General features: G+C 71.8%; 100 protein-coding genes and 2 pseudogenes (1 of these 102 running past the window's edge). 53 read left to right on the top strand and 49 right to left on the bottom strand.

Annotated features, from left to right (window positions below):
- Together IO24_RS0125605 and IO24_RS0125600 are read left to right on the top strand one after the other, a co-directional pair.
- Positions 1-185, top strand: the 3' end of a protein-coding gene (locus IO24_RS0125605) for an SDR family oxidoreductase (RefSeq protein WP_031139304.1). The gene continues 694 nt to the left of window position 1, outside the view; the window shows 185 of its 879 coding nt (coding positions 695-879); its start codon lies off the left edge, out of view; its stop codon occupies positions 183-185.
- Between the two features lie 55 nt (positions 186-240).
- The gene (locus IO24_RS0125600) at positions 241-969 is read left to right on the top strand and encodes a maleylpyruvate isomerase family mycothiol-dependent enzyme (RefSeq protein ID WP_031139302.1); all 729 of its coding nucleotides are present in this window, start codon (positions 241-243) and stop codon (positions 967-969) included.
- 16 nt (positions 970-985) lie between these two features.
- On the opposite strand, the gene IO24_RS0125595 is transcribed toward IO24_RS0125600, so the two are convergent.
- Positions 986-1381, bottom strand: coding sequence for a MarR family winged helix-turn-helix transcriptional regulator (locus IO24_RS0125595; protein WP_031139300.1), 396 nt, complete (start codon positions 1379-1381; stop codon positions 986-988).
- Between the two features lie 86 nt (positions 1382-1467).
- Between IO24_RS0125595 and IO24_RS0125590 the strand changes: the two genes are divergently transcribed.
- A complete protein-coding gene (locus IO24_RS0125590) occupies positions 1468-2958 on the top strand; it encodes an MFS transporter (protein WP_031139298.1) in 1491 nt (496 codons plus the stop codon).
- Positions 2959-3036: 78 nt separating this feature from the next.
- Positions 3037-3321: a DUF6332 family protein gene (locus tag IO24_RS0125585; RefSeq protein WP_031139296.1), complete on the top strand. Its 285-nt coding sequence runs from the start codon at positions 3037-3039 to the stop codon at positions 3319-3321.
- On the opposite strand, the gene IO24_RS0125580 is transcribed toward IO24_RS0125585, so the two are convergent.
- The 3 genes from IO24_RS0125580 to IO24_RS0125570 form a co-directional block, all read right to left on the bottom strand.
- Positions 3282-3947 carry a response regulator gene (locus IO24_RS0125580; RefSeq protein WP_031139294.1) on the bottom strand — a complete coding sequence of 222 codons (666 nt, stop codon included), beginning with the start codon at positions 3945-3947 and terminating at the stop codon, positions 3282-3284. The two genes, IO24_RS0125585 and IO24_RS0125580, sit on opposite strands and share 40 nt — an antisense overlap.
- Positions 3944-5188 carry a sensor histidine kinase gene (locus tag IO24_RS0125575; RefSeq protein ID WP_107063019.1) on the bottom strand — a complete coding sequence of 415 codons (1245 nt, stop codon included), beginning with the start codon at positions 5186-5188 and terminating at the stop codon, positions 3944-3946. Before IO24_RS0125575 ends, IO24_RS0125580 begins: the two co-directional genes overlap by 4 nt.
- A 99-nt stretch (positions 5189-5287) precedes the next feature.
- Positions 5288-5983, bottom strand: coding sequence for a TetR/AcrR family transcriptional regulator (locus tag IO24_RS0125570; RefSeq protein WP_031139290.1), 696 nt, complete (start codon positions 5981-5983; stop codon positions 5288-5290).
- Between the two features lie 172 nt (positions 5984-6155).
- Between IO24_RS0125570 and IO24_RS0125565 the strand changes: the two genes are divergently transcribed.
- Entirely contained in the window at positions 6156-6605 is a 450-nt protein-coding gene (locus IO24_RS0125565; RefSeq protein WP_031139287.1) for a nitroreductase family deazaflavin-dependent oxidoreductase, read from the top strand.
- Here IO24_RS0125565 and IO24_RS0125560 read toward each other — a convergent pair.
- Complete coding sequence (locus IO24_RS0125560; RefSeq protein ID WP_031139285.1) at positions 6589-7830, bottom strand: geranylgeranyl reductase family protein; 1242 nt, start codon at positions 7828-7830, stop codon at positions 6589-6591. The genes IO24_RS0125565 and IO24_RS0125560 overlap by 17 nt on opposite strands.
- Before the next feature lie 189 nt (positions 7831-8019).
- On the opposite strand from IO24_RS0125560, the gene IO24_RS0125555 reads away from it, so the two are divergent.
- Entirely contained in the window at positions 8020-9375 is a 1356-nt protein-coding gene (locus tag IO24_RS0125555; protein WP_031139283.1) for a dipeptidase, read from the top strand.
- A gap of 90 nt (positions 9376-9465) precedes the next feature.
- Here the strand turns inward: IO24_RS0125555 and IO24_RS0125550 are convergent, their stop codons facing one another.
- The 13 genes from IO24_RS0125550 to IO24_RS0125490 form a co-directional block, all read right to left on the bottom strand.
- Positions 9466-10551, bottom strand: a complete 1086-nt coding sequence (locus IO24_RS0125550; protein ID WP_045296529.1) for an ABC transporter ATP-binding protein — start codon at positions 10549-10551, stop codon at positions 9466-9468.
- 26 nt (positions 10552-10577) lie between these two features.
- Positions 10578-11678 carry an ABC transporter ATP-binding protein gene (locus tag IO24_RS0125545; RefSeq protein ID WP_037668414.1) on the bottom strand — a complete coding sequence of 367 codons (1101 nt, stop codon included), beginning with the start codon at positions 11676-11678 and terminating at the stop codon, positions 10578-10580.
- A 35-nt stretch (positions 11679-11713) separates the two neighbouring features.
- Positions 11714-12706 carry an ABC transporter permease gene (locus tag IO24_RS0125540; protein ID WP_031139278.1) on the bottom strand — a complete coding sequence of 331 codons (993 nt, stop codon included), beginning with the start codon at positions 12704-12706 and terminating at the stop codon, positions 11714-11716.
- Between the two features lie 74 nt (positions 12707-12780).
- On the bottom strand, positions 12781-14457 hold the full coding sequence (locus IO24_RS0125535) for an ABC transporter substrate-binding protein (RefSeq protein ID WP_031139276.1): 1677 nt from the start codon (positions 14455-14457) through the stop codon (positions 12781-12783).
- A gap of 76 nt (positions 14458-14533) precedes the next feature.
- Positions 14534-15565 (bottom strand): ABC transporter permease, encoded by a 1032-nt coding sequence (locus IO24_RS0125530; protein ID WP_031139274.1) that lies wholly within the window; start codon positions 15563-15565, stop codon positions 14534-14536.
- 306 nt (positions 15566-15871) lie between these two features.
- Positions 15872-16915: an NUDIX hydrolase gene (locus IO24_RS0125525; protein ID WP_031139272.1), complete on the bottom strand. Its 1044-nt coding sequence runs from the start codon at positions 16913-16915 to the stop codon at positions 15872-15874.
- Between the two features lie 148 nt (positions 16916-17063).
- Entirely contained in the window at positions 17064-17306 is a 243-nt protein-coding gene (locus tag IO24_RS40990; protein ID WP_037668412.1) for a hypothetical protein, read from the bottom strand.
- Positions 17307-17372: 66 nt separating this feature from the next.
- Positions 17373-17597, bottom strand: a complete 225-nt coding sequence (locus tag IO24_RS0125515) for a hypothetical protein (RefSeq protein ID WP_031139270.1) — start codon at positions 17595-17597, stop codon at positions 17373-17375.
- A 50-nt stretch (positions 17598-17647) separates the two neighbouring features.
- Positions 17648-17923, bottom strand: a complete 276-nt coding sequence (locus IO24_RS0125510) for a hypothetical protein (RefSeq protein WP_031139268.1) — start codon at positions 17921-17923, stop codon at positions 17648-17650.
- Between the two features lie 139 nt (positions 17924-18062).
- Positions 18063-20465, bottom strand: coding sequence for an ATP-binding cassette domain-containing protein (locus tag IO24_RS0125505; protein ID WP_031139266.1), 2403 nt, complete (start codon positions 20463-20465; stop codon positions 18063-18065).
- 156 nt (positions 20466-20621) lie between these two features.
- Positions 20622-21035: a VOC family protein gene (locus IO24_RS0125500; protein WP_031139264.1), complete on the bottom strand. Its 414-nt coding sequence runs from the start codon at positions 21033-21035 to the stop codon at positions 20622-20624.
- A gap of 10 nt (positions 21036-21045) precedes the next feature.
- On the bottom strand, positions 21046-21519 hold the full coding sequence (locus tag IO24_RS0125495) for a helix-turn-helix transcriptional regulator (RefSeq protein ID WP_420823223.1): 474 nt from the start codon (positions 21517-21519) through the stop codon (positions 21046-21048).
- Between the two features lie 625 nt (positions 21520-22144).
- Positions 22145-23098 (bottom strand): ROK family protein, encoded by a 954-nt coding sequence (locus tag IO24_RS0125490; protein ID WP_031139260.1) that lies wholly within the window; start codon positions 23096-23098, stop codon positions 22145-22147.
- Positions 23099-23311: 213 nt separating this feature from the next.
- Between IO24_RS0125490 and IO24_RS0125485 the strand changes: the two genes are divergently transcribed.
- Positions 23312-24376 (top strand): LacI family DNA-binding transcriptional regulator, encoded by a 1065-nt coding sequence (locus IO24_RS0125485; RefSeq protein ID WP_078899384.1) that lies wholly within the window; start codon positions 23312-23314, stop codon positions 24374-24376.
- Between the two features lie 7 nt (positions 24377-24383).
- Positions 24384-25199 carry a hypothetical protein gene (locus tag IO24_RS0125480; RefSeq protein WP_031139256.1) on the top strand — a complete coding sequence of 272 codons (816 nt, stop codon included), beginning with the start codon at positions 24384-24386 and terminating at the stop codon, positions 25197-25199.
- On the opposite strand, the gene IO24_RS0125475 is transcribed toward IO24_RS0125480, so the two are convergent.
- On the bottom strand, positions 25145-27238 hold the full coding sequence (locus IO24_RS0125475) for a serine/threonine-protein kinase (protein ID WP_031139254.1): 2094 nt from the start codon (positions 27236-27238) through the stop codon (positions 25145-25147). The two genes, IO24_RS0125480 and IO24_RS0125475, sit on opposite strands and share 55 nt — an antisense overlap.
- Before the next feature lie 156 nt (positions 27239-27394).
- Positions 27395-28696 (bottom strand): DUF6986 family protein, encoded by a 1302-nt coding sequence (locus tag IO24_RS0125470; protein WP_031139252.1) that lies wholly within the window; start codon positions 28694-28696, stop codon positions 27395-27397.
- Between the two features lie 193 nt (positions 28697-28889).
- On the opposite strand from IO24_RS0125470, the gene IO24_RS0125465 reads away from it, so the two are divergent.
- A complete protein-coding gene (locus tag IO24_RS0125465) occupies positions 28890-29795 on the top strand; it encodes an endonuclease/exonuclease/phosphatase family protein (protein WP_031139249.1) in 906 nt (301 codons plus the stop codon).
- A gap of 56 nt (positions 29796-29851) precedes the next feature.
- On the opposite strand, the gene IO24_RS0125460 is transcribed toward IO24_RS0125465, so the two are convergent.
- The 4 genes from IO24_RS0125460 to IO24_RS0125445 all read right to left on the bottom strand — a co-directional run bounded on the left by IO24_RS0125460 (position 29852) and on the right by IO24_RS0125445 (position 32868).
- Positions 29852-30814 (bottom strand): electron transfer flavoprotein subunit alpha/FixB family protein, encoded by a 963-nt coding sequence (locus IO24_RS0125460; RefSeq protein WP_031139247.1) that lies wholly within the window; start codon positions 30812-30814, stop codon positions 29852-29854.
- 57 nt (positions 30815-30871) lie between these two features.
- A complete protein-coding gene (locus IO24_RS0125455; protein WP_031139245.1) occupies positions 30872-31660 on the bottom strand; it encodes an electron transfer flavoprotein subunit beta/FixA family protein in 789 nt (262 codons plus the stop codon).
- Positions 31661-31879: 219 nt separating this feature from the next.
- A complete protein-coding gene (locus tag IO24_RS0125450) occupies positions 31880-32371 on the bottom strand; it encodes a flavin reductase family protein (protein ID WP_107063018.1) in 492 nt (163 codons plus the stop codon).
- A gap of 83 nt (positions 32372-32454) precedes the next feature.
- Complete coding sequence (locus IO24_RS0125445; RefSeq protein WP_078899385.1) at positions 32455-32868, bottom strand: thioredoxin family protein; 414 nt, start codon at positions 32866-32868, stop codon at positions 32455-32457.
- 78 nt (positions 32869-32946) lie between these two features.
- Here IO24_RS0125445 and IO24_RS0125440 point away from each other — a divergent pair, with 78 nt between their 5' ends.
- On the top strand, positions 32947-33363 hold the full coding sequence (locus IO24_RS0125440; protein WP_031139239.1) for a DUF4395 domain-containing protein: 417 nt from the start codon (positions 32947-32949) through the stop codon (positions 33361-33363).
- Between the two features lie 187 nt (positions 33364-33550).
- Positions 33551-34279, top strand: a complete 729-nt coding sequence (locus IO24_RS0125435) for a lysophospholipid acyltransferase family protein (protein ID WP_031139237.1) — start codon at positions 33551-33553, stop codon at positions 34277-34279.
- Between the two features lie 18 nt (positions 34280-34297).
- Here IO24_RS0125435 and IO24_RS0125430 read toward each other — a convergent pair whose 3' ends face one another.
- From IO24_RS0125430 to IO24_RS0125410, 5 genes are all read right to left on the bottom strand, one after another.
- Positions 34298-34999 (bottom strand): B3/B4 domain-containing protein, encoded by a 702-nt coding sequence (locus IO24_RS0125430; protein ID WP_031139235.1) that lies wholly within the window; start codon positions 34997-34999, stop codon positions 34298-34300.
- Between the two features lie 12 nt (positions 35000-35011).
- Positions 35012-35584: a transglutaminase domain-containing protein gene (locus tag IO24_RS0125425; RefSeq protein WP_031139233.1), complete on the bottom strand. Its 573-nt coding sequence runs from the start codon at positions 35582-35584 to the stop codon at positions 35012-35014.
- A gap of 102 nt (positions 35585-35686) precedes the next feature.
- Positions 35687-36757 (bottom strand): threonine aldolase family protein, encoded by a 1071-nt coding sequence (locus IO24_RS0125420; protein ID WP_031139232.1) that lies wholly within the window; start codon positions 36755-36757, stop codon positions 35687-35689.
- Positions 36754-37500 carry an SDR family oxidoreductase gene (locus tag IO24_RS0125415; protein WP_031139230.1) on the bottom strand — a complete coding sequence of 249 codons (747 nt, stop codon included), beginning with the start codon at positions 37498-37500 and terminating at the stop codon, positions 36754-36756. Before IO24_RS0125415 ends, IO24_RS0125420 begins: the two co-directional genes overlap by 4 nt.
- A 41-nt stretch (positions 37501-37541) precedes the next feature.
- Positions 37542-38939, bottom strand: coding sequence for a DUF6421 family protein (locus IO24_RS0125410; RefSeq protein WP_031139228.1), 1398 nt, complete (start codon positions 38937-38939; stop codon positions 37542-37544).
- 249 nt (positions 38940-39188) lie between these two features.
- On the opposite strand from IO24_RS0125410, the gene IO24_RS0125405 reads away from it, so the two are divergent.
- Positions 39189-39872 carry a glycerophosphodiester phosphodiesterase gene (locus IO24_RS0125405; protein ID WP_031139226.1) on the top strand — a complete coding sequence of 228 codons (684 nt, stop codon included), beginning with the start codon at positions 39189-39191 and terminating at the stop codon, positions 39870-39872.
- 3 nt (positions 39873-39875) lie between these two features.
- On the opposite strand, the gene IO24_RS0125400 is transcribed toward IO24_RS0125405, so the two are convergent.
- The gene (locus IO24_RS0125400) at positions 39876-40415 is read right to left on the bottom strand and encodes a GNAT family N-acetyltransferase (RefSeq protein WP_031139225.1); all 540 of its coding nucleotides are present in this window, start codon (positions 40413-40415) and stop codon (positions 39876-39878) included.
- Positions 40416-40486: 71 nt separating this feature from the next.
- On the opposite strand from IO24_RS0125400, the gene IO24_RS0125395 reads away from it, so the two are divergent.
- Together IO24_RS0125395 and IO24_RS0125385 are read left to right on the top strand one after the other, a co-directional pair.
- Complete coding sequence (locus IO24_RS0125395; protein ID WP_031139223.1) at positions 40487-40879, top strand: VOC family protein; 393 nt, start codon at positions 40487-40489, stop codon at positions 40877-40879.
- A gap of 373 nt (positions 40880-41252) precedes the next feature.
- Complete coding sequence (locus tag IO24_RS0125385; RefSeq protein ID WP_031139221.1) at positions 41253-42014, top strand: VOC family protein; 762 nt, start codon at positions 41253-41255, stop codon at positions 42012-42014.
- Positions 42015-42103: 89 nt separating this feature from the next.
- Here IO24_RS0125385 and IO24_RS0125380 read toward each other — a convergent pair whose 3' ends face one another.
- Entirely contained in the window at positions 42104-42670 is a 567-nt protein-coding gene (locus IO24_RS0125380; RefSeq protein WP_078899382.1) for a MarR family winged helix-turn-helix transcriptional regulator, read from the bottom strand.
- 389 nt (positions 42671-43059) lie between these two features.
- A complete protein-coding gene (locus tag IO24_RS0125375; protein ID WP_031139217.1) occupies positions 43060-44724 on the bottom strand; it encodes an FUSC family protein in 1665 nt (554 codons plus the stop codon).
- Between the two features lie 149 nt (positions 44725-44873).
- Here IO24_RS0125375 and IO24_RS0125370 point away from each other — a divergent pair, with 149 nt between their 5' ends.
- The 9 genes and pseudogenes from IO24_RS0125370 to IO24_RS40985 form a co-directional block, all read left to right on the top strand.
- Entirely contained in the window at positions 44874-45422 is a 549-nt protein-coding gene (locus tag IO24_RS0125370) for a DUF5134 domain-containing protein (RefSeq protein WP_031139215.1), read from the top strand.
- 99 nt (positions 45423-45521) lie between these two features.
- Positions 45522-46457, top strand: a complete 936-nt coding sequence (locus IO24_RS0125365) for a M56 family metallopeptidase (protein ID WP_031139213.1) — start codon at positions 45522-45524, stop codon at positions 46455-46457.
- Positions 46458-46572: 115 nt separating this feature from the next.
- Positions 46573-47241, top strand: a complete 669-nt coding sequence (locus tag IO24_RS0125360; protein ID WP_031139211.1) for a phosphatase PAP2 family protein — start codon at positions 46573-46575, stop codon at positions 47239-47241.
- A gap of 212 nt (positions 47242-47453) precedes the next feature.
- A complete protein-coding gene (locus tag IO24_RS0125355; protein ID WP_031139209.1) occupies positions 47454-47837 on the top strand; it encodes a VOC family protein in 384 nt (127 codons plus the stop codon).
- Between the two features lie 20 nt (positions 47838-47857).
- Positions 47858-48709 carry a sigma-70 family RNA polymerase sigma factor gene (locus tag IO24_RS0125350; RefSeq protein WP_031139207.1) on the top strand — a complete coding sequence of 284 codons (852 nt, stop codon included), beginning with the start codon at positions 47858-47860 and terminating at the stop codon, positions 48707-48709.
- A 146-nt stretch (positions 48710-48855) separates the two neighbouring features.
- Entirely contained in the window at positions 48856-49545 is a 690-nt protein-coding gene (locus tag IO24_RS0125345) for an HAD family hydrolase (RefSeq protein ID WP_031139205.1), read from the top strand.
- Positions 49546-49741: 196 nt separating this feature from the next.
- Entirely contained in the window at positions 49742-50428 is a 687-nt protein-coding gene (locus tag IO24_RS0125340) for a TetR/AcrR family transcriptional regulator (protein WP_031139203.1), read from the top strand.
- A gap of 228 nt (positions 50429-50656) precedes the next feature.
- On the top strand, positions 50657-51439 hold the full coding sequence (locus IO24_RS0125330) for a phosphotransferase enzyme family protein (RefSeq protein WP_031139201.1): 783 nt from the start codon (positions 50657-50659) through the stop codon (positions 51437-51439).
- Positions 51440-51584: 145 nt separating this feature from the next.
- A pseudogene (locus IO24_RS40985) lies at positions 51585-52355 on the top strand (transposase); the annotation flags it as partial.
- A 12-nt stretch (positions 52356-52367) separates the two neighbouring features.
- Here the strand turns inward: IO24_RS40985 and IO24_RS43380 are convergent.
- The gene (locus IO24_RS43380; RefSeq protein ID WP_078899383.1) at positions 52368-52850 is read right to left on the bottom strand and encodes an SLATT domain-containing protein; all 483 of its coding nucleotides are present in this window, start codon (positions 52848-52850) and stop codon (positions 52368-52370) included.
- Positions 52851-53357: 507 nt separating this feature from the next.
- Positions 53358-53816, bottom strand: a complete 459-nt coding sequence (locus tag IO24_RS0125320; protein WP_031139199.1) for a DUF6214 family protein — start codon at positions 53814-53816, stop codon at positions 53358-53360.
- A gap of 209 nt (positions 53817-54025) precedes the next feature.
- On the opposite strand from IO24_RS0125320, the gene IO24_RS0125315 reads away from it, so the two are divergent.
- On the top strand, positions 54026-55369 hold the full coding sequence (locus tag IO24_RS0125315; RefSeq protein ID WP_031139196.1) for an FAD-dependent oxidoreductase: 1344 nt from the start codon (positions 54026-54028) through the stop codon (positions 55367-55369).
- A 74-nt stretch (positions 55370-55443) separates the two neighbouring features.
- Here IO24_RS0125315 and IO24_RS0125310 read toward each other — a convergent pair whose 3' ends face one another.
- Positions 55444-55794, bottom strand: a complete 351-nt coding sequence (locus IO24_RS0125310; protein ID WP_031139194.1) for an ArsR/SmtB family transcription factor — start codon at positions 55792-55794, stop codon at positions 55444-55446.
- A 118-nt stretch (positions 55795-55912) separates the two neighbouring features.
- Here IO24_RS0125310 and IO24_RS0125305 point away from each other — a divergent pair, with 118 nt between their 5' ends.
- Positions 55913-56992, top strand: a complete 1080-nt coding sequence (locus tag IO24_RS0125305) for an NADH:flavin oxidoreductase/NADH oxidase (protein WP_031139192.1) — start codon at positions 55913-55915, stop codon at positions 56990-56992.
- A 34-nt stretch (positions 56993-57026) separates the two neighbouring features.
- Here IO24_RS0125305 and IO24_RS0125300 read toward each other — a convergent pair whose 3' ends face one another.
- Entirely contained in the window at positions 57027-58322 is a 1296-nt protein-coding gene (locus tag IO24_RS0125300) for an extracellular catalytic domain type 1 short-chain-length polyhydroxyalkanoate depolymerase (RefSeq protein ID WP_031139190.1), read from the bottom strand.
- Between the two features lie 693 nt (positions 58323-59015).
- Here IO24_RS0125300 and IO24_RS0125295 point away from each other — a divergent pair.
- Positions 59016-59804 carry a pectate lyase gene (locus tag IO24_RS0125295; RefSeq protein WP_031139188.1) on the top strand — a complete coding sequence of 263 codons (789 nt, stop codon included), beginning with the start codon at positions 59016-59018 and terminating at the stop codon, positions 59802-59804.
- Between the two features lie 72 nt (positions 59805-59876).
- On the opposite strand, the gene IO24_RS0125290 is transcribed toward IO24_RS0125295, so the two are convergent.
- A complete protein-coding gene (locus IO24_RS0125290) occupies positions 59877-60635 on the bottom strand; it encodes a PaaX family transcriptional regulator C-terminal domain-containing protein (RefSeq protein ID WP_031139186.1) in 759 nt (252 codons plus the stop codon).
- Positions 60636-60710: 75 nt separating this feature from the next.
- Between IO24_RS0125290 and IO24_RS0125285 the strand changes: the two genes are divergently transcribed.
- Both IO24_RS0125285 and IO24_RS0125280 read left to right on the top strand, forming a co-directional pair.
- Positions 60711-62396, top strand: a complete 1686-nt coding sequence (locus IO24_RS0125285) for a DNA alkylation response protein (RefSeq protein ID WP_031139185.1) — start codon at positions 60711-60713, stop codon at positions 62394-62396.
- A gap of 161 nt (positions 62397-62557) precedes the next feature.
- Positions 62558-64573 (top strand): hypothetical protein, encoded by a 2016-nt coding sequence (locus IO24_RS0125280; RefSeq protein WP_031139183.1) that lies wholly within the window; start codon positions 62558-62560, stop codon positions 64571-64573.
- A 6-nt stretch (positions 64574-64579) separates the two neighbouring features.
- Here IO24_RS0125280 and IO24_RS0125275 read toward each other — a convergent pair whose 3' ends face one another.
- Positions 64580-65164 carry an Rv1733c family protein gene (locus IO24_RS0125275; RefSeq protein ID WP_031139180.1) on the bottom strand — a complete coding sequence of 195 codons (585 nt, stop codon included), beginning with the start codon at positions 65162-65164 and terminating at the stop codon, positions 64580-64582.
- Positions 65165-65388: 224 nt separating this feature from the next.
- On the opposite strand from IO24_RS0125275, the gene IO24_RS0125270 reads away from it, so the two are divergent.
- The 4 genes from IO24_RS0125270 (at position 65389) to IO24_RS0125255 (ending at position 69328) form a co-directional block, all read left to right on the top strand.
- Positions 65389-66546, top strand: a complete 1158-nt coding sequence (locus tag IO24_RS0125270; protein WP_031139178.1) for a WD40/YVTN/BNR-like repeat-containing protein — start codon at positions 65389-65391, stop codon at positions 66544-66546.
- A gap of 87 nt (positions 66547-66633) precedes the next feature.
- Positions 66634-67311: a uracil-DNA glycosylase gene (locus IO24_RS0125265; protein WP_031139176.1), complete on the top strand. Its 678-nt coding sequence runs from the start codon at positions 66634-66636 to the stop codon at positions 67309-67311.
- On the top strand, positions 67308-68294 hold the full coding sequence (locus IO24_RS0125260) for an N-acetylglucosamine kinase (protein WP_031139174.1): 987 nt from the start codon (positions 67308-67310) through the stop codon (positions 68292-68294). Before IO24_RS0125265 ends, IO24_RS0125260 begins: the two co-directional genes overlap by 4 nt.
- A gap of 110 nt (positions 68295-68404) precedes the next feature.
- Entirely contained in the window at positions 68405-69328 is a 924-nt protein-coding gene (locus IO24_RS0125255) for a sirohydrochlorin chelatase (RefSeq protein WP_031139172.1), read from the top strand.
- A gap of 96 nt (positions 69329-69424) precedes the next feature.
- Here IO24_RS0125255 and IO24_RS0125250 read toward each other — a convergent pair whose 3' ends face one another.
- The gene (locus IO24_RS0125250) at positions 69425-70450 is read right to left on the bottom strand and encodes a lactonase family protein (protein ID WP_031139170.1); all 1026 of its coding nucleotides are present in this window, start codon (positions 70448-70450) and stop codon (positions 69425-69427) included.
- Positions 70451-71072: 622 nt separating this feature from the next.
- The gene (locus IO24_RS0125245; RefSeq protein ID WP_031139168.1) at positions 71073-72563 is read right to left on the bottom strand and encodes an FUSC family protein; all 1491 of its coding nucleotides are present in this window, start codon (positions 72561-72563) and stop codon (positions 71073-71075) included.
- 198 nt (positions 72564-72761) lie between these two features.
- Between IO24_RS0125245 and IO24_RS0125240 the strand changes: the two genes are divergently transcribed.
- The 4 genes from IO24_RS0125240 (at position 72762) to IO24_RS0125225 (ending at position 77801) form a co-directional block, all read left to right on the top strand.
- Positions 72762-73238: an Lrp/AsnC family transcriptional regulator gene (locus tag IO24_RS0125240; protein WP_031139166.1), complete on the top strand. Its 477-nt coding sequence runs from the start codon at positions 72762-72764 to the stop codon at positions 73236-73238.
- Positions 73239-73257: 19 nt separating this feature from the next.
- Entirely contained in the window at positions 73258-73953 is a 696-nt protein-coding gene (locus IO24_RS0125235; RefSeq protein ID WP_031139164.1) for an HAD family hydrolase, read from the top strand.
- A gap of 129 nt (positions 73954-74082) precedes the next feature.
- Positions 74083-76899 carry a beta-L-arabinofuranosidase domain-containing protein gene (locus tag IO24_RS0125230; RefSeq protein ID WP_031139162.1) on the top strand — a complete coding sequence of 939 codons (2817 nt, stop codon included), beginning with the start codon at positions 74083-74085 and terminating at the stop codon, positions 76897-76899.
- 137 nt (positions 76900-77036) lie between these two features.
- A complete protein-coding gene (locus IO24_RS0125225) occupies positions 77037-77801 on the top strand; it encodes a DUF4142 domain-containing protein (RefSeq protein WP_031139160.1) in 765 nt (254 codons plus the stop codon).
- A gap of 645 nt (positions 77802-78446) precedes the next feature.
- Here IO24_RS0125225 and IO24_RS0125220 read toward each other — a convergent pair.
- Entirely contained in the window at positions 78447-79214 is a 768-nt protein-coding gene (locus IO24_RS0125220) for a LysR family transcriptional regulator substrate-binding protein (protein WP_031139158.1), read from the bottom strand.
- A gap of 58 nt (positions 79215-79272) precedes the next feature.
- Here IO24_RS0125220 and IO24_RS0125215 point away from each other — a divergent pair, with 58 nt between their 5' ends.
- The 7 genes from IO24_RS0125215 to IO24_RS0125185 all read left to right on the top strand — a co-directional run bounded on the left by IO24_RS0125215 (position 79273) and on the right by IO24_RS0125185 (position 85979).
- Entirely contained in the window at positions 79273-79656 is a 384-nt protein-coding gene (locus tag IO24_RS0125215) for a DUF5997 family protein (RefSeq protein WP_031139156.1), read from the top strand.
- Positions 79657-79856: 200 nt separating this feature from the next.
- Positions 79857-81215 (top strand): ABC transporter substrate-binding protein, encoded by a 1359-nt coding sequence (locus IO24_RS0125210; protein WP_031139153.1) that lies wholly within the window; start codon positions 79857-79859, stop codon positions 81213-81215.
- Complete coding sequence (locus IO24_RS0125205) at positions 81212-82132, top strand: carbohydrate ABC transporter permease (protein WP_031139151.1); 921 nt, start codon at positions 81212-81214, stop codon at positions 82130-82132. The genes IO24_RS0125210 and IO24_RS0125205 overlap by 4 nt, the downstream gene beginning before the upstream one ends.
- Positions 82129-83073, top strand: a complete 945-nt coding sequence (locus IO24_RS0125200) for a carbohydrate ABC transporter permease (protein WP_031139149.1) — start codon at positions 82129-82131, stop codon at positions 83071-83073. Before IO24_RS0125205 ends, IO24_RS0125200 begins: the two co-directional genes overlap by 4 nt.
- A gap of 29 nt (positions 83074-83102) precedes the next feature.
- A complete protein-coding gene (locus IO24_RS0125195; RefSeq protein WP_031139147.1) occupies positions 83103-84011 on the top strand; it encodes a 5-dehydro-4-deoxyglucarate dehydratase in 909 nt (302 codons plus the stop codon).
- A complete protein-coding gene (locus tag IO24_RS0125190; RefSeq protein ID WP_031139145.1) occupies positions 84008-85258 on the top strand; it encodes a glucarate dehydratase family protein in 1251 nt (416 codons plus the stop codon). The genes IO24_RS0125195 and IO24_RS0125190 overlap by 4 nt, the downstream gene beginning before the upstream one ends.
- 232 nt (positions 85259-85490) lie before the next feature.
- Positions 85491-85979, top strand: a complete 489-nt coding sequence (locus IO24_RS0125185) for a hypothetical protein (RefSeq protein WP_031139143.1) — start codon at positions 85491-85493, stop codon at positions 85977-85979.
- Here IO24_RS0125185 and IO24_RS46675 read toward each other — a convergent pair.
- Positions 85945-86346, bottom strand: coding sequence for a hypothetical protein (locus IO24_RS46675; RefSeq protein WP_234335278.1), 402 nt, complete (start codon positions 86344-86346; stop codon positions 85945-85947). The genes IO24_RS0125185 and IO24_RS46675 overlap by 35 nt on opposite strands.
- Before the next feature lie 298 nt (positions 86347-86644).
- Between IO24_RS46675 and IO24_RS0125175 the strand changes: the two genes are divergently transcribed.
- Positions 86645-87868, top strand: coding sequence for a helix-turn-helix domain-containing protein (locus tag IO24_RS0125175; RefSeq protein WP_031139141.1), 1224 nt, complete (start codon positions 86645-86647; stop codon positions 87866-87868).
- A gap of 96 nt (positions 87869-87964) precedes the next feature.
- Positions 87965-89482, top strand: a complete 1518-nt coding sequence (adh, locus tag IO24_RS0125170; protein WP_031139139.1) for an aldehyde dehydrogenase — start codon at positions 87965-87967, stop codon at positions 89480-89482.
- Positions 89483-89548: 66 nt separating this feature from the next.
- Here adh and IO24_RS0125165 read toward each other — a convergent pair whose 3' ends face one another.
- A complete protein-coding gene (locus IO24_RS0125165; protein WP_420823224.1) occupies positions 89549-90922 on the bottom strand; it encodes an RICIN domain-containing protein in 1374 nt (457 codons plus the stop codon).
- Between the two features lie 31 nt (positions 90923-90953).
- Positions 90954-92384, bottom strand: a complete 1431-nt coding sequence (locus IO24_RS0125160; protein ID WP_031139135.1) for an endo-1,4-beta-xylanase — start codon at positions 92382-92384, stop codon at positions 90954-90956.
- Positions 92385-92984: 600 nt separating this feature from the next.
- On the opposite strand from IO24_RS0125160, the gene IO24_RS0125155 reads away from it, so the two are divergent.
- The 8 genes from IO24_RS0125155 (at position 92985) to IO24_RS0125120 (ending at position 100315) form a co-directional block, all read left to right on the top strand.
- Positions 92985-94535 (top strand): non-reducing end alpha-L-arabinofuranosidase family hydrolase, encoded by a 1551-nt coding sequence (locus IO24_RS0125155; protein ID WP_244310222.1) that lies wholly within the window; start codon positions 92985-92987, stop codon positions 94533-94535.
- Between the two features lie 102 nt (positions 94536-94637).
- Positions 94638-95411 carry a thioesterase II family protein gene (locus IO24_RS0125150; RefSeq protein WP_031139131.1) on the top strand — a complete coding sequence of 258 codons (774 nt, stop codon included), beginning with the start codon at positions 94638-94640 and terminating at the stop codon, positions 95409-95411.
- A gap of 422 nt (positions 95412-95833) precedes the next feature.
- Complete coding sequence (locus IO24_RS0125145; RefSeq protein ID WP_037668408.1) at positions 95834-96673, top strand: thiamine pyrophosphate-dependent dehydrogenase E1 component subunit alpha; 840 nt, start codon at positions 95834-95836, stop codon at positions 96671-96673.
- A complete protein-coding gene (locus IO24_RS0125140; protein ID WP_031139127.1) occupies positions 96673-97653 on the top strand; it encodes an alpha-ketoacid dehydrogenase subunit beta in 981 nt (326 codons plus the stop codon). Before IO24_RS0125145 ends, IO24_RS0125140 begins: the two co-directional genes overlap by 1 nt.
- Complete coding sequence (locus IO24_RS0125135; protein ID WP_234335432.1) at positions 97650-97898, top strand: biotin/lipoyl-containing protein; 249 nt, start codon at positions 97650-97652, stop codon at positions 97896-97898. The genes IO24_RS0125140 and IO24_RS0125135 overlap by 4 nt, the downstream gene beginning before the upstream one ends.
- A gap of 30 nt (positions 97899-97928) precedes the next feature.
- Positions 97929-98174, top strand: coding sequence for an acyl carrier protein (locus IO24_RS0125130; RefSeq protein WP_031139123.1), 246 nt, complete (start codon positions 97929-97931; stop codon positions 98172-98174).
- Complete coding sequence (locus tag IO24_RS0125125; RefSeq protein WP_031139121.1) at positions 98171-99106, top strand: ketoacyl-ACP synthase III; 936 nt, start codon at positions 98171-98173, stop codon at positions 99104-99106. The genes IO24_RS0125130 and IO24_RS0125125 overlap by 4 nt, the downstream gene beginning before the upstream one ends.
- A 57-nt stretch (positions 99107-99163) precedes the next feature.
- Complete coding sequence (locus tag IO24_RS0125120) at positions 99164-100315, top strand: MDR/zinc-dependent alcohol dehydrogenase-like family protein (RefSeq protein ID WP_031139119.1); 1152 nt, start codon at positions 99164-99166, stop codon at positions 100313-100315.
- Positions 100316-100417: 102 nt separating this feature from the next.
- On the opposite strand, the gene IO24_RS47685 is transcribed toward IO24_RS0125120, so the two are convergent.
- The 5 genes and pseudogenes from IO24_RS47685 to IO24_RS47410 all read right to left on the bottom strand — a co-directional run.
- Positions 100418-103708, bottom strand: a complete 3291-nt coding sequence (locus IO24_RS47685; RefSeq protein ID WP_425274877.1) for a type I polyketide synthase — start codon at positions 103706-103708, stop codon at positions 100418-100420.
- On the bottom strand, positions 103638-104189 hold the full coding sequence (locus IO24_RS47680) for an acyltransferase domain-containing protein (protein WP_425274876.1): 552 nt from the start codon (positions 104187-104189) through the stop codon (positions 103638-103640). The genes IO24_RS47685 and IO24_RS47680 overlap by 71 nt, the downstream gene beginning before the upstream one ends.
- Complete coding sequence (locus tag IO24_RS47675) at positions 104092-106005, bottom strand: type I polyketide synthase (RefSeq protein WP_051905974.1); 1914 nt, start codon at positions 106003-106005, stop codon at positions 104092-104094. The genes IO24_RS47680 and IO24_RS47675 overlap by 98 nt, the downstream gene beginning before the upstream one ends.
- A 50-nt stretch (positions 106006-106055) precedes the next feature.
- Entirely contained in the window at positions 106056-112187 is a 6132-nt protein-coding gene (locus IO24_RS47220) for a type I polyketide synthase (protein WP_483027176.1), read from the bottom strand.
- Positions 112188-112292: 105 nt separating this feature from the next.
- Positions 112293-114052: pseudogene (locus IO24_RS47410) on the bottom strand (KR domain-containing protein); the annotation flags it as partial.
- Between the last annotated feature and the right edge of the window lie 424 nt (positions 114053-114476).

Here is a 114476-nt window from a genome sequence, read left to right as displayed (position 1 = left end):
CGGTGTGGACGCCGCTGATCCCGGCGACCCTGCCGGACACCCAGACGTTCGGCAAGCAGGCCCCCATCGGGCGGCCCGCCCAGCCTGCCGAAATGGCTCCGGCGTACGTCTTCCTCGCCTCGCAGGAGGCGTCGTACATCACCGCCGAGATCGTCAACGCGACGGGCGGGACGCCGCTGCCGTGACCTCCCTGTGAAAATGCGGAGCCCGCGGCCCGCCGCATACGGCAGACTCGGCGCCATGGACACTGCCGAGTTCCTTCAAGCACTTCAGACGGAAGGCCGGCTGCTGGCCGCGGCCGCCGAAGAGGCCGGGACCGGCGCGAAGGTGCCGACCTGCCCCGAGTGGCAGGTGCGCGACCTGTTGCGGCACACGGGCGCCGTGCACCGCTGGGCCGCCGCCTTCGTCGCCGAGCGGCTCACCGAACGCCGCCCGCTGGTCGAACCCACCGACCTCGACGGCGCGGAGCTCGTGGCCTGGTACCGCGACAGCCACCGGCATCTCGTCGGCACGCTGGCCGGCGCCTCGCCCGAGGTGGAGTGCTTCGCCTTCCTGCCCGCGCCGTCCCCGCTGGCCTTCTGGGCCCGGCGGCAGGCGCACGAGACGGCCGTGCACCGGGTCGACGCGGAGTCCGCACGCGGCGGCGACCCGACCGGCGTCGCTCCCGAGTTCGCGACCGACGGCATCGACGAACTGCTCCGCGGCTTCCACGCCCGCTCCAGGAGCCGCGTACGCACCCCCGAGCCGCGCGTCCTGCGGATCCGCACGGAGGACACCGGCGCGGTGTGGACGGTACGGCTGTCGCCGGAGCCGCCCGTGACCACGCGGGACGCGGCCGGGGAGGCCGAGTGTGAACTGTCCGGCCCGGCCGGGCAGTTGTACCTGGCGCTGTGGAACCGGGCGCCCCTGCCGAGCGCCACGGGCGACCAGGCGCTCGCCGCGCTGTGGCGGGAGGCGTCGGCGGTCTGAGCAACCGCCGACGGCGTCAGCCGTCGGTGAGCATCCGGGCCAGTACCGCGCGCTGCACGGGAAGCACCTCGCCGTGCAGCGCGCGCCCCTTCGCCGTGAGGCAGACCTGCACGCCACGCCGGTCCTCGGGGCACATGCCGCGCTCGACGAGCCCCTCCTTCTCCAGCCGGGCGATCAGCCGCGACAGCGCGCTCTGGCTCAGATGGACCCGCTCGGAGATCTCCTGGACGCGGTAGGACGGCGTACCGTTGCGCGTCCGGCACCCGGCGAGGACGTCGAGCACCTCGAAGTCGCTGGCGCACAGGCCGTGGCCGTGCAGCGCACGGTCGAGTTCGCACTGCGTACGCGCGTGCAGCGCCAGAATGTCCCGCCACTGTTCCACGAGCGCCTGCTCGGCCTGCTGAGCCGCCATGCGCCGCACCGTAGCAGAGAGCCGATAATGTTGCACGCGAATTAAATGCACTTGCATCTCATGCATGCGCATGTAGCGTCCCGGGTATGACCTCTCCGCTCATCTCCCCCATGTCCGAAGGGCGTTGGACCCCACGGCTCTGGGGCACCCTGCTCGTGCTCTGCGCCGCGATGTTCCTGGACGCCCTGGACGTGTCCATGGTCGGCGTCGCCCTGCCGTCCATCGGCGCCGACCTCGGACTGTCGACCTCGGCACTGCAATGGATCGTCAGCGGCTACATCCTGGGCTACGGCGGTCTGCTGCTCCTCGGCGGACGGGCCGCCGACCTGCTGGGCCGGCGTCAGGTCTTCCTCGTGGCCCTCGGCGTCTTCGCGCTCGCCTCGCTGCTCGGCGGTCTCGTCGACTCCGGGCCGCTGCTCATCGCCAGCCGCTTCATCAAGGGCCTGAGCGCGGCCTTCACGGCGCCCGCCGGCCTGTCGATCATCACCACGACGTTCCCTGAAGGCCCCCTGCGCAACCGCGCCCTGGCCATCTACACCACCTGCGGCGCCACCGGCTACTCGATGGGCCTGGTCTTCTCCGGCCTGCTCACGGAGGCCAGTTGGCGGCTCACCATGCTCCTGCCCGCCCCCATCGCACTGATCGCCCTGTTCGTGGGCCTGAAGCTGCTGCCGCGCACGGAGCGCGAGCGCGGCAAGGGCGGTTACGACATCCCCGGCGCCGTCCTCGGCACCGCCTCCATGCTGCTGCTCGTCTTCACCGTCGTCGAGGCGCCCGAGGCGGGCTGGGGCTCGGCCCGGACCGTCCTGTCCTTCGCCACCGTGGCGGTGCTCCTGGCCGCCTTCGTTGCCGTCGAGCGGCGCAGCCCCAGTCCGCTGGTCCGGCTCGGTGTGCTGCGCTCGGGGCCGCAAGTGCGGGCCCAGCTGGGCGCGCTGACGTTCATCGGCAGCTACATCGGCTTCCAGTTCCTGGTCACCCTGTACATGCAGCAGCTGCTCGGCTGGTCCGCGCTGCACACGGCTCTGGCGTTCCTGCCCGCGGGCGCGCTGGTGGCCCTGTCCGCGACGAAGGTCGGAGCGGTCATCGACCGGTTCGGCACGGCCCGGCTGATGGTGCTGGGCTTCGCGCTGATGGTCACCGGGTACGTGCTGTTCCTGCGCATCGACCTCGACCCGGGCTACGCGGCGGTGATCCTGCCGACGATGCTGCTGGTCGGCTCCGGTTTCGCGCTGACCTTCCCGTCCCTCAACGTCCAGGCCACCAACGGCGTCGACGAGCACGAGCAGGGCATGGTCTCCGGGCTGCTCAACACCTCGGTCCAGGTCGGTGGCGCGATCTTCCTCGCCGTGGTGACGGCGGTGGTGACCGCGAACTCCCCCGAGGGCGGCAACCCCTCCCCGCAGGCCGTCCTCGACAGCTACCGGCCCGGCCTGGTGGTCGTGACGCTCATCGCCCTCGCCGGTCTGCTGATCACCCTCACGGGCCTGCGCCCCCGCCGGGACCGGTCCGCCGGGCCGTCCGTGGTGGTCGCCAAGTCCACTCCCCAGGAGGCGGAGCGCGTCGCCGTACGCGACTAGCGCGACCGGGGGGACGCCTCCACCGTGCGCCCGGCGGGCTGCCTTGCCCGCCGGGCGCACCCCTGTTTCACTCGCCGTATGACCAGTCACGGGGGACGGCGTTCCCAGGCCGAACGCGACGCGATCACCGTCGAGATCGGGTACGCGCTGTGCAGTGCGGCCTTCGCGGCCGCGGTGGTGTTCGGAGCCGTGACCGGGCCCGCGCTGCTCTTCGACCTGCCGGACACGGCGGAGCGCCTGCTGCCGTACGCCGGTATGGTGCTCGCGCTGGTGCTCTTCGCCGCCCGGGTGGTCAGTGTGCTGGTCCGGTTCCGGACAGTGGATCAGCCCAGCCAGCCCGGCCGCACCAGCCCCGACTCGTAGGCGAGCACGACCAGTTGGGCCCGGTCGCGGGCGCCGAGTTTCACCATCGTGCGGCTGACGTGGGTCTTCGCGGTGAGCGGGCTGACGACCAGGCGGCGGGCGATCTCCTCGTTGGACAGGCCGATCCCGACCAGCGCCATGACCTCCCGCTCCCGCTCGGTGAGCCGGCCCAGGGCACCGGCCGCCGCCGGCTCCTTGGAGCGGGACGCGAACTCGGAGATGAGCCGCCGCGTCACGCCAGGCGACAGCAGCGCGTCGCCCGCGACCACCGCCCGTACCGCGCGCAGGAGTTCCTCCGGCTCGGTGTCCTTGACCAGGAAGCCGGAGGCGCCGGAGCGGATCGCCTCGAAGACGTACTCGTCGAGCTCGAAGGTGGTGAGCATGACGACCTTGACGTCCTTCAGGCCGGGGTCGTCGGTGACCTGCCGGGTGGCGGCGAGGCCGTCGAGGGCGGGCATGCGGATGTCCATCAGGACGACGTCGGGCCGCAGTTCCCGGATCCGGCGCACCGCCTCCTCGCCGTCGGCGGCCTCGGCGGCCACCTCGATGTCGGGCTGCGCGTCGAGCAGTGCCCGGAACCCCGCCCTCACCAGTGCCTGGTCGTCGGCGAGCAGTACGCGGATCACCGGTCCTCCTGCATCGGTCGTCGGGACGCGTCGGCGGATGCCGTCAGCGGCAGTACGGCGAGCACCCGGAACCCACCGTCCGGGCGGGGGCCCGCCTCGATGGCGCCCCCCAGGGCGGCGGCCCGCTCCCGCATCCCGGCGAGCCCGTTGCCACTGCCGCCCGCGTCGGAGCCGGTCGCGGGCCCGTCGTCGTCGACACGCAGCCGCAGCACGTCCGCGTCATGCGCGAGGCGCACGCGCGCGTGCCGTGAACCCGAGTGCCGTACGACGTTGGTCAGGGCCTCCTGGACGATCCGGAAGGCCGCGAGGTCCGTTCCCGGGCCGAGGCGCGGCGGCTCTCCCTCGACGTCCACCGTGAGACCGGCGCTCGCGGCCTGTTCCACCAGTTCGGGCAGCCGGTCGAGCCCGGGTGCGGGGGCGCGTGGCGCGTCACCGGGTGCGCGCAGCGTGTCGAGTACCTGGCGTACCTCGCCGAGCGCCTCCTTGCTCTGGTCCTTGATCGTGGTGAGGGCCGTACGGGCCTGCTCGGGGTCGGTGTCGAGGAGCGCGAGGCCGACCCCCGCCTGCACGTTGATGACGGAGATGCTGTGCGCGAGGACGTCGTGCAGCTCCCGCGCGATCCGCAGCCGTTCCTCGTCGGCCCGCCGGCGCGCGGCCTCGGCCCGCTCGGCCCGTTCGCGAACCCACTGCTCGCGCCGGACGCGGAACAGCTCCGACACCGCCGCGATGGCCACGACCCAGGTGGCGACCACGATCTCCGCACCCCAGGAAGCGGCGGAGTCCCCGGACGGCGGCAGCCACCGGAAGAGCCAGTGCGCCACCAGGACGTGTCCTGCCCAGAGCATGCCCATCGCGGTCCACGCCGCCCGGCGGTGTCCGGCGACGATGGCGCTGAAGCAGGCCAGGGCGACGGTGAAGAGCACGGGCCCGTAGGGATATCCGGCCCCCAGGTAGACCATGACGGCGGCCGCCGTGCCGAACACCACGGCCACCGGGTACCGCTTCCGCCACAGCAGCAGCCCTGCGGCCACGAGCAGCAGCGCCCGCGCGAAGAGGTCCAGCTCCGCCCGCTCGCCCTGCTGGCCGTGGGCGGCGAAGTTCGACCCGGCCAGGACGAACACGGTCACGAGGACCGTGGACCGCCAGGGCCATCGCGGCGGCGGCCCCTCCCACCGGTCCCCCCACGCGGGCCCGCGCCGCCACCACGGCGTAGGAGCGCTCCGCGCACGCTGCTCTTCCATACCGGCCACGCTAGACGCCACTCCCCCGCGGCGGCGTCACCCCGGCGTGGTGATCACGCGTACTCCCCGGGAAGTACGCGAGCCCGCCGCGCCGGCGGCTCATGCGGGCCCGGGTACCAGCCCCACCCCCCGGGCGAGCTGCCCCACCGCGTGCCGGAAGAACGCCGCCCGGTCCTCCACCATCCGGTTGAACTGGCCGAACAACTCGAAGCTGACCAGTCCGTACAGCTGGGCCCAGGCCGCGACGAGCGCTGTCACGACCTCCGGGGGGACGTCCGGGGCGAAGTCGGCGACCATCCGTTCTGCCTCCGGTCGCAGGTCGGCCGGGAGCGCGGGCCGAGCGAGACCCGGACCCCGGTGGGCTTCGCGGGCGATGCCGATGAGCAGGAGGCCGACGCGGGCGGCGGCCGGGACGGTGGTGTCGGGGGCCGTGTAGCCGGGGACGGGCGTCCCGTAGATCAGCGCGTACTCGTGCGGGTGTTCCAGCGCCCAGCTCCGCACCGCCTCACAGACCGCGATCCAACGCTCGAAGAGGCCTCCGGCCGCAGCCTCGTGGGCCGCCTCGGCGCTCCCGCCGAGGGAGTCGTAGGCGTCGGTGATGAGGGCGGTCAGCAGGTCGTCACGGCTCGGGAAGTAGCGGTACAGCGCGGAGGAGACCATGCCGAGTTCCCGGGCCACGGCCCGCAGGGAGAGCCGGGCGGCGCCCTCCGCCGCGAGCTGTCTGCGGGCCTCGTCCTTGATGGCCGCGGTGACTTCGGTCCTGGCCCGGGCACGGGCGCCCTGTGCGGTGCTCATGCCGGGCAGTCTCCCACGAGAACAGAGCAGTGCACACAAAAGAGAGCGGCGCACACAAAAGAGAGCAGTGCTCTTGCACGAGTGTGACGACTTCATGCAGACTGATCCAGGAAAGAGCGAGAGCGGTGCTCACAGAAGAGAGCACTGCTTCGCCGTCACCCGAGGGGGCCCCATGTCCACGCACGTCCAGAAGCCCGGCTGGTTCACCGTCAACGTCATGAACCGCATCGTGGCCTGGATGACCCGCCGCGGCATCAGTGTCTGGGGCTCCCGTGTCCTCGCCGTCCGCGGCCGCAAGAGCGGCCAGTGGCGCACCACCCCGGTCAACCTGCTGACCCTGGACGGCAAGCAGTACCTGGTCGCCCCCCGCGGCCATGTGCAGTGGACGCACAACATGCGCGCCGCGGGCGGCGGCGAACTGCACCTCGGCAAGCGCGTGGACGCCTTCACCGCGGCCGAGGTCGGCGACGACGACAAGACCCCGATCCTGCGCGCCTACCTCAAGCGCTGGAAGGCGGAGGTCGGGGTCTTCTTCAACGGCGTCGGCCCCGACTCCCCGGACGACCAGCTGCGCCGCATCGCCCCCGACCACCCGGTCTTCGAGATCACTCCGGTGAGCTGACCTCACCGCCCGTCGCGGGACGACGGTCCAGGGCGGCCAGGGCCCGCTGGGCCATCGGATGCGTGCGGACGAGCTCACCCAGCGAGGTCTTGCCCTGGGTGATGTCCTTGAACGCCTTCCAGGCGGGACGGAAGCCCGTCAGGGCCGCGTGGAACAGGCCGGGGCGGCGCTCGAACGCCGCCATCATCCGCTTGCCGACGCTCATCTCCACCCCGAGCCCGGCCTTGACGGCGAACGCGTAGTTGAGGGCCTGCCGGCGTGTGTCCACGGCGTCGTGCGCCTCGGCGATCCGCACCGCCCACTCCCCCGCGAGCCGGCCGGACCGCAGCGCGAAGGAGATGCCCTCGCGGGTCCACGGCTCCAGCAGCCCCGCCGCGTCGCCGCACACCAGCACCCGCCCGCGCGACAGCGGCGAGTCGTCGGCGCGGCAGCGGGTCAAGTGCCCCGACGAGATGCTCGGTTCGAAGCCGGCGAGGCCCAGCCGCCCGATGAACTCCTCCAAGTACCGCTTCGTCGCGGCGCCTTCGCCACGGGCCGAGATCACTCCGACCGTCAGGGTGTCGCCCTTGGGGAACACCCAGCCGTAACTGCCGGGCATGGGACCCCAGTCGATGAGCACCCGGCCCTTCCAGTCCTCGGCGACGGTCTCCGGCACCGGGATCTCCGCCTCCAGACCGAGATCCACCTGGCCGAGCTTGACGCCGACATGCGCCCCTATCCGGCTGGCGCTGCCGTCCGCCCCGACGACGGCCCGCGCGAGCAGGACCTCGCCGCCCTGCAGGACGACGGCGACCGTGCGCCGGTCCGGGACCGCCGAGCCGTGCTGCTCGACCCGCTGGACCGTGACACCCGTACGCAGCTCGGCGCCCGCCTTCTGCGCGTGCTCGACCAGCTGCTGGTCGAACTCGGGCCGGTTGATCAGCCCGAACAGCATCTGCCTGGACCGGCGGGTGCGCGTGAAGCGGCCGTTGTTCGAGAACGTCACCGCGTGCACCCGGTCCATGAGCGGCAGTTCGAAGCCGGGTGGGAGGGCATCGCGCGAGGGGCCGATGATGCCGCCGCCGCACGTCTTGTACCGCGGCAGCTCGGCCTTCTCCAGCAGCAGCACGCGTCTGCCGGCCACCGCCGCCGCGTACGCGGCCGAAGCGCCCGCGGGTCCCGCGCCCACCACGACGACGTCCCACACCTGACGCACGTCGTCCGCCGAAGAGTTCTCGCTGCTCACGATGGTCTACTGCTCCCGATCAAGCCGCCTGCCGCTGTCTCCCGCATCCTACGGCGGCGGTCACCGCAGGCCGCTGTGGGAGGATCGGCGACGTGGACGGCCCTTACCCCGGGCCGCGCCCGCACCACACGATCACGCGTACCGAGAGGTACGCATCCGTACAACGTCGCACCCACAAGGAGCGTGCCCATGTCGTCGAATCCGGTCGCCGAGACCGTCGCCTCGCTGATGCCCAGGGCGAGGGAGGAGCTCACCGAACTGGTGGCCTTCCGGTCGGTGGCCGACTTCGACCAGTTCCCGAGGAGTGAGAGCGAGGGCGCCGCCCGCTGGGTCGCGGACGCGCTCGCCGCCGAGGGCTTCGAGGACGTGGCCCTGCTCGACACCCCCGACGGCACGCAGTCGGTCTACGGCTACCTGCCCGGCCCGGCGGGCGCGAAGACCGTCCTTCTCTACGCCCACTACGACGTGCAGCCGCCGCTGGACGAGGCCGCCTGGACGACACCGCCGTTCGAGCTGACGGAGCGGGACGGACGCTGGTACGGGCGCGGGGCAGCCGACTGCAAGGGCGGCCTGATCATGCACCTGCTGGCGCTGCGCGCGCTGAAGGCGAACGGCGGCGTGCCCGTCGGCGTCAAGGTGATCGCCGAGGGCTCGGAGGAGATGGGCACGGGCGGTCTGGAGCGCTACGCCGAGGAGCACCCGGAGCTGCTGGAGGCGGACACGATCGTCATCGGCGACGCGGGCAACTTCCGGGTCGGCCTGCCGACCGTCACCGCCACCCTGCGCGGCATGACGTTGGTGCGGCTGCGGGTCGACACGCTCGCGGGCAACCTGCACTCGGGCCAGTTCGGCGGTGCCGCGCCCGACGCGCTGGCCGCCCTGATCCGTGTGCTGGACTCGCTGCGCGCCGAGGACGGTTCGACGACCGTCGAGGGGCTCTCCGACGGCACGGCCTGGGAGGGCCTGCAGTACGAGGAGGAGCAGTTCCGGCAGGACGCCAAGGTGCTGGACGGTGTGGAGCTGATCGGGTCCGGATCGGTCGCCGACCGGATCTGGGCGCGTCCGGCCGTCACGGTCATCGGCATCGACTGCCCGCCGGTCGTCGGCGCCACCCCGTCCGTGCAGGCGAGCGCCCGCGCGCTGATCAGTCTGCGGGTGCCGCCGGGGGCGGACGCGGGCGCGGCGACCAAGCTGCTCCAGGCGCACCTGGAGGCGCACACGCCGTGGGGTGCGCGGGTGAGCACCGAGCAGGTCGGCCAGGGCCAGCCGTTCCGCGCCGACACCACCAGCCCGGCGTACCAGGCCATGGCGGCCGCGATGGCGGTGGCCTACCCGGGGCAGGAGATGCAGTACGCGGGGCAGGGCGGCTCCATCCCGCTGTGCAACACGCTGGCCGCCCTCTACCCGCGTGCGGAGATCCTGCTCATCGGGCTGAGCGAGCCGGAGGCCCAGATCCACGCGGTGAACGAGAGCGTGTCCCCCGAGGAGTTGGAGCGGCTGTCGGTGGCGGAGGCGCTGTTCCTGCGGAATTACGCGGCGAGCTGACCGCTCTGCCACCAGAAGGGCCCTGAGGCCCCCGTCCTCGGACGGGGGCCTCCCGGAGCGTGCTCACTCACGGGCGCACCGGTGGCCCGCCTAGCCGAGGGCCGGGTCCAGGACGATGTCCTCCTCGCGCGCGGTGACGGACGGCTCCTCGGGAAAGTGGCAGGCGGTCAGATGTCCCGAGGGGCTGCCCTCGACGCGCACCAGTCGTGGTTCCTCGAGGGCGCATTTCTCCTGTGCCTTCCAGCAGCGGGTGCGGAAGCGGCAGCCGGAGGGCGGGTCGATCGGGGAGGGCACGTCCCCGGCCAGCCGGATGCGTTCGCGCCGCTCGACGGCGTCCGGGTCGGCCTCCGGTACGGCGGACAGCAGCGCGTGCGTGTAGGGGTGCCGGGGCCGGGTGTAGAGCGATTCCCGCTCGGCGACCTCGACGATCTTGCCGAGGTACATCACGGCGACCCGCTCGGAGAAGTGCCGTACGACGGCGAGGTCGTGGGCGATGAAGAGGAAGGCGATGCCGAACTCCCGCTGAAGGTCCTGGAGCAGGTTGACGACCTGCGCCTGGATGGAGACGTCCAGCGCGGAGACGGGTTCGTCGGCCACGATCAGCTTGGGCCGCAGCGCGAGGGCGCGGGCGATGCCGATACGCTGGCGCTGACCGCCGGAGAACTCGTTCGGGTAGCGGTTGTAGTGCTCGGGATTGAGCCCGACCGTCTCCAGGAGCTCCTGGGTGCGCTTCTTGTGTCCCTGCGGCGGGTTGATGCCGTTGAGCCGCATCGGCGTCTCGACGATGGTGCCGACGGTGTGCCGGGGGTTCAGCGACGAGTACGGGTCCTGGAAGATCATCTGAAGGTTGCGGCGGGCCTCCCGCATCCGCCCGGGCGACTGGTGCGTGATGTCCTCGCCGTCGAACACGACCGAGCCGCCGGTGGGTTCGAGCAGCCGGGTGATCAGACGGCCCGTGGTCGACTTGCCGCAGCCGGACTCGCCGACCAGGCCCAGCGACTCACCGGGCCCGACCGAGAAGTCGATCCCGTCGACGGCGCGGACGGCCCCGATCTGCCGCTGGAAGATGATGCCCTGCCGGATCGGGAAGTGCTTCCGCAGATCACGTACCTCCAGGAGGTTCCGGCCGGCGGGACGGTCGGTGCTCTGCCCCGTGAGGGGCTCGGTGGTGCTCACGGCATGTTCCCTTTCGTCCGCCGCCGTCACTGCGCGGCCCGTGCGGCCGCGGTACCCCGGCCGTCCGGGCCGGCCCCGCCGCGGATCTCCTGCTTGGCGTCGTCGCTGAGATGGCACGCGGCCAGGTGCCGTTCGCTGCCGGAGAGGAGACGCAGCCCGGGCCGCTCCGCCGTGCAACGGCCCTCCGGCACCCAGCCCTTGTGGGCGCAGCGCGGGTGGAAGGCGCAGCCGTCCGGCAGGTTGATCAGGCTCGGCGGGGTGCCGGGGATCGGGTCGAGCCGTTCGCCGACATCGCCGCTGAGGTGCGGCATCGACTGCAACAGGCCCCAGGTGTAGGGGTGCTGGGGCTGCTTGAGGACATCGCGGGTGGTGCCGTACTCGATGCGGCGGCCGCCGTACATCACCAGGATGTCGTCGGCGACATCGGCGACCACGCCGAGGTCGTGCGTGATGATGACGACGGCGGAGCCGAACTCCTCCTGGAGGTCGCGGATCAGGTCCAGGATCTGCGCCTGGACGGTGACGTCCAGGGCGGTGGTGGGCTCGTCGGCGATGAGCAACTCGGGGTCGCACACCAGCGACATGGCGATCATGGCGCGCTGGCGCATACCCCCGGAGAACTGGTGCGGGTAGTCCCTGACCCGGCGTTCGGGCTGCGGGATGCCGACCCGCTTCAGCATCTCCACCGCGCGGTCCTTCGCCTCCCTCTTGGAGACCTTGTGGTGCACCCGGTAGGCCTCGGCGATCTGGGAGCCGACGGTGAAGAAGGGGTGCAGCGCGGACAGCGGGTCCTGGAAGATCATGGAGACCGTGCGGCCGCGCAGGGCGCGCATCCCGGCCTCGGGCAGGGCCACGAGTTCCCTGCCCTCGAGCCAGATCTCGCCGGAGACCCGGGCGCGGGTGCCCTTGTGCAGTCCGAGCAGGGCCAGTGAGGTCACGGACTTGCCGGAGCCGGACTCGCCGACGATGCCGAGGGTCCTGCCCTTCTCCAGGCTGAAGGAGACGCCGTCGACCGACTTGACGAGGCCGTCCTCGGTCGGGAAGTGCACCCTCAGGTCACGTACGTCGAGGAAGGGTGCGGGCGCGGGCGCGACGTCCGCGGGCTGCGGTGAGGTCTGAACGGACACGGGTGTTCCTAAGGACGCTAAGGACGAGGAAGGGCTCAGGCGAGGCGCACGCGCGGGTCGACGAGGCCGTACACGAGGTCGACGACGACGTTGGCGAGGACGACGAACGTCGCGGCGAAGAGCGTGGTGCCGAGGATGACCGGCAGGTCGGAGTTCTGCACGGAGTCGACCGCGAGCTTGCCGATGCCGTTGATGCCGAACACCGACTCGGTGATGACCGCGGAGCCGCCGATCAGGGAGCCGACGTCCATGCCGAAGATGGTGATGATCGGGGTGATGGCTGCCCGCAGCCCGTGCTTGAGGACGACGGTGGCGGCCGGCAGGCCCTTGGCGCGGGCGGTGCGCATGTAGTCCTCGGCGAGGACCTCCAGCATGGAGGAGCGGGTGAGGCGGGTGTACATCGCGAGGTAGACGATGACCAGGGTGCTCCACGGCAGGATCAGCCCTGTGAACCAGCCGGCCGGGTTCTCGGTGATCGGTGTGTAGCCGGAGGTCGGCAGGATCTGGAACTTGTCGACGAAGAGGTAGAGCAGGAGCAGACCGATGAAGTAGATCTGCACCGACACGCCGAACAGGGCGAGTCCCACCGCCGCCTTGTCGGCCGCCCTGCCGCGTCGCACCGCCGCGACGGTGCCGAGGCCGACGCCCAGGACGAGGAAGGCCACCGCGGCACCGAGACCGAGGGAGAGGTCCGCCGGGAAGTCCTGGAGCAGAGTGGTCAGGACGGGGGTGTCGGTCTGGAAGGAGATGCCGAGGCAGGGCGCGCCGCAGTGGATGCGGACGCTCTGGTCGCCGTAGTCGCGGCCCACGACCAGGCCCTTGAGGAAGTCCCAGTACTGCGTCAGGTAGCTCTGGTCCAGGCCCAGCGAGTGCTTGATCTCGGCGAGACGGGAGGGCGAGCAGGTCTTTCCGCAGGCCAGGAGCGCGGGGTCGGACGGCAGCGCGAAGAAGATGAAGAAGGTGATCGTGGTGATCACCAGCATGATCACGGCCGCTGCCAGCAGGCGTCTGATGAGGTAACGAAACATGGGGTGCCGGGACCTGACGTGAGGGGGATGCCCGCCGGCGGCCGGGGCCGCCGGCGGGGTTCAGAGGGAAGGCGTCACTGCTTGATGTAGGCGTGCACCAGGCTGGGTTCGGCCATGATCGAGTCGTCGATGACACCGCCGACCTTCGAGCCGCTCACCTCGCTGAAGTTCATGTACATCAGCGGGACGACGGCGGCGTCCTTCAGGATCTGCTCGTCCAGGTCCCCGTAGGCGGCGTTGCGCTGCTTGATGTCGGTCATCCTGCCGATCTTGTCGATCTGTGCGTTGACCTTCGGGTCGTTCAGGTACGCGAGGTCGTTGTTGGACTGCGGGAGCTTCTTGATCTGGCGCCCGTCGAAGAGGGTGGGCAGCACGGTGGAGGCGTTCGGCCAGTCCGCGATCCAGTCGCCCCACGTGAGGTCGTACTGGTTCTTCACGTTGTCCACGGTGCTGAAGTAGTTGTTCTTGTCGATCGGGGAGATGTTCACGGTGATGCCGATCTTCGAGAGCGCGGTCTTCACCGCGTCCGCGAAGTGTTCGTGGGTGGGGATGTTCTCCACCGCGAGCGACATCGTCGGCTTGGGGTTGCCGGCCTGTTTCATCAGGGCCTTGGCCTTGGCGAGGTCACCGGCGGGGTTGCTGCTGTAGAGGTTGAAGTCCCTGTGGCCGTCGATGCCGGGGGCGAGCATCGTGGTGGCGTAGTTGCCGTAGGCCGAACCGCCGAAGGCACCGCGTACGGTGGTCTTGTCGACGGCGTACTCGATGGCCTGACGGACCTTGAGGTCCTTGACCCGGTTCATGTTGATCGCCATGTAGTTGATGCCCGGGGCCGGGATCTTGTAGTAGCGCGACTTGAGCGACGGGTCGCCCGCCATCGTCGTCAGGTCGGAGCCGGCGATCGGTGTCTGCGTGATCGCGGTCCGGGCGGAGCCGCCGTCGGACTTGATCTGCTGGTCGATGGCGGCCTGGTCCTGCCCGAACTTCGCGTCGATCTCGTCCAGGTTCTGCTGGCGGATCGGGTCGGTCGACCGGCTCCAGTTCTTGTTCCGGACGAGGACCATTTCCTTGTTCTTGGTGTACGACTTGATCATGTAGGGCCCGTCGGACCAGACATGCGTGTCGTACGTGGCGCCGGTGTCGTGGGCCTTGGGCACGGCCGACCAGCCGGTCATGGCCGTCGTCTCGTTGAAGTCGGCGACGGGCTGGTTGAGATGGAAGACGAGGGTGTACTTGTCCGGCGTCTGGATCGAGGCCAGCTGCTTGCCCTGGTACGGGCCCTTGTAGGAATCACCGCCGACCAGCCACTGACTGGCGTACGGCGGGCCGCCGTTGATGTCCGGGGAGAACGCCCGCTCGACGCCGTACTTGACGTCCTGGGCGGTGACTTCGCCGCCGTCCTGCCACTTGACGCCGTGGCGCAGGTGGAACGTCCACACCGTCGCGCCCTTGGCGGCCGTTCCGGTGTCGGTGGCCAGGTCGCCGACCAGCTTGGGCCGGGACCCCGTCTCGTCCCATCCGGTGAGGGTGCGCACGAGCTCGTAGTCCATGCTCGAACCCTCGGTGGTGTACGTCCGCTGAGGATCGATGTGGTTGAAGTCGGCGTCGTCGAGGATCGTCAGCGTGCCGCCCTTCGACGGGGAGCCGCCGGCGCTGGTGCCGGAGGACCCTCCGCATGCGGTGGCTCCGAGGACGATCACCACGGCGGTCGCCGTGAGAGCGGCCGTGCGGGATCTGCGCGTTCTGCGCGTCATGGGGGAAACTCCGTTCTTGCTACGGGCTCGGCGGCCGTTCGTGGGACCGCCGGGCCGAAACTCGGGGGGTGGCTTGTCAGCCGCGCCGGGCGCGGGGGTCCAGGGCGTCCCGGACGCCGTCCCCGAGCAGGTTGAGCGCCAGGACCAGGAGGAAGAGCAGGACGCCGGGCACGAAGAGGTACATCGGGTCCTGCAGGAAGAACTGGGAGGCGTCCGACAGCACGGATCCCCAGTCGGGGTTGGGCGGGATGACACCGACGCCCAGGTACGACAGGGCCGCCTCGGTGGTGATGTTCTGCGGGACGGCGAGCGCGAAGGAGATCAGGATCGGGGCCCACAGGTTGGGCAGCAGCTGCCGGAAGAGGATGTGCCGTCGGCCGGCGCTCATGAGCCGCGCGGCGTCCACGAACTCCCGTTCGCGCAGGGACAGTACCTGTCCGCGCACCAGGCGGGCGGTGTACGCCCAGGCGAAGACCGCGATGTTGAGGACCAGGACGAGCAGCCGGAGATTCTCGTCGGTGCCGCCGTGGCTGTTGGTCTGCAGCGCGTTCTGGATCACCGGGGTGAGCGCGATGATGAACAGCAGCTGCGGGAACGCCAGCATCACGTCCATGATCCGGGACAGCAGGGAGTCGACCCAGCCGCCGAAATAGCCGGCGGCGAGCCCGGCCACGACGCCGACCGCGGTGGACAGCACCGCCGAGGCGAATCCCACGTAAAGGGAGGTGCGCAGGCCGTAGACGATGCGGGCGAACAGGTCGTATCCCGTGCCCGGTTCGACGCCGAGCAGGTGCTTGGCGCTGATGCCGCCCAGCGATCCGTAGGGGAAATTGCCCGTGTCCGGATTGATCGCCTTGTTGTCGGGGGTGATCGGTCCCCAGCCGGTCAGCGCGGTGAGGACCGGCGCGAGCAGTGCGATCGCGATGAACAGCAGGGTGGCCGCCAGGGCGGCCGTGGTGACCTTGTCCCGTCTGATCCGCCGCCACGCCATCCGGGCCGGTGAGCGGCCGGCGACGACCGTGCCGCCGGGTCTGGAGTCCTGCGTCGACGGCTCGGTCAGCAGCGCGGTGCCGCCGCCGGTGTCGACCGGCTGGTGTTGCGTTGTCATCGTACGGACATCCCGGATCAGCCCCTGGGGCAAGGAAATTGGGTGGCGGTCGTTGATTCCGCCGTGAGACTCTGCGGACTTTCGCAATGGCGTGCGAGTCCGGTCAAGCCACGCAGGGGCGAGAAAAGGGATTGTTTGCGGACATGGAAAAGTGTTGACGTAAGCGGGGAATGTGGTTACCCGCCGCGTGAGTGTTTGCGGGAGATTCCTTGGGCAGCGATTGGCCGTGGCTCCGGCGTCGTTTCCTTGTGCTTTTCCCTCGGAATCCCCCGTGCCGGGTAAAGGGCGCGGGCGGCGAGCCCGGCGTCAGCCGACCGGTACCCCGGCTTCGAGATAGAGCGCCGCTCCGCGTTCGCGTGCCCGCAGGGCCCAGCGCAGCCGCTCGTAGCGCACCGGGGGCAGCAGGTCGGCGGCCTCCTCCTCGGTGACGAACCGGCAGGCGCGCAGCTCCGGGCCGGGCAGCAGCAGCCGGCCGGCCTCCGCGGAGTGCAGGAGGCCGCCGTCGAAGAGGAGGCGCAGGCCGCCGAATCCGGGGGGTGCGGGGCGCTCCCAGTCGACGACGAGCAGGCCGGGCACCTCGGCGAGGCTGATGCCGGTCTCCTCGGCGACCTCGCGCATGCCGGCGCGTGCGGGCGCCTCGCCGGGTTCGACGACGCCGCCGGGGAACTCCCAGCCGGCCTTGTACGTGGGGTCGACGAGCAGCACCCGGCCCTGCTCGTCGAAGAGCAGCACTCCGGCCGCGACGGTCTCGGCGGTGGGCTCGGGCGTCTGCACGATGTCGCAGACGGGCACGGCACCGCTGGTGACGGCTTCGGCGATCCGGACGGCCGTCTCGTACGGGGTGAGGTCGCTCGTGTCGACCGGGTGGGCGTCTGCGGTGAGCCAGGAGGCGAGGGCGGCCCGGTAGGGCGCTATGTGGTCGAAGGACCACTGGCGTATTCGCATGTCGCCGTCGGGAAGGTCGCGCGGAACCTCACGGCCCGCTATGCGCTCCCGCAGTATCGTTTCGGCCGGAGCGAGCAGGATGTGGTTGACCGGAATCCTGCGCGCGGCCAGGCCGCCGAAGATCTCGTCGCGGTACTCCTGGCGCAGCAGGGTCATGGGGACGACGAGGGTCCCGCCGAGCTCGGCGAGCATCGCGGCCGCCGTGTCGATCACGAGCCGGCGCCAGATCGGCAGGTCCTGGAAGTCGCCGACCTCGGCAAGGTGTTTCGGTGGCAGCAGGTGGGCGAGCGCGCCGCCGATGACCTCCGGGTCGAAGAGCGTGCTGTTCGGGATCAGTTCGATCAGCTCCCGTGCGGTGGTGGTCTTCCCCGCACCGAACGCGCCGTTGATCCAGACGACGGTCACAGGTCCCCCTCTTCTGTTGGCCCCCTGAGGCTTGCCCGCTCCACCCTGCCACGGAAACCAGCCGCAGTTGAGGGCGCATGACGACGGCGCCGGCGCCCCCCTCACGCGGGGAGCGCCGACGCCGTGGGCCGTGGGCCGGGGCGGCTCGTCAGCCCTTCTTCTGGGCACCCTTCTTCTGAGCGCCCTTCTTCTGGGCGCCCTTCTTCTTCTGGACGCCATCCTTCCCGTCCACGGACAGGCCCTCCCCGGCGACGGTCTGGTCGAGCGTCTTGAGGGTCTCGTCCACGTTGATGGCGGGGAGCTTCTCTCCCATGGCGTGCGACGGGGTGATCGCCGCGACGGCGAAGCCGGTGGCCAGGGAGGCGATGGCGAGCATGCTGCGCTTCTTCATGCCCGACTCAACTGCCGGACGGGCCCCGGGGTCACGGCACTGGGCCGTTCGGGCGAAGCGGCGGCTTCACACGGGGCCGGTGCCCCAGGTGCCGGATCCGCCGCCGCGCCATTCGATCAGGCCCGACGCCGCTACATACGCCTCGTCCGCATCCTCGATGCCGGCCCGCCGCAGGAACTCGGCGACGTCGAGCGGCCCGTAGGCGATGCCGAGGAACTGGTCGTCCACACGGACCCGCCGGCCGCCGTCCGCGGCGGGCGGGTAGACCACGACGGGTTTCACGGACGCCATGGCACCAGGGTGCGCGGGGGCGGTGCCGGCCGCGCGCGGGGATGGGCCGTTCAGCCCGCCTTCCGCGTCTGCCGGAACTCGTGGACGTCGGCGGTGAGGGTGCCGTCGTGCTGCTCGTAGTGGGACAGGGCGAGGCCGACGCCGAAGAAGGTGGGTGCCCATTCGCCGACGAAGATGCCCCAGCGGTCGGCACGGGCGAGGCCGGTGCCGCCTTCCATCTTCAGCGAGCCCACCCAGGCGACGACACTGAGGCCGATGGAGGCCAGGCCGGCCATGTAGGCGTGCTCGCTGCGGACGCCCATCTCGTGCATCTTCTTGATGATCATCAGCGGCTCCGTTCCGTGGGGATTCAGAAGACGGAGTGCCCTCCCCGGGTGCCGATATTCGCCCGCTTTGCGATTTATGTCCGACGCGGGACGTGAGGCGGGTCCTGGAGTGCTCGCCTCACGTCCCCGAAGACCTCCGTCAGGCGCCCACGTAGGCCGCCAGATGTTCCCCGGTCAGCGTGGAACGGGCCGCGACGAGATCGGCCGGGGTGCCCTCGAAGACGATCCGGCCGCCGTCGTGGCCCGCGCCGGGGCCGAGGTCGATGATCCAGTCGGCGTGTGCCATGACCGCTTGGTGGTGCTCGATCACGATGACCGACTTCCCGGAGTCGACCAGCCGGTCGAGCAGGCCGAGCAGCTGCTCCACGTCCGCCAGATGAAGACCCGTGGTCGGCTCGTCCAGGACGTACACGCCGCCCTTCTCGCCCATGTGCGTGGCCAGCTTGAGCCGCTGCCGCTCGCCACCGGACAGCGTGGTGAGCGGCTGGCCGAGGGTGAGATAGCCGAGCCCGACGTCCGCGAGCCGCTCCAGGATCCTGTGCGCGGCCGGCGTGCGGGCCTCGCCGCCGCCGAAGAACTCCTCGGCCTCGGTCACCGGCATCGCCAGCACCTCGCTGATGTCGCGGCCGCCGAGGCGGTACTCCAGCACCGACGCCTCGAACCGCCTGCCCTCGCACTCCTCACAGGTGGTGGCGACACTCTGCATGATCGCCAGGTCGGTGTAGATGACACCGGCGCCGTTGCAGGTGGGGCAGGCGCCCTCGGAGTTGGCGCTGAACAGCGCCGGCTTCACACCGTTGGCCTTGGCGAAGGCCTTGCGGATCGGGTCGGCCAGCCCGGTGTACGTCGCCGGGTTGCTGCGCCGGGAACCGCGGATCGGGGTCTGGTCGATCGCCACCACGCCCTCGGCCCCCGCTTGTCGGGCCATCGAGCCGTGCACGAGCGAGCTCTTGCCGGAACCGGCCACGCCGGTGACGACGGTGAGGACGCCGAGCGGGATGTCGACGTCGACACCGTGCAGGTTGTTCGCCGTGGCGCCCCGGATCTCCAGCGCCCCGGTGGGCTTACGGACCGCCGCCTTGATCTTGGCCCGGTCGTCGAGGTGACGGCCGGTGACGGTGTCGCTGCGCCGCAGACCCTCCAGGGTGCCTTCGAAGCAGACGGTGCCGCCCGCCGTGCCGGCGCCGGGGCCGAGGTCCACGACGTGGTCGGCGATGGCGATCGTCTCCGGCTTGTGCTCCACGACGAGGACGGTGTTGCCCTTGTCGCGCAGGCGCAGGAGCAGCTTGTTCATCCGCTGGATGTCATGGGGGTGCAGGCCGATGGACGGCTCGTCGAAGACGTAGGTGACGTCGGTGAGCGAGGAGCCGAGGTGGCGGATCATCTTGGTGCGCTGCGCCTCGCCACCGGAGAGCGTGCCCGACGCCCGGTCGAGCGAGAGGTAACCGAGGCCGATCTCCACGAACGAGTCGAGAGTGTGCTGGAGCTTGGCCAGCAGCGGCGCCACCGACGGCTCCTCGAGCCCGCGCACCCACTCCGCCAGGTCGCGGATCTCCATCGCGCAGGCATCGGCGATGCCGACCTTGCCGATCTTCGAGGAGCGGGCGAGCTCGCTGAGCCGGGTGCCGTCGCACTCGGGGCACCGGGTGAAGGTGACCGCCCGGTCCACGAAGGCCCGGATGTGCGGCTGCATCGACTCCCGGTCCTTGGACAGGAAGCTCTTCTGGATCTTCGGGATCAGCCCCTCGTAGGTGAGGTTGACGCCGTTGATCTTCACCTTGGTCGGCTCGCGGTACAGGAAGTCGTGCCGCTCCTTCTTGGTGTACTCGCGGATCGGCTTCTCCTTGTCGAAGAAGCCCGACTCGGCGATGACCCGCACCACCCAGCCGCCCCCGGTGTAGGTGGGGATGGTGAACGGGTCGTCCGACAGCGACTTGGAGTCGTCGTAGAGCTGGGTCAGGTCGATGTCGGAGACCGTGCCCCGGCCCTCGCAGTGCGTGCACATGCCGCCCGTGCGGCTGAAGGACACCTTTTCGGTCTTGGTCTTGTCGGCACCGCGGTCCACCGTGAACCCACCGCTCGCCGAGACCGAGGCGGTGTTGAAGGAGAACGCGCCGGGCGGGCCGATGTGCGGTGTGCCGAGCCGGCTGAAGAGGATCCGCAGCATGGCGTTGGCGTCGGTGGCGGTGCCGACGGTGGAGCGGGGGTCGGAACCCATGCGCTGCTGGTCGACGGCGATCGCGGTCGTCAGCCCGTCCAGCACGTCGACCTCGGGCCGGGCCAGATTCGGCATGAACCCCTGCAGGAAGGCGCTGTAGGTCTCGTTGATCAACCGCTGCGACTCGGCCGCGATCGTGTCGAACACCAGCGAGCTCTTGCCCGAGCCGGAGACGCCTGTGAACACCGTGAGCCGGCGCTTGGGGATCTCGATGCTGACGTCCCTGAGATTGTTCTCGCGCGCACCGTGCACGCGGATCACGTCATGGCTGTCGGCAACGTGCGGCCCGGGCGACTGTCTGTCCGTCGTCGTGGCCTTGCTCATGGTGTCTCCATCTGTCGGGCGGGGCTGCCGCGCTCGGACTGTCTCGTTCCCCCGCGCCGGTCCCGAGGGGCGGCGCGGGGGGTGCGGGACCCGTACGTCCACGGGGTGGCCGTACGGGGATCCCACGGGGTGACGCGTCGTGCTGTGGGGCTGCTCCTACGCCTTCAGCTGCTGGATGCGGACCATGTTGCCCGCAGGGTCGCGGAAGGCGCAGTCACGCACGCCGTAGGGCTGGTCCACCGGCTCCTGGACCACCTCGACGTCGCCCGCCTGCAACCGCTCGAAGGTGCCGTCGACGTCGGTGGTGGCCAGGACGATGCTGGCGTAGGTGCCCTTGGCCATCATCTCGGCGATGGTGCGGCGTTCGTCCTCGGTGATGCCGGGGTCGGCGGCCGGCGGGTGCAGCACGATGTTCGTGCCGGGCTGGCCGACGGGGCCGACCGTGATCCAGCGCATGCCCTCGTATCCGACGTCGTTTCTGACTTCGAAGCCGAGGGTGTCGCGGTAGAACGCCAGGGCGGCGTCCGGGTCGTCGTGCGGAAGGAAACTGGCGTGAATGCGAAGGTCCATGGCCCTCACGCTAGTTTCGGCTCGGGGCGGGCGCTTCTCGATTCCTGACCGGTCTGGTCACCTGCTTCGCCACGCACGACGGAATGCCCGCCGTCGCGCGCGCCGCCTCGCGCCGGTAGGCACTGGGCGGCATGCCGACCAGTTCGGTGAAACGGGTGCTGAAGGTCCCCAGCGACGCGCAGCCGACCTCGAAGCACACCTCGGTGACGCTGAGGTCGCCCCGGCGCAGCAGCGCCATCGCGCGCTCGATGCGCCGCGTCATGAGATAGCTGTACGGCGACTCCCCGTACGCCCGCCGGAACTCGCGGCTGAGGTGCCCGGCCGACATGTGCACGCCCCGGGCGAGTGCCTCGACGTCCAGAGGCTTCGCGTACTCCCGGTCGATCCGGTCCTTGACGCGGCGCAGCCGGGCGAGGTCACGCAGGTGCTGCGCCGAGGCGGGTCTGCTGCTCACAAGCGCGATCGTGCCACATCGCACGGACATGCGGCCGATTTCCGAGCATCCCGAACCGGCCCGGCCAGGAGCTCCGGGGTGGGGCCGCCAGCCCGGCAGGAACTCCGCGGGCGGGGCCGGGGCGGCCCGGCCAGGAGGTCTACGGCGGGGCCCGCAGCCGCGCTATGAGCTCCAGAGGCAGGGCCGCCATCCCGGCAGGAGCTCTGCAGGGGGCCGGCAGCCGCGCCAGGAGGTCTACGAGTGGGGCCCGCAGCCACGCCAGGAGCTCCAGGGGGCAGGGCCGCCATCCCGGCCACGAGGCTACGGGCTGGGCCGGCCGCCGAGCCAGGAGCTCCAGGGGGCAGAGCCGACGGCCCGGCCAGGAGCTCTGCGGGCGGGGTCGGCAGCCGCCCCAGGAGGTCTACGGGCGGGGTCCGCGGCCGCGCCCGGAGCTCCGGGGGCAGGGCCGGCGGCCTGGGGTCGGCCTCACGGCTTCCGGAGAGAGGAACGGGCCGGGAACTCCGCGGATCGGGCTCGGCAGCCTTCAAGGGACCGCGGCCGGAAGCTCACGCGAGCGGCTCCGGCGCCCTCCAAGAAGCCGACCCGCGTCAAATCACCCCGGCACCCCGGCACCCCGGCAGCCTGAACGTTCCTGCCGGATCCGCCGGTCCCGGTCTCACACCCCGGCCGCCGCCGTGTCCGTCCGCTTCGCCAGTGCTGCCGCCGCCGCGCCCACCAGCCCGGCGTCGGTGCCCATCTGCGCGGGCGCCACGGTCAGGTGCCGGACGAAGGACAGCGTCGCGTAGCTGCTCAGGGCCTTGCGCAGGGGGGCGAGGAGAACGTCGCCCGCCTTGCCCACTCCCCCGCCGATCACGGCGATGTCGATCTCCACGAGGGTCGCGGTCGCGGCGATCCCGGCGGCCAGGGCCTGGGCGGCCCGCTCGAAGGAGGCGACGGCGACGGGGTCGCCGGACCGGGCGGCGGCGGCCACCGCGGCGGCCGACGTGTCCCCGTCGGGACCGGGCCGCCAGCCGTTCTCCAGGGCCCGCCGGGCGATGTTGGGACCGCTCGCGATGCGCTCCACGCAGCCGTGCGAGCCGCACGGGCACGGATCGCCGTCGAGGTCCACGCTGATGTGCCCGATGTGGCCCGCGTTGCCGGTGGGCCCGGGGTGCAGCCGGCCCCCGAGCACCAGGCCACCGCCGACGCCCGTGGAGACGACCATGCACAGCGCGTTGTCGTGGCCGCGGGCGGCGCCCTGCCAGTGTTCGGCGGCCGTGATCGCCACACCGTCGCCGATCAGCTCGACGGGCAGGTTTCCGGCGGCGGCCCGGACCCGGGCGACGAGCGGGTAGTCGCGCCAGCCGGGCACGTTCACCGGACTCACCGTGCCCGCGGAGGCGTCCACGGGCCCGGCGCTGCCGATCCCGAGGGCCGTGGCACGCTCCCACAGCGGCGACGCGGTGAGCTCGCCGAGCACCTCCTCCACGGCCCGCATCACGGTGTCGCCGTCCTCCCGGGCGGGCGTCGGCCGCTGGGCGCGGACCAGGATCCGGCCGTGGCCGTCCACCAGAGCGCCGGCGATCTTGGTGCCGCCGATGTCGAGCGCGGCCACGAGGTCGGTGTGCATCAGAGTCGGATCTCCCCGTCGGGCATGAGAAAAACGCCGAGAAAGGCCGTCGGGCCGGATAATGGCCGTCAGGCAGGGCGAACAGCAGACCGGTCCCACGGCGGTGCGTGGGGCCGGAGATTGCGGTGGACAGTCTCCCCCGAGCCTGACAACGTTGTCCAGGCTCTATGCTCGACGCCACATCCTCATACAAACCCAGGATCGACGCACCCCCTGGACGACAGGACAGGACACCGCACCGTGCCCCAGACCCCTCTCCGATCCGCAACGCGCTACGGCACCCGGCCGACCATGAAGGACGTAGCGGCACGCGCCGGAGTCGGCCTCAAGACGGTCTCCCGTGTCGTGAACGGGGAGCCGGGGGTCACCCCGGAGACGGAGCGGCGGGTCCAGGAGGCGATCGACGCTCTCGGCTTCCGCCGCAACGACAGCGCGCGGGTGCTGCGCAAGGGCCGCACGGCGAGCATCGGCCTGGTGCTGGAGGACCTCGCGGACCCGTTCTACGGACCCCTGAGCCGGTCGGTCGAGGAGGTGGCCCGCGCGCACGGCGCCCTGCTGATCAACGGCTCCAGCGCGGAGGACCCCGACCGCGAGCAGGAACTGGTGCTGGCCCTGTGCGCGCGGCGGGTGGACGGGCTGGTGGTGATCCCGGCCGGGGACGACCACCGGTATCTGGAACCCGAGCTCAAGGCCGGTGTGGCCACCGTGTTCGTGGACCGGCCGGCCGGCCACATCGAAGCCGACGTGGTTCTGTCGGACAACTTCGGCGGCGCTCGCGGCGGCGTCGCCCACCTCATCGCGCACGGGCACCGCCGGATCGGCTTCATCGGCGACATGCCCCGCATCCACACCGCCGCCGAGCGGTTGCGCGGCTACCGGGCCGCGATGGAGGACGCGGGCATACCGGTGGCGGGCTCCTGGATGTCCCTCGGCGTCACCGACCCGGAGCGGGTGCGCAGGGCGGCCGAGGAGATGCTGACCGGCCCGGACCCCGTCACGGCGATCTTCGCGGGCAACAACCGGGTGACGGTCACCGTGATCCGGGTGCTCGCCGAGCAGACCCGCCGTGTCGCCCTGGTCGGCTTCGACGACATCGAGCTCGCCGACCTGCTCCAGCCGGGCGTCACGGTCGTCGCCCAGGACGCGTCGGACATCGGCCGCACCGCCGCGGAACGCCTCTTCCGGCAGCTGGACGGCGCCCTCGTCACCCCCGAGCGCATCGAGCTGCCGACCCGGCTGATCACCCGCGGCTCGGGCGAGATCCCCCCGGCGGACTGAGCGGCCGATGGACGACACCACCGATCGCACGCTGCGAGCACTGGGCCTGGCCGAGGCGCCACGCGAGCGCCCCCTGCTGTATCCGGGCGTGTGGCCCGCGGATTCCGGACTCCTCGACGGGAACCGCTTCCTGCCGCTGGAGCAGCTGGTGTACGAGGACCGCACCCCGGTCATCGCCATCGGCTCCAACGGCTGCCCGGGGCAGTTGCGGCACAAGATGGCGGAGTTCGGGATCAGGTCGCCGCTGCCGATGGTGAAGGCCCGGGTGACGGGTGTCGACGCCGGCGTCTCCGCGCATGTGAGCCGCATGGGGTACGTGTCGGCCTCACCGGTCGGCGCCCCGGACACCGTTCGGGAGCTGTTCGTGCTGTGGCTCGACGACGAGCAGCTCGCGGTGATCGACGCGAGCGAGGGCGCACCGGTGCCGGGCGGCAATTTCGACCGGGCATGGCTGCCGTCGCCCGATGTCCGGATCGACCTCGCGGACGGCACCCGGCTGCCCGGGGCGTACGCCTACGTCAACCGGCACGGCGTCCTCCATGACGGCACGGGCACTTTGCGCACGCACCCGGGCGAGCGGGAGCTGCTGACCGAGCTCCTGACCGGACTGCCGCGCTTGCGGGAGCTGTTCGGTGTCGTGCCCGAGGAGTTCTGTGCGCGGGCACGCGGCGACCGGCGGCTGTGCGAGCGGGGCACGCGGCTGTTCATCGAGGAGAAGCTGGTGACGGCCTCCGGTCTCGAGCGGTACGTGGCCGCCTCGGCACGGGCTCAGCAGAGCGGGAGCCCGGGGACCGGCGCGTCGTTGTCACCGCCCTTGATGTAGACGTCGCTGACCCAGACGTTCGTGTTGCCGCTGTCGTCGTCGGTCTTCGCCCACCAGACGTTGGTCCACTCCCCGGACGTTTCCCGGCGGCCCAGGTTCTGCTGGCAGTAGAAGTAGTTGGTGCCCGCGTTGAGGATGCCGACCTTGGTGCCGGAGGCGGTGTGGGAGTCGGCGGTCTTCCAGACCTGGCAGTTGTACTTGCCGCCGCCGATGGCGTGGCAGACCGGGGCCGGCGTGGTCGAGCCGCCGCCCGTCGTGGCGCCGCCTGCGGAACCGGCGCCGGAGGTGCCGCCGTCCGATGTCCCTCCGCCGGTGTCGCCGGTGGTGCCGGAGGTGCCGCCACCCGTGGACTTGGCAGGGGCCGAGCCGGTCGCCCTGCCGGTGGGCTCGGGGTCCTTCGGGTCGCGGGGCTTCTCGGACGGGGCCTTGCCCTTGTCGTCGCCCTGTTGCGTGGCTCGCGGGGCGTTCGAGCCGTCGTCCGCGGAACCGGCCTCGGAGGACCCGGCGTCCGCACGGGCGGCGTCGGTCCGCGTGCCCGTCTCCTCGCCGCCGGAGTCGCCGAGCAGGGCGATCGTGGTACCGGCGGCGGCGAGCACGACGGTGACGGCCGCGGCGGCGAGCAGGACGCGAGCCTTGCGGCGGGGCGCGGCGCGGTCGGCGTTCGCCGGGGCGGTGGCAGCGGAGGCCCCGGGGTTGGCGCTGCCGGGGCCGGCCGGGCCGAAGCCCTGGGGGCCGGCCCCTGGATCCTGCGGGCCGGGGCCTGCATGCGCGGGATGGCCGGGGCCCGCATGCGCCGGGTTTCCGGGGCCCGCATGCCCGGGGTTCCCAGGGCCCGCTTGCCCGGCGCCTGCGTTCGCAGAGTGCCCGGGGCCCGACCCCTGCGCGGCGGGGCCCGACGGTGGGGCCTGGCCGGCTGCCGGGCCCCGCACACCGGAGCCTTGCGGCGTGGGGTGGCCGGGGCCGGAGTGCCCCGGGCCGCCGTCGCCCGCGGTCCCCGCCACCCCTGCGGCTCCGAACGCCGCCGCCGTGCCGAAGTCCGGTGTGCGCGTGCCCTCTTGAGGTCCGCCGGTGTCCTGCTGCGGGGGCCCGAATCCCGGCGGTACCGACGGGAGGCTGCACTCCGTCTCCGCGCGCGGGGGCGAGAGCGCGGGGCCCCGCAAGGGAGAGGTCGGCGCGTCCGTGCCGCCGTCCGCGACGGCCTGGAGCAGTTCGCGGGCTTGGTCGGCCTCCGGGCGGGACTCGGGGCGCTTGTCCAGCAGTCGCTGGAGGACGGGCGCGAGAGCGCCGGCGCGGCGGGGCTCCGGCAGCGGCTCGGTGACGATCGCGGTGAGCGTGGAGAACGTGGACGTGCGGCGGAAGGGCGAGGCGCCCTCGACGGCCGCGTAGAGCGTGGCGCCCAGGGCCCAGATGTCGGAGGCGGGGCCCGGGTCGGCGCCCTGGGCGCGCTCGGGGGCGAGGTAGTCGAGGGAGCCCACGAGTTCGCCGCTGCGCGTGAGATGCGTGGCCGAACCGTCCCCGGGATCGTCCATCGTGGCGATGCCGAAGTCGGTGAGGACGACCCGGCCCGAACGGTCGAGCAGGATGTTGCCCGGCTTCACGTCCCGGTGCAGGACGCCCGCGCGGTGGGCGGCGGCCAGCGCGTCCATGACCTTCGCGCCGATCCCGGCGGCCTCTCCCGCGTCCAGCGTGCCGCGCTCGCGCAGGACGTCGTCCAGGGACGGCCCGTCGACCAGTTCCATGACGATGATCGGGCGCCCGTCGACCTGGGCGATGTCGTGCACGGCGATGACGCCGGGGTGGCGCACCCGGGCAGCCGCACGCGCCTCGCGCCGCATCCGCAGTTGCAGGTCGGCCAGTTCGGGACCGGCCGCGTCGGTGTAGGTGCGCAGTTCCTTGACCGCGACCTCACGGCCGAGGACCTCGTCGACGGCCTTCCAGACGACGCCCATGCCGCCGCGCCCCAGCGCCGCCGTGACGCGATAGCGGTCCGCCAGCAGCCGTCCGGCCCCGTCCGCCTGCCCGTACTCCCCCGTTGACACCGCTGCCCCGTTCCTGTGACCCCACCGCGGATGCGCCGACGACCCACACCGTCGGCGCGTGGCGTAAAGACTACGGGGCGGCGGTGACGGCGACAGCCGCCGGCGACGGCTGTGACAGGGCCGGTACGTGCCGGCCGGTCCGTCGCGGGGACGCCGTCAGGCGGAGGCCGTCAGATCCCCGCGCCGGGGTGTCGCGAAGCTCTCCAGGTCCGCCCGGGTCAGGCCGGCCAGGCGGGCGACCTCCCCGATGTCCAGGGCGCCGCAGTCCAGGCCGCGCAGCAGGTAGCCGCTGAGGGCCTTGGCGGTTGCGGGCTCGTCCATGACGTCGCCGCCGGTGCGGTTGGCGTAGCGGGACAGGCGGGCGGCGGCCTGCTCGAAGCCCTCGCGGTAGAAGGCGAAGACGGCCGCGTAGCGGGTGGGGATGTGGCCGGGGTGCATGTCCCAGCCCTGGTAGTAGGCGCGGGCCAGGGCGCGGCGGGTGAGGCCGTAGTGCAGGCGCCAGGCGTCGTGGACCTTCGCGGTCGGGCCGACCGGCAGGACGTTCGTCGAGCCGTCCGAGACGCGCACGCCGGTGCCGGCCGCCGCGACCTGCATGACGGCCTTGGCGTGGTCCGCGGCGGGGTGGTCACTGGCCTGGTGCGCCGCGGAGACGCCGAGGCAGGCGCTGTAGTCGAAGGTGCCGTAGTGCAGGCCGGTGGCGCGGCCCTCGGCGGCCTGGATCATGCGGGCGACGGTGGCGGTGCCGTCGGCGGCGAGGATGGACTGGCTGGTCTCGATCTGGATCTCGAAGCCGATCCGGCCGGGCTCGAGACCGTGCGCCTTCTCGAAGGCGTCCAGGAGTCGCGCCATGGCGGTGACCTGCTCGGCGTACGTCACCTTCGGCAGGGTGATTACCAGACCGTCGGGCAGGCCGCCGGACTCCATCAGGCCGGTCAGGAAGATGTCGAGGGTGCGGATGCCCCGGGCGCGTACGGGCGCCTCCATGCACTTCATGCGGATGCCCGTGTACGGAGCGGCGGTGCCGTCCTCGTAGGCCTCGGCGACGATCCGGGCGGCGCGGGCGGCGGCCTCGTCCTCCTCGGCGTCGGGGCGGTTGCCGTAGCCGTCCTCGAAGTCGACGCGCAGGTCCTCGATCGGCTCGCGTTCCAGCTTGGCGCGCACGCGCGCGTGGACGGGCTCGGCGAGTTCCTCGGAGAGTCCGAGGACGGCGGCGAAGGACGCGGCGTCCGGGGCGTGTTCGTCGAGGGCGGCCAGCGCCCGGTCGCCCCAGGAACGGACGGTGTCGGCGTCGAAGACGTCGCCGGGTACGTAGACGGTGTGGACGGGCTGGCGGGTGCCGGGGTCCCCGGGGTAGCGGCGCTCCAGCTCCGCGTCGACCGGCGCGAGGGAGGCGCTGATCTCCTCGCTGACGGCGCCCGCGAGGCTCGTCGCCACCTGCTCCTGCTGGCCCTGACCCATTCCGAGACCCTCCTTTTTCCGCTTTACGGAATCAACAATCCGTAGAGCGAAGTTATCGGCCGACCTTCGACCTGGTCAACACTGTCGTGAAGTGGGGTTCCCCATCCTTCACCTCCGGTCGCCGCAGACCCACCCTCTTCTTCCGTATTCAGAAGGCAAGCTTCATCCTGACGTGCAAGGGGAGGGAGACCACGTGTCGAACGAGGTCGGAGTGACGCGCCGCCACGGGCTCAAGGCAGCGGCGGCCGCCGCCATCACAGGGCCGCTGCTCACCACCGCGGGCCCCACACAGCCTGCTTCCGCCGGCGAGCACCCGGGCGCCCTGAACGTCATGACGTTCAACGTCCGCTTCGGGACGGTCGTCGACAGGACACCGCGCTGGGACGTGCGCCGACCGGTGATGCGGGAACTGCTGCGCCGCGAGCTACCGCACCTCATCGGCACCCAGGAAGGGCTCTACCGGCAAGTGCGCGCGATCGAGAAAGATCTCGGCGGGCACTACGACTGGATCGGCACCGGCCGCGGGGGCGGCAGCAAGGACGAGTTCATGGCGATCTTCTACGACACGCGCAGACTCGACCCGATCGAGTTCGATCACTTCTGGTTGTCCGACACTCCGTACACGATCGCCTCGAACACCTGGGACGCGGACTGGCTGCGCATGGTGACCTGGGTCCGTTTCGCCGATCTCGCCGACGGGGGACGGGAGTTCTACGTCCTCAACACCCACTTGGACAGCGTCAGCCAGTACGCCCGGGAACGCTCGGCGGGGCTCATCGGCGAGACGATCGCCGGGTGGGACCGGTCGTCACCGGTCATCGTCACCGGCGACTTCAACGCGGCCGCCCACGACAACCGGGTGTACGACCTCATGCTGGACATCGGACTGGTGGACGCCTGGGACACGGCGGCCTCACGGGGTCCGGTGTACGGGACGCACCACGGCTACCGGGCGCTCAGGCCCGGCGGGCGGCGCATCGACTGGATCCTCACCACACCCGGGGTGACCACGCACTGGGCCGGGATGAACACCTTCAGCATGGACGGGACGTATCCGAGCGACCATCTGCCGGTGCAGGCCTCGATGACCCTGGGATGAGAAGAGGCCCCCGTGACCGTTCGCGCGGTCACGGGGGCCTTCCTCAGCCGGGTCGATCAGCCCTTGCGGGTCTTGATCTCCTCGGTCAGGGCCGGGACGACGTCGAAGAGGTCGCCGACGACGCCGTAGTCGACGAGGTCGAAGATCGGGGCCTCGGCGTCCTTGTTGACCGCCACGATCGTCTTCGAGGTCTGCATACCGGCGCGGTGCTGGATCGCGCCGGAGATGCCGTTGGCGATGTACAGCTGCGGCGAGACGGACTTGCCGGTCTGGCCGACCTGGTTGGTGTGCGGGTACCAGCCGGCGTCCACCGCGGCACGCGAGGCACCGACGGCCGCACCGAGGGAGTCGGCGAGCGCCTCGATGAGTGCGAAGTTCTCCGCGCCGTTGACGCCACGGCCACCGGAGACCACGATCGCGGCCTCGGTCAGCTCCGGACGGCCCGTCGACTCACGCGGCGTACGGCCGGTGACCTTGGTGCCGGTGGCCTGCGCGGAGAAGGACACCGACAGGGCCTCGACCGCGCCGGCGGCCGGGGCGGCCTCGACGGCGGCGCTGTTGGGCTTGACCGTGATGACCGGGGTTCCCTTGGAGACACGGGACTTGGTGGTGAAGGACGCGGCGAACACCGACTGGGTGGCCACGGGACCGGAGTCGCCGGCCTCGAGGTCGACGGCGTCGGTGATGATGCCCGAGCCCAGACGCAGCGCCAGACGGGCGGCGATCTCCTTGCCCTCGGCGGAGGACGGCACCAGCACGGCGGCCGGGGACACGGCCTCGACCGCGGCCTGGAGGGCGTCGACCTTCGGTACCACCAGATAGTCGGCGTACTCGGAGGCCTCGTGCGTGAGGACCTTCACCGCGCCGTGCTCGGCGAGCGCGGCGGCGGTGTCACCGGCACCGTTGCCCAGCGCGACGGCGACCGGCTCGCCGACGCGGCGGGCCAGGGTCAGCAGCTCCAGGGTGGGCTTGCGGACGGCGCCGTCCACGTGGTCGACGTAGACGAGAACTTCAGCCATGGGACTTCTTCTCTCCTGCTTGCGAAAGATGAGGGACGGATCGCGACTGCGTCGGGCCTAGATGAACTTCTGGCCCGCGAGGAACTCAGCGAGCTGCTTGCCGCCCTCGCCCTCGTCCTTGACGATCGTGCCCGCGGTGCGGGCCGGGCGCTCGGCGGCGCCGTCGACCGTGGTGTAGGCGCCCTCCAGGCCGACCTCCTCGGCCTCGATGTCGAGGTCGGACAGGTCCCAGGACTGAACCGGCTTCTTCTTGGCCGCCATGATGCCCTTGAAGGACGGGTAACGGGCCTCGCCCGACTGGTCGGTCACGGACACGACCGCCGGGAGGGAAGCCTCCAGGTTCTCCGAGGCGGCGTCACCGTCGCGGCGGCCCTTGACCGTGCCGTCCTCGACGGAGACCTCGGACAGCAGGGTGACCTGCGGGACACCCAGACGCTCGGCCAGCAGCGCCGGCACGACGCCCATGGTGCCGTCGGTGGAGGCCATGCCCGAGATGACCAGGTCGTAGCCGGCCTTCTCGATCGCCTTGGCCAGGACCAGGGAGGTGCCGATGGCGTCGGTGCCGTGGATGTCGTCGTCCTCGACGTGGATCGCCTTGTCGGCGCCCATGGACAGCGCCTTGCGCAGGGCGTCCTTGGCATCCTCGGGGCCCACCGTCAGAACGGTGATCTCCACGTCGTCGTCGGAGTTCTCGGAGATCTGCAGCGCCTGCTCGACCGCGTACTCGTCGAGCTCGGAGAGCAGACCGTCCACGTCGTCCCGGTCGACGGTCAGGTCATCGGCGAAGTGCCGGTCGCCGGTGGCGTCGGGCACGTACTTCACAGTGACAACGATCCTCAAGCTCACGCCGGCTCTCCTACTGCATCGTCATTTCCATGCTGCCTACTTGCAGGCAGCATAGGCGCCTCTAGCGTCCGATCCCGGTCGGGGCGACCCACGCCCCGAGCGAAATATTACTCGTCAGTACACCCAGTTCGTTCCCGCTAAGCAAGCGCTTTGAACTGTGACCTTCGCAACGCAGCGTAACCGGAACTCGACGGTCACGCAGCCCGGGGGGCGCCCGGCTCAGTCGCGCAGACGCTGGAATCGTCCCTGGTGGTAGAGGAGCGGACGGCCGGTGCCGGTGGGGTCGCCGTGCACGACCTCGGCGAGCACGATCCGGTGGTCACCGGCGGGCACGCGCGCGACGACCCGGCCCACCAGCCAGGCGAGCACGCCGTCGAGCACGGGAACGCCCTCGGGTCCCTCCCGCCAGGCGGTGGGCGGACCGAAGCGGTCGGCGCCGCTGCGGGCGAAGGTGGCGGCCAGCTCCTGCTGGTGCTCACCGAGGATGTGGACGCCGACGTGGTCCGCCGCCGCGATCGCGGGCCAACTGGAGGAGCCCGTGCCGACCCCGAAGGACAGCAGGGGCGGCTCGGCGGAGACGGACGTCAGGGACGTGGCGGTGAATCCCACCGGACCCGCCTCGCCGCCAGCGGTGATGACGGCGACTCCCGCCGCGTGCCGCCGGAAGACCGAGCGCAGGAGGTCGGGCGTGGCGAGAAGATCCGCAGGCATGGGGTCAGGCTGACGATAACCGGTACGCGCAGTCAAGCTCGTTCCGTGATGTGGGAGATGGCTCACTGGCGGCGCCCCACCCGTCACACCGCCTCCCCGAGCGCGGCGATCACGTCGGCCTTGCGCGGCTGCCCCGTGGCACGCCGCACCACGCGGCCCTCGGCGTCCAGGACCAGCACGGTCGGGGTCTTGAGGATGTCCAGCCGCCGTACGAGGTCCAAGTGGGCCTCGGCGTCGACCTCGACGTGGGTCACGCCCGGCACCAGGCCGGCGACCTCGCCGAGGACCCGCCGGGTCGCCCGGCAGGGCGCGCAGAACGCGCTGGAGAACTGCACGAGCGTGGCCCGCCGGCCGAGTTCCGCGCCCAGTTCCGCCGCATCGAGCCGCTTGCCGTCGTCCCGCCCGCGCACTCGTACTCTCCCGCTCCGCCGCCGTTGCAGCACTCCGTAGGCGCTCGCCGCCGCGAGCACCACCACGCACACCAGAAGTCCGGTCATCATCTGCTGCAAGCGTTCACGAGACCGCAAAGATTCCCGCCCTCGATACGGTGCCGCGTTACGGAATGCTTGGTTCCTATGGACATCGATGCGAGAGGGCCGCGTTTCGGCGCGGCCGTCACGGCCGCCGTCCTGGCGGTCGTGCTGGTCACGGGGAGCGTCTGGCTGCTGGCCTGGCAGACGCTCGCGTTCCTGCTGGGCGCGGCGGGCGGGGTGGGCCGGTCCCCGTACGGCCTGCTGTTCGCCAGGGCCGTCCGGCCGCGGCTCGGGCCGCCGACAGAGTTCGAGGCGCCCGAACCGCCGCGTTTCGCCCAGGTGGTGGGTCTGTTTTTCGCCGGACTCGGGCTCGTGGGCTACGCCGTGGGGCCCGGCTGGCTGGGGCTCGCGGCGACCGGCGCCGCGCTCGCCGCCGCCTTCCTGAATGCGGCGTTCGGGTACTGCCTGGGCTGCGAGTTGTACCTGCTCGTGCGGCGGGTGACGGTCCGCGCGGAGTAATGGGGGCGCAAAAGCACGAGGTGGGAAGCGGCGAGTGACGTGACGAGAATCTCGCCGCCGACGGGCACGAGGACTGGCTACCCGGCCGTTCTTCGGGCACGATCTGCGACAAGCCGTAAACCTACGGCTGCGTAACTTCTCCACTGGGAATCCCTTCCCAGGCAGAGCAGGAGGGTCCGACCCGCCCATGGCAGAGCTCGTCTACCGTCCCGTCGTCGGTTTCGCCCGCACGCTGTTCAAGGTGTGGGATCTCAAGATCGACTGTCAGGGTTCGGAGAACATCCCGCGCTCGGGCGGCGCCGTACTGGTGAGCAATCACATCAGCTACCTGGACTTCGTCTTCGACGGCCTGGCGGCGCTGCCGCAAAAACGTCTCGTGCGTTTCATGGCGAAGGAGTCCGTCTTCCGGCACAAGATCTCCGGCCCGCTGATGCGCGGGATGAAACACATCCCCGTGGACCGCAAGCAGGGCGAGGCGGCCTACGCGCACGCCCTGGACTCGCTGCGGTCGGGCGAGATCATCGGGGTCTTCCCGGAGGCGACGATCTCGCAGTCGTTCACGCTGAAGAGCTTCAAGTCGGGCGCCGCGCGCATGGCCCAGGAAGCCGGTGTCCCGCTGATCCCGATGGCGGTGTGGGGCACGCAGCGGCTGTGGACCAAGGGCCACCCGCGCAACTTCAAGCGCAGCCACATCCCCATCACGATCCGGGTGGGCGAGGCGATCGAGGCCTCCCGTGACAAGTACGCGGGCGCCATCACGCGGCAGCTGCGCGAGCGCGTCCAGGAGCTCCTCGAGGCAGCGCAGCGCGCCTACCCCGTCCGCCCCAAGGGCCCGGACGACACCTGGTGGATGCCGGCCCACCTCGGCGGCACGGCCCCGACGCCGGAGCAGGTGCGGGCGGCCGAGACGCACTGACGCCCGCCCGGGCGGCGCTCAGGCGGAGGACTCCGGAGCGCGGACGGCGATGTCCGCTCCCGGGCTGAACTTCGCCAGCAGCTCGGCGAGTTCCGCAGCGGCCGCCGCCACCTCGGCGACCGGCATGGGGGCCAGGCTCTCCAGCAGGAAGATGCCCGACGTCGTCTGCTCGGTGAGCCGGGTGCGCGGTCCCTGGCGCCAGTTCCAGCGGCGGCAGGTCACGCCCGCGTCGTCGCGCCACACCACTTCGCCCGCGTCGGGGTGCTCGACGCTCTCCTCGCCGCCGACGACGGTCGCGAAGTCCTCCTCCCCCGTGGCGCGGATCAGGCGCATGCCGCCCTCGACGCGGTCGATGTCCTCGCCGCCGACGGGGATCAGATGGGCGACGGAGACGGCGTTGTAGAGGTCGACGAGCAGATTGATGCGGGGCAGCCCGGCCTCCGACAGGGCCCGTTTGGCCAGCGCCTCCGCGGAGTTGCGGGTGCGGGACGGCTTCGAGCCGAACGCCGTGTAGGTCTCGCGCCACGCGGCCATGTGCGGGTCCTCGTGCGGGGCCCGGCCGTCCAGTCGTACGGCGAGCCGGCGCGCCGCGTCGTCCAGCAGCGCCGAACTGGCGTCACTGCTCGGCCCGTTGACCAGGCCGTGCGCCTCGATCGCGCTGTGCGTGAAACCGGGCGCGAGAGCGCGTACGTCGTCGGACACGGTCAGCGTGAGCGTCATGGTCGCCTTGCCTCAGAGTGCGGTGGGGAGCGTCTGCCAGAGGTGCGGCCGGTCGCGAGCTGCTGTGAGGGCATCCAGCACGACCGGATGCGGTGCAGCATACAAGACTGGGTAGTCCAGTTCATTGGACGCGGGATCGGGCAGGAAGGCGAGCCGCTCACCATCGAGGGAGAACTGCGCATCGACACCGGGCTTGTTGCCCCGGGGGTCCTGCCGGTGCCACGCCCCGTTGAACCGCACGGCGACCAGCCCGTGCACCACCCCGAGCTTCTGATAGCACAGCGCGGTGGGGATGTCCTCGGCGCGGAGCAGGGCGGCCAGGGCGTGGGCCTTGGCGTAGCAGACGCCGGTACGCTGCTCCAGGACGTCGGAGGCACGCCAGGTGACGCGGAGATCGCCGGAGTCCTGCGAGTGCGGAATGGTGTCACGCACGAACGTGAAGGCCGCTCGTGCATATGCATACGAGTCGTCCACTCCGTCGGCGAGCTTCGCCGCCGTTTCGCGCACGAGCGGGTGATGGTGGTCTATGGCCTCGTCGGCGGCAAGATAAGCCGAGAGGTCGAGGGTTTCCTGGATCAGCTGCATGCGGGCAGAGCGTAGGGAGGGACCCAGCACCGGGTCAATCCTTTTACGCTCTACCGCATACCTATGCAGACATGTGGAGGATTGTCGGCGGCGAGGGCGGCCCTAGCGGGCCATCTCCTCCTTCAGCGCCGCCAGGAAGGCATCCACGTCGTCCTCGGTCGTGTCGAAGGCGCACATCCAGCGGACGTCGCCCGCGGCCTCGTCCCAGAAGTAGAAGCGGAACCGCTTCTGGAGGCGCTCGCTCACGTCATGGGGCAGGCGGGCGAAGACCGCGTTGGCCTGCACCGGGTAGAGGATCTCCACGCCGTGCACGGCCCGCACGCCCTCGGCGAGGCGCTGGGCCATCTCGTTGGCGTGACCGGCGTTGCGCAGCCACAGGTCCCGGGCGAGCAGGGCCTCCAGCTGCACCGACACGAAACGCATCTTGGAGGCGAGCTGCATGGACAGCTTGCGCAGGTGCTTCATGTGGCTGACGGCGTCCTGGTTGAGGACCACGACGGCCTCGCCGAACAGCGCGCCGTTCTTCGTGCCGCCCAGGGAGAGGATGTCGACGCCGGCGGCGTTGGTGAGCGTCCGCATCGGGACGTTCAGGGTGGCGGCGGCGTTGGCCAGCCGGGAGCCGTCCAGGTGCACCTTCATGCCGTGCGCGTGGGCGTGCTCGCACAGGGCCCGTATCTCCTCCGGCGTGTAGACCGTGCCCAGTTCGGTGGCCTGGGCGATGGAGACCACCTGCGGCATCGCCCGGTGCTCGTCGTCCCAGCCGTACGCCTGCCGGTCGATCAGCTCCGGCGTGAGCTTGCCGTCGGGCGCCGGAACGGTCAGCAGCTTCAGGCCGCCGACCCGCTCCGGGGCCCCGCACTCGTCGACGTTGATGTGGGCGCTCTCGGCGCAGATCACCGCGCCCCAGCGGTCGGTGACCGCCTGGAGCGCGACGACGTTCGCGCCGGTGCCGTTGAAGACCGGGAACGCCTCGGCCGTGGGCCCGAAATGGCTGCGGATCACCCGCTGGAGGTTCTCGGTGTACGCGTCCTCGCCGTACGCGACCTGATGCCCGCCGTTGGCCAGGGCCAGGGCGGCGAGGACCTCCGGGTGGGCCCCCGCGTAGTTGTCACTGGCGAAACCGCGGACTTCGGGGTCGTGATGACGGCGGGCGTCGGTCTTCGGCGGGTTCACGGCTTCTCGGTGAGCCACAGACGGTTTCCGTTCACTTCGGCGGCGGGCTTCTCCCAGACCTTGGTGATGGCCTCTGCCAGGTCCTTGACGTCGGTGAAGCCCGCGAACTTTGCGTTGGGCCGATCGGCGCGCATCGCGTCGTGGACCAGCGCCTTCACCACCAGGATCGCGGCCGCCGACGTCGGCCCCTCGGCGCCCCCGGCCTTGCGGAAGTAGTCCGCCATGGCCAGCGTCCACGCCTCGGCCGCCGCCTTGCCGGCCGCGTACGCGGCGTTGCCCGCGGTGGGTTTGCTGGCGCCCGCGGCGCTGATCAGCACGTACCGGCCGCGGTCGCTGCGCTGCAGCGCCTCGTGGAAGGCGAGGGAGGTGTGCTGCACGGTGCGCACGAGCAGCATCTCCAGGAAGTCCCAGTCGTCGAGACTGGTCCGGGTGAAGGTCTCGCTGCCGCGCCAGCCGCCGACGAGGTGGACCAGGCCGTCGACGTGGCCGAAGTCCTTCTCGATGCGGGTGGCCCAGTCGCGGGTGGCCCCGAGGTCCAGCAGATCGACGGTGTCACCGGTGACGGTGGCGCCACCGGTCGCGTAGCTCGCCGCGTCGACCGCCTCCGCCAGCCGTTCCGGATCGTTGTCCGAGCCGATGACGGTCGCACCCGCCTCGGCCAGCCTGAGCAGCGCGGCCCGGCCGGCGGGTCCGCCCGCTCCGGCCACCGCGATCACCGCACCGCTGAGCGCCCCGTTCCCCATGATCTTCGCCTCCTGAGCAGTGTTCCCGGTCTGCCGATCGCTCATGCGGCGATCCGCTCGGCGCTGTCCGCCGTGATGCCCTTGGTGGAGGCGATCACGTTCTTCAGCTTCTTGGAAAGTGCCTCATAGAACATGCTCAGCGGAAACTCGTCCGGAAGCACGTCATCGACGAGTTTGCGCGGCGGCTGCGTCGTGTCCAGCGCCTCGGGGCCCTTGGCCCACTTCGAGCCCGGGTGCGGGGAGAGGTAGGTGGAGACCAGCTCGTATCCGGCGAACCAGTGGACGAGCTTCGGGCGGTCGATGCCGTCGCGGTACAGGTCCTCGATCTCGGCGCACAGCTGGTTGGTGACCTGCGGGGCGCGCTCCCAGTCGATGGTGAGCTTGTTGTCGGTCCAGCGGACGACGTCGTGCTTGTGCAGGTAGGCGAAGAGAAGCTGACCGCCGAGGCCGTCGTAGTTGCGGACCCGCTCGCCGGTGACCGGGAAGCGGAACATGCGGTCGAAGAGGACCGCGACCTGCACGTCACGGGCCTGCTGGACGCCCTCCCCGGCCAGCTTCACCGCCTCCTTGAAGGCGGTGAGGTCGCAGCGCAGCTCCTCCAGGCCGTACATCCAGAACGGCTGGCGCTGCTTGATCATGAACGGGTCGAACGGCAGGTCGCCGTGGCTGTGGGTGCGGTCGTGGACCATGTCCCACAGGACGAACGCCTCCTCGCAGCGCTTCTGGTCGTGGACCATCGCGGCGACGTCCTCGGGCAGCTCCAGACCCAGGATGTCGACGGCGGCGTCGGTCACCCGGCGGAAGCGGGCGGCCTCGCGGTCGCAGAAGATGCCGCCCCAGGTGAACCGCTCCGGGGCCTCGCGCACGGCGATGGTCTCGGGGAACAGGACGGCCGAGTTGGTGTCGTAGCCGGACGTGAAGTCCTCGAACTTGATGCCGCAGAACAGCGGGTTGTCGTAGCGGGTGCGCTCCAGCTCGGCCAGCCAGTCCGGCCAGACCATGCGCAGCACGACCGCCTCGAGGTTGCGGTCCGGGTTGCCGTTCTGCGTGTACATCGGGAAGACGACGAGGTGCTGGAGGCCGTCCGCGCGGCTCGCGGCGGGCTGGAAGGCCAGCAGCGAGTCGAGGAAGTCGGGCACCTGGAAGCCGCTGTCGGCCCACCGGGTCAGGTCCTTGACCAGGGCCTCGTGATAGGCGCCGTCGTGCGGGAGCAGCGGGGAGAGCTCCAGGACGGCGTCGGCGACCTGGCGGACCGCGAGCTCGGCGTCGGCCGGGTCGGGCGCGCCCTCGGCGTCGAAGTCGATCGACCCGTCCTTGGACTGCCATGGCCGGATCCGCTCCACGGCATCCTTGAGCACGGGCCATGCCGGGTGCTCCACCACCCTGGCCACGGGAGGAAGACCTTCCTCCGAACCCACCTGCACAAGAATTTCCGTCATGTCCCACCTTCCACGGGAGAATCTCACGTATGCAGACCGTATACACACGAGGTTCCTCCCAGCAAGGGTGAACCCGGGAAATTATCCTGCCTCACCCTGCCCTTCACCGCACTTTTTCCTGTCGGTCACGCTTCTGCCCGGATGCGCGGCGACCATGCCCTCACTCTCTGCACAGGGCGGGCCCAGGCGATACGGTCAGGGGGGCCGCCAGGCCACCACTGCCGCCTGTCGACGGAAGAGAGTCGCGTCTTGAACTTCCTCACCATCGGTCACCGCGGAGTCATGGGTGTGGAGCCCGAGAACACCCTCCGGTCCTTCGTCGCCGCCCAGGAGGCGGGCCTCGACGCCATCGAACTCGATCTGCATCTGAGCAAGGACGGCGCGCTCGTCGTCATGCACGACACGGATGTGGACCGCACGACCGACGGCACCGGCCCGATCGCCGAGAAGACCCTCTCCGAGCTGCGGGCCCTGGACGCGGGCCGGGGCGAGCGGGTCCCGGTCTTCGAGGAGGTGCTGGAGGCCGTCCAGTCGCCTCTCCAGGCGGAGATCAAGGACGTGCAGGCGGCGCGGGCCCTGGCCGAGGTGATGAACCGGCGAGGGCTGGCAGGCCGCGTGGAGGTGTCCTCGTTCCACGACGAGGCGATCGCCGAGATCAAGCCTCTGGTGCCGGGCGTGCGCACCGCGCTGATCGCCAGCCGCTACGGCACCGACATCGTGGACCGCGCCGTCGCGGCCGGTGCCGAGACCGTCTGCCTGAACATCCGCCGGCTCACGCTGGAGATCGTGGAGCGGGCCCGCAAGGCCGACCTGAAGATCATCGGCTGGGTGGTGAACACGCAGGACCAGCTGCGACTCGTCAGGGCCTTCGGCCTCGACGGCGCGACCACCGACCACCCGGACATCAAGCGCACGGGCCGTTTCACGGCCTAGTGACTACACGAGCTCCTTCACCAGCAGTTCGAACCTCAGGTCGTCGCGCTGCGGAACGCCGAAGCGCTCGTCGCCGTACGGGAACGGGGTCATCCGTCCCGTACGGCGGTAGCCGCGCCGCTCGTACCAGGCGATGAGGTCGTCGCGTACGGAGATCACGGTCATCTGCATCTGCTCGGCGCCCCAGGTCTCGCGGGCCTGCCGCTCCGCCTCCGCGATGATCACCTTGCCGAGCCCCGAGCCCTGGAGCCGGGGGCTGACGGCGAACATCCCGAAGTAGGCGTTCTCGCCCTGGTGCTCCAGCTGGCAGCAGGCGACGATCCTGCCGTCCCGCTCCACCGTCAGGAGCCGGCTGGCGGGCGCCTTGATGACCTCCAGCACACCCTCCGGGTCGGTCCGCTGCCCTTCGAGGATGTCCGCCTCGGTGGTCCACCCGGCCCGGCTGTCGTCGCCCCGGTACGCCGACTCGATCAGCGCGACCAGCTCGTCCACGTCGGCGTCGGTGGCGTCCCGGAAGGTCAGTGCGGTGGCGGCGGTCTCCATGGGCGTACGTCTCCGTTGTAGGGCGCGGCTCGGGCAGGGACGAGCGTAACGCCGCCACTAGGCTCCACTGCATGGTGCATGTACTCAGCAGCCGGATCCTGCTCCGCCCCAGCGACCCCGAGCGGTCCCGTGCCTTCTACGGCGAGCAGCTCGGCCTCGCCGTCTACCGCGAGTTCGGGACGGGAGCGGAGCGCGGCACGGTCTTCTTCGCGGGCGGCGGCTTCCTCGAGGTCTCGGGCCGGTCCGAGACGCCCCCGGCGCCCGCCGTACGTCTGTGGCTGCAGGTCGACGACGTGGCGGCGGCGCAGGAGGAACTGCGGGCGAAGGGCGTGGAGATCGTGCGTCCGCCGGTGAGGGAACCCTGGGGGCTGGTCGAGATGTGGATCGCGGATCCGGACGGGACGCCGATCGTGCTGGTGGAGGTGCCGGCCGACCACCCGATGCGCTACCGGCCGGGCATCTGAGGCCGGCCGGGGCGGTGCACCCGGCCCCGCTCGGTGCGGGTGAGTTCGCGAAAGCCCGCCCCGTTCAGGAGGGCGATCATGGCGCTGTCGGCGGCCGATTCGTACGCGACGAGCCGGTCCACGCCGCACAGCCGGAGCCAGTCGGCGGCCCGGGCGAGCAGCCAGTGCTCCAGGCCGCTGCCGTGCTGCGCCGGGTCGATGCGCAGGTTGCCGATGTCGGCGAGGCCCGCGGCGCGGGCGTGGCGCTCCGGGCGGGCCAGGGCCGCTGGGGCACACCAGTGGGTTTCCCCGGATGGCAGGGAGCCCGGGGGGCGGCTTAGCGTGCTGGAGGGGGCCCCGGGGGCCTGTCCCCGCCGCGCGTGGAAGGAACGTCATGAAGCTCGACGCACCGGTGACCGGCGGCCCCTGCTGGACCGAGCTGGGCACCAGCGACCTGGACGCGGCCCGGCGGTTCTACACGCGGCTGTTCGGCTGGCGTCCCGAGACGGACGCGCGTCAGGAGGCCGGCGGCTACACCGTCGCGCACCTCGGGGACGCGGCCGTGGCCGCGCTCGCCCCGCTGTACCAGCCGTCGCAGCCCGTCGCCTGGAACGTGTCGTTCGCGGTGACCGACGCGGATGACACCGCCCGCGCGGTGACCGAGGCGGGCGGGACGCTGCTGCTCGGCCCGATGGACGTGTTCGACGTGGGCCGGTTCGCGGTGGCCGCCGATCCGGGCGGTGCCGTGTTCCAGCTGTGGCAGGCGGGAACCTTCCCGGGCGCCGGGCTGTTCAACGCGCCCGGTTCGCTGGGCTGGGTGGAGCTGATGACCCGGGATCCGGAAGGGGCCATGTCCTTCTACCCGCGGGTGTTCGGGTGGACGGTCGCCCCCTCGGACCGCTACACCCAGTGGGGCATCGGCGGCGCGGACTTCGGCGGCATGGTGACGATGGACGACAAGTTCCCGCCCGAGGTGCCGGCGCACTGGCTGCCGTACTTCGCCGTGGCCGACGTGGACGACACGACCGCCGTCGTCCAGCGGCACGGCACGGTCCTGATGGTGCCGACGTCCGTGCCCGACGGGCCGCGCATCGCGGTGCTGCGGGACCCGCAGGGGGCGGTGTTCGGTGTGTACCGGGCAGGCGACGAGACCTGAGACGACGGTGTGACGCCGGGGCGGGTCCCGGCTCGCGCTGAAGGGACCGGTCTGTGCGGGGTGCACGAGGTGCTCCGACCGGTGGCCGGTCAGGCCCGCAGCACGCCGAGCCGCCCTTCCAGCTGGCTGAGCAACTCCCCGAGCAGCGCCGCGAGTTCGCCCTGCTCGGGGCCGTCGAGGCCGGACAGCACGGCGGTCTCGTACGCGAGCTGGACGGGCAGGACACCGTCGACGAGGTCACGTCCGGCGTCGGTGAGACGGAGGTGGACGACCCTGCGGTCACGGCTGTCGCCGCGTCGTTCGACCAGGCCGCGCTCGGTCAGCTGCTTGAGGCGTTTGGTGACGGCGGCACCCGAGGAGAACGTCTCCCGGGCCAGCTCCCCGGGCGTCAGCTCGTGCCCGGTACGACGCAACGCACCGAGCAGATCGAACTCGGGCCGGGTGAGCCCCGCCCGGCGCAACGGAGCGTCCTCGGCCTGCTGGAGCAGAGCGGCACAGCGGTTGATCCGCCCGATGACCTCCATCGGCCCGGTATCGAGGCCGGGATGCACGGCCCGCCACTGCCGAACGACAGCAGCGACGGTGTCCCCGCGACGACCATCGGCAGGTTCGGCACCGACGGGCGGATTGTCACCCGAGTCGGCTCCAGCCACCACGTCGGGAGCCGGTCCGGCACCGACGGCGGGACTGTCACCCGAGTCGACTGCCGCCGCCGGGTCGGGAGCAGGATCCCCTCCGGCCGTTGCTCCGTCGACGGACGCCCGTCCCTCTGCAGGATCGCTCCCGGCTGCCTGGGCGCTGCCGGTGTGCCCCTCTCCAGACGCGCGGACCTCTTCAGCCGATCCCCCTGTGGCCGGCCGCGGCGCCCCGGCCGCCCGCTCGCCAGCCGGGTCGCCTCCGGCCGCCTGAGCGGCACTGGCGGGATCTCCTCCGGCCCTGGCCATCTCGTCGGCCGACCGTCCCTGCGCCGCCGGATCCGCCTCGGCCCCCGGCTGCGGGGCCTCGCCCCCGTCGTTCCCCGTGGGCGATGGTCCTTCGGTCGGCGTCATGGCCGTGCGTCCTCCGTTTCGGTGGCCGGGTCCCGGTCCGGGAGCAGGCCCTGGCGTCGGGCCGTCGCGGCGAGCGTACGGTGTCCGGACTGTTCGGCCGGCACGACCCGCTCCTGGGGCAGCGCCCGCTGCCACCATTCACCGGCGGCGGCGTCGGCCGTGGCGCGCAGGTCGGCCAGGGCGACGGCGAGGCCGCGGCGGGCGGATTCCAGGGCCGCGGTCCCGGGGTCCGGCTCGGCCAGGAGGCGGGCGGCGTGTTCGCGGGCCCGGTCGGCGGCGGTCAGCGCGCGTTCGACGCGGTCGCCCGCACGCCGGTTGGTGACGGCCACGGCGGCGACGAACCCGACCAGCGCACCGACGGCGGTGTCCACGACCCGCTCCGTCATCAGCTTCCCGGGTTGCTGGTGTCCGGCGAACTCCGTGATGAGCAGGGCCATGGGCGTCACGCAGACGCTGCCGAGCCAGTAGTTCCGGCTGATCAGTACCTCAGCACCGAAGCTGAACGCGAGGCAGCACAGCACGAGCGCCACCGGCCCCTGGTGTGCGAGTGGCACGACGGCAAGGAAGACGAGCACGCCGACGACGTTGCCCACCACCCGCTGGACGGCCCGGCTCCAGGTCAGCGCGATGTTCGCCTGGTAGAGGGAGGCGGCGGTGACCAGCGCCCAGTAGGGGCGGCCGACCCCGAGGGCGAGAGAGGCGTACCCGGCCAGCGCGCAGCCGAGGGCGGTCCGCACCGCGAGCGGGGTCAGCGGGCCCAGCCGCGCCCAGAGGGGCCGGGCCGCGTCCACACCGAACAGTTCGCCGGCGGCCGCGGCAGGCAGTCCGGCCTCCGGGACGGGCCCGGTTCCGCGCAGCGAGCCGGCCCATGCGCGCAGTCGGTCCGCGTCCGCCTCGGTCGGCGCCGCGAGGGCGACTTCGGCTCGGACGACGAGCCGTTCGAGGGCCCGCCGGGTCCGGGAAGGAGCGCTGGTGGACAGCAGCGACTGCCAGGCGGCCTGCACAGCGGCGTAGCCCGCGGCTCGGGCCCGGGCGTGACCCTCGCCCGTACCGCCGGTGTCGGCGTACACGGCGGTGGCCTTCAGTGCGGCGGCGGTGGCGCGGCGCTCCGGTCCGTGCGGCCGGACGAGCGCGGGCGCCATGCAGACCAGCCAGGCCCAGGCACCCGTCGCGGCGGCCAGGGCCAGATGACCGGGCACCTGGGCGAGGGTCTGGGGCGCGAACAGGGAGGCGGAGCTGACGAAGGTGAGGACGACGTTGCCCGGCGGCCCGACCCGGGTGGCGTCGCACAGGACCTTCTGCGCGGCGGCCAGCAGCGCCCCGACGGTGACCAGGAGGACGGCGCTGCCGGTGAGCGAGGCCGCGACCAGGGCCACGGCGAGCCCGCCGAGCATGCCCAGCACCACCCACGCCAGGACCCCGGCCCGGGCGGCGTACGGACGGTTGTGGGTGTAGAGCGCGCACAGGGACCCGGCCATCGCGTACATCACGAGATCGAGCCGCCCGAGCGCCACCAGGGTGAGTGCGGGCGGAGCGATCGCCGCGACCACGCTGAGCGCGGGTTTGAACCAGATCTCCGAGGGCCTGCCGAGCCGCAGCACCCCCGCCAGGGGAAGACGCCGGGCGGGTGCGGTCGCGGGGATGGGGGTGGCACTGCTCATACAAGCAAGATTAACAGGTGTTTTACTTGTGAAATACATCCTCTCACCTGGTGTGCTCCGTTGAATGCTCCCCGTGTACACCCTTGCGCTCGCGTGCACGCCGCGTGGCTTGGGCATCGAATGACCGACCGTCGAACGGGGAGGTGCGCGTGCACGGACCGGCTTCGTCCGGCTGGCTGCTGGTGGCGCTCTGCGCGGTGACCGGCGCCTACTGTCTGGCGCGGATGCGCAGCGGCGCCGAGGAGCAGCGCAGTGCGGCGGGCGGCGAGGCGCTGATGGGTTTCGGGATGGCCGCGATGGCCGTGCCGGCTGCGGTGTTCACGCCGCCCTCGTGGGCCTGGCCCGTCTACGCGGCGGTGTTCGGGGCGGCGGGCGTGCACGCGCTGTGGGCGGCGCGGGCCGGCGCGCACCATCTCCACCACCTGGTGGGGGCCGCGGCGATGGTCTACATGTCCGTCGTCATGGCCGGCTCCCCCGCACACGCGCACGGCCGGGGCGGTTCGGGAGTTCCGCTCCTGACCGGGGCGCTGCTGCTCTACTTCGCCGGGTATGTGCTGCTGACCGGCGTCCGCCTGGTGCCGGTCGCCGCCGTGGCCGGAGGCGGCGGCCCCGCCGGGTGGGGTGACCGGCCGGAGCTGGCGCGGGCCTGCCGGCTGTCCATGGGGATCGCGATGGTGGCGATGCTGCTGACGCTTTGAGGGGGGACCGGCCCGGCACACCCAACGGATCCGTTGCCTGCGTCACTTTGACGGCACAAGTCGTACCCCTGAGCGTGGCCGCGCTCATAGGCTGCCCTCATGATGCTCACCGCCGCGCTGTTGCTGCTCGGCGCCCTGACCGCCGTGGCCGCCCCCCGGCTGCTCGCCCGGGCGGACTGGCCGGACCGGGAGCCGGTGGTGGCGTTGTGGGTGTGGCAGTGCGTGGTGGCGGCCGTGCTCGTGTGCTGCGCACTGTCGATGACGCTCAGTGCGGCGGCGGCCTGGCACGCGGTCGGGGGGCATGTCTTCGCGACGGCGCCGACCGGGGTCGTCGAGGCCTACGCCCTGGGCACGGCGGGTCCCTGGGCGGCGACCACCGCGGTCGCGCTGGCCTGCGGCGGGCTGTGGAGCGGGGCCATGCTGGTCCGCGAGATCGGCCGGGCCCGCGCCCGGCGCCTGCGGCGGCGCGCCGATCTGCTGGTCCGTGCCCCGCTGCTGCCGGGCGAGGTGGCCGTCTCGGGCCGGCTCGTCGTCCTGGAGAGCGAGCAGCCCGACGCCTGGTGGCAGCCCGGCACTCCCCCGCAACTGGTCGTGACCACAGCCGCGTTGCGCCGGCTGAAGGGCCGGCAGCTGGACGCCGTGCTCGCCCACGAGCAGGGCCACGCCCGGGCCCGGCACGACTGGCTGCTGAACTGCTCCTCGGCCCTGGCCGGCGGCTTTCCGCAGGTCCCGGTGTTCGCGGCGTTCCGCGACGAGATGCACCGGCTGGTCGAACTCGCCGCCGACGACACCGCATCGCGCCGCTTCGGCCGTCTGACCACGGCCCTGGCCCTGGTCGAACTGAACGAGCACCGGGGCGTGTTCGGCCCCTGTCCGACGCCGCACGCCCATGTCCCGGCGCGGGTGCACCGGTTGCTCACTCCCCCGGACCGGCTGTCCCCGTCACGGCGCCTGCGGCTGACGGCGGCGGCCGCGCTGGTGCCGGTGGTGCCGGTGCTGGTGGCGTTCGTACCGGGGCTGCGGGCCCTGGGGTAGCCGGCCGTCCGGCACGCTTCGGTGGACACGGCCCGGCCGGGCGACATGTCCCCCGGTGACGGAAGAGCGCCCCCCGTACTGGATCCGGACCCCCCGCTTCGGCGAGGATCGCAGTATGCACACCTCGTCCGTCGACTCCCCGCCCCGTCCGGAGCACCGCACCACCGCTGGTCTCGCCGGTGTTCTGGCCCTGTGCTCGGTTCTGCTGCTGACCCTCGTCGCAACGAGATGGCACCCGTTGATCACCGCGGACGGGGACATCGCCGCCACCACCCACCGATGGGCGGTCGACGAGAGCGGAGTCACCCAGGTCTGCCGCATCCTGACCGACTGGGTGTGGGATCCGTGGACGATGCGTGTGCTGTGCGCGGCCGTCGTCGTGACGCTGGTGGTGCGGTTCGCGGCGCGCTGGACGGCGCTGTGGCTGGCGCTGGCCGTGACACTGGGCACACTGCTGCAGCAGGGCGTCAAGGCCGCGGTGGACCGCCCCCGCCCCGTGTGGCCCGACCCGGTCGACTCGGCCCACTACTCGGCGTTCCCGTCGGGCCACGCCATGACCGCCACGGTGGTGTGCGGCCTGCTGCTGTGGCTCCTGCACGGGCACGGCGTCAGCCGGGCCGTGTGGCGTACGGCCCTGGCCGTGGCCGTCGTCTCCGTGGCAGGGGTCGGGCTGACCCGGATCTGGCTCGGCGTCCACTGGCCGTCGGACGTGGTGGGCGGCTGGCTGATGGGCACGACGGTGGTGGCCCTGGCGGTGTGGGCGCACCGGCGCTGGCAGCCCTGAACTCACGGGCACCGCAAGCCCGGTGATCTCCCTGCTCGGCACGGCACGGCGGGATTTCGCCGGGCTTCGCCGTGTCTCGGCCGAGACACACGGCATGCGTCCGGTATCCGCTCATGCCGGCCGGCGCTGTTACCTTCTCCCGTCGGCATTCGTCATAGGGGTGACGGCCGCATCCGAACGGTCGTCACACCTACGAGCGGATCGGGAACCGGATGCTGAACAACATCATGTACGTGACGGTCTACGTCACCGATCAGGACCGCGCGCTGGAGTTCTACACCGAGCGCCTCGGCCTGGAGAAGCGGCTCGACTTCCCCGGGCCCGACGGGCGTTTTCTCACCGTCGGCGTTCCCGACAGCCCGGTGCAGATCATCCTGTGGTCGCATGAGCCCGCCGCGGGGCAGCCGGGCGGACCGGGCGCGCCCGGTCCGCTGATCCTCGAATCCGGAGACCTGCGAAAGGATTTCGAGATCATGCGCCGCCGCGGCGTCGTCTTCGAAGAGTCCGAACCTGTGGACTACCCGTTCGGGGTCCGCATCGAGGCGGTGGACCCGGACGGCAACCGGATCTCACTCCGTCAGCCGCGAAAGCCGTGACCGCCCGCCCGTCCGGCCTCATGACCGAGGCGTTCGAAGCCCAGCGTGACCGGCTGCGCACCGTCGCCTACCGTGTGCTGGGCTCGCATGCCGATGCCGAGGACGTAGTCCAGGAAGCCTGGATGCGCCTCGTCCGCCAGGACGAGGCCATCATCGGCAATCTGGCAGGCTGGCTGACCACGGTGGTCGGCCGAATCAGCCTGGACCTGCTGAGATCCCGCCAAGCTCACCCCGAAACCGCCTATGAGCAAGAGTTCGCGAACCTCGTGGTGACACCCGACGATGACCCCGCGCCGGATGAGCAGGTGGCGCTGGCCGATACAGTCGGCCGTGCCCTGCTCATCGTGCTCGACTCGCTCACCCCGAGCGAACGCCTGGCGTTCGTCCTGCACGACATGTTCGCGGTCCCGTTCCAGGAAATCGGCCAGATCCTGGGTAAATCCACCGACGCCACCAAGATGGTCGCCAGCCGTGCTCGCCGTAAGGTCCAAGCCACGGACCGGCCGGCGGGCCCCGACCGCGAGCACCGGGAGGTCGTCCGGGCATTCGGCGCCGCCGCCCTCAGCGGCGACTTCGAAGCGCTCCTGCGTGTCCTCCACCCCAACGTGAGGCTGACCGTCGATACCCCCGATGGCGTGGTCGTCACCCTCGGCGCCACCAAGATCGCCGCCGGCGCCCGCATGTTCTCCGGCGAGGTCGCCCGCCAGCGCCCCGTGTTGGTCAACGGCATCCCCGGCCACATGTCCTGGAGCCCCGACGGAAGCCCGCTCTCCATCATCGCCTTCACTGTCACCGAAGGCCGGATCACCGGCATCCACATCGTCGTCGACCCGGCCAAACTCGCCTCCGTCCATCTGCCCACCCAGGACTGAGCATGTGCCGCCAAGGCCCGCCCGTGCAGGTGCAGTCATCTCGAGCCGACCGAGCCGCCAAGCAGGCGGCTCGGATGCGGGGGGGCAGAAAATCACACCCGGATGAGACACCTGTCGACGTCTGGAGAACCTCGTAGGATCACCCCATGACGGCCGTTCTGTTCGACTTCTCCGGGACCCTTTTCCGTGTCGAGTCCACCGACTCCTGGCTGCGTGGCGTCCTGGCCGGAGCCGACGTCAGGCTCACCGAGGCGGAGTTGACCGCCGCGGTGCGCGCGCTGGAGGCGGTCGGGGCGCTGCCGGGCGGTGGTGCTCCGGCGCGGGTACCCGAGGACCTGGCCGACACCTGGCTCGTCCGGGACCAGAGCGCCGCCCTGCACCGGGCCGCCTACACGGGCCTCGCCCGGCAGGTCGCGCTGCCCCACCCGGCGCTGCACGACGCGCTGTACGACCGGCACATGTCCCCGGCCGCCTGGGCCCCGTACCCGGACGCCGTCGAGGTGCTGCGCGCGTTGCGGGAGCGTGGCATTCCCGTCGGGGTGGTCAGCAACATCGGCTGGGACCTGCGCCCGGTCTTCCGCACGCACGGTCTGGACCAGTACGTCGACACGTACGTCCTGTCGTTCGAGCACGGCATCCAGAAACCCGACCCTCGGCTGTTCGCCACCGCCTGCGAGGCGCTCGGCGCCGATCCCCGCAAGACCCTCATGGTCGGCGACGACAGGCGGGCGGACGGCGGTGCCGGCGCCCTGGGATGCACAGTGCACTTCGTGGACCACCTGCCGGCGGCCGACCGGCCGGACGGGCTGCGGCCGGTCCTGGATCTGGTGAGCTGAGCCGGCACGGTCCTCACGGAGGACGGCGCGCCTGCTCAAGTAGCCCGAGGCCACCTTCAGAGCCGTACGCTCGCCCGCCTCGGACGATCCCCCGCGTCGCCCGAGGCAGACGGCATCACCGGACCAGACCTGACAGGCCTCGGCCGGACGCTCTGAGTATAGTTGGCTGGCAGCCAGTCAACACAGGAGTTACAGCATGTCTCCGCGTAGCGCCTCGGTCAATGAAGAGTTGCGGCGGCGCTCCCGGGAGCGGCTCCTGCAGGCCGCGGTCGAGCTGGTGGGCGAGCGCGGCTACGACGCGACCACCCTCGGCGACATCGCGGACCGGGCGGGTTCGGCCCGCGGTCTGGTGTCGTACTACTTCCCCGGCAAGCGCCAGTTGGTGCAGTCCGCCGTGCACCGGCTGATGCACCGCACGCTGGAGGAGGCGCTGGAGCGCGAGCCGCGCACCGACGACGGCCGGGAGCGGATGGCCCGGGCCATCGACGCGATCCTGGGCCTGGCCAGGGACCGGCCCGTGCTGATGCGCCAGCACATGGCGGGGATCCTGCAGGCCGAGGGCTTCATGCAGTGCCCCGAGCAGCGGCGGCTGGCCGAGCTGCTGCGGGACACGATGGCCCGGCACGGGTCGCGGGACGTCGACAGCGACTACCCGATGATGCGCGCCCTGCTGATGGGCGCCGTGTACGCGGCCCTGGTGCCCGGCGTACCGATGCCGGTGCCGGTGCTGCGAGCCGAACTGTTCAAGCGCTACCGGCTCGACTGGGAGTCGGGTGTCCCACCGGAGAACGGGGCCTCCGGCGGGAGGGGCGACAGGGACCTGTCGCGGTTCTTCGCGACCGGGGCCGCACCGGAGTGCGGTCCGCCGGATCGGTCGGAGTAGTCCGGCTGCGTCTGCCCGTCGAGCTCACGCCGGTGCACCCGGCGGGCCGATGCCCGGCACGGAGACGGAGGCCCGGCTGGAGAAGCTCGGCGACGCGGTGATGCGGCAGACGGGCGAGATCGCATGGATGCGGAACATGCTCTGAGCTTGCTCTTCAACCTCCGTCTCTACTCTGACGCTCCCCCTTAATGGGATGAGCATGACGAGCTGATCCGACACACTGGTTCGATGCGGCACGATGATGAACAGCCTTTGTCCGGTGGCAACGTCAGTGATGGTGTCGTTCGCGTCGGGGACACCGTTCGCCGTCCGGCCGGACCATGGACTCCCGCTGTGCATGCCCTGCTTGCCCACCTGCACGACGTGGGATTCGGCGCGGCACCTCGGCCACTCGGCATCGACCATCAGGGGCGTGAGGTCCTGACCTTCATGCCGGGACATGTGGTCTGGCCCGACCGGTTCTCGCTGATGGAACCCGCTCGACAACTGGCTCGCGTGGCACGGCTGATCCGGGACTTCCACGATGCCGTGCAGAACTTCACGCCGCCGTCCGATGCGCGGTGGCAGACGCTCATCCCCGCTGAGGGCAGTGACATCATCGCCCATAACGACCTGGCCCCCTGGAACCTCGTGGTCGCAGACGACGCGCAGTGGGCCTTCATCGACTGGGACGCTGCAGGTCCCGGCTCGCGCCTGTGGGATGTCGCATACGCGATTCACGGGTTCATCCCGCTGTCCGCGCATCCGGACTGGCAGAGCCCGGACGCGGCGAACCGACTGCGAGTCTTCGCCGACGCCTACGGTCTCGCTGAGCCCGAACGTCGTCGGTTGGTCCCTCTGCTGGGGCGCCGTACGCGTTCCATGCACGACTTCCTGCGCGACCAGGCAGCCCAAGGAGCCCAGCCCTGGGCGAGGCTGTGGGCTGAAGGCCACGGCGACGCCTGGCGAAACGACGCCGAATACATCGAGCAACGCGAAGACCAGTGGATGCAGGCCCTGCTCGCTAGCTGAGGCAGCAGTGCCCGTGCCTGGCTCCCGGCGCCGAACGACCTCTCGAACTGGATCACTCACCTGAGCATTCACCGGACATTGAGGCGGCCTTCGCTTAATCATGTGCTCCGACCAAGGTGCACCGATCGAGACGAAGGCCGTGAGGGTGAGTCAGCTGCCTGATGCCGGTCCCGGGGAGGCGTTCGCGCAAGCGTCACGCTTCCGGGAGGGCTTATTCGACTGTCGGACCGTGCGCGGGGACGAACTGTTCGAACTCGTGGACGCGTTGTTGTGCGCGGACGGTCCGGTGACCTCGCCGGTGGGCTTGACCCTGGTGGCCGAGCACCTGCGCGGGCACGGCGCGATGTACGAGGCGTTGAGCTGCGGGAACGTGGACGTGCCCCTGCTGCGAGGTGCTGGCCGGTCTGCCGATGCCGCGGGCCGCCGACGGGCGCCTGGTCCTGGCGGTCGACGTCAGCAGCTGGCTCCGTCCCGACGCGCCGACCAGCGCGGACCGCCTGTTCTGCCACGTCTACGGTCGCAGCGGACGGTCCTCGGACCAATTCATCCCCGGCTGGCCGTACTCCTTCGTCGCCGCCCTGGAATCGGGCCGGACGTCTTGGTGCCAGCTCTTGGACGCCGTCCGTCTCGGTCCCGAGGACGACGTCGCCGAGGTCACCGCCGCGCAGCTCCGCCGGGTGGTCACGGACCTGATCGAGATGGGCGGCTGACACTTGGGCGACCGCGACATCCTCATCGTCTTCGACGCCGGCTATGACGCCCCGCGCATGGCCCACCTCCTGGGCGGCCTTCCGGTCGAGGTGCTGGGCCGGATGCGCTCCGACCGCGTCATGCGACGGCCGACGCCCTCCCTCAAGGAGTACGCCCTGTCCTACCCCCAGGGCGGGCGACGCCGAAGCACGGCAACAGGAACCGTGGGAGAGCTCAGTTACTGGCCGATGGCTGGAGGCGAGCCAAGACTGTCTGTGGGGCGCCCCTGACGCAAGCCAGCTCCCCACGAGGCAATCTCGGAGTCCACGACCGCCTCAACCCTTTCTAGAAGACGTTCGCGTGCCTCTGCACTTCGCTCACTGGGGGGCAACAAGCGGTAACGCTCGATGGCGGGGTTCAGCTGCGCCCAAGCCTCTGCCGCTAGCACATAACGTGTTCCGTGGTCGAGAACTTGACGCAGGCCACTGAAGAACAGGGTCATGCCCGCGATCGTCGCGGTAACCAGAGCCGGTGCGTGCAGACCCGCTGCGACCACCGTGGCCGAGGCCGTGATCAGTGATCCGAATTCAGTCCCGTAATGTCCCACCCGCGCTCGCCGACGGGTGAAGGTGAACCATTCCAACTCCCGTAGCGCGTAGTCGAGTACCGGATCATCACTCAGAGAACCGGGAGCACTGGCGGGTGGCCTTCGAATCACCATGAGTCAATGCTGCCGGTTTCCGCCGTCTGTTGGACCGTCCTTGCTTGAAACACCACGTGGTGGGCTTCCCTTTGCCACCAGAGCATGACGGCCCGCTTCACCGCCGATCAAGTGCAGTGCCTTTGTGGCCCGGCTAGCGTGCCCCGCCGACTCGTTCCCTTCACGAGGGCCTGCTCGTGCGGCTGATGCCGCCTCGCTGGAAGCCTGTCTCGAGATCTGCCTGCGGCAGCTGCGCGAGCGTGGACTGGCCATCCCTGAGTGAGGTCGACCGGCCAGCCGTGGTTTATGCGGCGGCTGAAGAGGTTGCGTGAACAAGCCGGTCCGGCTGTGGTGGTCGGGTCGGCCGCCTCTCGAAGAGCCGTCGCCCGGTCACCCCTCATGAGGTAGGCGGAGCCCTCGCAACCGGTGAGGCATACAGCCGCCCCGCCCACCACAAGGTGAGCACAAGACCACCCCGCACCGGATACGACGAGCCGAGCACGCCGGAAGGCGGGACCTTCGTCGCGTTCAGCGCTGGGCGCGGCGCGGTGACAGCAGGCCCGCGTCCCGGGCCTGGCCGATCAGCCTGAGGGACGTGCGGCGGCTGTGCCCGGTCGCGCCCATCACGGCGAGGACCGGGTCGGCACCGTCCCGCTGGGCCGCGCGGTACTCCTGCGCCACCAGCCGCCGCCCCTCCGCCCCGCGCGGCCAGACCGGCCGGACTCGGCGCCCCTGCCCCCCGCAGCCGCCGGGCCCGGGCCCGGCATCGCACGCCTCGGCCACCGATTCCTCGATCCAGTCGGCGAGCACGGCCAGGTCGTCGAGGGACAGCGCGGGCTGAGCGCGCACCTCCTCGACGCAGACGCATCCGCCGCCCACGACGGCCAGCGCGTCGACCCGGGCGCCGTCCGCGAAGGCCAGCCGGAACTCGAACCACCGCGTGGCGCCCTCGCTCTCCCGCACTTCCCAGGCGGAGCGCACGGACACCGCCCCGTCCGCCGGAGAGCGATCAGAAAGATTCAGAAAGGATGCTTCCAGCACGCACTGAACGTAACAGCATGATCACATTCCCTGCAGATCGGACACGCGCCGCGCGTGCAGCACAGCACCCTGTCAGCGGAGCCCGGCCGGTGCGATGCTGGAGGTGTCAGCGCTCTCCTGAGATCCGTCGGATCCCCCGGGTAAGGAGTTCCGCCGTGCTGCGAGTCGCCGTCGTAGGCTCCGGGCCGAGCGGGTGTTACACCACCCAGAGCCTCGTCCAGCTGGATCCCGAGGTGCGCGTCGACGTCCTGGACCGGCTGCCGTGCCCGTACGGCCTCGTCCGCTACGGCGTGGCACCCGACCACGAGAAGATCAAGTCGCTGCAGAACAACCTGCGCGCGGCCCTGGAACACGAGCGGGTCCGGTTCCTCGGCGGCGTGCGGATCGGCCCCGGGGGCGTGGGCGTCGCGCGGCTGCGGGAGCTCTATCACGCGGTGGTGTACTGCGTGGGCGCCGCCACCGACCGGCGGCTGGGCATCCCCGGGGAGGACCTGCCGGGGAGCTGGTCGGCGACGCAGTTCGTGTCCTGGTACAGCGCCCACCCGGACGCCGTGGACGCCGGCTTCCTGCGGGACGCCCGGTCGGCCGTGGTCATCGGTGTGGGGAACGTCGCCGTGGACGTCACGCGGATGCTGGCCCGGGGACTGGCCGAGCTCACCCCGACCGACATGCCGCAGGCGGCCCTGAACACCCTGGCGGACAGCCGGGTGACGGAGATCCACATGGTGGGCCGGCGCGGCCCGTCCCAGGCCCGGTTCACCACCAAGGAGCTGCGCGAACTGGGCACCCTGCCGGAGACCGACGTCGTCGTGGACCCGGCGGAGCTGGCCCTGGACCCGGGCTACACGGATCCGTCCGCACTGCCCGCCCAGCAGCGCCGCAACGTGGAGGTGCTGCGCGGCTGGGCCGGGACACCCCCGAGAGGCGCACCGCGCCGCATCCACCTCCGTTTCTTCCTCCGCCCGGCCGAACTGCTCGCCGAGCAGGGCCACGTGGGCGCGGCGCGATTCGAGCGGACGGCCCCGGACGGCCACGGGGGTGTGACGGGCACGGGCCGCCATGAGGTCATCGAAGGACAGCTGGTCCTGCGCTCGGTGGGCTACCGCGGCGTCTCCCTGGAGGGCCTTCCGTTCGACCCGGTCACCGGCACCGTCCCGAACCGGTCCGGCCGCGTCCTGCGCGAGGGCGTGGTGATCCCGGGCGAGTACGTGGCGGGCTGGATCAAGCGCGGCCCCACCGGGGTCATCGGCACGAATCGCCCCTGCGCGAAGGAGACGGCGACGGCGCTCCTGGAGGACGCTCCCGTGCTCGCCCTGCGGGCCGTTCGCGACGACCCGCTCCCGGCCCTGCGCGCCGCGGGAATCGACCCGGTCGAATGGGAGGGCTGGCAGGCGATCGAGCGAGCGGAGGCGGAGCTGGGAGCCTCACTGGGCCGCGGAGTGGTCAAACTCCCGGACTGGCAGTCGCTGTTGAAGGCAGCGGCGGCCAAGGCCCGTTAGGGGGCGCGGGTCGTAGCCTTGCGGCTCCGCCGTGCGGGCGCGCACGCCGCGGGCCTTCCGCGGCCACGAACGCGTCAGTCACCCAGACGGACGGCCTGCCTGACCGCCGCATCCAGCAGCGCAGCCATGAGCCCGGGGAACAGGTCGTCGAGCTCATCCCGCCGCAGCCCGTTCATCTTGGCCGTCCCCCGGTACACCTGCCGGATCACCCCGCTCTCCCGCAGCACCCGGAAATGGTGCGTGGTGGTCGACTTGGTGACCGGCAGCTCGAAGTGCGAGCACGACAACTCACCCCTCGCACCGGCGAGTTCCCGCACGATCCGCAACCGAATCGGGTCCGAGAGCGCGTGCAGCACCTCTTCCAGCCGGATCTCGTCACGCGCGGGATGCGGCAGGGCACGGCTGCTGACGGCGGGGGACGTCACGGCGGGCTCCACTTCCTCGGGGCCTCCATAGTACGAGAACCCTCGTAGTTTGACATCCACCGTACTACGATGCCTATCGTACGAGTCGACATCGGCCCTGTGACGAATGGAGTCCGCCGTGACCGCGCTCTTCGAGCCCTGCACCCTGCGCGAGCTGACGATCCCGAACCGCGTGTGGATGCCTCCGATGTGCCAGTACTCGGCGGCGCCGGAGGGCCCGGAGACCGGGGCCCCCACCGACTGGCACTTCGCGCACTACGCCGCCCGCGCCACCGGCGGCACGGGCCTGATCATCGTCGAGGCCACCGCTGTGTCCCCGCAGGGTCGCATCTCCCCGTACGACCTCGGCATCTGGAACGACACGCAGGTCGAGGCGTTCCGCCGCATCACCCGCTTCCTCACCGCGCAGGGCACGGTGCCGGCCATCCAGCTGGCCCACGCCGGCCGCAAGGCGTCGACGGACCGTCCCTGGAAGGGCGGCGCGCCCGTCGGCCCGGCCGCCCACGGCTGGGACGCGGTCGCCCCCAGCCCGCTCGCCTTCGACGACAAGCACCCGGCCCCTGCCGAGCTGGCCGTCGACCAGATCACGGACGTCGTCGGGCAGTTCGCGGCAGCCGCCCGCCGCGCGCTCGCCGCCGGTTTCGAGGTCGCCGAGATCCACGGCGCCCACGGCTACCTGATCAACGAGTTCCTCTCCCCGCACTCCAACCACCGCACCGACGCCTACGGCGGCTCGTACGAGAACCGCACCCGCTTCGCCCTCGAAGTCGTCGACGCCGTACGGGAGGTCTGGCCGGACGACAAGCCGCTGTTCTTCCGCATCTCGGCCACCGAATGGCTCGAGGACGGCGGCTGGACCGCGGACGACACGGTCCGATTCGCCGCCGACCTGCGGGCCCACGGCATCGACCTGCTGGACGTCTCCACCGGCGGCAACGCCTCCGGCGTCCGCATCCCCACCGGTCCCGGCTACCAGGTGCCCTTCGCCGCCCGGGTGAGGAACGAGACCGGCCTGCCCGTCGCGGCGGTCGGGCTCATCACCGACGTCGAGCAGGCCGAGAAGATCCTGGCCAACGGTGAGGCGGACGCGGTCCTGCTGGGCCGCGAGCTCCTGCGCAACCCCTCGTGGGCGCGGCACGCGGCGCGGGAACTCGGCGGCGAGGTGCGGGTGCCGGACCAGTACCACCGGTCGGTCTGATCCGGCCGTCCGGTCCGGCACTCGCAGAGCTACGTCAACCGGCCGCGCACGCCGTCCCGTTGAGGGTGAACGCGGCCGGAGCGGCGCTGTTGCCGCCGTGACCGGCCTGGTAGCCGATGCTCACGCTCGCTCCCGGCGCGATGGTGCCGTTGTACGAGACGTTGGTGGCGGTGACCGACCCGGACGACGGCGCGTACGTCGCGCCCCAGCCACCCGTGACCGTCTGTCCCGCGGGCAGCGTGAAGCCGAGTTTCCAGCCGTCGACGGTCGTGGTGCCGGTGTTGGTGAGGGTCACGGTGGCGGTCAGGCCGGTGTTCCAGGCGTTGACCGCGGCCGTCACCTTGCAGGCGCCGGGTTGGGGCTGGGGAGCCGGGCCGGAGCCGTCCAGGCCGAAGAAGGTGAGCACGCGGGACGCCATGCCCTGGGCGTACAGGTTGTGGCCGACGCCCTGGAGGCTGATGGCCTCCACGGGGGCCCGGTCACCCGTGCCGCCGTAGCGGGTGCGGATCCAGCCGGACTGAGGCGTGTCGGTGGTGGTGGGCGTCTGGCTCACGCCCTGCACGTTCGTCCACTGCTTGATCTGCTCCCCGAAGTTGGGGTAGCGCAGGACGTCGTCCTGGGTGCCGTGCCAGATCTGCATCCGGGGGCGGGGACCGGTGTAGCCGGGGTACGCGCCCCGGGCGAGGTCGCCCCACTCCTTCGGGGTGCGGGTGACCGTGCCGCCCGAACAGGCGCTGTTCCACTCGGAGCCGTCGGTGGTGGCGAAGCAGCCGAACGGGACGCCCGAGAAGGCGGCGCCCGCCGCGAACACGTCCGGGTAGTCCCCGAGCAGGACGTTCGTCATCATCGCGCCGGAGGAGATGCCGGTGGCGAAGATCCGGCCGGTGTCGGCGCCGTAGGTGCGGGTGGTCCAGTCGATCATCGACTTGATGCCGACGGGGTCGCTGCCGCCGTCGCGGCGCAGGGCCTGGGGCGAGGAGACGTCGAAGCACTTGCTGCTGCGGGTGACGGACGGGTAGAGCACGATGAACCCGTACCGGTCGGCGAGCGTGTCGTACTCGGTGCCGTTGTACATGTCCGGGCCCGAGCCGGTGCACCAGTGCACGGCCACCACCACGGCCGGCTTCGGCGTGACGCTCTCCGGCACGTACACGTACATCCGCAGGTTGCTGGGGTTCGCGCCGAAGTCCGTGACCTCGGTGAGGGCCGCGGCGGGTACGGCCTCCGGACGCTTGGAATCACGGGCGGGCTCGCCCGCGGCGGCCGCGGGTGCGGTGAGCACGGGGGCCGTGAGCAGCGCCAGCAGCGCCGCGACGAGCGCGAGGAGCATCGACCGCAGGGGTCTCCTCGTCGCGGCGTGGGGGGTGGCAGACACGTCCGGGTTCCTTCCGTTGTGAGGTGCGGCTCGCAGGACGTCGTACGGGCGGCTCAGCAGAGGAATCGGTCTGGGGCGAGCGCGCCGCCACGGCAGCCGGTGGTACTCGCCGCGCGCCGCGCGTCGATCCCTGTCCGGGTTCGCGTCGAGGAACGTCTGCGGAGCCGAGGCGGCCTCGGACCACCGGGCGAAGCCCGTGCGGCCCAGGCTCCAGCCCCCGGGCGCCGTGGTCGTGAAGTGGACGTGCCGGTCAGAACGCCGACGGACAACGGCGTGAACACGAGCCCACCGACGAACGTACGCATGCGCGGAGTCCTCATCGACTCGCCCTCTCATGAAGGGAAGCGTCCGTCCGGCATGGTGGCATGGACATGGCCCACATGGAAGCGCTCCCACACGATCGCCGCCGTGACCAGGAGCGGCCGAATGTGTTCTGCGCGAGGCTTGACTAGAAAGCGCTTGCCCCCTACGTTCCGTTCAGCAGTGTGACCCGCTGACGCGAACGAGGCTCTCGTAGCGGGCACGGTGAACAACATCGCGAACATCATTCATGTACATGAAGGCGCAAGCCCCAAAAGGCACCCCCACGAGTCGCACGACCCGGAAGGCCCTGACCCCATCCGCCCCCACGACAGAAGGAATCGGGACATGACTTCTGCGACACGTCCGCACACCCGCGGGCGCGCCCTGACCGGCGCACTGGCCACACTCGGCCTGTCGATTGGCATGATCATGACCACGCACGCGCCCACGGCGGGCGCCGCGACCTGGCCCAGCCCCAACGGCAGCCAGGGGACCTCCTCCACCATCTCCGTGTCCGGCACCAAGGACTACGGGATGAAGCGGTACTACGGCACGGGAGAATTGGCCGGTGACGGGCAGGAGGAGGGCCAGGACCCGATCTTCAAGCTCGCGAACGGCGCGGTGCTGAAGAACGTCATCCTCGGCGCCCCCGCGGCCGACGGCATCCACTGCGAGGGCAGCTGCACGCTGCAGAACGTCTGGTGGGAGGACGTCGGCGAGGACGCCGCCACCTTCCGCGGCGGCAACGGCGCCACCTACCAGGTGATCGGCGGCGGTGCGAAGAAGGCGGCGGACAAGGTCTTCCAGCACAACGGCGGCGGCACGCTGACCATCTCCAACTTCGCGGTGCAGGAGTTCAAGACGCTCTACCGCTCCTGCGGCGACTGCTCCACGCAGTACACCCGCAAGGTCAACCTCAACACCGTCGACGTGACCGGCACCGGCTCCACCGCACGGCTCGTCGGCATCAACGTCAACCGCAACGACGTGGCGACCCTGCGGAACATCACGATCCGCAACGACTCCGGCCGCAAGGTCGTCCCCTGCCAGAAGTACAACAACAACACCGCTGTCGGCTCGGGCCCCGACAGCAAGAACTGCCTCTACTCCACCTCGGACATCACCTACAGGTAGTCCAGGCCAGTCCCCCCACGGTGAAGCGGCCGTGCGGAGCGTCCCGACAGGCGCTGCGCACGGCCGTCCGCGTCAGGTGCCGCGCACGCGCGCGCGTACCTCCCCGATCAGCTCCCGCTGGTAGCCGGTGTAGGCGGCGCGCAGTTCGCTGCCCGGCCAGTCTGCGGGCAGGAGTCCGGGCGGCAGGACGGGGTCGGCGAGCAGGTGCCGTACGACCGCGGCGAAGGCGGTCAGGCGGTCGGCCGGGCGGCGCGCGCCGGCGATGTGGGCGAGCAGGCCCCGGGCCGTGGCGGACCAGGCGCCCAGCGGCCACAGCGTTTCGGCCAATTCGCCCGCGGGCCGGTCGGGGCGGGCCGTGTAGCGCTGGACCACCTGGTCCAGATCGCCGGGTAGGGCGCGGGTCAGGTTGGCGGGCCGCAGCCAGACGCCTTCGCGGAGTTCGGCGAGCCGGCGGGCGGCCAGCCGGGTGCGCAGGTCGGCGCGTTCGGCGGGGCCGCGTCCCGTCGCGGTGATCACGACCATCTCCCAGTCGCCGTCCCACGCGCGCGTACACGGGTGCACGGCCTCGTCCTGGCGGCGCTGGCGTTCCAGCAGCCGGTCGCTGAGGCGGTAGCCGCCGTCCGTGCGCCGCAGATCTCCGGCGGCCACCATCCGGCTGAGCGCCGCCCGCAGGGTCGAACCGCCGACGTCGAAGCCCTCCACGAGCCGCACCAGTTCCCTGACCGGCAGTTCGGGGGGATGCGTCCCGAGGAGCAGGCTCAGCACGACCGACCGCGCGGACAGCGGACGCAGATCGAGCGCGCCGGACCGCGCCGGGACGTTCATCGGCATGGTCACGTACTGTACGCGGCGGACTTCCGTGTTGCAGTATTGCTGCGATCGAAGACAAAATGCAACACTCGCAGTATGGTCTCGACACCGGACGAACATCAGACGTACGGCGGGCCCGCCACGCACGACGTCACCAACCAGGCCCCGCCCCTCACCCCGTACGACGCCTCCGACGACACGGCCCTGCTGGAGGGGCTGCGGCGGGAGGGCGCCGGGTGGGCCGAGGAGGACCTGCGGCGGCTCGGGCGGCAGGCCGGCAGCGCCCAGGCGCAGGAGTGGGCCGACCTGGCCAACCGGCACGAGCCGGAGCTGCGCACGCACGACCGGTACGGCAACCGCGTCGACGAGGTCGAGTTCCACCCCGGCTGGCACCACCTGATGCGCACGGCGATCGCGGAAGGACTGGCCGCGTCGCCCTGGGCGGACGACCGGCCCGGCGCCCACGTCGCGAGGACCGCCGGCGGACTGGTGTGGGGGCACACCGAGGCGGGGCACGGCTGCCCCACGTCGATGACCTACGCGGCCGTCCCGGCGCTGCGCAGGCAACCGGAGCTGGCGAAGCTCTACGAGCCGCTGCTGACGAGCCGTGAGTACGACCCCGTCCTCCGTGAGCCCACCCAGAAGCGCGGACTGCTGGCGGGCATGGGGATGACCGAGAAGCAGGGCGGCTCCGACGTCCGGGCGAACACCACGACGGCCACGCCCACGGCCGAGCCCGGGCTGTACACGCTGCGCGGGCACAAGTGGTTCACCTCGGCGCCGATGTGCGACGTCTTCCTGGTCCTGGCGCAGGCTCCGGGCGGCCTGTCGTGCTTCCTGGTGCCGCGTGTACTGCCCGACGGGACGCGCAACACCTTCCGCATCCAGCGGCTGAAGGACAAGCTGGGCAACCGCTCCAACGCCTCCTCCGAGCCCGAGTTCGACGGGACCGTGGCCTGGCTCGTCGGCCCCGAGGGACAGGGCGTGAAGACCATCATCGAGATGGTCAACTGCACACGGCTGGACTGCGTGATGATGTCGGCGGCGCTGATGCGCAAGACCCTCGTCGAGGCGGGACACCATGCGCGCCACCGCAGCGCGTTCGGCGCACGGCTCGTGGACCAGCCGCTGATGCGCAACGTTCTCGCCGATCTGGCGCTGGAGTCCGAGGCCGCCACGACGCTGACCCTCCGGCTGGCGGGGGCGGCCGACCGGGCGATCCGCGGGGACGAGGGCGAGGCGGCGTTCCGCCGGATCGCCACCGCCGTGGGCAAGTACTGGGTGACCAAGCGGGGCCCGGCCTTCACCGCGGAGGCCCTCGAATGCCTCGGCGGCAACGGCTACGTGGAGGACTCGGGCATGCCCCGGCACTACCGCGAGGCCCCCCTGCTGTCGATCTGGGAGGGCTCGGGGAACGTCAACGCCCTCGATGTGCTGCGGGCTCTGAGCCGCGAAGGGGGCACCGCCGAGGCCCTGTTCGGCGAGCTCGCCCTCGCCCGGGGGGCGGACGCCCGGCTGGACGCGGCCGTGGCACGGCTCAGGACGGGCCTGTCCCAGGCATCGCAGACGACGGCACGCCGTCTCGTGGAGCAGACGGCACTGACGCTCCAGGCCTCCCTCCTCGTCCGGCACGCCCCTCCGGCGGTCGCCGACGCGTTCTGCGCGACGCGGCTCGGGGGTGACTGGGGGCACTCGTTCGGGACGCTGCCGGAGGCCGCGGGCCTGGCCGCGATCGTGGAACGGGCGCTGCCCGGCGGCTGCCGGGACGCCGGGACGGGCTGACGGGCTCACGGGGCGAGGCGAACCGGCCCGCCCGGGCGGGCCGGTTCGAACTCAAGCCATCGTGCGCACAGTTCGCGCTCAGTCATCTCCCGATTCCGCTTCGTTGTCAGTGCCGTGGTACAGACTCCCCGTCAGTGGCACATCGTCTGGGGGAGGACACCGTGTTCAGGGGGATCGACGAGGTCGACTGGGCCTCGCTGCGCCACGCGTACGGCAGCGCGGAGGACGTGCCCGGACTACTGCGGGGCCTGGCCTCCGCCGATCCGGCCGAGCGGCAGACCGCGCTCGACGGGATGTACGGCGCCGTGCACCACCAGGGCGATGTGTACGAAGCGACGGTCGCCTGTGTTCCGTTTCTCCTCGCGCTCGCCGTCCGCGAGGAGGTGCGGGACCGGGCGGGAGTGGTGGAGCTCCTCGTCAGCATCGGCGACCTCGGCGGTGCCGGCGGTGATCTCGCGGCGAGAGCGCGTGCCGCCCTGCGCGCGCGTGCCGAGGTCTTCGTCCGGCTCGCGGGCGACGCGGACGCCGCAGTGCGCCGGGCGGTCCCCGGGGCGCTGGTGCGGTTCCTCGACCGGCCGGCGCGAGTGCTCACCCTGGTGCGGGAGCGGATCACCGTGGAGCGGGACGAGCGGGTCCTGCTCGCGCTGGCCGAGAGCCTCGGCCTGTTCGCGCGGCGGTACCGCCTCACCGACGATGTCCACGCCACCAAGGCGGTGCGCCTGCTGACCGAGCTGAGCGGGGACCCCTACGGCCCCGGCCTCCGGCTCGCCGCACTCGGCCAGCTCGCGGGGTGCGCCCCGGATCTGCTCCCCGCCGATCTCGTACCCACCGTCGTCCGGCTGCTCAGGGACAGATCCGGGCAGCGGCCCCCGGCGGGACACCCGTACGACCTTCCCGGTCCGGACACGCTCGCCGGCCGGCTGCTGCGGCTGCGCCCCTCGGACGAGGAGGGCTCCCGGCTGCTGCGGACCCTGCACGCCGCGCTCGGCAGCCGGGTGGCCGACCGGGTCGCCCTGCTGTGCGGGCAGTTGACCAGCCCGGACCCCCTCGACCGGTGCAACGGCGTGTGGATGTCGGCCGGGCTGTTCCGTGAGTGGCGTACCGGCCATGCGGAGCCGGTCGTCCTCATCGGCAACCAACTGGGCCTGGAGGAGGGGCGGTTGCACGACGCGGCGGTCGCGGTCCTGGTGGAGCTCTCGGAGCTGGCCGCACCCGCCGCGGACCACCTCCACGCGCTGGTGGCGTACCGTCCCGAGCTTCGCATACGGCACGGGGAGCGGGGTGCGCCGGCGCTGGGCGGTCCGCTCAAGGCCCTGGCCGGGACCGGGGACGCGCGGGCCACGCCGGTGCTGGCCGAGGTGCTGGCGGGCCCGGTCGTACCGAACGACCTGGGGCTGGTGATACCCCGTCTGGGCCCCGCGGCCGTGCCGCTCGCCCCGGCGTTGCGGCGACGGCTCGCCCGTGTGCCGCTCGACGCGCCCGGCCTGAACGAGCGGGCCGTTCCCCTGCTGTCGGCGCTCGCCGCACTGGGCGACGTCGAGTCCGTACCCGCGGTCCTGCGTCTGCTGCGCGGCATGCCGGACGGGCTGCGGAGGGACGACACCGTCACCGAAGCGGCGGTCCGTGCCCTCGGCGCGTTCGGCGGCGCCGCGCGCGCGGCCGTACCGGAGCTGCGCGGGCTGCTGGAAACCGGCTGTGCCGTCGCGGCGGCGGAGGCGCTCTGGTCGGTCACGGGTGACGCGGAGGCCGTGCTGCCCGTGCTGCTGCGGGAGTTGACGGGCACCAGGAGCGGCCGCCGGCGGCGTGCGGCGGCCGTGCTGGGGCGGCTGGGCCCGGCGGCCCGTCCGGCCCTGCCCGAACTGCGCGAGATGGCCGGGTCCGGTGACGCGTGGGCGCGGGCCACGGCCGCATGCGCGGTATGGCGGACGACCGGGGAACCGGAACGGTTCCTTCCCGTCCTCCGCTCCACGTGGGCGGAACACCCGCACACGCGCAGAACGATCGCCGAGTGCGTCTCGGCACTGGGACCGGCGGGAGCACCCCTGCACGACGTGCTCCGAGTGGAGCTCGCCTCTCCCCGACGGCACCGCACCGACTCCGGCGGCCACGGGATACACGAGGACCTGGGGTTGCTGCGGGCGTGCCGGGAGGCGCTGGCCGGGCAGGGGAACCGGTAGGGGGCCTCACCCCGTCGTGCGCCCCCACATCGGGCCGAAGCGGGACCACTCCGCGTCCCACTGGTCGATGCGGCGGCACTCCAGGCGGCCGCGGAGGGCGCGGCCGGCGACCAGGGGTACGGCCGCGGCGCAGAGGCCCGCCACACCGCCGGTCAGGAAGGCGCGTACGCGGGCCTGGGACTCGGTGACGGGCCGGGTGACCTGGCGGCCCTCGGGGTCCGTCCACACGGTGACCGGGGCCCCGGCGGCGCTGCCCGCCGGGACCCGCAGCTGACCGGAGTGCTCGGAACCGTCCGCGGCGGTCCACCGCGCCGTCGCCCACACGTGCTCGGCGCGGGACACGGGGGCGTTCTCGGAGGCCGTCCCGGGAGCGCGCTCGGCGAGCCGTGCCACGAGCGGGCGCCACTCGACGCGTTCCCGGGCCAGTCCGTCCGCCACGGAACGGCTCACCGTCGTCCAGGCCAGCACCCCGACGAACACGGTGAGCATCCACACGCCCAGGACGACCCAGGCCTCCACCCTGTCGGCGCGGCGCTTGAGCGGATTGCGCCGCCAGCGCCACAGCCACACCTTCGGACCACGTAACGCCATCGAAGGCCTCCTCCTCACGAGCCCACGACCATCCCGCCGCTCTCCCCATACGGACGGCGGCGCCTGGATGCTCACGGCATCTACCCGGCGTGACGGCTCCCACGGGCCTCCCGCCCCCGCCCCGCCCCCGCGAACGCCCTCCGGCGCCGGCCGGCGCAACTCTGATCCCGCGCCCCCGACACCCCGCTGACCTGCGGCGGAGCACGGCCCGGGGGTGACTGTCAGTGGTCGGGTGCAGACTGGCCGGTGTCCGGGACGAAGGCGTCGACGAGGACGCCGCGGAGGTGATCGGCATGACCGAGGTACTGCTGGCCGTGGGCACGCGCAAAGGGCTGTTCATCGGGCGTCGGCGAGGTGGTGGCGCCTGGGAGTTCGACGAGAGCCCCTACTTCAACGCACAGGCCGTGTACTCGGTCGCCATCGACACCCGGGGCGGGGCCCCGCGGCTGCTGGTCGGCGGCGACAGCTCGCACTGGGGCCCGTCCGTGTTCCACTCCGACGATCTCGGCCGGACCTGGACCGAACCGGCCCGTCCGGCCGTCAGGTTCCCCCAGGACACCGGGGCGTCCCTGGAGCGGGTGTGGCAGCTGCACCCGGCCGCCGCCGAGCCCGACGTGGTGTACGCGGGCACCGAACCGGCCGCGCTGTACCGCTCGGAGGACCGCGGGGAGACGTTCGAGCTGGTCCGGCCCCTGTGGGAGCACCCCACGCGGTCGAAGTGGGTGCCGGGCGGCGGCGGAGAGGGCCTGCACACCGTCCTCACCGACGCGCGCGACCCGAAGGCGGTGACGGTCGCCGTCTCGACCGCCGGCGTGTTCCGCACGCTGGACGGCGGCGCGAGCTGGACACCCTCCAACTCGGGTGTGTCCGCGGTGTTCCTGCCCGATCCGAACCCGGAGTTCGGCCAGTGCGTGCACAAGGTCACACGGGACGCGGCCACCCCGGACCGGCTGTATCTGCAGAACCACTGGGGGGTGTACCGCAGCGACGACGCGGGCGCGCACTGGACGGACATCGGCGAGGGCCTGCCGTCGACCTTCGGCTTCGCGGCGGTGGCGCACCCGCACCGAGGCGACACGGCGTACGTGTTCCCGATCAACGCCGACGCCGACCGGGTCCCGGCCGACCGCCGGTGCCGGGTCTACCGGACGGCGGACGCGGGCAAGAGCTGGGAGCCGCTCTCGGCGGGGCTGCCCCAGGAGGACCACTACGGCACGGTGCTGCGCGACGCGATGTGCACGGACGACGCCGACCCGGCGGGCGTCTACTTCGGCAACCGCAACGGCGAGGTGTTCGCGTCGGCGGACGACGGCGACAGTTGGCGACAGCTCGCCTCGCACCTGCCGGACGTGCTGTGCGTGCGGGCCGCGCTCGTCGGCTGAGCGGCGGACGAGACGGGGGACGAGGTTGCGCACAGGCGTTGGCCACCGGTTGATCGCCGCTGCCCGTACGGCAGTAGGGTGACGCCCGTGGCACCACGACCCTTGCATGAGATCGTCGAAGCGGGCTGGGCGAAGGCCCTGGAACCGGTGGCCGAACACGTCGCCGCGATGGGGGACTTCCTCCGCGCGGAGATCGCCGCGGGACGCACCTACCTCCCGGCCGGGCCGAACGTTCTGCGGGCTTTCCAGCAGCCCTTCGACGACGTACGCGTCCTGATCGTCGGTCAGGACCCGTACCCCACTCCGGGGCATGCGGTGGGGCTGTCGTTCTCGGTCGCGCCCGAGGTGCGGCCGCTGCCCGGCAGCCTCATCAACATCTACCGCGAGCTGACCACCGACCTGGGGCTCCCCCAGCCGTCCAACGGCGACCTCACGCCCTGGACACAGCAGGGCGTGCTGCTGCTCAACAGGGCCCTGACCACCGCCCCCCGCAAGCCCGGTGCTCACCGGGGCAAGGGCTGGGAGCAGGTCACGGAGCAGGCCATCCGGGCCCTGGCGGGGCGCGGCAAGCCGCTGGTGTCCATCCTGTGGGGCCGCGACGCCCGCAATGTGCGCCCGCTCCTGGGCGACCTGCCCTCCGTCGAATCCGCCCACCCCTCCCCCATGTCGGCCGACCGGGGCTTCTTCGGCTCCCGCCCGTTCAGCCGGGCCAACGACCTGCTGATCCGCCAGGGCGGCCAACCGGTGGACTGGCGTCTGCCGTGACCGGGGCGTCGGAGGGCTCCTGGTTTCTCGCCGTGGACTCCGGCGGCTCCGGGCTGCGGGCCGTGGTGGGAACCGCCGAGCGCGGACCGCTGGCCCGGCCGGCGTCCGGTGAGCCGGTCCGCACGGGTGAGCGGGGCATCGACCCCGAGCACTTCATGACGCGACTCGTGCCGTTGGTGCGCGCCCTGACCGCAGAGGCGGGACCGGTGCCGTTGACCACCGTCGTCGTCGGCGCGGCCGGGCTGGCCTCCCTGGGTGACGGACTGCGCGCCGAACTGCCGGGCGCCCTGGCCCGGGAGTGGGGCGTGCGCAGGGTCGCACTGGCCGCCGATGCCGTGACCGGCTATGTGGGTGCGCTCGGGCCACGCCCCGGTGCCGTGATCGCCGGCGGTACGGGACTGATCGCGGTCGGCACCGACCTCACCGGCTGGCGGCGTGCGGACGGCTGGGGGCATCTGCTCGGCGACTGCGGCGGCGGCGCGTGGATCGGGCGGGCCGGTCTCGAGGCCGCGCTGCGCGCCCACGACGGGCGCGAGGGCGGCTCGGCCCGGCTGCTGGCCTGCGCCGAGGAGGTGTTCGGGCCCGTCGCCGGGCTGCCCGGTGCGCTGTATCCCCGTCCCGACCGGCCCGCCCTGCTCGCCTCCTTCGCACCCCGTGTGGCCGCCTGCGCCGACGAGGACCCCGTCGCCGCGGGCATCCTGCGCGCGGCCGCCCGGCACATGGCCGACTCCGCGGCGGCCGTGTGCCCCTCCGGCGGTGAACCGCGCGTCGCCGTCACCGGCGGCCTGTTCCGGCTGGGCGACCCGCTGCTCGGCCCCCTGGACGAGGAACTGACTCGGCGGCTCCCGCACGCGCGGCGGGTGCCGGCCGAGGGCGATCCGCTGCACGGCTCGGTGCGCATCGCCGCCGGACTCAGCACCGGTTCGCTCGCGCTGCCGGGTGACGAGACGATGCTGTCCGTGACCACCCGGTCGGGTGATTGATCCGATCGCGTCCCACCCGTACGCAACTCATCAGACAAAACAGGACGGATACCGCTCACCTGCACCCTCCCCGAACAGGGGAACCCAAGAAGCCAGTAACATGCGGCGCCATGAGTTCCCCCACTGGGCCCGCGGATGGCCTGCCCGTACGAATGCCGCGCCCCCGCCAGCCCGGACGGCACCGCCGTCCCGAGCCGCTGGTTGCTCCCGAGGGCGCGCCCGCGCTCGTCCTCGCCGTGCCGGGGACGCCCAGTAGCGCCACGCGCAGCCTCGCCGAGGAGGTCGTGAGCATCGCCCGCTCCGAGCTGCCCGGCCTCGACGCCCGTATCGGGTACCTCGACGGGGACAACGCGGAGTTCCCCTCGCTGCAGGCCGTGCTCGTGCACGCCGCCGAGGAGCGCACGGCCCGTTTCGAGCAGGCCCGCGCCGCAGGCATGGACGTCAAGATGCCCGACGGCCCCGTCGCCGTCGTCGTGCCGCTGCTCGCCGGCCCGGACAGCGCGCTGCTGCGCCGTATCCGCCAGGCCCTCATGGAGAGCCGGGTCGCCGCCGAGCTGACGGACGTCCTCGGCCCGCACCCGCTGCTCGCCGAGGCGCTGCACGTGCGGCTGTCCGAGGCCGGTCTGGCCCGCGCGGACCGCGCCCGGCTGTTCACCGTGGCGACCGCCGCGGACGGCATCATCCTGGCGTCGGTGGGTGGTGACGAGGCCGTGCAGGCGGCCGGGATCACGGGCATGCTGCTCGCCGCGCGCCTCGCCGTGCCGGTGATGGCCGCGGCTCTGGACCAGGAGGGCTCCATCGCGTCCGTCGCCGAGCAGCTGCGCTCCTCGGGCTCTCAGCAGCTGGCGCTCGCGCCGTATCTGATCGGCCCGGAGATCGAGCCGGGTCTGGTCGAGGAGGCCGCGAAGGAGGCGGGCTGCTCCGCCGCCGAGTCGCTCGGCCCGTACCCGGCGATCGGCAAGCTCGCCCTGGCCAAGTACACGACGGCGCTGGGCATCGCGCCGCAGCAGGCGCAGAGCGCGCCGGTGCGCTGACACGAGGCGCTGCGCGTAACGCCTGAAAGGCCCGCTCCGGTTCGGAGCGGGCCTTCGTCGTCGGGGGGCGCCTGGCCGGGGTGTGGTGGCTGCTCCTCAGCCGAGGGCCACGCACGCGGCCGCCGTCACCCTGATCGAGCCGCCTCGTCGTGGGACGCCCGTGAGCGGGTCGACCGCGAACCAGGTCACGTCGCCGGAGCGTTCGTTGGCGACGTACAGGAAGCCGCCGCCGGCGGTGAGGGCGCGCGGCCAGTGGCCGCCGCAGTGCACCGTGGTGACGAGCCGCAGCTCCTCGCCCTCGACGGCCAGCACGGACAGGACGTCCTCGCCGCGGGTGGCGGTCCAGACGAAGCGGCCGTCGGGCGAGGCGGCGATGCCCGACGGGTAGGCGTCGCGCGCCGGTGCGCCGGGCAGGACCGGCGTTTCGGACAGCGGTGTCAGGACACCTTGGGCCGCGTCCCAGCGGCACACGGTGACGGAGGGGCTCAGTTCGTTGACGACGTACGCGTGCGAGCCCTCCGGGTGGAAGGCCAGGTGACGCGGCCCCGAGCCGGGCCGCAGAGCGGTCTCCCGATGCAGGACGAGGGCGCCGTCCATCAGCGTGCACACCCGCACCGAATCGGTGCCGAGGTCCACGCTGACGGCCCAGCGGCCGCTCGGGTCGGGCTGCACCTGGTGGGCGTGCGGCCGCTGCTGGCGGGGGGTGTGCGGCCCGGCGCCGCTGTGCCGGAGCACGCCGGAAGCGGACCGTGCGAGGGTGCCGTCGGGGCGGACGGGGACCGCGGTGACGCTGCCGGAACCGTAGTTGGCGGTCAGGACGTGCCCGGCGAAGAGGCTGAGGTGGGTCGGACTGCCGCCGTCGACCGGCACGGGCCGCCCGGCCGGCTCGGGCTTGTCCCCGGCCACCCGGTACGCGGCCACCGCGCCCTCGGCCGTCTCGCTGACCGCGTAGAGCGTCTTCCCGTCGGGCGCGAGGGTCAGGCAGGAGGGGTCCGGGACTACGTTCACGCTGCTCAGCACGGCCAGCGCGCCGCTGTCGGCGTCGACCTCGGCCGTCACGATCCCGGGGCCGCCGGCCGCCGTGAACGACCCGATGAACGCCCGTCGCCTGCCGTCCGCCACCGCTGTCCCCTCTCGCCCACGCCGCCCGGAAGGACCGCGCAGCCGATCATGCAAGGTCTAGACCACGGGGTCAAGGCTGGTTCGCCCGGTCAGGCCCAGACCCGCCGCGTTCGCAACGCCCGACCCGACTCGGTCGGCACTCGCTCCTGGCCACGGGAAGCGCGCCGGCAGGCACCGGCCAGCAGCACGCTCAGCGGACCAACCGACTCGGCCGAGGCACGTCCCGGATGACACACGAGCGCCCCTTCAGGCCGCCCAGCAGCGTGTACGACAGGGGCGGCCGCCTCGGCCTGTCCACTCCAGCCGACGCGGGAACACCCCGCCGGGCCCCAGCAGCGTGCAACAGGAGGCCAAGCTCGACCGAAGCCCACCCCAGCCGGCACGGAAGCACCCCGCCGGGCCCCAAGCGGCGGGTACGACAGGGGAGGCCGACCAGGCTGCAGCCCGCTCCAGCCGACACGCCGGCGCCCCGCCAAGCCCCCAGCAGCGTGCAGTAGGGAGCCAAGCTCGGCCGTAGCCCACTCCAGCCAACGAGGGAGCGCCCCGCCGGGCCCTCAAGGGGCATGTACGAGAGGGGGCCAGAGTCGGGCGCAGCCCGTTCGGGGCAACGTGGAGGCGCCCGTCAGGCGCCGACCAGCGGGGAACCCGACGGTGTGCGCAGGGGGCGGGCCAGTTCCGACAGGGCTCGCTCCAGGCCGTGCAGGTGGGCCAGGGCCGGTTCCGCGTGGGACAGTCCGTCCGTGTGGACCGTGATGTCCCTGCCCTCGGTGAGGGCCTCCACGGCGGACTCCACCCGTCGGCAGGCCGTGGCCAGACGGGCGTCGTGGGAGGCCTCCGGGTCGGCCGCGACGGCGACCAGACCGCGGATCTCCCGGGCGCAGTCGTCGAGGAGGGCGAGCACGCGCCGGGCCCGCCGCTTGCGGCCGAGCATCGGGTTCAGCGGATGCACGAGCGGGGCGACCGAGAGCCGTACCCGGGCGAGGAGCTGCTCCAGTTCCGCCACCCGCGGGGCCGGGTCGGCATCGGCCGCACCCGCCAGCCGCCGGGCGGTCTCGACGGCGCAGGCGTGCACGCAGCGCAGCGCCCGCCGGATCCAGGCGTCGGTGACGCTGTGGGTGGTGACGGGCAGGACGAGGACCACGGCCAGGGCGGCGCCGAGCGCCCCGACGCCGGTCTCGGCGAGGCGCAGGGCGAGCAGGTCCGGGCCGAGGACGCCGAGGAGGCCGTAGAGCAGTCCGGCGAGGAGGGTGACCCAGAGCATCATCCAGGTGTAGGACACGGCGGCCGTGTAGAAGATGCCGAAGACGCAGAGGGCGGCGAGCGCGGCCGTGACGGCCGGGTCACCGTGCACGGGCAGGGCCACGAGCAGTCCGAGGCCGATGCCGATGACCGTGCCGAGCAGCCGCCGGAAGCCGCGGACCAGCGTCTCGCCGCGCGAGGTGGTGTTGACGAAGATCCACCAGGTGGCGCCGACGGCCCAGTACCAGCGCTGCCCGGACACCAGCTGACCCACGACGAGGGCGAAGCCGGCTCCGGCCGTCGCCTGGATCGCCTGGCGGGTGGTCACCCGGGCCAGGCCCGTGCCGCCCGGCGGAGCGGGCACGACGGGCGGCGGCAGGCGGCGCTCGTAGCACCACAGGCCGAAGCGCACCGCGGACGCGGCGAGGACGGACAGCAGGACCGCGGCGTACAGCTGGGGCAGCTGGTCGGTGGTGGCGTGCAGGAACTGAGCCACGAAGAAGGTCATGAACGCGAACACGCCGAGGCTGTGCCCGCGCGGCCCCCAGCGGCGCGCGTACACGCCCGCGCCGACCACGGCGAGGAAGGTGAGGTCACGGGCCACCGGGTGGTCGTGCAGCTCGGCCGCCGCGGTGAGCACCGGCAGGCCGACGGCGGGCAGCAGCGCGGTTGTGACGGCCTGGCCGCGGACCGTGGCGTCGGTGACCGTGAACAGGGCGAGCAGGGCGGCGAGACCGCCGGTCACGGCACCCGCGAGGGAGTGCCCGGCGAGGCCGCACACGGCGACCGCGAGCGTGATGCCGAGCACGGCACGGGCGGCGAACCGCAGTCGCGTCCGCCCCGGATCCGGAGCCATGAACACCCTCTTCAGCACCGCTTACCGCCCCCTTCGAGACACCGGTCATGACTACGCATGAAAAAGGCGCCGCGGGGTCCGCAGCGCCATCGACGCACCCATATCAGCATCCCGGAGGCCACTGGCTCAACCGGCTCATCCTAGACTGGTCCATTGGTACAGCAGAAGCGGTCTGGGATCGGCCGTGACAGAGCCAACGGACGAGGAGGACGTGCCATGCCCGTGGACGCGCTCGACACCCGCATCCTGCGACTGCTGCTGGAGCAGCCGCGCACGAGCGTGCGCGAATACGCCCGGCTCCTCGGTGTCGCCCGGGGCACCCTTCAAGCCCGGCTCGACCGGCTGGAGCGCGACGGTGTGATCACCGGCACGGCACCGGCCCTCTCCCCCGCCGCGCTCGGGCATCCGGTGCTGGCGTTCGTGCACATCGAGGTCACCCAGGGCCATCTCGACGAGGTGGGCGACGCGCTCGCGGCGGTGCCGGAGATCGTCGAGGCGTTCTCGATCACGGGCGGCGGGGATCTGCTGGCCCGGGTGGTGGCGCGGGACAACGCGCATCTGGAGGACGTCGTCCAGAAACTGATCAGCATGCCCGGGGTGGTGCGCACCCGTACGGAGGTCGCGCTGCGCGAGCGCGTGTCCCACCGGCTGCTTCCACTGGTGGAGTCGATCGGGCGGCCGGCTCGCGGGTGATCTTTGAGACGATGGCGGCATGAGCAAGCTCCGCGGAATATCGGTCATCTTCGATCTCGACGGGACGCTCGTGGACAGCGAGCCCCACTACTACGAGGCAGGCCGTCAGACGCTCGCCGCGTACGGCATTCACGACTTCACCTGGGCGGACCACGAGCGGTACGTCGGCATCAGCACGCAGGAGACGGTCGCGGACTGGAAGGACCGCTACCGGCTGCCCGCCTCGGTGGACGAGCTGCTCGCCGCCAAGAACCGCCGCTACCTGGCGCTGGCCCGCAGCGCCACGCGCGCCTACCCGGAGATGCGCACGTTCGTCGAACTGCTCGCGGCCGAGAGCGTGCCGATGGCCGTGGCGTCGGGCTCGTCCCCGCAGGCCATCGCGGCGGTGCTGGCCGGAACCGGACTGGACGCGCACCTGCACACCGTGGTCTCCGCCGACGAGGTCGCGCACGGCAAGCCCGCTCCGGACGTCTTCCTGGAGGCGGCCCGCAGGCTGGGCGCGGCCCCGTCCGACTGCGTCGTACTGGAGGACGCCGCCCCGGGTGCCGCCGCCGCGCAGGCGGCCGGCATGCGGTGCCTCGCGATCCCGTACGTCCCGGACCAGGCGGACGCACCGGAGTTCGCCACCGCCGGTCTTCTGCTGCGAGGCGGCCAGGAGGAGTTCACGGCGCGGTCCGCCTACGACTGGCTCGTGAACTCGGCCGGCCTTTCCTGAACTCGTCCCCTCCGACCCGTTGACGCTCCCCCGCCCCCTCCCTAGGGTCTGGTCGATCATCCGTACAGCGTTCGGAATATCGACCAGGAGTGCCCGCTTCTGATCACCGTGGACCTTGGAGGAGCACACATGGCACGGCCCCTCTCCAGACGATCTCTTCTTCAGGCCGCGACCGCCGCCGTGGCCGTCCCCGCGCTGTCGCAGGCGGCGACGGGACGGGCCGCGGCGGCTCCCGCCACGGCCGCCGCGGGCGCCCCGTCCGCCTGGTCCGTACGGCCCTTCGGGCTGGAGGACGTGAGCCTCGGGCAGGGCGTCTTCGCAGACAAGCGGAAGCTGATGCTGGATCACGCCCGCGGCTACGACGTGAACCGGCTGCTCCAGGTGTTCCGCGCCAACGCCGGTCTGGCCACGGGCGGCGCGGTCGCGCCCGGCGGCTGGGAGGGCCTGGACGGCGAGGCCAACGGCAATCTGCGGGGCCACTACACGGGACACTTCCTGACCATGCTGGCGCAGGCATATCGCGGGACGAAGGAGCAGGTGTTCGCCGACCGGATCGCCACCATGGTCGGGGCGCTGACCGAGGTGCGCGCGGCACTGCGGCGGGATCCCGTGGTGCTGGGCATCGCGGGGAAGTTCGGGGCCGCCGCGGATCAGGTCCGCGGCTCCCACCAGTACGTGGACCTGCCGGCCACCGTGCTCGGCGGGGCCCCGGCGATCACCTTCTCCCTCTGGGTCCGGCCCACGCACGACGCCGACTGGGCCCGGATCTTCGACTTCGGCAACGACACCAGCCGCTACCTCTACCTGGCGGCACGCAACCAGGCCGGGGTGCCGCGCTTCGCAATCACCACGTCAGGAGCCGGTGGTGAGCAGGGCCTGAACGGCACGGCCGCGCTGCCGCTGAACCAGTGGAGCCACCTGGCGGTCACGATCGCGGGCGGCACCGGCACCCTCTACGTCGACGGCACCGCCGTGGCGCGCAACACGGCGATGAGCCTCTCGCCGGCGGCTCTCGGCACGCTGAAGAACAACTGGCTGGGCCGCTCGAACTACTCGGCCGACCCCGTCTTCGCGGGCGCCTTCGAGGACTTCAACATGTTCTCGCGGGCGCTGACCGCCGCCGAGATCACGGAGTTGCAGAGCCGCCGGACCGCCGACGCCTCGACCGGCCGGGGCGACCTGGCCTCGTACGCCTTCGACGAGACGGCCGGCGGGGCCTTCGCGGACGCCTCCGGCCGGAACCTCACCGCCACACTGCGCCGCACCTGGGGCGGGCCCAGCCATCCCGGCTTCCTCGCGGCGTACCCGGAGACGCAGTTCATCGACCTGGAGTCGAGGACCACCTCCGACTACACCAAGGTGTGGGCGCCCTACTACACCGCGCACAAGATCCTCCGGGGTCTGCTCGACGCGTACACCGCCACCGGCGACGACCGGGCCCTCGACCTCGCGTCGGGCATGTGCGACTGGATGTACTCCCGGCTGTCCAAGCTGCCCGAGGCCACGCTCCAGCGCATGTGGGGGATCTTCTCCAGCGGCGAGTTCGGCGGCATCGTCGAGGCGATCTGCGATCTGCACACGATCACCGGCAAGGCCCAACACCTCGCCCTGGCCAAGCTGTTCGACCTCGACCGGCTGATCGACGCGTGCGCCGCGAACACCGACGTCCTCGACGGGCTGCACGCCAACCAGCACATCCCCATCTTCACCGGCTATGTGCGGCTGTACGACGAGACGGGCGAGGAGCGCTACCTCACGTCGGCGAAGAACTTCTGGGACATGGTCGTCCCGCACCGCATGTACGGCATCGGAGGCACCAGCACCCAGGAGTTCTGGAAGGCGCGGGACGTGATCGCGGGCACGATCAGCCCGACCACGGCCGAGACGTGCTGCGCGTACAACATGCTCAAGCTGAGCCGGACCCTGTTCTTCCACGAACAGGACCCGAAGTACATGGACTACTACGAGCGGGCCCTGTACAACCAGGTGCTCGGATCGAAGCAGGACAAGCCGGACGCGGAGAAGCCACTCGTCACGTACTTCATCGGGCTGACGCCCGGTCATGTCCGGGACTACACACCCAAGCAGGGCACGACCTGCTGCGAGGGCACGGGCATGGAGAGCGCCACGAAGTACCAGGACTCGGTGTACTTCGCGAAGTCCGACGACAGCGCCCTGTACGTCAACCTGTACAGCCCGTCCACGCTGACCTGGGCCGAGAAGGGCGTCACGGTCACGCAGACCACCCGCTTCCCTCAGGAGCAGGGCAGCACGCTGACCCTCGGGGGCGGTCGCGCCTCCTTCACGCTGCGGCTGCGCGTGCCGTTCTGGGCGACGGCCGGGTTCCGGGTGACCGTCAACGGGCGCGCGGTGCCCGGGACTCCGAAGCCGGGCAGCTACGTCGACGTGTCCCGGAGCTGGCGGGCCGGCGACACGGTCCGTATCGCCATGCCGTTCCGGACGCGAGTGGAGAAGGCGCTGGACGACCCGTCCCTGCAGACCCTCTTCCACGGCCCGGTCAACCTGGTCGCCCGGGACTCGGCCACGGAGTACCTGAAGGTCGGGCTGTACCGCGACGCCGGTCTGTCCGGCGATCTGTCGGCCTCCCTCACGCCGGTGCCGGGCAAGCCGCTGCACTTCACCCTGGGCGGAAGGGAGTGGGTGCCGTTCGCCGAGGGGACGGAGGATCCGACGCACGCCTACTTCCGGCGGGCGGAGCCGCATGTCGTGTTCGGTGGCCGGGACTCGGGGGTCGCCAACCCGGCGAAGACCGACGGCACCACGCTCCTGGACGAGATCTGGGCCGGGGCACCGTTCGGGAACAAGGGGGCCCTGGTGGCCCGTGTGCGGTTCGTGGTGAACGCGTGGGTGACGGCCGGGCGGCTGAGCAGGACGGACGGGGACAAGGTGGTGGCGACGGCGGCAGCTGCTTCGTACCAGCCCTGAGCACCTGCCCGACGGGGCGTGTGCGACGACCGCGGAGGCCGCCGCACACGCCCGAACTTTTTTACGGCAGGGGTGATTGTTTCGCCCCTGCCATCCGTACCTCTTGGTGTAGGGCCGTTCATATTCCAGGAGGCACGATGCGCATCTCGCGCAGCACGGCAGGAACCGCGTTCGTGGGCGGAGCGTTGATCCTTACGCTGACCGCGCTCGCCTATCCCAGCATGCTGGGCGTGGAGAACGCGGCTTCCGGCCAGGACCGCATCATCGCCAACACTCAGTGGGGTCCGCTGACCGAGGCGGACCGCGACTTCGTGGTACGCGTGCGCGCGGCCGGCCTGTGGGAGTACCCGCTGGGGCAAATGATCAAGGAGCGGAGCTCGTCGCCGGAGATGCAGGAAGTCGCCAAGCATCTGCTCGTGGGTCACGGCAGGCTCGACGCGGGCTGCCGCAAGGTCTCCACGGACCTGGGTATCACCCTGCCGAACGAGGCGTCGCCGCAGCAGCAGCAGTTCGTGGCGACGGCGGAAGGCAGCACCGGCAAGGAGTTCGAGTCCACGGCGGTGACCATCATGCGCGTCGCGCACGGGGGTATCTTCCCGACGATCGCCAAGATCCGGGCGACCACCCGGAACAGCCTCGTGCGGGAGCTCGCCGACACGACCAACGACACCGTCCTCGACCACATCACGGTCCTGGAGAAGACCGGCCTGATCAACCAGGAGCAGGTCAGCTTCCAGATCACCGCCCCGCCCAAGCTGCCCCAGGAGCAGACGACACCGCCGCCGCCACAGCAGGGTGCGCCGGTCCGCGTGCTGCCGGTCCCCGAAGACCTGAAGGATTTCCAGACGGTCGCCCCCAATCCGTCCTACGGGCAGCCGCAGCCGGCTCCGTCGGCGGGGTGAACGAGAGCGACGGTGGCCGTCCGGGGCCGCCGTCACTCCGGCGGTGAGTGGCATCGGTCCGGAGGCGAGACGTTGGCTCACGCCGAGACCGGGTCAGCGCCCCCTCGCCGGCGGGCGGGCTCACGCCGAGACCGCATCAGCGCCCCCTCGCCGGCGGGCGGGCTCACGCCGAGACCGCATCAGCGGCCCCTCGTCGGCGGGCGCACTCACGCCTTGACCGGGTCAGCGCCCGCGCCTGCCGAACGGACGACTCCGGCAGAACCCCGTGGGCGCACCCGCCGTCGGCCGACGGGCCGCGCCGAAACCGGTGAGCATCCACACGGCCCGGCGACGAGCCCACGCCACCCGGCAAGCACCCGCAGGGCCCGGAGAGCGCACCGGTCCTCGACCGGCGGGCCCCGCCAGGACCCGGCCAGCGCACCCGCCCTCGACCGGCGGACCCGTGCCGAGACCCGACGAGCCTCCCCGCCCCAGCCGGCACCCCCACGCCAGGACTCGCGGCATCACCGCCACCGGCCCGCCGGCCCGCACCAAGACCGGGCCGGCCCCCACACTGCGGCCGGCGAACCCATTTCAAGACCCGGCGAAACCCCCCCGGCGGCGGGTTCGCCGCCGCAGCCCAGCGAACACCGCGGTCTTCGAGCGCTACGAACGTCGGCGGGGCCTGCCCCGTTTGCCGGTCTTGGGGGTGCCGCCGGAGGCGGTTCCGCGGCGGTTCGCGGTCGGCTGTTTGGCCGTCGTCGGCTTTCGCCGGGCGCCGTCCTTGTCCGTGCGCTTGGGCTTCTCCTGCGCCGGAGGCTGCGCGCGGCCCCGGGTGCTGTTGACCGTGCGGCCGCGGACGATGCCGATGAAGTCCTCGACCCGGTCCGTCTTCGCGTCCTCGGGCCAGGCCAGGGCCACGCTCGACTCGGGCGCGTCCTTGAGGGGCCGGTGGGTGAGGTCCTTGCGGTGGTGGAGGCGGGCGAGCGACAGCGGGACGACGAGGACGCCGATGCCCGCCGCGACGAGTTCGACGGCGTCGGCGGTGGTGGCGGGCCGTTCGAGGGCGGGCCGCCCGGGGAGGTTCTCCCAGGCGAGGACGTCGTCGAGGGGGTGCAGCACGATGTCGTCGGCCAGGTCTTCCGGCGCCACCTCGTCGACGGCCGTGACCAGGTGGTCCTTCGGCACGACGACGACCGTCTGCTCGGTGTAGAGGGGAATGGCGCTGAAGACCGTCCGGTCGACGGGCAGCCGTACGAGGCCTGCTTCGGCCTCCCCGTCGCGCAGCCGCTCGGCCGCCGCTCCGGCGGGCACCTGCGTGAGGATCAGGGGGACGCCGGGCTGCCGGTCGTTCCAGATGCGCACCCACTTGTCGGGCATCACCCCGGGGACGTAGGCGAGCCGGAACGAGGGGGTTACATCCGAGCCTGTCACCTCGCCAGGCTACCGGGCGTGGTCAGGGGTCGTGCACCGGCTCGATACGCTGGACGGCATGACGTCGCACCAGAGCACCCAGACAATGAAGCCCGCGACCGCGGCGAAGAAGCTGGGTGTGTACCTCGAGGCCACACCCGCCGAGTTCCGGGAGGGTGTCGTTTCGCGCGCCGAGCTGAACGAGCTCCAGGCGAACCCGCCGCAGTGGCTGCAGGACCTGCGGGTCAACGGCCCGCACCCCCGGCCGGTGGTCGCGGCGAAGCTCGGCGTGTCCATCGCGGGTCTCGCCCGCGCGGGCGTCACCGAGCCCCTCACCACCGAGCAGATCGAGGCGCTCAAGCAGGAAGGCCCCGAGTGGCTGGAGCGGGAGCGCGCCACCCAGGCGGAGGTCCGCAAGGAAGCGGTCCGGATCAAGAAGAAGAACGCCGAACGTCAGGCCTGACCCGGGCACCACTCGTTTTCGGACGGCCCCCACCGGATGATCCGGTGGGGGCCGTCGCTGTTTTCTCGGTGTTCTCGGGCCGCCGTGTGATGTCGGTGAAATCTTTCAGCCATGTCTTGACATGCCGATGAAACGATCCGTAGCTTGGCCGATCATTTAGATTCGTGAAGCGAGTTCACGGATATGAACGGAGACCATCCATGCGGGATCGCCGACGCAGCATCGATATGCGGCTCCGCCGCGTACGCCGCCTGGCTGCCGTGCTCGCCGTCTCGGGGCTCATGTCCGGAACGGCCGCCTGCGGCTCCGGTTCCGGCGGTGCCGACAGCGGTGACCCGAACACACTGGAGGTCTGGACCCGGAGCAATCCGGACTCGGCCGCCACCTACGCCCGGGTCTTCGCCGCCTTCACCAAGAAGACCGGCATCAAGATCGACTACCAGCCGGTCATCAACTTCGACCAGCAGCTCCAGAGCCGGGCGTCCACCAAGGACCTGCCGGACGTCATGATCAACGACACGGCGCTCATGGGCAGTTACCAGAGCCAGGGCCTGCTCAAGCCGATCGATCCCGCGTCGATCGCCGGCGGGGACCAGATCACCGACAAGTCCTGGTCGTCCACGGTGGGCATCGACGGGAAGCACTACGGCGTTCCCTACTCCCGCCAGGCCCAGACTCTGATGATCCGCACGGACTGGCTGAAGAAGCTCGGCCTGAAGGTGCCGACGACCTGGCAGCAGATGCTCTCCGTCGCCAAGGCCTTCGCCACGAAGGACCCCGACGGCGACGGCAAGGCCGACACCTACGGCATGGTCGTGCCGGGCAGCGCGCAGAACGGTTACGCGGCCTGGTGGGGCGCGAGCTTCCTGTGGCAGGGCGGCGCGAAAATCATCGAGCCGGCCGGCAAGGGCAAGTACGCCCCCGCCATGGACTCGGCCGCCGCGGTCGGCGCCGTGACCTGGATGAAGGACAACCTCTTCTGCGGCAGGAAGGGCGTCGTCCAGCCCGGCGCGCTCACCGCCGTGACGTCGACGGCCACCAACTTCCAGGACGGCAACGCCGGGATGTACATGACCGGCCCGTACAACATGACCACCTTCGACGGCACGCTCGGCAAGGACAAGTACGAGGTGGTCCCGGCTCCGGCGGGCCCGGCCGGCGGCGATGTGCTGGCCGACGGCGAGAACGTCTACCTCGGCGCCAAGACCGGCAAGGACGAGCAGGAGCTGGCGCTGGCCGCGTTCCTGGTCTCGCCCGAGGGCCAGAAGATCGCCATGACCAGTGTCGACGGTCACCAGCCCGTCGTCCGCATCCCCGTCAACTCCACGCTGGACGCGGCGGAGGTCACGAAGGACGCCCGCTGGAGTGTCGTGCAGAAGGCCTACGAGGACGCCTCCGAGCAGTTCCCCAACGCGCCGGACTTCGCCCCGATCAAGCAGGACACCGCCGACGCGCTCAACTCGATCTTCACGTACTGCGGCGGTGACGTCCGCTCACAGCTCAAGGAGCTCAACGACACCCTCGCCGGAGACCTCAAGGACCAGGACCTGCTGAAATGACCGTTACCGTCCCCGCCCCCGCGGCACGCAGAAGCCCCGGCAGAAGGGCCTTCAGCAAGAAGGCCGTCACCCCCTGGCTCTTCCTGGCTCCGGGTCTGCTGCTCGCCCTCGTCTTCAAGTTCTGGCCGATGGTCAAGGGCATCCGGCTCAGCTTCTTCGACGTGCGGCCCTTCCTCGGCGACCAGTGGATCGGCCTCGACAACTACACGAGGGTCCTGACCGACCACCGCTTCCAGGACGCCATCGGGCACACCCTGATCCTGGGCCTGGGCCAGGCGGCCGGCGCGATCCTGCTCGGGTTCGCCCTCGCCCTGCTGCTCGAGGGCCAGGCCCGCTCGCTGAGGATCCTCCGTACCGCCGTGTTCCTGCCCGCCGTCACGGCCACCGCGGTCGTCGGCGAGCTGTGGCGGCTGATGTACTACCCGACCTCCGACGGCCTCCTCAACAGCGGCCTGCATCTCCTCGGCCTCGGGCCGGTCCCGTTCCTCGACAACCCGGACGTCGCGCTGTACTCGACGATGGCCATGGGCATCTGGATCTGGGCCCCGTACAACATGGTGATCTTTCTCGCCGGTCTCGCGGGCGTGGACCGCTCGCTGTACGAGGCGGCGGCGATGGACGGCGTCTCCCTGTGGCAGCGGCTGCGCTGGGTCACGCTGCCCGCGATCCGCCCGGCGCTCATGATCGTCCTCACGCTCGCCACGATCCGCGGGCTGCGCGTGTTCACCGAGGTCTACGTCCTGACCGGCGGCGGCCCCGCCGGATCCACCGACGTCTGGATGACCCGCGCCTACACCCTGGGCTTCACCCGCAACGACATCGGCGGCGCCTCCGCGGCCTCGGTCGTCCTGCTCTGCGTGACGCTGCTGCTCACCGTCATGGTCAACTACCTCCGCAAGAGGGGAGAAGCGCGATGAGCGCCCCCGTCATCGACCCCGTCCGGCCGGCGGCACCCGGCATCCCGGCCGACCGGAGCAGCAAGGCGCAGCGGACCACCCCGGCTCGCTTCGACACCGCTCTCGGCTGGAACGACAAGCCCGGTGTCGCCTGGACCCTGCGCGTCCTGCTCTGCCTGACAGCCCTCGCCGTCTTCGCGGCGCCGTTCCTGACGATCTTCTCGGGCGCCTTCACCACCAACCCCAGCGGATCCTCGCTGTCGTTCCTGCCGCACGACAGCACGCTGCTGAACTTCGAGGTGGCGGGCGAGCGCGGCATCTGGGACTACCTCGGCAACTCGCTGGTCATCGCGGGCGGTGGGCTGCTGCTCCAGCTCGTGGTGTGCACGCTCGCCGCGTACGCGCTGGCCCGGCACCGGTTCCGCGGCCAGGCGCTGATCATGATGCTGTTCATGATGACGCTGATGCTGCCCGAGGAGGTCATCGCGATCCCTCTGTCGCTGGTCCTCGGTGATGTGCCGCTGGTCCACCTGGACCTCAAGGGCACGGTCTGGGGCGTCATCCTGCCACTGGGCGCCTGGGGCTTCTCGGTGATGATGCTGACCGAGTTCATGCGGGACATCCCCACCGAGATCGAGGAGGCGGCCCGCCTCGACGGTGTCGGCGAACTGCGGATGCTGTGGCAGATCATCCTGCCGCTGTGCAAGCCCGCGCTCGGTGTGGCCGGGGTGCTCGGCTTCATCATGATCTGGGACCAGTACCTGCTGCCCCTGATCGCCGCCAAGGACCCCACCGACTACACGGTCACCGTCGCCCTGTCCGTCCTGCGCACCGACCCCGAGGTCGGCTCCGGGGTCGTACTGGCCGGTGCGGTCATCGCCCTCGTCCCCAGCCTGATCGTCTATCTGCTCCTCCAGCGCTCGCTGGTCACCGGCATCTCCGCCGGGGCCACCAAGGGCTGATCATCCAACCCCCCACGTATGAGGGAGACATGAAGTTCCACGGAGTGCTGTTCTTTCCGGTCACGCCGTTCGCGGCGGACGGTTCACTGGACGAGGAACGGCTGGCCCAGCACATCGAATCGGGGGTCGCCGCGGGCGCGGGAGGTGTGTTCGTCGCCTGCGGCACCGGAGAGTTCCACGCGCTGTCGGCCGAGGAGATCGAGCGGGCCACCCTGGTCGCCGTCAAGACCACGGCCGGACGGGTGCCGGTGCTCGCGGCGGCCGGCGGCCCCACGCCGGTCGCCCGGGATCAGGCCGCCCGGGTCGAACGCGCCGGTGCCGACGGCATCCTGCTGCTGCCGCCCTACCTGGTCAGCGCCCCGCAGCAGGGTCTCGTGCGGTACGTCGAGGAGGTCACCGCGGCCACGGACCTGCCCGTCGTCTTCTACCAGCGCGGCACCGCCCGGCTCACCGCCGAGACCGCTGCCGAGATCGCCGCCCTGCCCGGGGTCGTCGGCCTGAAGGACGGCATCGGGGACATCGAGCGGATGCACCGCATCGTCCGGGCGGTGCGGGCCGTGCCGGGCACGGAGGACTTCCAGTTCTTCAACGGGCTGCCCACCGCCGAGATGACCGCGCCCGCCTACCGGGGCGTCGGCGTGGAGCTGTACTCCTCGGCGGTGTTCGCCTTCGCCCCGGAGATCGCCCTGGCCTTCCACCGGGCCCTGGCCGCGGGCGACGACGCCCTGGTCTCCCGGCTTCTCGACGAGTTCTACGGCCCGCTCGTCGCCCTGCGCGACGAGGTCCCCGGGTACGCCGTGTCACTCGTCAAGGCCGGAGTGACCCTGCGGGGCCTGGACGTCGGCGGCGTACGCGCCCCGCTGCTCGATCCGACACCGGAGCATGTCGCCCGGCTGTCCGAACTCCTCGACCACGGACTGGAGGTGGCCGGCGCATGAGCTCCGCACGCATCCGTGAGCTGATCGTCACCCCGATCGCATTCGGCGACCCGCCGCTGCTCAACTCCAACGGCGTGCACGAACCGCTGGCCCTGCGGGTGATCCTCCAACTCGTCCTGGAGGACGGCACGGTGGGGCTCGGCGAGTCGCCGGGCGGGGCGGCCCGGCTGGAGCGGCTGCACGCCGCCGCGAAGGTGGTGGCCGGCATGGACGTGTTCGACACCACCGCCGTGGCCGCCGCGATCGACGCGGCGCTGCTGCCGAGCGTGCCCGGTTCACACGAGCGCGGCTGGACCACCTCGGCGGTGGAGGTGGCCTGCCTCGACGCGCAGGGCAAGCTGCTCGGCCGTCCGGTCAGCGACCTGCTGGGCGGCACGGTCCGGGACTCGGTGCCGTTCGCCGCGTACCTCTTCTACAAGTGGGCCGAGCACCCCGCGCTCGACGGCCGCGCGGCGATCGGCGACGACTGGGGCGAGGCCCTCGACCCGGCCGGCATCGTCGAGCAGGCCCGGCTGATGCAGGAGCGCTACGGCTTCACGTCGTTCAAACTGAAGGGCGGTGTCTTCCCGCCCGACGAGGAGATCGCCGCGATACGGGCCCTGGCGGAGGCGTTCCCCGGGCAGCCGCTGCGCCTTGACCCGAACGTGGCGTGGACGGTCGAGACGTCGAAGTACGTCGCCCGTGAACTCGACGGGGTGCTTGAGTACTTGGAGGACCCGACCAGAGGCATCCCCGGTATGGCGGAGGTCGCGAAGGACTCCCCCATACCGCTCGCGACCAACATGTGTGTGATCGCCTGGGAGCACCTGAGGCCGGCCGTCGAGCAGAACGCCGTCCAGGTGCTGCTCACCGACCACCACTATTGGGGCGGGCTGCGCCGCACGCGCGAACTGGCCGCCGTGTGCGAGGCGTTCGGGCTCGCCCTGTCGATGCACTCCAACTCGCACCTGGGCATCAGTCTGGCCGCGATGACCCATGTCGCCGCCGCCATCCCCAACCTCGACCACTCCTGCGACACGCACTACCCCTGGAACTCGGCGGACGACGTGGTCGTCCCCGGCGTGCTGGAGCTGCGCGACGGGGAGGTCAAGGTGCCCACCGGGCCGGGGCTGGGTGTCGAACTCGACCACGACCGGCTGGAGCGACTGCACCGGCGCTACGTCGACTCGGGGATGCGCGGCCGGGACGACACCGGCTACATGCAGCGGTTCCGGCCGGAGTACGAACTGAGGCTCCCCCGCTGGTGACAGCCGTACGCGAGGTGCGCGAAATTGACCGCGGCGTTACGGGACGCACCTTCGCGTGCCCTCTTTCGACCGGGACGTGCCCGACCCAAACGCCAGGCCACGCCACCCCTTCCGGCCCGTAGAAATATCTACGAGCATGACTACGGCCGGGCGGCGCGCGGAACCCCGCGGGTCACCGGCCCGTGTCCAGTGCGCGCCCGACCGCGGCGCCGCCGACTGTGCTGGGGTGGCCATGCAGAGCGTCATGTGGAAGCAAGCCGTCGAGTGGCTCGCCGCGGCCGCCACGGACCCCCAGGAGTGCAAGCGGGAGTGGGACTACGGCGCGGGAACGGTACTGGTGGAGGCCGGGCGGTACTGGGACGTGCTCAGCGTCCCCGACCGGCTCGGCCTGCTCGCGCTGGACATCCTGTGGCGCGACCCGCTGAAGGTGCCCGGCCCCACCCTGGTGGACTGCGCGGCCCGCAGAGTGGGGTTCTTTCTGCCGCCCGATCCGGTCAGCGAATGGATCGGCTTCGGCGTGCGGCACGTGGGCCGGGGCTCCTGGGTGGCCGTGCCGCCGCCGTACCGGCCCGCCGGCCGCCTGGAGTGGCTCGTCCCGCCGGACGGGACCGGCACGCTGCACACCCCCGGCACGCTCGAATCGGCCCTGCGGGAGGCCAGCGGAACCCTCGCGGTGCTGGCACCGGTCAGCGCGGAGCCGGTGGTGCTGGACGGCTGGTGAGGCGGGCTCCGGCAGAGGGCCCCGCCGTCCCCGGGTGGCGGCCGGAGACGGGGCGGGTGCCCGCGGGGGCGGCCGGACCCGCGTGCCGCCCGGCAGCCGGGTGGGCGGCGACGGGGACGACCGGACCCATGTGCCGGCCGGCGGTCCACGAGGTGACGGCGGTCCAGGTCTCGCTCTCGGCCGGCGCGGCGAAGGAGACCCACTGACCGTCGCGGTGCTCGGGGACCGTGTGGCCCCTGGCCTCCCACTCGGCGACGAGGGCCGCGTAGATCGGCGGATGTCCCGCGTATCCGCTGGTGAGTTCGGCGTACGAGCGGGGCGCGGCGTCGTTCCCGGGAAGCCGCCGCGCCGTCTCCGTGCTGTCCATGCCAGGCAAACGCGGCGCCGCACACGGGTGGTACGCGGGCCGGACCCCGTCCGTCGGGTCGAGTGAACCCGTCACCCGTACGGCGGCACGCGGGGACCGGACAAACATCCAGTCAGGCGGTCGCCCGTTCAGAGCGGGGGGCAATTCCAGGCCACATGTCACTTCCGGGCCAGTCGGTCGCCGTCGGCCACCTCGTGCGGAACACCGCCCCCGGGTCTGACGGAATTCTCGACCGGGGCAGGCGCATCCGGTAACACTGACCTCACGCCGAGAAACCGGTACGACGGCAGGAGAGGCCATGCCATTGCGCCCTGACCTCCGGCAGCGCAGGGCCGTGCTGGAGCACGAGTGGTCACGCTGGGTGCCGCGGCTGAGCGTCCCGGGCGTCCGGCCGGGCGGCACCGGAACGCTGCGCCACGAGGTGACCGAGTCCTGGGCGCGTTCGCTGGGCAGCGTGGACCCGGGCCGGGACAGCGCCCCGGTCACCGACGGCGGCCAGGTGCACCAACGCTGGGCGTCCTCACCGCTGTACCGGCCGGTCTCCGCTCTCGCCGGGGAGCTGCACAGCATCGCCGAGGACGCCGGGTTCGTCACCGCGGTCACCGACGAGTCCGGCACGATCCTGTGGACCTGCGGCGGCCCGACCATGCGCCGCCGGGCCGAACGGGTCAACTTCGCGCCGGGCGGCCGCTGGGACGAGCAGGCCATGGGCACCAACGCGCTCTCCCTCGCCCTGCGCACCGGCCGCCCCAGCTCCGTCTTCTCGGCCGAGCATCTGGTGTCGGCCCTGCACGGCTGGGTCTGCTACTGCGCCCCCGTGCACGGCCGGGACGGCCGCGTCCTCGGCGTACTGGACCTGTCCACGACCTGGGACCGCTCGCACCCCCTGGCCATGTCCACCGTCCGCACGCTGGTGTCGACGATCGAGGCCCGCCTGACCACGGAGGTGTCCCGCCCCGGCCGGCTGCGGCTCACGTGCCTGGGCTCCGAACAAGCCGAGCACGAGGGGCGGGCACTCCCGCTGCGCCCCCGCCAACTGGAGATTCTCACCCTCCTCGCACTCGAACCCGAAGGCTTCTCCCCGCAACGGCTGCGCGCGGCCCTGTACGGCGACCGGCCGGTCACGCCCTCCACCTTCAAGGCGGAGATCTCCCACCTGCGCCGGGCACTGGGCGGCGCGATCTCCCCTCGCCACTACGCCCTCACCGCCCCGGTGTCCTGCGACGCCGCCGACGTCCTGCGCGCGCTGGAGCAGGGCGACACGGACACCGCGCTGCGCCGCTACGGCGGCACGCTCCTGCCCCGCTCCGATGCCCCCGGCATCGAGGAGTGGCGCACGCGCATCGAAGTGGCGGTACGCGAGACCGTGCTGGCGAGCACCCGCCCGGAGCACGCCCTGCGCTACGGCGAACGGGCCCCGTACGACGCGGAGGTCCACGAGCACGCGCTGCGGCTGCTCGGCCCGGACGACACGCGCCGTGCGATCGCGAGGGGCCGGCTGACGACGTCCTTGCGCGACTGACGTTCCGCGTCCCACGGCGCCAACCTTGCGCCAACCTCCCCGGAGCACAGTGAGGGGCGTCGCAACCCGCCCCGTCCTTCACCGAGGAGAGCCGCCATGGTGTACGCGCAGCCAGGAACCGAGGGCAGCATCGTCTCCTTCGCCCGCCGCTACGACAACTTCATCGACGGCGACTGGAAAGCGCCCGTCGAGGGCCGCTACTTCGAGAACCCGACCCCCGTGACCGGCAAGGTCTTCTGCGAGGTCGCCCGTTCCACCGCGGCCGACGTCGACCTCGCCCTGGACGCCGCGCACCGGGCCGCCGACCGGTGGGGCCGCACCTCCACGACGGAACGCGCGAACATCCTGAACAGGGTCGCGGACCGCATCGAGCAGAACCTGGAGAAGATCGCGGTCGCCGAGACGTGGGAGAACGGCAAGCCGGTCCGCGAGACCCTGGCCGCGGACATCCCGCTGGCCGTGGACCACTTCCGGTACTTCGCCGGAGTCGTCCGCGCGCAGGAGGGCAGCATCGCGGAGATCGACGCCGACACGGTCGCGTACCACTTCCACGAGCCGCTGGGTGTGGTCGGCCAGATCATCCCCTGGAACTTCCCGATCCTCATGGCCACGTGGAAGCTGGCTCCCGCGCTGGCCGCGGGCAACTGCGTCGTCATCAAACCGGCCGAGCAGACCCCGGCCAGCCTGCTCTATGTCATCGACCTGATCGCCGACCTGCTCCCGCCGGGCGTGGTCAACGTCGTCAACGGCTTCGGTGTGGAGGCGGGCAAGCCGCTGGCGTCCAGCCCCCGGCTGGCGAAAGTGGCGTTCACCGGCGAGACGACGACCGGCCGGCTGATCATGCAGTACGCGAGCGAGAACATCATCCCGGTCACGCTGGAACTGGGCGGCAAGAGCCCCAACATCTTCCTGCCCGACGTCATGGCCGCCGACGACGACTTCCTGGACAAGGCGGTCGAGGGCTTCGTGATGTTCGCCCTCAACCAGGGCGAGGTCTGCACCTGCCCGTCCCGTGCCCTGATTCCCTCGTCGATCTACGACGAGTTCATGGCCCGCTGCGTCGAACGCACCAAGGCCATCGTCGGCGGCGATCCACTGGACCCGGCGACCATGATCGGCGCGCAGGCGAGCAACGACCAGTACGAGAAGATCCTCTCCTACCTCGACATCGGCAGGAAGGAGGGCGCCGAGGTCGTCACGGGCGGCAACCCCCGCGCGGTGCCCGGTCTGGAGGGCGGCTACTACATCGAGCCGACCATCTTCCGCGGCACCAACGACATGCGGATCTTCCAGGAGGAGATCTTCGGCCCGGTCGTCTCGGTCACGACGTACGACTCGGTCGACGAGGCCCTGAAGATCGCCAACGACACGCTGTACGGCCTCGGCGCGGGCGTCTGGACCCGCGACGGCAACACGGCCTACCGTCTGGGCCGCGAGATCAAGGCGGGCCGCGTCTGGACCAACTGCTACCACGCGTACCCGGCGCACGCGGCGTTCGGCGGCTACAAGAAGTCCGGCATCGGCCGCGAGACGCACAAGATGATGCTCGACCATTACCAGCAGACGAAGAACCTGCTGGTGTCGTACTCGCCGAAGAAGCTGGGCTTCTTCTAGAGCCGGGGCAGACGTCCACGGAGTGGAGCCAGGATGATCCCGGCTCCACTCCGTGGTGCGGGGATGTCACTGGAACTGTGCGAAGAACCTCCAGATCTCTGCTTTGGTCCAGGTGGTGACGCCGCTTTCGCCGGAGGAACCGTCGACCGGACCGGGTATGTGGCCTCCGTCGAACGCGGCCCATTGGACCGGGTATCCGGCACGGCAGCCCGAGTAGGTGGTGGTGATGTGCGTCCGGCTGCCCTGCGCGGGCTCGCGCGGGCTCTGGGGGGTGCAGCCGTTGTTGCCGACGAACCTGTCGCGCAGGGACCGGCCTTGCCCGATGTTGAGGACGGAGTCGCTGATGCCGTGGATTCCGAAGTAGGCGATGGGCTGGTTGCCGCCGCTGCACCCGCTGATCTGAGCGCCGGAGATGACCGCGACGGCCCTGAAGACGTTCGCCCGGCTGCATGCGAGTGCGTAGCTCATACCGCCGCCCCAGCTGAATCCCGTGGCGAAGCGCTGTGCCGGGTTGACACAGAGGCCGCCCTCGATGCGCCGGATCATGTCGTCGACGAAGGTGATGTCCTCACCGCCCGAATTGGCCCAGCCGTTGCCGAGGCCCTGGGGAGCGACGAGGATCGCGCCGTTGTTCGACTGTTCCTGCTGGCCGTAGTAGGACCAGGCGTTCCCGCTCGAGCCGCCCGAGGCGACGTCGCCGGCGGTTCCGCCCCGCCAGTGGAACGCGAAGATCAGCCGGTAGCGGTGGCTGTTGTCGTAGTTGGCGGGAACCCTGAGGATGAAGCTGCGGCTCTTGCCGCCGCTCTGAATCGTGTGCGTGCCGCTCGCCAGAGCCGGGGCGCTGCCGCATCCGCCACCACCGCCACCGGACGACAGCTTGACCATCTGCCATTGCTGGTTGGCGCCGCCCCAGTCGGAGTACTGGACGACGTTGCCGCCGTCGGCGGTGGAGGCGCCCTGCACCTCCACCGCCTTGCTGCTGGTGCGGTTGATCAGCCGGACGTGGCCCGCGTCGGAGTCGGCCAGGCGGAACTGCTGGTTGGCCCCGTTGTGGTCGGCCCACTGCTGGATCGCGGCACCGTCCGCGGTGGAGGCGCCGGCCACGTCGAGGACCTTGCCCGAATGCCGGGCTTTGAGGCGGTAGAAGCCGCCACCGGAGTCCACGAACTGCCACTGCTGGTTGGCTGCGTCGGTGCGTGTCCACTGGCCTATCCGCGCGCCGTCGGCGGTGGACGTGCCGGAGACGTCCAGCGCCTTGCCGCTGTTGCGATTGACCAGGACGTACCAGGCGTTGGTGTCCACCGTCGCCGCCTCGGCGGGCGCCGGCTTCACCGCGGCGAGCATGCCGATCGCGAGGGTCGCCGCCACCACGCCGGCGACCCGGGACCACCAGCGATGTCTGCGGGGCGGGGCGGGGGAAGCCGCACCGTAGGTCTTCATCGACTCACCCTTTCGTCTGTGGCGGGTGCCATCAGGTGCGGGTCCAGCGCTGGTTGCCGCCGTTCGAACAGGAGTAGAGCTGGATCAGGGTGCCGTTGGCGGTGCCGCTTCCGACGGCGTCGAGGCAGAGGCCGGACTGGACGCCCACGATGGATCCGTCGGAGTTGAGGCGCCATTTCTGGTTGTCGCCGCCCCAGCAGCCATAGATCTGGACTTTGGTGCCGTTGCCGGTGCCGGCGGCGTCCAGGCACTTGTTGCCGTAGACCCTGAGCTCGCCGGCGGCGGTGTACGTCCACTGCTGGTTGGTGCCGTTGTGGCAGTCCCACAGGTTGAGCTGGGTGCCGTCGGTGGAACTGGTGCCGGGCACGTCCAGGCAGCGGCCCGAACCGACGCCCTTGATCGGTTTGGCATCCGCAGGGGGAGTTGTGGAGCCGCCGTTGAGTGCGTTGAGGACGGCGGTGTAGGCGGGCTTCTTGCTGCCGTTGCCGTTGAACAGCAGCGGCGTCTGCTCCGCTCGCCAGGAGTCGGTGTCGCGCACACCCCAGACGGTGATGCCGAGGCAGCGCGGGACGGCCAGGCAGTCGTTGGTCACGTTGGCGTAGGTCGTGGCCGGGGCGCCCTGGATGTCGAGTTCGGTGATGGCCACGTCGACGCCGAGGGCGGCGAAGTTCTGCAGGGTCGTGCGGAAGTTGCTGTTGTAGGGGCTGCCGCTGTTGAAGTGCGACTGGAAGCCGACGCAGTCGATCGGCACGCCGCGCTGCTTGAAGTCTCGGACCATGCGGTACATGGCCTGGGTTTTGGCCCAGGTCCAGTTCTCGACGTTGTAGTCGTTGTAGCAGAGCTTGGCGGCCGGGTCGGCGGCGCGCGCGGTGCGGAAGGCGACCTCGATCCAGTCGTTGCCGGTGCGCTGCAGGTTGGAGTCGCGCCGGGCTCCCGAACTGCCGTCTTCGAAGGCCTCGTTCACGACGTCCCACTGGCCGATCTTGCCCTTGTAGTGGGCCATCACGCCGTTGATGTGGCCGATCATCGCCTGGCGCAGCGAGCTGCCGCTGAGGTTCCGCATCCATTCGGGCTGCTGGGAGTGCCAGGCCAGGGTGTGGCCGCGCACCTGCTTGCCGTTCTGCACCGCCCAGTTGTAGACGCGGTCGGCGGCGGTGAAGTTGAACTGGCCCCGCTGCGGTTCGGTGGCGTCGATCTTCATCTCGTTCTCGGCCGTCACCGAGTTGAACTCACGGCTCGCGATCGACGTGTACGCCGAGTCGCCCAGCCTGCCCGAGGCGATGGCGGTGCCGAAGTAACGGCCGCTCTGCGCCGCCGCGGCGCCGAGCGTGTTCTCGGCGGCGTGTGCGGCCGGCGGCGCGACCAGTGCGGCGACCACACCGAGGACGCCGGCGACCAGCGCCAGCAGCAGGCCGCGGATCTTCCGGCGGATAACAGGTCTGGGGAGGGCATTCGAGCCCATGACTGTGCCTCCAAGGTAGGAATCACGGAAGGACTGAAGCGCAGGGGTGTGCGCCGTCCGCTCCCACGGACGGGGGGGGGACCGCCACGCGGCATCGCGTACCTCTCCGGCGGTGCGAAGAGCCAGACGCGCTGGTGCGAACCTCACCGGAACGTGACGGGTTGGCGCAGGTGCTTCGGTGCGCGGATCTGTCGTGCGGCGGTGCGTGGAGCTGCCGTGCAGCACAGATTGCCCAGGGCCGACACGGTTCGACATATCGAACTAAGGCCGGGTTCTCAGACAGGGATGATTGAGGTATTAACGATGGGTCGTCAATACTCTCCACAGAAGAAGTTTCGATTCCCTGCCCGAAACATTCGCTCCCCGCGAGCCCACAGCACCACTCCGGGCACACGCCGGAGGATGCCGTAGGGCCGGAGCGAGGCGCTGTTTGTGGACAGATCAGTGACAGGGCTTGACCAAGTGGCCCCGCATTCCTAACTTGTGGCGTCAAAGATTCCGGGAATTCTTCGAAATGTTTCGAGATCGCCCCCGCCCGGCAGTCCGCTCCACGGTTCATCGGGGTCACCTCACCCCCGCCCCCCAAAGGAGTGCCCTCTGATGTGGTTTCGCCCTCCGTCCCCGGTCCGCCTGAGACGCTTACTCGCCGTCCTTGCGCCCTTGCTGCTCGTGGCCACCTTCCTCGGCGCCCAGCCCGCCCAAGCGGCGACCGTCGACCCCAACGCCTCGTATGTGCTGGTCAACCGCAACAGCGGCAAGGCCCTGGACGTCTACAACCTGGCGACCAGCGACGGCGCCCGCATCACCCAGTGGACCAGGAACGACCAGAACCAGCAGCTGTGGCAGTTCGTCGACTCCGGGGGCGGCTACTACCGCATCAAGTCCCGCCACTCGGGCAAGGTGCTGAACGTCCAGAACGGGTCCACCGCCAACGGCGGCGCGATCGTCCAGTGGACCGACATGAACAGCACCAACCAGCAGTGGCGGCTGGCCGACAGCTCGGACGGCCACGTGAGGCTCATCGCGCGCCACAGCAACAAGGCCCTCGAAGTGCAGGGCGGCTCCACCGCCGACAACGCGAACATCGTCCAGTATGACGACTGGGGCGGCACCAACCAGCAGTGGCAGCTCGTCAAGGTCGGCGGCAACAACCCCGGCCCGTGCGATCTTCCGTCGACATACCGCTGGACATCGACGGGCACGCTGGCGCAGCCCAAGCCTGGGTGGGCCTCGCTCAAGGACTTCACCGTCGTCCCCTACAACGGCAGGCACCTCGTCTATGCGACGACGCACGGCGCCGCGGGAACAGGAGCGGGCTGGGGTTCGATGAACTTCGGCCTGTTCACCAACTGGCCGGAGATGGCCTCGGCCAGCCAGAACACGATGTCGGCCTCCACCGTCGCGCCCACGCTCTTCTACTTCGCGCCGAAGAACGTCTGGGTGCTCGCCTACCAGTGGGGCGGTGGGAGCGCCTTCTCCTACCGGACGTCCAGCGACCCCACCAACCCCAATGGCTGGTCAGCACAGAAGGTGCTCTTCTCCGGAAGCATCACCGGCTCCGGAACAGGACCCATCGACCAGACGCTCATCGCCGACGGCACGAACATGTACCTGTTCTTCGCCGGTGACAACGGCAAGATCTACCGGGCCAGCATGCCGATCGGGAACTTCCCGGGCAGTTTCGGCTCGACCTACACAACGATCATGAGCGATACGGCGGACAACCTGTTCGAGGCCCCGCAGGTCTACAAGCTCCAGGGCCAGAACCGCTACCTCATGATCGTCGAGGCGAGGGGCTCGCAGGGCCGCTACTTCCGCTCGTTCACGGCCACCAGCCTGAACGGCTCATGGACACCCCAGGCCGCAACCGAGAGCAATCCCTTCGCCGGCAAGGCCAACAGTGGCGCCACCTGGACCAACGACATCAGCCATGGCGAACTGATCCGCACCAGCGCCGATCAGACCTTCACCGTCGATCCCTGCAACCTGCAGTTCCTCTACCAGGGACGCAACCCCAGGGGGGGGGGGGGGCGGGGGGGGCGGGGGGAAAGCCCGAGCCCGCCACGGGCTTTTTCCAGGAGAAGCGTCTGCCCCCGCGCGGACGCGCATGCGAAAAATGTGGATCACTTGTTCGTCGGACCAGTACGGTAGATCGGCACCTCATCCCCTGGCTTTCGCATGGTCGATGTGAGGCGGCGTCAGGGACTGTCCTGTCGGCGCATGACCATCTGCACCACAGAACCGAGGAGTTACATGACCGCGGCCGACAGTTCTCCCACCTCCCCGTGGATACGGCGGTACTCGCCCGCACCTGACGCACCGGTCCGGCTGGTGTGCCTTCCGCACGCGGGCGGTTCGGCGCCCTTCTACGCCGGGCTGGCCAAGGCACTCGGACCGCGGATCGACACCCTCGCCGTGCAGTACCCCGGGCGGATGGACCGCCGGCACGAGCGGCTGCTGACGCGGATCGACGACCTCGCCGAGGGCCTGGTCGCCGAGCTGACGCCGTGGAGCGACCGCGGGATGGCCGTGTTCGGGCACAGTATGGGAGCGATGCTGGGATTCGAGGTGGCGCGGCGCCTTCAGGCCGCGGGCCGTCCGCCGGTCGCGCTGTTCGTGTCGGGCCGGGGCGCACCTACCCGCCATCGACGGGAGTTCGGCGAGCGCCCGGACGACCGGACACTCATCGAACAGATGCGGAAGCTGGGCGGCACCGACCCGCGTGTCTTCGACAACGAGGAACTGGTGGAGCTCGCGCTGCCGGTGATCCGCGCCGACTACGAGGCCGTGGAAAGCTATCAGTACCGTCCGGGCCCGCAGCTGAGCTGCCCCGTGATCGCGCTGAACGGCCAGGACGACCCCAAGGTGCCGGACGGGGACGCCGACGCGTGGGCCGAGCAGACCACCGGCGCGTTCGAGCAGTTCACCCTGCCCGGCGGGCACTTCTACCTCATGGACCGGCAGGCCGAGGTGACCGGCGTCATCGCCGACCGGCTGGCGCGGCTGACCCGCACCCAGCCTGTCTGAGCGACGTCTTGGGGCGACCCTGACTGCGTCGCCCGGGACGCTTTGGGTAGTGTGCGATACAGCAGGGGTGCGAGTCATCCGTGCGACGGGGGAGGAATCTGCGTGACCGTTCAGTGCTTGGTGCCGGGCCCGGCTGTGCCGTCGATGACGGGCCGTGTGCCCGACGAGCAGCCCGCGTGGCCGGCCGGACAGCCGTAGACACGCCTTTGGCAGCCGTCCGCACCACGCGGACGAACACCAGTGCCGAGTTCTGACGCGCGTTCACCCACTCCCCCCGTCGAGGGTCCGATCGCGACAACGGCCGAAGCCACCCACTGACCGGCAACGCACCCAAGGGACACGGGGGTTCGAATGTGATGACCTTACGATCGCAATCCGAGCAGGGGCTGGACGACGGCACGAGACGGTCCCTGCTTCGCCACATGCTCGTGGCGCGGGGCATCGACGAGGAGGCCCGGCAGCTCCAGAAACAAGGAGCGCTCGACCTCTGGCTGTCCTGCCAGGGGCAGGAGGCGGCGCAGGTGGGGTCCGCCCTGGCCGTGGGCCCCGAACCCGCCGTCTTCCCCAGCTACCGTGAACACGCGGTGGCTCTCCTTCGGGGTGTGGCCCCGGACGAGCTGCTGGCGCAGTGGGCCGGCCGTACCTTCTGCGGCTGGGATCCGCTGCAGCGGCGCTTCTTCCCCTACACGCTGGTGCTGGCGGCGCAGACCCTGCACGCCGTCGGCTACTCGCTGGGACAACGGCTCCAGGGACGGGACGACTTCGTCGTCGTCTACGTCGGTGACGGCGCGACCAGCGAGGGTGACATGTCCGAGGCGATGAACCTGGCCGCCGTCGAATCCGCCGCCGTGCTGTTCGTCTGCCAGAACAACGGCTGGGCCATCTCCAAGCCCTCCGGCGAGCAGATGCGCACCTCCGTCGCCGAACGCGCCCGGGGCTTCGGCATCGAGTCCGCCGCGTTGTCCGGGCGGGAACCCGAGGCCGTCTTCACCGCCTGCCGCCGGGCCGCCCAGCACATACGCGAGTCCAAGTCGCCGTATCTGGTGGAGCTCTCGGTGGGACGCATCCACGGCCATTCGACGTCCGACGCCCAGGAGCTGTACCGCGAGCGGGACGACATCGCGAGGACCCGGGAGTCGGACCCCGTGACCGCCTACGCGGACCGGCTGACCACCGAGGGCGTGGTGGACGCCGCGTGGCGGGAGTCCGTCGACGCGGAAGTGCGGGAGCTGCGGAACCAGCTGATGAAGGGGTACGTGTGATGGCCGCGGGACGGCCCGCCAGCATGGCGGAGACGATCAACGCGACGCTCGCCGACCTGATGGAGCAGGATCCGAAGGTGCTGCTCCTCGGCGAGGACATCGGACGGCTGGGCGGGGTCTTCCGGGTCACCCGGGGTCTCCAGCAGCGGTTCGGCGGGGACCGGGTGCGGGACTCGCTGCTGGCGGAGTCCACCATCGTCGGCCAGGCCGTCGGGATGGCGATCAGCGGTCTCGTACCGGTGTGCGAGATCCAGTTCGACGGGTTCGTCTATCCCGCGGTGAACCAGCTGGTCACGCAGGCGGCCCGGGTCGGCGACCGCTGGAACGGGCAGATCAGTCCGAGTCTGGTGGTGCGCATCCCGTCCGGTGGCGGCATCCGGGGCGTCGAGCACCACAGCGAGTCCAACGAGGCGCTGTTCGCGCGCGCCCCCGGCATCTCGGTGGCGTATCCGTCCACGGGCGAGGACGCCGACCAGATCCTGCGGTATGCGGTGGGGCTGGGGTCGCCCGTGGTGATGTACGAGCCGATCCGGCTCTACTGGCGCCGGACTGCGCCCGCGCGCAGCGCAGCGCCGGCGGCGTCGCCGACGGCTGCCCGGGTCGTCCGGCCGGGCACGGACGTGACCGTGGTGACCTTCGGCGCGGTCACGAACGAGGTCCTGGAGGCGGCGCACGCGCTCAGCCCGACGGTGGACGCCGAAGTGGTGGACCTGCGCTGGGTGGCCCCGGTCGACATGGACACAATCCTTCGGTCCGTGGCCCGGACCGGGCGGCTGCTGATCGTGCACGAGGCGACGAAGTACGCGGGCATCGGTGCGGAGGTGGCCGCCGCGGTGGCCGAGCACGGCTTCGACTCGCTGCGCTGCCCGATCCGGCGGCTGGCCCCCGACCGTCGCGCATATCCGCCGGCGGACTTCGAGAACGACTACCTGATCGGCGTGCAGGAGATCACGGATGAGGTTCTGGTGATGATGAAGTGAGTGTTGAGCACATCGACCTCCGGGTCCCCGGCTTCGGACACGGCCTCGGCGAGGCGCTGCTGGTCGAGTGGGTCGCCGCCGTCGGCGACCACGTCGAGCGGGGGGACGTGGTCGCGGTGATGGAGACCGACAAGGCGAGCACCGAGATCGTGGCGGAGCGCGGTGGCCGGGTCGCCGCGCTGTCCGCGACGGTCGGCACCATTCTCAAATCCGGTGACGTGCTTTACCAGTTGGCGGCCGACTAGCCGCCGTCCCACGGCTTCAAGGAGAGGGAAATGAACGACATCGAACGCCGGATAGCCGACATCATGCTCACCAAGCTGCGGGAGCGGGACCCGTCCCTGGGCTACGACGACCTCGAGCGGCCGGTGGGCGACCTCGACCTGGACTCGCTCGACATCGTCGAGCTGACCCAGCTGCTGGAGCGGGAGTTGCAGGTCAAGGCCGATCTGCGGGAAACCGCGAGCTTCGGTCTGCTCCAGGACTTCACCGCCTACTTCGTGAAGCTGGCCGAGCAGTGACGAGCGCGGGCATCGTCGATCTCGCCACCGCGAAACCGGGCCGGACCATCGACAACACCCACTTCGAGGCGATCGGCCTCACCGACGAGTGGATCAGGCGCCGCAGCGGGATCGCCTCCCGCGGCTGGCTCGACGACGACGTCCCGCTGGCGGAGGTGGCGGCGGAGGCCTGCGCCCCGATCGTGAGCCGGATGGCCGACCCCTCGTCCGTCGGCGCCCTCGTCCTCGTCAGCACGTCCGTACGCCAGCGTGTCCCGGGCATCGCGCAGAAGGTGGCTGAGCTGGCCGGGCTGCCGTCGTCGGTGCTGGGCTTCGACATGAACGCGGCCTGCTGCGGCTTCGTCTACGGACTGGTCACCGGGCTGTCCCTCTGCGACGCCGGGCAGGCGCCGTCGGTCCTGGTGTGCTCGGTGGAGGCCATGTCCCGGCTGGTGGACCGGACCGACCGGCAGACCGCCTGCCTCTTCGCCGACGGGGCCGCCGCCGTCCTGCTGGAGCGGCGCGAGGAGTTCGCGCGTTTCCACCATGTCGCCGGGAGCGACGGCTCCCGCGAGGGGCTCATGCGGGAGACCGACGCCGGCGGCATTCATCTCGACGGGATGCAGGTGTACGACCGTGCGGTGCGCCGGATGTCGGAGTCGGCCCGGTATCTCGCCGAGCGGGAACCCGCGCCGACGGTGCTGGTCGGCCACCAGGCCAACGGACGCATCCTGGAGCAGGTCCGCACGTTCACCGCCGACCTCGGCGTGCCCTTCGTGAACCGTATCGCGCACTTCGGCAACACCTCCTCGGCGTCGGTTCCGCTGGCGTTCGCCGAGGAGCTGGACTCGGGCTCCCTGCCCGCCGAGGGCCGTCTCGGTGCCGTCGCCTACGGCGCGGGCGAGGCCTGGGGCGGGGTGTCGGTGAACTACCGGATACCGGCGGCCCGGTAGCCGGGCACGGGGAAGTCCTGACCTTAGGAGGTTGTCATCTATTCGCCAGAAGCCTGGGTGCTTCGCTCCGGTTCGCTGGTCGGCACGTCCGACGGCGGCCCGGGCGGCGCCCTGCAACGTGATCTGTTCTCCTTCGGCCCGCTGGAGGAGGGTGAGGCCCTGGTGGAGCCGATTCTCGGCTCCTGGGAGGCCAACATCGATCATGCGCTGGCCCGTTCGCCGATCGACGTGTGCAGCAGCCGCGGTGAGGACGCCGTGGTCCTCGGAAACCTCGGGGTGGTACGTGTCCTCAAGGTGAACGCGGCCGGCCGGGACGTCCAGGTCCGCGAGGGGGACCTGTGTCTGCTGCTGCCGTTCGGCAAGTGCGACCGGTACGGCTACGCCGAACTCGCCTACGCCTACGACGCGCCGCACACCATCGGCCTGCTGACCAAGCGGTCGAAGATGGACACCCGGGTGCTGCTGCCCATCCCGGCCGACACCGCCTACTCCCTGCCCCAGTGGGCCACCTACGGCCGGTACTTCACGGCATGGGACAACTGGCAGAAGGCGTACGGCTGCTGGCGGACGCAGATCGCCGACGACGACCCGTCCGGCCATCTGGTGTTCGGCTGGGGCGGCGGGGTCGCCTTCGCCGAGCTGATGCTGGCCCGGCGCGCCGGGTTCCGGGTGGCGATGACGGCGGGCTCGGACGAGCGGATCGCCTTCCTGCGCGCCCACGGCATCGTCCCGGTGGACCGCCGGCTCTACCCTGACCTCTCTCTTCCACCCCGCCAGGCCAGGGCGGACCGGGAGCGCCTGGCCCGCCGCCGGCAGTCGGTGGCCGACTTCCTCGGCGTGGTCGACGAGCTGAGCGACGGCCGGGGAGCGGCGATCTTCGTGGACAACATCGGCGAACCGCTGTACGACGTCACCGTGAAGGCCCTCGCCCGGGAGGGCGTCGTCACCACCTGCGGCTGGAAGGCGGGCATGCGACTGTCCCACCTGCGGGGCGCCGAGTGCATCAGCAGGCACATCCATGTGAATACGCATGTGTGGCGGCTGCCGGACTCGCCGGCCATCCGGGACTTCCAGGAGGCGGGCGGCTGGACGGCTCCCGAGGGGTCGACCGTCGTCTACGACTTCGAAGAGGTGCCGAGGCTGGCCGACGACTACGCCGCGGGCCGGATCGAGTCGTACTTCCCGCTGTACAACGTGAACCCGCTCTAGATCCACAACCGCCGGACGGGGCCACCAGAACCGTCGAGGCCCCGCCCCGGCGTCGTACGGACGCCGGGGCGGGGCCTTGTCGTGGGTGCGGAGACCGAGCCGTCAGTCCGGGTCCCGGTCGAGCCATTCCACGACCGGCCGGGCCGTGGCGGCGGACTGTTCCTCCATCATGCTCCAGTGGTTTCCCGGCACCTCGACCGCGGTGTGCGGCAGCTGCCAGAAGGCCTGCGGGGCAGGGGCACCGGACCGGTCTCCCGGGGCGATCCGTTCACCGGCGCGGACGAACAGGGTGGGGGTCGCGATCCCGGCCGGTTCCCAGTCCGCGAAGAGCCGGAAGTAGGCGCCCATCGCGGTCAGCCGGGTGAAGTCCACCCCGTCCACCAGCCCCTCCCGGTCGAACATGCTGTCCATGAAGACCGAGGCGAAGCCGTCGACGACGTCGTTGCCGGGCAGATAGGTGTCCAGCAGCACCACACCGTCGGGCACCACGCCGACGCTCTCCAGCCGCGCGGCCACGGCGTGCGCGAGCCATCCACCCGAGGAGTGCCCGACCAGCACCATCGGTCCCCCGTCGGCGCAGGCCAGTGCCGCGTCCGCCTGGGCGGCGACGGCCGCCTCGACCGACCGCGGCAGCGCCTCCCCGTCGGAGAAGCCGGTCGGCACCAGCACCGACACGTCCCTGACGTCGTGGAAGGCCGTCGCGAACCGCGCGTACTGGTGGGCGCTGGACAGCGCCACCGGGGCGGCGAAGCAGACCAGCGACGGCCGTCGCGGCCCGTGGGAGAGCCGCACCGGCTTCGGCGCGCGCCGGGCCGCGTCCGCCGCGTCGAAGGCGGGACGGACCCGGGAGGCCGCCATCAGCAGCTCCACGCCGTCCTTGTACTGCCCGGCCTCGCAGGCCTGCCGGAACAGCGCCTCCACGGAGCCGGCCTGCGAGGACGCGCCGGCGGGCGGCACGGTCTGCGGCCCGGCGTCCTCGGTGGCGGCCGTCGCCAGCAACCCGCGCAGATGCGCGGCTACCTCGGCCGGCGTCGGATGGTCGAAGATCAGCGTGGCCGGCAACGGGACGCCGCCCGCGGCGGTGAGCCGGTTGCGCAGTTCGATGGCACCGAGCGAGTCGAAGCCCATGTCCGTGAACGGCTGATCGGCATCGATCACCGCTCCGGAGGAGTGGCCGAGCACCGCCGCGACCTGGTCGCGCACCGCCGTGCCGAGGAACTCCTCCCACGCGGCCTGCGGCATCTCCGCGAGTGCCCGTCGCAGGCCGCCGGTCTCCGCGGTGGGCCGCGCCCGGCGTGCCGGGGCCCGGACCAGGTCCCGCAGCAGCGGAGGCAGCAGACCGGCCGGCGACTCCCCACCGAGGCCGCTGGGGTCGAACCGCATGGGGACGAGCGTGGCGTCCTCGCCGGTGCTCGCCGCATCGAACAGCGCCAGACCCTCCTGGTCCGACAGCGCGCCCAGGCCCGCCCGGTGCAGCCGCTGCAGCTCCGCCTCGCCCAGCCCCTCGGTCATCCCGCTGAGCCGCGCCCACATGCCCCACGCCAGGGAGACCGCGGGGCGGCCGCTCGCCCGCCGGTGCAGGGCCAGCGCGTCCAGGAAGGCGTTCGCCGCGGCGTAGTTGCCCTGTCCGGCGCCGCCCAGCGTGCCGGCCAGCGACGAGAACAGCACGAACAGGGAGAGGTCCGCGTCGGCGGTCAGCTCGTGCAGATGCCAGGCGCCGTCCACCTTGGGCCGGAGCACCGAGGCCAGCCGCTCCGGGGTCTGCGAGCCGATCACGCCGTCCGCGACCACACCCGCCGTATGCACCACGCCGGTCAGCGGATGCTCCCGCGGTACGGCGGCCAGTACCGCGCCCAGCCCTTCCCGGTCGGCGACGTCGACCGCGGCCACGGTCACGGACGCGCCCAGTGCCTCCAGCTCCGCGACCAGTTCGGCGGCGCCCGGGGCGGCCTCGCCCTGTCTGCTGGTGAGCAGGAGCCGCCGTACGCCGCGATCGGCCACCAGATGCCGCGCCACCAGGGCGCCCAACGCTCCGGTGCCACCGGTGACGAGCACCGTGCCGTGCGCCCCGGGCCGGGCCTCGGCCGGGCCGGTGACCGCTGCCCGGGTGAACCGGGCCACCGACGCCACACCCTGTCGGATTATCAGCTGTGGTTCGTCGGTGCCGAGGGCGGTGGGCACCGCGGCGCCGGACTCCTGGGCGTCGTCAAGGTCCAGCAGGACGAACCGGCCGGGGTGCTCGGCCTGCGCGGAACGCACCAGCCCCCAGACGGTCGCGGCTGCCGGATCCGTGACGGGCGGTGCCGCCGCGCCCCGGGTGACCACCACCAGCCGGGCTGAGGCGAACCGTTCGTCCGCAAGCCACGACTGGAGCAGGCCTAGGACGTCTCGTGCCAGCCGGTGCGCGCGCTCCACCGGGCTCTCGTCACCCGCGGGCTCCGCCACGCCGGCCAGGACCAGGTCCGGGACCACGGCACCGGGCTCCCGCAGACAGGCCTCGAGCGCCGTGAGGTCGGCGTGCCGCTCCACGGCACCGCCCGCGTCCGTGAACGCGCGCCGCAATCCGGTGTCGTCGGGGCCCAGCAGGGCGCACCGGGAGGCGCGGGCCTCTCCCGCGGCGAGCGGCGTCCACTCCAGCCGGAACAGCGACCTCCGGTAGGCACCGGCCTGCACCTGCTCGGCACTGACCGGCCGCAGTACCAGGGCGTCCACGGACGCCACCGGGGCTCCCGAGGACTCGACGGCCGCGAACGACACCGTGTCCGGCCCGGCCGGGGCCAGCCGTACCCGCAGTGTGGTCGCCCCCGCGCGGTGCAGCCTCACCCCGTTCCAGGAGAACGGCAGCCGCCCCCGGCCGTCGTCGGCCAGGAGTCCTCCGAGGTTCAGTCCGTGCATCGCCGTGTCCAGCAGCGCCGGATGAAGCCCGAAGCCCTCGGTGGTGTCCCTCACCGGCTGCGGCGCCTCCACCTCCGCGTACACCTCGTCACCGAGCCGCCAGGCGGCCCGCAGCCCCTGGAAGGCGGGCCCGTACTCCAGCCCGCCGTCGGCCAGCCGCTCGTACAGCCCGTCCACCCGCAGCGGCTCGGCCCCGGCCGGCGGCCACTCCCCCGGTGCCCACGGGAACGCGGCATCGGGGCTCGACGCGGAGAGCAGGCCCTCCGCGTTGAGCGTCCACTCGGCCTCACCGTCGGCACCCGCCGCCCGTGAGTAGACCCGTACGAGCCGGGAGCCGTGCTCGTCCGGAGCGCCCACGAGCACCTGGAGGGCGACCGCCCCCCGCTCCGGCAGGACCAGCGGCGCCCGCAGCGTGAGCTCGCTCAGCTCACCACAGCCCAGCCCCTCCCCGGCCCGCAGTGCCACGTCCACCAGGGCCGTGCCGGGCAGCAGCACCACCCCGGTCACGGTGTGGTCGGCCGAACACTGCGTCGACACTGTCCTGGCCCATCGCGGACAGGACACCGTCCGGGCCCAGCTCGATGAACGTCCGCACACCCTGCTCGGCCAGCGCCCGCACCCCGTCCGCGAAGCGCACCGCCGCACGGACGTGCCGCACCCAGTAACCCGGGTCGCACAGCTCCTCGGCGGTGGCCGCGCGGCCCGTCACGTTCGAAACGACGGGGATACGCGGCGCGTGGAACGACAGCTTCTCCGCCACCTGACGGAACTCCTCCAGCATCGGCTCCATGTGCGAGGAGTGGAAGGCATGGGAAACCGTCAGGCGCTTGGACTTGCGACCCTGCTGAGCGAACTGCTCCACAACCTCGAGGACTTCGCGTTCATCGCCCGAAATCACCACGGACTCGGGCCCGTTGACAGCAGCGATCGACACGGCATCGGTCAGTGCCTCGACGACCTCGGCCTCGCTCGCCTGCACGGCCATCATCGCACCACCGGCGGGCCGCACACACCGCATCGAACGCCTCCGCGAACACCGGAAACGCCCCATACAACTCCCGGCCCATACCAACCCGCTGCGACCCCTGCCCCGTGAACAGGAACGCGGATTCGCCCCGGCGGGAGACGTCCCCTCGTACCACGCCCGGCGCCTCTCCGCCCTCGGCGAGTGCTGTCAGGCCGGCCGCGAAGGCGTTCCGGTCCGAGGCCACGACGGCGGCACGGTGGCCCATGAGGGTGCGGGAGGTCACCAGGGACAGGCCGATGTCCTGGGGTGTGCCGTCCGGGTGAAGGTCCAGGTGCGTGCGCAGGCGGCGAGCCTGGGCGCGCAGGGCTTCCTCGGACTTGGCGGTGAGCACCCAGGGCACGGTGGTGGTGCGGACGGTGGGCTGCGGGGTGTCGGCAGGGTCGGCGGCGGGAGCCTGCTCCACCACGGCGTGCGCGTTGGTGCCGCTGATGCCGAAGGAGGACACGGCGGCCCGGCGGGGTCGCCCGCTCTCCGGCCACTCCCGCGCCTCGGTCAGCAGCTCGACCGCGCCCGCGGACCAGTCCACCTGCGGTGAGGGCTCGTCCACGTGCAGGGTGTGCGGCAGCCGGCCGTGCCGCATCGCCATCACCATCTTGATGACACCGGCGACACCGGCGGCCGCCTGGGTGTGGCCGATGTTGGACTTCAACGAGCCCAGCCACAGCGGTCGTCCCCCGGCCCGGTCCTGGCCGTACGTGGCCAGCAGGGCCTGGGCTTCTATGGGGTCGCCCAGCCGGGTGCCGGTGCCGTGGGCCTCCACCGCGTCGATCTCGTCGGCGGAGAGCCGGGCGTCGGCGAGGGCCTGGCGGATGACGCGCTGCTGGGAGGGGCCGTTGGGGGCCGTCATACCGTTGGAGGCGCCGTCCTGGTTGACGGCGGTGCCGCGCACGACGGCCAGGATCGGGCGGCCGTTGCGGCGGGCGTCGGAGAGCCGTTCCAGCAGCAGCATGCCGACGCCCTCGCCGAGGCCGGTGCCGTCGGCGGCGGCGGCGAACGCCTTCACCCGGCCGTCCGGTGCGAGGCCCCGCTGCCTGGAGAACTCCAGCAGGGTCACCGGAGAGGCCATCACGCTGACGCCGCCGGCCAGGGCCATGGTGCACTCCCCGGAGCGCAGCGCCTGGGCGGCGAGGTGGAGGGCGACCAGCGAGGACGAGCAGGCGGTGTCGAGGGTGACCGCGGGGCCTTCCAGCCCGTAGGTGTACGCCAGCCGCCCCGAGGCGATGCTGCCCGAGTTGCCGTTGCCGATGTAGCCGGCGACGTCGTCGGGCACGGCGCGCAGCCGGGCGGCGTAGTCGTGGTACATCACCCCGGCGAACACGCCGGTGCGGCTGCCCTTCAGTGCGGACGGGGCGATGCCGGCCCGTTCGAACGCCTCCCACGAGGTCTCCAGCAGCAGGCGGTGCTGGGGGTCGGTGGCCAGCGCCTCGCGCGGCGAGATGCCGAACGGGGCGGGGTCGAAGTCCGCGGCGTCGTACAGGAAGGCGCCTTCGCGGGCGTAGGCGGTGCCGATGCGGTCCGGGTCGGGGTCGTAGAGGTTGTCCACGTCCCAGCCACGGTCCTCGGGAAGGCCGGACACGGTGTCGGTGCCCTCGGAGACCAACCGCCACAGGTCCTCGGGGGACATGACGCCGCCGGGGTAGCGGCAGGCCATGCCCACGATGGCGATCGGCTCCCGGCTGCCGGCCTCCAGCTCGCGCACGCGCAGCTTCGCCTCCTGCAGGTCGGCGGTCACACGGCGGAGATAGCCGAGGAGCTTTTCCTCATTCATCACGTACTCGTCGCTCCTCGCGGATCGTCGTCAAAGGTGCAGGGCATCGCTCACAGCTCCCCGAGCTCGCCGTCGATGAAGTCGAACAGCTCGTCGGCGGTGGCCGTGTCCAGGCTGCGGGTGGTCTGCGCGGGTTCCGGCTCGGTGCGGAAGCGGCTCCACTTGGCGAGCAGCGTCTGAAGCCGCACGGTGATCTCCTCGTGGGCGGTGTCGTCCGGGGCGACCTCGGCGAAGTCGTCCGGGCTGATCGTGGCTAGGGCCGACTCCATGCGGGCGAGTTCGGCGAGCAGCGGTGCCGTCGCCGTGGGCTCCTCCAGGTCCAGGTCGGCGAGGAGCTGGTCCGCGAGCCGGTTGGGGTTGGGATGGTCGAAGACCACGGTCGCGGTGAGCCGCAGCCCGGTGACCTGGTTGAGCCGGTTGCGCAGTTCCACGGCGGTCAGCGAGTCGAAGCCGAGTTCGCTGAAGGCCTGGTCGGGTTCCACGGCGTCCGCGGAGGTGTGTCCGAGGACGTCGGCGACCTGGCCGCGGACCACGTCGAGCAGCACCCGGGCGCGGTCCTGGGCGGGTACGCCCAGCAGCCGGTCGCGCAGGGCGGTGCCGTCCGTGTCGGTCTGCTCCTGTGCGGTGCGCCGGGCCCGGCCGCGGACCAGGTCGCGCAGCAGCGGCGGTACGGCGCCCGCGCCGCCCGGGGCGAGGTCGAGGCGGGTCGGCACCAGCAGGGCCTCGTCCAGGGTGTCGGCGAGGTCCAGCAGGGCCAGGCCCTCCTGCGCGGACAGGCCGGTCATGCCCGAGCGGGTCATACGGCGTATGTCGACGTCGCCGATGGTGTCGGCCATGCCGCTGTTGACGCCGGTCTCGTCGGCCCACAGGCCCCAGGCGAGGGAGGTGGCCGCCAGCCCGTGGGCCCGGCGGTGGTGGGCCAGGGCGTCCAGATAGGCGTTGGCCGCCGCGTAGTTGCCCTGGCCGGGGCCGCCGAAGACACCGGCCGCGGAGGAGAAGAGGACGAACGCCGACAGCTCCAGGTCCCTGGTGAGGGTGTGGAGGTGCCAGGCGGCGTCCACCTTGGGGCGCAGCACCCGGTCCACCCGCTCGGGGGTGAGGGAGCCGATCACGCCGTCGTCGAGCACGCCGGCGGCGTGCACCACGGCGGTCAGCGGATGCTCCTCGGGGATGCCGGCCAGCAGCGCGGCCAGCGCTTCCCGGTCGGAGGTGTCACAGGCGGCGACCGTCACGCGGGCGCCCAGTCCGGTGAGTTCCGCGGCCAGTTCGGCGGCGCCGTCGGCGGCCGGTCCGCGCCTGCTGGTGAGCAGCAGGTCACGGACGCCGCGGGCGGTGACGAGGTGGCGGGCTACCAGGCTGCCAAGGGCGCCGGTACCGCCGGTGATCAGGACGGTGCCGCCGGGGCGGGCGGCGAGGCCGGTTCCCGTGCCGTCCGCCGGTGTGTCCGGCCCGGCCGGGTCCGGCGGTGAGGCGGTGACCCGGGTGAGGCGGGCGGCGTGCGCGGTGCCGTCCCGCAGAGCCAGTTGGGGTTCGCCGGCGGCGAGGGCGGCGGGCAGGGCTCGCCAGGAGGGTTCCCGGTCGTCGAGGTCGAGGAGGACGAACCGGTCCGGGTTCTCGGTCTGTGCCGACCGGATCAGTCCCCACACGGCGGCGCCGGCGAGGTCCGGCACGCTGTCATCGGGGTGCGCGGCGACCGCGCCGCGGGTCACCACGACCAGCCGGGCGGTGGCCAGGCGCGGGTCGGCCAGCCAGGACTGGGCCAGGTTCAGCGCGTCGTGCGCGGCGGTGTGCACCGCGTCCGGCGGCTGGGGGCCCTCCGCGCCCGTCCGTTCCGGCGTCCGCGATCCGCCGGCGGCCACCAGCACCGTCTCCGGCACCGGGGCGCCCGCGCCGACGGCTTCGGCGAGCGCGGCCAGGTCGGGGTAGGCGCCGGGCGGGGCGCCCACGGCCTTGAGGTTCTCGGCGAGGCGCAGCTCGTCGGAGCCGAGGACCGCCCAGGAGCCCGGCGCCACGGCCGGGCGGGCGGACGTCTCGGGCAGGGCCGCCCAGCCGAGCCGGAACAGCTTGTCGTGGTGCCCGGCGCGTGCGCCCGCGAACGTGTCGGCCGTCACCGGGCGCAGCACCAGCGACTCCACCGAGGCGACCGGTGAGCCGGATGCGTCGGCGACGGTGAGGGACACCGTGTCCGGGCCGGCCGGCGACAGCCGGACGCGCAGCGCTCCCGCGCCGGCCGTGTGCAGTGACACGCCGGACCAGGAGAACGGCAGCCGGATGCTGTCCTGGTCGGTGAGCAGTCCGCCGGGGCCGATCGCGTGCAGCGCGGCGTCCAGCAGTGCCGGGTGCAGCCCGAAGTGTGCCGCGTCGGCGCCGGTCCGCTGGTCGGGGGCGACTTCGGCGAGTACGTCCGCACCGTCCTGCCAGACGGCCCGCAGGCCCTGGAACGCCGGGCCGTAGTCGACGCCGTCGACCGCCAGCCGCTCGTACAGGCCGTCCACGGGGACGGGCACGGCACCGGCGGGCGGCCAGAGGCCCGTCCCGGCGGGGGCGGGCACGGCGCCGACGGCGAGCAGACCGGTGGCGTGGCGGGTCCAGGGTTCGCCGGTCGCGGTGTCCTGGGCGCCCGCGGAGCGGGAATGGACGGTCAGCGGGCGGCGTCCGGCGGTGTCGGCCTCGCCGACGGTCAGCCGGACCTGGACGGCGCCGTGTTCGGGCAGCACCAGCGGGGCCTCGATGGTGAGTTCGTCCAGCCGGTCGCAGCCGACGTGGTCGCCGGCGCGGACGGCCAGCTCGACGAAGGCGGTGCCGGGTACCAGCACCACTCCGGCGACGGCGTGGTCGGCGAGCCACGGGTGGGTGTCGAGCGACAGCCGTCCGGTGAACAGCAGGCCGCCGGAGTCGGGCAGTTCCACGGTGGCGCCGAGCAGCGGATGGCCGGCGGCGGCCAGCCCGGCCGCGGTGACGTCACCGGCGGTCGCGTGCGGCAGCTGCGGCCAGTACGACTGGTGCTGGAAGGCGTAGGTGGGCAGGGGCACCGGGCGGGCGCCCCGGTCCGCGAAGACCGGCCGCCAGTCGACCGGCAGGCCCGCGACATGCGCCTCGCCCAGGGAGGCGAGGAAGCGGTCCAGGCCGCCCTCCCGGCGGCGGATCGTGCCGATCACGGTCGCGTCGCCGTCGATCTGCTGCACCGCGACCGTCAGCATCGGGTGCGGGGAGCTCTCCAGGAACGTGCGGTACCCGTCCGCCAGCAGTCGGCGGACGACGGGCTCGAACAGCACGGTGCCGCGCATGTTGCGGTACCAGTACTCGGCGGTCAGCTCGGCGGTGTCGACGATCCCGCCGGTCACCGTCGAGTAGAACGGGATGTCCGTCGACCGGGCGGTCACCGGGGCGAGCAGTTCCAGCAGGGGTTCGCGCAGGGGCTCTACCTGCGGGCAGTGGCTGGGCACCGAGGCGGGGATGACCCGCACCCGGATGCCGTCCGCCTGGCACTCGTCGACCAGCTCGGCCAGCGCCTGCTCGTCGCCGGCGATGGTGACGGCCTTGGGACCGTTGACGCCGGCCACGGACAGGGCCCGGTCCCAGCGGGCGACGCGGCGGGCCGCCTCTTCGCTGGAGATCATCACGGAGGCGACACCGCCCCGGCCGGCCAGGTTCTCGGCCAGCATGCGGCTGCGCAGCGCGACCACGCGGGCCGCGTCCTCCAGGGACAGCGCGCCCACGAAGCAGGCGGCGGCGATCTCGCCCTGCGAGTAGCCGACGACGGCCGAGGGCCGCACGCCGTGCGCGCGCCACACTTCGGCCAGCGACACCATCACCGCGAACAGCACCGGCTGGACCACGTCCACCCGGTCGAGGTCCGGTGCTCCGGGCACGCCGCGCAGCACGTCCATCAGGGACCAGTCGAGGAACGGGGCGAACGCGGCGGCGCACTCCGTCATCCGCTCGGCGAACACCGGGGAGGCGTCGAGCAGTTCGAGCCCCATTCCCTGCCACTGGGTGCCCTGGCCGGGGAAGACGAACACCGGGCCGCCTCCGGTCCCCGCGCCGGTGCCGCCACGGGCCGCTCCGGGCAGCTCGCGGCCGTCGGCGAGGGCGGCCAGCCGCTCCAGGAATGCGGCAGGCTCCGTGCCCACCACGACCGCGCGGTGGTCGAACACGGTACGCCCGGTGAGCAGCGAGTGGCCCACGTCCAGCGGGCGCAGCCGCGGGTGCCGCTCCAGGTGGGCCCGCAACCGGGCGGCCTGGGCACGTACGCCCGCCGCGGTCCTGGCGGAGAGCAGCCAGGGCACGACCGGTGCCGTGTCCTCGCCGGGCCCGTGGTCGGCGGGGCGCCGGTCCGCGGGGGGCGGTTCCTCCAGGATGACGTGCGCGTTCGTACCGCTGACGCCGAAGGACGACACGGCCGCCCGGCGCGGCCGGTCCACGGCGGGCCAGTCGCGTGCCTCGGTGAGCAGCTCGACAGCCCCGGACTCCCAGTCGACCTGCGAGGTCGGCCGGCCGACGTGCAGGGTGCGCGGCAGGGCCCGGTGCCGCAACGCCATCACCATCTTGATGATTCCGGCGGCGCCCGCGGCGGCCTGCGCGTGGCCGATGTTGGACTTGATGGAGCCGAGATACAGCGGTTCGGCGTCCGCCTCGCGCCGCCCGTAGGTGGCGAGCAGCGCCTGCGCCTCGATCGGGTCGCCCAGCTTGGTGCCGGTGCCGTGCGCCTCCACCGCGTCGACGTCCGCCACGGACAGTCCGGCGTTGTCCAGCGCCTGCCGGATCACCCGCTGCTGGGCCGGTCCGTTCGGCGCGGTGAGCCCGTTGGAGGCGCCGTCCTGGTTGACGGCGCTGCCGCGCACGATCGCCAGGACCGGGTGGCCGTTGCGGCGGGCGTCGGAGAGCCGCTCCACGAGCAACATGCCGACGCCCTCGCCCCAGCCGGTGCCGTCGGCGTCGTCCGAGAAGGACTTGCTGCGCCCGTCCGGGGAGAGCGCACGCTGCCGGGAGAACTCGACGAAGGTGCGCGGGGTGGACATGACGGTCACACCACCGGCGAGGGCCATCGAGCACTCCCCCGACCGCAGCGCCTGCGCGGCCAGGTGCAGGGTGACCAGCGACGAGGAGCAGGCGGTGTCGATGGTGACCGCCGGGCCCTCGAGGCCGAGGGTGTACGACACCCGGCCGGAGGCGACGCTTCCGGAGCTGCCGGCGCCGCCGACGTCGCCTTCGGTGTCTTCGTCGGAGGCCTGCGCCAGGAGCACGCCGTAGTCGTGGTACATCACTCCGGCGAAGACCCCGGTACGGCTGCCCTTGAGGGAGGCCGGGTCGATGCCCGCGTGCTCGATGGCCTCCCACGAGGTCTCCAGCAGCAGCCGCTGGTGCGGGTCCATCATCAGGGCCTCGCGCGGGCTGATGCCGAAGAAGGCCGGGTCGAACTCGGCGGCGCCGTAGAGGAATCCGCCCTCGTTGGTGTACGAGGTGGCGGGGCGGGACAGCTCCGGGTCGTACAGCGACTCGACGTCCCAGCCACGGTCGGCGGGGAAGACGCTCACGCCGTCGGCGCCGGTGGCCACCAGCTGCCACAGCTCGTCCGGGGAGGTCACTCCGCCCGGATAGCGGCAGGCCATGCCGATGATCGCGATGGGCTCGTCGGCGGCCGGCGCGGTGCTGCGGGTCGGCGGCGTCGTCTCGGTCTCCGCGCCGACGAGTTCGTCGCGCAGCATCCGCGCCAGCGCCAGCGGCGTCGGATAGTCGAAGACCAGGGTCGCGGGCAGTCGCAGCCCGGCGGCCTTGGTGAGCCGGTTGCGCAGCTCCACGGCGGTCAGCGAGTCGAACCCGGCGTCCCGGAAGGCCTGTTCGGTTTCGACGGCGTCCGCCGAGGCGTGGCCCAGTACCGCGGCCACATGGGTGCGGACCAGTTCCAGCAGCCGCCGTTCCTGCTCCGCCGGGTCGAGTCCGGCGAGCCCTCGGGCCAGCGCCGAGCCGGTGGCGGACTCCTCCGCGGCGAGCCGGCGCCGGGCGGGCCCGCGCACCAGGCCCCGCAGCAGGGCCGGTACGTCCGCGGCTTCCGCAACGGTGCCCGGGGTGCCGAGGTCGAGGTGCATGGGCACCAGGACGGGCTCGTCGACGGCGGCCGCGCGGTCGAACAGCGCGGTGCCCTGCCGGGCGGACAGCGGATGCAGACCCGAACGGGCCATCCGCTGAAGGTCGCTGTCGGTCAGCGCGTCCGCCATGCCGCCGGCCTCGTCCCACGGTCCCCAGGCCAGGGACCGGCCGGGCAGGCCGGAGGCGGTGCGGAGCTGGGCGAGCGCGTCGAGGAAGGCGTTCGCCGCCGCGTAGTTGGCCTGTCCGGCGCCGCCCATGACGCCCGCCACGGACGAGAACAGCACGAAGGTGGTGAGGTGCGCGTCGCGTGTCAGCTCGTGCAGGTTCCACGCGCGTCCGCCACGTCCACGGCGGCGACCCGCACGAAGGCGCCCAGACCGGTCAGTTCGGCCACCAGTTCCGCCGCCCCCGGCGCGGCCTCGCCCCGCCGGCTGGTCAGCAGCAGCCGACGTACCCCGCGTTCGGTCACCAGATGGCGTGCGAGCACCGCGCCGAGGGCGCCCGTACCACCGGTCACCAGCACCGTGCCGTCGCTCTCCGCCGCGGCCGGGGCGGTCTCGGCGGGGGCCGTCACCCGGGCCAGTCTCGGCACCAGGACACGGCCCTCGCGCACGGCCAGCTGGGGTTCGTCCGTGCCGAGCGCCGCGCCCAGCGACCCGATGGGGACGGCTTCCGCGTCCAGGTCGAGGAGGACGAAACGGCCGGGGTTCTCCGACTGCGCCGAGCGCACCAGGCCCCATACGGCCGCGCCCGCCAGGTCTGACAGCCCGTCCCCGACGGCGCCCCGGGTCACCAGGACCAGCCGCGAGGACGCGAACCGCTCCTCGTCCAGCCACGACTGCACCAGCGTCAGGGCGGCGACGGCCGCCTCGTGCACATCACCGGCCGCGGTCTCGCCGCCGGCACAGGCGAACACCACGTCGGGCACCGGCCCGTCGAGCGCGGCGAGGTCCGGACGGACGTCCGGACCCGGGCCGTCCGGGCCGAACGCGGCGGCGACACCGAACGCGTCGTCGCCCACGACGGCCCAGGAGCGGGCCGCGTCCTCCGCCGTCTGCTGCCGCTCGGGCAGCGGCACCCACTCGACGCGGAACAGGGATTCCCGGGCACCGCCCCGAGCCGCGTCCATCTGCCCGGCGTGCACCGGCCGCAGGGACAGCGCGTCGACGTTCGCCACGGGGACACCGGCCGGGTCGGTGACCGTGAGGGACACCGTGTCCGCGCCGACCCGGGACAGCCGTACCCGCACCGACCGGGCGCCCCCGGCGTGCAGGCTCACGCCCGTCCAGGCGAAGGGCAGCCGGGCCCGGCCGGTCCCCTCGACGAGATCGCCCAGGGCCACCGCGTGCAGTGCCGCGTCCAGCAGCGCCGGATGCAGTCCGAACTCGCCGGCCGCCTCCGCGACCTCCTCGTCCAGCGCGACCTCGGCGAACACCTCACCGGGCCGCGTCCACACCGCGCGCACGCCCTGGAACGCCGGCCCGTACTCCAGCCCGGCGGCGGCGAACCCGTCGTACAGTCCCTCGACCGCCACCGGGGCCGCGTCCGCCGGCGGCCAGGCGGCCGGCTCGGCCGGCGGAACCGGCCGGGCCGGAGCCAGCCGGCCACTCGCGTGGCGCGTCCACGCCCGGCCCGCCGTACGCGAGTGGATGCTCAGTGCCCGCGCGCCGGAGCCGTCCGGCCCGCCGACCGCCAACTGCACCTGGACCGCTCCGCGTTCAGGCAGGATCAGCGGCGTCTCCAGGGTCAGTTCCTCCAGATGACCGCAGTCGACCTGGTCCCCGGCCCGGATGGCCAGCTCCACGAAGGCGGTGCCGGGCAGCAGCACCGAGCCCAGGACGGCGTGGTCCGCCAGCCACGGATGGGTGTCCAGCGACAGCCGGCCGGTGAACAACAGCCCACCGGTGCCGGGGGTCTCCACCGCCGCGCCCAGCAGCGGATGGTCCGCGGCGCTCATGCCGGCCAGCTCGACGTTGCTCGAGGAGACACCGACCTCCAGCCAGTACCGCTGATGCTGGAAGGCGTAGGTCGGCAGCTCGACCGGCTCGGCGCCGCGGCCTGCGAAGAACGCCGCCCAGTCCACCCCGACGCCCTCGACGTGCGCCCGGGCGACGGCGGAGGTCAGCGTGTGCCCCTCGGGTCGGTCGGCGCGGAGGGAGGGAATGAACGACCCGTCGATGATGTCCTGGCCCATCGCGGACAGGACGCCGTCCGGGCCGAGTTCGATCAGGGTACGGATGCCCTGCTCGGCGAGCGTGCCGGCCCCGTCCGCGAAACGGACGGCCGCACGGACGTGCCGCACCCAGTAACCCGGGTCGCACAGCTCCTCGGCGGTGGCCATCCCACCGGTCACGTTGGAGACGAGAGGGATACGCGGCGCC

It is taken from the genome of Streptomyces flavovariabilis (assembly GCF_000725785.1).
GTDB lineage: Bacteria > Actinomycetota > Actinomycetes > Streptomycetales > Streptomycetaceae > Streptomyces > Streptomyces hawaiiensis.
Note: the sequence above shows the minus strand (reverse complement) of the source record. Positions and strands in the feature narration are given on the sequence as shown.

Bases quoted from the DNA above. Each gene is read 5' to 3' on its own strand.
- IO24_RS0125295 (WP_031139188.1), top strand. From the start codon at position 59,016: ATGACTTCTGCGACACGTCCGCACACCCGCGGGCGCGCCCTGACCGGC.
- IO24_RS0125575 (WP_107063019.1), bottom strand. From the start codon at position 5,188: ATGGAAGAGCAGCGTGCGCGGAGCGCTCCTACGCCGTGGTGGCGGCGC.
- IO24_RS0125185 (WP_031139143.1), top strand. From the start codon at position 85,491: ATGCAGAGCGTCATGTGGAAGCAAGCCGTCGAGTGGCTCGCCGCGGCC.
- IO24_RS0125590 (WP_031139298.1), top strand. From the start codon at position 1,468: ATGACCTCTCCGCTCATCTCCCCCATGTCCGAAGGGCGTTGGACCCCA.
- IO24_RS0125350 (WP_031139207.1), top strand. From the start codon at position 47,858: ATGACCGAGGCGTTCGAAGCCCAGCGTGACCGGCTGCGCACCGTCGCC.
- adh (WP_031139139.1), top strand. From the start codon at position 87,965: ATGGTGTACGCGCAGCCAGGAACCGAGGGCAGCATCGTCTCCTTCGCC.
- IO24_RS0125240 (WP_031139166.1), top strand. From the start codon at position 72,762: ATGCCCGTGGACGCGCTCGACACCCGCATCCTGCGACTGCTGCTGGAG.
- IO24_RS43380 (WP_078899383.1), bottom strand. From the start codon at position 52,850: ATGGTGATTCGAAGGCCACCCGCCAGTGCTCCCGGTTCTCTGAGTGAT.
- IO24_RS0125460 (WP_031139247.1), bottom strand. From the start codon at position 30,814: ATGGCTGAAGTTCTCGTCTACGTCGACCACGTGGACGGCGCCGTCCGC.
- IO24_RS0125130 (WP_031139123.1), top strand. From the start codon at position 97,929: ATGAACGACATCGAACGCCGGATAGCCGACATCATGCTCACCAAGCTG.
- IO24_RS0125450 (WP_107063018.1), bottom strand. From the start codon at position 32,371: ATGCCTGCGGATCTTCTCGCCACGCCCGACCTCCTGCGCTCGGTCTTC.
- IO24_RS0125530 (WP_031139274.1), bottom strand. From the start codon at position 15,565: ATGACAACGCAACACCAGCCGGTCGACACCGGCGGCGGCACCGCGCTG.
- IO24_RS0125430 (WP_031139235.1), bottom strand. From the start codon at position 34,999: ATGACGCTCACGCTGACCGTGTCCGACGACGTACGCGCTCTCGCGCCC.
- IO24_RS0125330 (WP_031139201.1), top strand. From the start codon at position 50,657: ATGCGGCACGATGATGAACAGCCTTTGTCCGGTGGCAACGTCAGTGAT.
- IO24_RS0125500 (WP_031139264.1), bottom strand. From the start codon at position 21,035: ATGGACCTTCGCATTCACGCCAGTTTCCTTCCGCACGACGACCCGGAC.
- IO24_RS0125385 (WP_031139221.1), top strand. From the start codon at position 41,253: ATGAAGCTCGACGCACCGGTGACCGGCGGCCCCTGCTGGACCGAGCTG.
- IO24_RS0125395 (WP_031139223.1), top strand. From the start codon at position 40,487: ATGGTGCATGTACTCAGCAGCCGGATCCTGCTCCGCCCCAGCGACCCC.
- IO24_RS0125275 (WP_031139180.1), bottom strand. From the start codon at position 65,164: ATGGCGTTACGTGGTCCGAAGGTGTGGCTGTGGCGCTGGCGGCGCAAT.
- IO24_RS0125175 (WP_031139141.1), top strand. From the start codon at position 86,645: ATGCCATTGCGCCCTGACCTCCGGCAGCGCAGGGCCGTGCTGGAGCAC.
- IO24_RS0125210 (WP_031139153.1), top strand. From the start codon at position 79,857: ATGCGGGATCGCCGACGCAGCATCGATATGCGGCTCCGCCGCGTACGC.
- IO24_RS0125300 (WP_031139190.1), bottom strand. From the start codon at position 58,322: ATGCTCCTCGCGCTCGTCGCGGCGCTGCTGGCGCTGCTCACGGCCCCC.
- IO24_RS0125515 (WP_031139270.1), bottom strand. From the start codon at position 17,597: ATGGCGTCCGTGAAACCCGTCGTGGTCTACCCGCCCGCCGCGGACGGC.
- IO24_RS47220 (WP_483027176.1), bottom strand. From the start codon at position 112,187: ATGGCCCGTTCGGGTCTGCATCCGCTGTCCGCCCGGCAGGGCACCGCG.
- IO24_RS0125155 (WP_244310222.1), top strand. From the start codon at position 92,985: ATGTGGTTTCGCCCTCCGTCCCCGGTCCGCCTGAGACGCTTACTCGCC.
- IO24_RS0125145 (WP_037668408.1), top strand. From the start codon at position 95,834: ATGCTCGTGGCGCGGGGCATCGACGAGGAGGCCCGGCAGCTCCAGAAA.
- IO24_RS0125400 (WP_031139225.1), bottom strand. From the start codon at position 40,415: ATGGAGACCGCCGCCACCGCACTGACCTTCCGGGACGCCACCGACGCC.
- IO24_RS0125290 (WP_031139186.1), bottom strand. From the start codon at position 60,635: ATGCCGATGAACGTCCCGGCGCGGTCCGGCGCGCTCGATCTGCGTCCG.
- IO24_RS0125595 (WP_031139300.1), bottom strand. From the start codon at position 1,381: ATGGCGGCTCAGCAGGCCGAGCAGGCGCTCGTGGAACAGTGGCGGGAC.
- IO24_RS0125140 (WP_031139127.1), top strand. From the start codon at position 96,673: ATGGCCGCGGGACGGCCCGCCAGCATGGCGGAGACGATCAACGCGACG.
- IO24_RS0125480 (WP_031139256.1), top strand. From the start codon at position 24,384: ATGGACGACACCACCGATCGCACGCTGCGAGCACTGGGCCTGGCCGAG.
- IO24_RS0125355 (WP_031139209.1), top strand. From the start codon at position 47,454: ATGCTGAACAACATCATGTACGTGACGGTCTACGTCACCGATCAGGAC.
- IO24_RS0125235 (WP_031139164.1), top strand. From the start codon at position 73,258: ATGAGCAAGCTCCGCGGAATATCGGTCATCTTCGATCTCGACGGGACG.
- IO24_RS0125255 (WP_031139172.1), top strand. From the start codon at position 68,405: ATGAGTTCCCCCACTGGGCCCGCGGATGGCCTGCCCGTACGAATGCCG.
- IO24_RS0125585 (WP_031139296.1), top strand. From the start codon at position 3,037: ATGACCAGTCACGGGGGACGGCGTTCCCAGGCCGAACGCGACGCGATC.
- IO24_RS0125505 (WP_031139266.1), bottom strand. From the start codon at position 20,465: ATGAGCAAGGCCACGACGACGGACAGACAGTCGCCCGGGCCGCACGTT.
- IO24_RS0125535 (WP_031139276.1), bottom strand. From the start codon at position 14,457: ATGACGCGCAGAACGCGCAGATCCCGCACGGCCGCTCTCACGGCGACC.
- IO24_RS0125600 (WP_031139302.1), top strand. From the start codon at position 241: ATGGACACTGCCGAGTTCCTTCAAGCACTTCAGACGGAAGGCCGGCTG.
- IO24_RS47675 (WP_051905974.1), bottom strand. From the start codon at position 106,005: ATGAATGAGGAAAAGCTCCTCGGCTATCTCCGCCGTGTGACCGCCGAC.
- IO24_RS0125510 (WP_031139268.1), bottom strand. From the start codon at position 17,923: ATGATCATCAAGAAGATGCACGAGATGGGCGTCCGCAGCGAGCACGCC.
- IO24_RS0125445 (WP_078899385.1), bottom strand. From the start codon at position 32,868: ATGACCGGACTTCTGGTGTGCGTGGTGGTGCTCGCGGCGGCGAGCGCC.
- IO24_RS0125190 (WP_031139145.1), top strand. From the start codon at position 84,008: ATGAGCTCCGCACGCATCCGTGAGCTGATCGTCACCCCGATCGCATTC.
- IO24_RS0125285 (WP_031139185.1), top strand. From the start codon at position 60,711: ATGGTCTCGACACCGGACGAACATCAGACGTACGGCGGGCCCGCCACG.
- IO24_RS0125160 (WP_031139135.1), bottom strand. From the start codon at position 92,384: ATGGGCTCGAATGCCCTCCCCAGACCTGTTATCCGCCGGAAGATCCGC.
- IO24_RS0125205 (WP_031139151.1), top strand. From the start codon at position 81,212: ATGACCGTTACCGTCCCCGCCCCCGCGGCACGCAGAAGCCCCGGCAGA.
- IO24_RS0125540 (WP_031139278.1), bottom strand. From the start codon at position 12,706: ATGTTTCGTTACCTCATCAGACGCCTGCTGGCAGCGGCCGTGATCATG.
- IO24_RS0125340 (WP_031139203.1), top strand. From the start codon at position 49,742: ATGTCTCCGCGTAGCGCCTCGGTCAATGAAGAGTTGCGGCGGCGCTCC.
- IO24_RS46675 (WP_234335278.1), bottom strand. From the start codon at position 86,346: ATGGACAGCACGGAGACGGCGCGGCGGCTTCCCGGGAACGACGCCGCG.
- IO24_RS0125425 (WP_031139233.1), bottom strand. From the start codon at position 35,584: ATGCAGCTGATCCAGGAAACCCTCGACCTCTCGGCTTATCTTGCCGCC.
- IO24_RS0125435 (WP_031139237.1), top strand. From the start codon at position 33,551: ATGGCAGAGCTCGTCTACCGTCCCGTCGTCGGTTTCGCCCGCACGCTG.
- IO24_RS0125440 (WP_031139239.1), top strand. From the start codon at position 32,947: ATGGACATCGATGCGAGAGGGCCGCGTTTCGGCGCGGCCGTCACGGCC.
- IO24_RS0125570 (WP_031139290.1), bottom strand. From the start codon at position 5,983: ATGAGCACCGCACAGGGCGCCCGTGCCCGGGCCAGGACCGAAGTCACC.
- IO24_RS0125200 (WP_031139149.1), top strand. From the start codon at position 82,129: ATGAGCGCCCCCGTCATCGACCCCGTCCGGCCGGCGGCACCCGGCATC.
- IO24_RS0125195 (WP_031139147.1), top strand. From the start codon at position 83,103: ATGAAGTTCCACGGAGTGCTGTTCTTTCCGGTCACGCCGTTCGCGGCG.
- IO24_RS0125490 (WP_031139260.1), bottom strand. From the start codon at position 23,098: ATGCACACCGACCTCGTGGCCGCGCTCGACATCGGCGGCACCAAGATC.
- IO24_RS0125360 (WP_031139211.1), top strand. From the start codon at position 46,573: ATGCACACCTCGTCCGTCGACTCCCCGCCCCGTCCGGAGCACCGCACC.
- IO24_RS0125345 (WP_031139205.1), top strand. From the start codon at position 48,856: ATGACGGCCGTTCTGTTCGACTTCTCCGGGACCCTTTTCCGTGTCGAG.
- IO24_RS0125470 (WP_031139252.1), bottom strand. From the start codon at position 28,696: ATGGGTCAGGGCCAGCAGGAGCAGGTGGCGACGAGCCTCGCGGGCGCC.
- IO24_RS0125225 (WP_031139160.1), top strand. From the start codon at position 77,037: ATGCGCATCTCGCGCAGCACGGCAGGAACCGCGTTCGTGGGCGGAGCG.
- IO24_RS0125150 (WP_031139131.1), top strand. From the start codon at position 94,638: ATGACCGCGGCCGACAGTTCTCCCACCTCCCCGTGGATACGGCGGTAC.
- IO24_RS0125215 (WP_031139156.1), top strand. From the start codon at position 79,273: ATGACGTCGCACCAGAGCACCCAGACAATGAAGCCCGCGACCGCGGCG.
- IO24_RS0125555 (WP_031139283.1), top strand. From the start codon at position 8,020: ATGTCGTCGAATCCGGTCGCCGAGACCGTCGCCTCGCTGATGCCCAGG.
- IO24_RS0125495 (WP_420823223.1), bottom strand. From the start codon at position 21,519: ATGTCCGTGCGATGTGGCACGATCGCGCTTGTGAGCAGCAGACCCGCC.
- IO24_RS0125230 (WP_031139162.1), top strand. From the start codon at position 74,083: ATGGCACGGCCCCTCTCCAGACGATCTCTTCTTCAGGCCGCGACCGCC.
- IO24_RS0125415 (WP_031139230.1), bottom strand. From the start codon at position 37,500: ATGGGGAACGGGGCGCTCAGCGGTGCGGTGATCGCGGTGGCCGGAGCG.
- IO24_RS0125165 (WP_420823224.1), bottom strand. From the start codon at position 90,922: ATGAAGACCTACGGTGCGGCTTCCCCCGCCCCGCCCCGCAGACATCGC.
- IO24_RS0125410 (WP_031139228.1), bottom strand. From the start codon at position 38,939: ATGACGGAAATTCTTGTGCAGGTGGGTTCGGAGGAAGGTCTTCCTCCC.
- IO24_RS0125565 (WP_031139287.1), top strand. From the start codon at position 6,156: ATGTCCACGCACGTCCAGAAGCCCGGCTGGTTCACCGTCAACGTCATG.
- IO24_RS40990 (WP_037668412.1), bottom strand. From the start codon at position 17,306: ATGAAGAAGCGCAGCATGCTCGCCATCGCCTCCCTGGCCACCGGCTTC.
- IO24_RS0125365 (WP_031139213.1), top strand. From the start codon at position 45,522: ATGATGCTCACCGCCGCGCTGTTGCTGCTCGGCGCCCTGACCGCCGTG.
- IO24_RS0125375 (WP_031139217.1), bottom strand. From the start codon at position 44,724: ATGAGCAGTGCCACCCCCATCCCCGCGACCGCACCCGCCCGGCGTCTT.